This window comes from Synechococcus sp. CC9902 (assembly GCF_000012505.1).
Taxonomy (GTDB): domain Bacteria; phylum Cyanobacteriota; class Cyanobacteriia; order PCC-6307; family Cyanobiaceae; genus Parasynechococcus.
Window position 1 is genome coordinate 671,232 of the sequence record NC_007513.1, and the last position, 110,728, is coordinate 781,959.

A 110,728-nucleotide genomic window follows, 5' to 3' on the forward strand; every position below is an offset into this window, starting at 1 on the left:
CTCAGCCTTGCAAACGACCTCGGTGGAAAGCCAGGTGATCAGGCGCTGCTCCGACTGCTGATGCAGGAATGCAATCGACTGTTGAAGCAGCGTGTTGGCGCTCGCGGAGATGAACGGCTGGCGGGGGTGGTTTTGGTGGATCCCTTCACCATCGACAACGGCTTACTCACCCAAACCTTGAAGCAACGTCGCGACCGAATCACCGCCCGGGACAACACCCTGATCCGTGGGCTATACAGCCGTTAGGGGCGGTTCTCCGGTGATTGACCGAAGCATGAACGCCTGTGACGCTTAGACCAAATTTTCGAAGTCCATGTCCGACGGCACGTTCTTAAACATCAAGCGTCCGATCACGGTGCGCGCCGTCGTGACCCCGACCTGGAAAGAGGAAGCCGAGCGTGAGCTCAGCAATGGCATCGCGACAGCCGACCAGCAGCTGGCGCAGCTGGAACAGGAGGGTCAGGAGGTCGTGGATCAGGTTCGTCGTCAGAGTGCGAATCCCCTGGACCCAAGGGTTCAGGATCAAGTGGGACAAATTCAGCAACAGGTGGCGGCCAAGCGCGCAGAGCTCGAAGAGCAAAAGCGCAACCTGTTGCAACAGCAGGCTCAGGTCCGCGAACTGGAGATGGATCAGATTGTCGAACAGGGTCAGTTGGAGAGCACCTGTGAGCTCAAGGTGGGCGACAACCTCGTGCAAAAAATGCAAGTTGCCATCGTTGTTCGCGATGGAGTGGTGCAGACAATTGAAGAAGGTTGATCCCAGTCTTCAGCTGACTCGTAAACTGCCCTGATCAGCCCTCGGAGACGGTCTTGGCAACCCACGACATCTTTATGCCTGCCCTTAGCTCCACCATGACGGAGGGCAAGATCGTCGAGTGGCTGAAACAGCCTGGTGACAAGGTCGCCCGCGGCGAATCAGTTCTGGTGGTGGAGTCGGATAAGGCCGACATGGACGTTGAGTCGTTTCAGGATGGCTTTCTGGCCGCGGTTCTGATGCCGGCTGGCAGCACGGCACCGGTGGGAGAAACCATCGGTTTGATCGTTGAAACCGAGGCCGAGATTGCAGACGCCAAAGCCAATGCTCCAGCAGCTCCAGCGGCTGCGGCAGCCCCTGCACCCACACCCACGCCAGCTCCTACACCAGCAGCGGTCCAAGCATCAACGACGTCTCCCGCTCCAGCCCCCGCTGCCCCCCCTGTGGTGACAGCGCCCCCTGTGGTGACAGCCCCCGTTGTGAATGACGGTCGCATCGTCGCCAGCCCCCGGGCCAAAAAGCTTGCCTCCCAAATGGGTGTCGACCTCTCCACGGTTCGTGGCAGTGGCCCCCACGGGCGAATCCAGGCCGAAGATGTGGAACAGGCCACCGGGCAGCCCATTTCAGTGCCGCGGGTGGCGGAAGGGACGGCTCCCGCGGCTGGAGGATCTGTCACCTCAGCCGCAGCACCGGCAGCAGCTGCCCCGGCTGGTAATAGCTTTGGCCGTCCCGGTGAGACGGTTGCGTTCAACACCCTGCAGGGGGCTGTGAACCGCAACATGGAAGCCAGCCTTGCTGTGCCTTGCTTCCGCGTTGGTTACACGATCACCACCGACAAATTGGATGCGTTTTACAAAAAGGTGAAGCCAAAGGGCGTCACGATGACGGCCCTTTTGGCCAAGGCAGTGGCCGTGACGCTGGCCCATCATCCCCAGGTGAATGCGGCAACTACCGCAGCTGGGATGAGTTATCCCGCTGATGTGAATGTGGCTGTCGCTGTCGCGATGGAAGACGGGGGCTTAATTACGCCTGTTTTGCGTCAAGCCGACCGCACTGATCTCTATGAGATGTCTCGCCAATGGGCCGACCTTGTGAAGCGATCCCGTAGTAAGCAGCTTTTGCCTGAGGAATACAGCACGGGAACGTTCACCCTCTCCAATTTGGGCATGTTTGGCGTCGACCGCTTCGATGCGATCCTTCCCCCAGGCACTGGAGCGATTTTGGCCGTGGCCGCATCCCGTCCGATGGTGGTGGCTGGCAAGGATGGCTCCATTTCGGTGAAACGTCAGATGCAGGTGAACCTCACCGCTGATCATCGGGTTGTCTACGGCGCCGATGGTGCTTCCTTCCTCAAGGCCCTGGCTGATTTGATTGAGAACCGTCCGGAGAGCTTGGCGCTCTGATCCGAGTGCCGGATTCCCTCGATCAGCAGCTCAGCAGTTACGCGTATCACCTGCCGCCTGAGCGCATTGCTCAGGCTCCAGTGGAGCCGCGCCATGACGCGCGGCTGCTGATCGCCCCCGGCCAAACCGATGGAGTGCAGGCAGCGCGCCATCAGAAAGTGTGGGATCTGCTGGAGGAGCTGCGGTCGGGTGACTTGCTGGTGGTGAACGACACCAGGGTGCTCAAGGCAAGGATCAAGGTCCGCCGCTCTGGTGGTGGGGTGTCTGAATTGCTGGTGCTAGAGCCCCGTGGTGATGGCCAATGGCTTTGTTTGGCGCGCCCGGCCAAGCGGATGCGTCCAGGCGATCTGCTCACGCTTGATGGCACAGCGATCACTCTGCGGGTGCTGCATGAGGATCCCGCCAGTGGGGGGCGGATTGTTCAGTTTCCTTTGGATTGCAGGGATGCGGAATCGATCGAAGCCCTGCTCAATCAGTGCGGTGAAGTGCCATTGCCGCCCTACATCGACCGTCATGATCCTGGCGATGCCGAGCGTTATCAAACGCGTTATGCGGATCGGCCGGGTGCTGTGGCGGCACCAACGGCAGGACTTCATTTCAGTGATGAACTGTTGGCTGCCTTGCAGGGCAAGGGTGTCGGATTGGCAAGGATCACCCTGCATGTGGGGCTGGGTACATTTCGCCCTGTGGAGACAGAAGATCTCACCCAGCTGGAATTGCACAGCGAATGGATTGAAGTGAATGCGTCAGTGGTGGAGGCCATTCAGCAGTGTCGTGGCCGTGTGATCGCTGTTGGCACCACCAGCGTGCGTGCTTTGGAGGGAGCTGCGCAGCTGCAAGGGGGTGTGTTGAAACCGTTCACCGGTCCGGTGAACCTTGTGATTCAGCCTGGCTATCGCTTTGCGGTGGTGCAGGGCTTATTGACCAATTTCCATCTGCCGAAAAGTTCCTTGTTGCTGCTGGTGAGTGCCCTGATTGGTCGGGAGAAGCTGCTGGCGCTGTATGCCGAGGCGATTGATCACGAGTACCGATTTTTTTCCTATGGCGATGCCATGTGGATTTCTCCGGACGCTGTATTGCCAGGGGTGACCCCGAATTGACGGTGCCCAAAAAAAAGCCCCGCACATTGTGCAGGGCGAACCGAGCCTTTGGCTTGAGGGGCCAGCGCTGAATTAAACCGCGACGGGTTGTTCGATGATTCCAGTGGGCACTTCGGCAAACATCACTGAGGAGAGGTAACGCTCAGCGAGGTCGGGGAGAACCACAACAATGGTTTTGCCCGCATAGGCATCTTGTTCTGCAAGGCGAATGGCGGCTGCGGCAGCAGCGCCACAAGAGATCCCAACTAAAAGACCCTCTTCCTCGGCCAGACGAAGTGCCATGGCGATCGATTCTTCGTTGGTGACCTGCTCGACCTTGTCGACAACTGAGAGGTCGAGGTTCTTGGGGATGAAGCCAGCACCGATGCCCTGAATTTTGTGGGGACCAGGCTTCACAGCTTCACCATTCATGGTTTGGGTGATCACTGGGCTGTGGCTCGGTTCAACCGCGACAGATTCAATCGCTTTACCAGCCTCATTTTTGATGTAACGCGACACGCCGGTGATCGTTCCGCCGGTGCCAACGCCAGCCACGAACACGTCGATGGCACCATCGCAATCGTTCCAGATCTCAGGACCGGTGGTCTTGAAATGGATCTCTGGATTGGCTGGGTTATCGAATTGCCCAGGCATAAAAAATTTGGAGGGATTGCTGTCGGCAATCTCCTTGGCTTTCGCAATCGCACCGGGCATGCCTTTGGCAGCTTCGGTTAAGACGATTTCGGCTCCCATCACAGCCATGACACGTCGCCGTTCGATCGACATCGACTCCGGCATGGTGAGGATCAGCTTGTAGCCACGCGCCGCGGCGGTGAAGGCCAACGCGATCCCTGTGTTGCCCGATGTGGGCTCAACAATGACCTTGTCTTTTGTGAGTTTGCCGCTCTTTTCTGCGTCCCAGATCATGTTGGCGCCGATCCGGCACTTCACGCTGTAAGCGGGATTGCGGCCTTCGATCTTCGCCAGGACGGTGGCTTTGCAGTTTTTGGTGACGTGATTCAGTTTCACCAGCGGGGTGTTGCCGATGGCGAGGCTGTTGTCGTCGTAAATGCGAGACATAGCGCGTCTGTATTTGGATTGGCCCTAAGTCGTCAACTTAGTGATCAAACGCGTAAAAACTTCAGTTGTTAACGGCATTTTCAGACTTTGCCTGGGTTAGTTGCATGGGATAGGGCTTCTCGGAAGCGGCTCCAGAGCTCATCTGGTTGTTCGAGTCCAACCGAAACCCTGAGCAGATGAGCTGGAACACCACAGGCTTCAGCCCAGTCCAGTTCCTCGTAGTGGGCCAGTTGGGTGTAGGGGCACACCAGGCTGAAGGAGGTGCCCAGGCTTGGTCCTTTGCAAATCCTTAGCGCATCGAAAACCCGTTGAGCATTGCGTTCGCCTGCATGCAGTTCGAAGCTCAGCAGACAACCATCTCCGGCGCCGCGCTTCTTTAGGGCCTGGAAGTTCTTGCAATCTTTGGGGTGCAGCACACGCTTCACGGCTGGATGCTTCTCCAGCTTTTGGGCCAGTGCCAAGCAATTGGCATCCAGACGTGGCACCCGATCGTTCACGTCGCGGCTGTTTTGTTCTAGGGCAATGGCATCGGCGTCACTCAGAGTCGCCCTTGGTGCGATGGCCTCCAGCAGGGTGGACCTCCACTGCGAGTCGGGGCTGATCAGCAGACATCCCGCCATCACATTGCCGCGTCCAGCAAAGCTTTTTGTGAGCGAGGTGAAAACCAGGTCTGCGTAGGGGAGTGCCTCGAGGTTGATCCCAGTTCCGATCGTGTCGTCGGCGATGAGGGGGATTCCTCGGGCATGGGCGAGTTCCGCGACGGCCGGTAAATCCACACAGCGCAACAGCGGATTGCTGGGGAGTTCCACAATCACCGCCGCGGGATCCAGCCGGTCCAATGTGGCGACGATGTCGCCCAGATTCGTGGTTCTGAGTAACTCACTGCCATGGAACACCACCTGAGGTTGTTTCAAGACATCCACATAGGGAAAGCCCAGCTGCAAGGTGGGTCGGCCAGGTCGCAGGGTTTGAACGGCCTCTAATCCAGCGTGGAGTGCAGCCATACCGGCTGGAACAAGGCTGATGTGCTCTTCAGAGCAATGGTGTATTTCGGCTAGCCGTTGCCGAACGCGTTGTCGAGCCTGCTCCCCTTGATGGGGTGCTGGTGCCAACTCGTGGCCAAGGGCTATGGCCGCCTGCCGCGATGAAGCTCCGAGTCCTGTGTGTTGCCAAAAGGCTTTGGCATGGGCGCTGGCCGCGGCATCCGTGCATAAACAGCTGATCTTGTGTTGATCCAGCAAACGAAGGCTCGACTGGGGCGATTTCCTTTGGCAATGCTTCTGGGCTGCTTCGGCAGCGGCCCTGCTAGCGAAGGGCCACACCCCCATACCGTCACTGGGCACTTGGTTGGCTAGCTCTTGGAGGAACGGGTGCAGTCCAAAGCGGGGATAAATCGTTTGCAGTGCTGCACGGCAGGTGGCTTCGTGCTCTTCGTAGGCGATCACATCACGCCATCGAGGGAGAGCCATCGACACGGCATGGGGGTGATCGGGCAGAGGATGGCCGAGGTCTGATCCCTGCCAGCAAGGTTCCTTCAGCAGGTTTCGCTCGCTCACGCCAGCAGCTCCAAGGCTCGCGATAGGTCGGCCTGTAGATCCACCAAGTCTTCGCAGCCCACCGAGAGGCGCACTAAACCGTCGCCGATGCCGAGTTTGGCCTTCACCTCAGCCGACACGGCGGCATGGGTCATGGTGGCTGGGTGGCAGATCAAGCTTTCAATGCCACCAAGACTTTCGGCCATGGTGAACCACTTCAACTGCTTGCAGAGTCGATAGGTTTCCTCTTGGCTGGCCTGGAAGCTCACGGTCACGATTGCTCCTCCACCCTTCATCTGTCGTTGGGCCAAAGCGTGCTGAGGATGGTCGTTGCGGTGGGGGTAGCGCACCCACGCCACCTTCGGATGCAACGCCAATTGATCAGCTAAGGCAGCGGCATTCGCCATTTGTTGCTTCAGTCGCAGTGGAAGCGTTTTGATCCCGCGAGTGATCAGCCAGGAGTCGAAGGGTGAGGGTTGTAATCCCAGAGCCTTTTGCGAAAACACCATTTTTTGATGCCAGCCAGCGTCGTTGGTCGAGACGGCCCCCCCAAGGGCATCGGAGTGGCCGTTGATGTATTTCGTGGTGCTTGTAAGGGACAGCGTCGCGCCGAGCTCCAACGGTCGTTGAACGAGAGCAGTCGCGAAGGTGTTGTCGACGACAACGGGGATGTCGAACTCACGGGCCACGCCGCACACGGCCTCGATATCGATCACCTTGAGGAGTGGATTGGTTGGGCTTTCAATCCAAACCATTGCTGGCTTGCTGCTGCGCAGGACATCAAGGGCATTGGCTTCAGTGAAGTCCAACCATTGCGTTCGTAGCCCGAACTTGGAAAACACCTGTTCGAATAGCCGCACGGTGCAGCCGTAGAGATTCTCCTCGCACAACACCAGATCTCCCTGCTTGAGTTGCGACACCACCGCTGTGATTGCGCTGACGCCAGAACCAAACACAGTTGTGTGGTCGCAACCTTCGAGTGCACTCAGCACTCCGTCCAGAATTCGAAAGTTTGGGTTCCCTGAGCGGGTGTAATCAAAGCCGCCAGGGTTGCCGTGGGCGAAGGTGGATGTTGGAAAGATCGGGGGCATCACCGACCCGGTCTCTCCAGCAAAGCTTTCACCGTGATGAATCACCCGGGTGTTGACTCCCACTGCGGGGGTGTTGGATCCGGGCTCGGACACCGGGTTCGTCACAGCGGCGTCAATCACAGCGGCCTACTCAGGCTACGAATCGATGCTTCCCAGATCGCAGGGATTGCAACGATTCACGATATTGAATCGATATGTAGCCGAAATAGTAACGAGATATTCACGATATTGTTTTACTAGAGTTGCGCTTTGGCGAGATGGTCGTTTGGGTGATTTCACCTGGCCAATAAAAAACCCCCATCAATGTGATGAGGGTTGCTTGTTGGACGATCGTGGAAATCGGCTGATTGATCAGTCGAGATCCGGCATTCCGAGAACGGGTTCTGCTTTGCGATCGATGCCTTTTTCAAAACCAGCTGCGGCGGCGCGGGCGCGGCCTGCATGCCAGAGGTGACCCACCAGGAAGAAGAAAGCGAGCACGAATTGTGCTGCTCCCAGCCACTGACGAAGGTTCACGTAGTTCACCGAGTTTGGCTCGGTGATGATGCCGCCAACGGAGTTCAGAGAAGCGTTGGGGGCGTGCGTCATGTACTCAGCTGCACGGCGCACTTGCCATGGCTGAATGTCATTTTGCAATTTGTCGAGGCTCAAACCGTTGGGGCCACGGAGGGGCTCCAACCAAGGACCACGGAAGTCCCAGAAACGCATGGTTTCGCCACCGAAGATGATTTCACCGGTTGGTGAGCGCATCAGGTATTTGCCGAGGCCGGTGGGACCCATGGCAGAACCGATGTTGGCTCCAAGGCGTTGGTCACGCACCAGGAAGGTGAAACTTTGAGCTTGGGATGCCTCCGCGTTGGTAGGGCCCCAGAACTCAGAGGGATAGGCGGTGTTGTTGAACCAGATGTAGGCCGATGCGATGAAGCTCATGAAGCTCAAGGCACCCAGGCTGTAGCTCAGGTAGGCCTCACCATTCCAGATGAAGGCACGACGCACCCAGCCGAAAGGCTTGGTGATGGCGTGCCAAATGCCACCGAAGATCAGCGTTAGGCCCAACCAGATGTGACCACCAATGATGTCTTCCATCGAGTTCACTCCGATGATCCAACCTTCGCCACCAAAGGGGGCGCGGAAGAGATAACCGAAGATCACACCGGGGTCGAGGGTGGGGTTCGTGATCAGACGAACGTCGCCACCGCCGGGGGCCCAGGTGTCGTAGACGCCGCCGAAGAACATGGCCTTAAAGACCAGCAGCAAGCAGCCGACGCCAAGAAGAATCAGGTGATAACCAATGATGTTGGTCATCTGATTTTTGTCGCGCCAGTCCTGGGAGAAGAAGGAGGAATAGTTCTCCAAAATCTCAGGACCACGCAGGGCGTGGTACAGACCACCCAAGCCAAGAACGGCTGAGCTGATCAGGTGCAGAACACCAACCACAAAGAATGGGAAGAGATCAGTGACTTCTCCGCCGGGTCCTACGCCGTAACCGAGGGTTGCGACGTGGGGCATGCAGATGAAGCCCTGCTCATACATGGGCTTATCGAAGGTGAAGTGACTCACCTCGAACAGCATCATTGCGCCAGCCCAGAACACCATCAAACCGGCATGGGCCACGTGGGCGCCAAGCAAACGGCCTGAAAGGTTGATCAGGCGGGCATTTCCAGACCACCAGGCATAGCCAGTGGAGTCGAGGTCTTTGCCGCCAGTGGCGACAAGACCAGCATTAAAGGGCGTTTCCACGGGGCAGAACCTCTTCAGGGAAGACGAAGTTTTCATGCGGCTGGTCAGCCGGTGCCATCCAGGCACGCAGACCTTCATTCAGAAGAATGTTCTTGGTGTAGAAGGTCTCAAATTCGGGGTCCTCAGCAGCGCGGATTTCCTGTGACACGAAGTCATAGGCGCGCAGGTTGAGGGCCAGACCGATGATGCCGATGGAGCTAGTCCAGAGGCCCATCACTGGCACGAACAGCATGAAGAAGTGCAGCCAGCGCTTGTTGGAGAACGCAATTCCGAAGATTTGGCTCCAGAAGCGGTTGGCGGTGACCATGGAATAGGTCTCTTCTTCCTGGGTGGGTTCGAACGCCTTAAAGGTGTTCGCTTGCTCACCATCCTCGAACAGTGTGTTTTCCACGGTTGCACCGTGAATGGCACACAACAGAGCGCCGCCCAAGATGCCGGCCACTCCCATCATGTGGAAGGGGTTCAGCGTCCAGTTGTGGAAGCCCTGCAAGAAGAGGAGGAAGCGGAAGATCGCTGCCACACCGAAGGATGGCGCGAAGAACCAGCTGCTCTGGCCGAGGGGGTACATCAGGAAAACACTGACGAACACCGCAATCGGGCCGGAGAAGGCAATGGCGTTGTAGGGACGAATGCCGACGAGACGAGCAATTTCGAACTGACGCAGCATGAAGCCGATCAGTGCGAAAGCACCGTGCAGGGCAACAAAAGCCCAGAGGCCGCCGAGTTGACACCAGCGGACAAAATCGCCCTGGGCTTCTGGGCCCCAGAGCAGCAGCAAGCTGTGACCCATCGCGTCAGCGGGGGTCGAAACAGCAGCGGTGAGGAAGTTGCAACCTTCGAGGTACGACGACGCGATGCCGTGGGTGTACCAGGAGGTGACAAATGTGGTGCCGGTCAGCCAGCCACCGATAGCCATGTAGGCCGTCGGGAGCAGAAGTAGGCCAGACCAGCCGATGAATACGAAGCGGTCGCGCTTGAGCCAGTCATCGAGGACGTCAAACCATCCCCGCTGAGGCGCGCGTCCTACAGCGATCGTCATGAGGGTGAACGGGTGCGGAAAACCGCAGGCTGTTGGATACGCCAGCGACCTTAACAATCTCAACCCGTGCTGTGGGGCGTGTTTGCATCACCTGAAATCCCTTGTATCGCTTCGTTTCTTTGGGATTTCTTTTGCTTTCGCTATTGCGCGCCGTCTCCCTCCACAATGAGCAGTAAATACCGCCCTCTTCATGTCCGCAGCAGTGCTGGAGCAATCGGTGCTCGGCTCAAGGCGACTTTCTAATTTTTTGGTGGCCGCAGCCGTCAGTGTTGGAGGTGTTGGCTTCTTGTTGGCGTCACTTTCCAGCTATCTCGGACAAGACCTGTTGCCCTTTGGGCATCCTGCAGCTCTGATTTTTGTTCCGCAGGGCCTGGTGATGGGCCTGTACAGCATCGCCGCTGCACTGTTGGCCTCCTACCTCTGGTATGTGATCGCTGTCGACGTGGGCTCTGGAAGCAATCGTTTCGATAAAGAATCTGGTGTTGTGGTGATCAGCCGTCGGGGTTTCCGTCGCCCGGTTTGCGTGGAATTTCCCTTGAAAGATGTCAAGGCGGTGAAAGTGGAAGTGCGTGATGGGTTCAATGCCCGCCGCCGCGTGTCTCTGCGTCTCCAGGGGCGTCGCGATCTTCCCCTAACCCGGGTGGGTGAGCCGCTGCCATTGGCTCAGCTCGAGCAGGAAGGAGCTGAACTCGCCCGTTTTCTTGGCGTCAATCTCGAAGGGCTTTGATTCCCATGCGTTCTCCTTTTCGTCGTGTTGTGTGGTCGTTGCTGCTTCTCTTCCCCTTGATGGTGAGTTGCAGTCCTTCACCGCAGGCATCGCCAACACCATCCTGTGCCGACGCAAATGTTCCTTGTCTTCAGGGCACAACCCAGGTTCAGATGAGCACCAATCGCGGCGAGATCACGATCGAGGTTGATGGTGATGCTGCGCCGATCACAGCTGGCAATTTTGTGGATTTGGTGCGTCGTGGCACCTACGACGGAACGATGTTTCATCGCGTGGTGCGCGAACCCGTTCCCTTCGTTGTTCAAGGGGGAGATCCCAAGTCAACGGATCGTTCCGTTCCCTTAAATCAATTGGGCACCGGAAGTTTTGTTGATCCACAAACCGGTCAATCCCGAATGATTCCTCTGGAGATTGGTTTCCGTGGAGAAGAGAATCCCCGCTACAGCCGGGAAATTACCAATCCCAGTCAGCTGGATTCCCTCAGGCTGAACCATGAACGTGGCTCGGTGGCGATGGCACGGTCTCAGGCCCCAGACTCCGCCAGCGCTCAGTTTTATATCGCCTTAAAGCCTTTACCAGAACTGGATGGCCGCTATGCCGTTTTCGGGAGGGTGATTGAGGGCATGGACGTTGTTGATGAGATTCGCCAGGGGGATCGGATCACCAAAGCCAGCCTTGGCGATTGAACTCAAGCGGGGATCCGCGTTTCGCTGGGTGAAACCTTGAGCAGTTCGGTGTTCACCCCGGAAGCCCGCTCGAGGGCCACTTTTCCGGTTCGTGCGATTTCAAGGATGCCGAAGGGCTTCATCAGGCGTTCAAGAGCTACCAACTTTCCGGGGTCGCCCACCACTTCAAGGGTTAGAGCTTCATCGGCCACGTCGACAACCTTGGCGCGGAACACCTGAACCAGATCAAACACTGCGCTTCGCGTTTCGGCTGGGGCTTTCACTTTCAGGAGCATCAGTTCGCGTTCCACTGCAGGACGCTGGGTTAGATCCAGAACCTGGAGAACGTTGACCAGCTTGTCCAGCTGTTTGGTCATCTGCTCCAGGGTTTGCGCATCTCCTTCCACCACCATCGTTAAGCGCGATTGGCCATCGGCTTCCGCTGGCCCCACAGCCAAGCTGTGGATATTGAAACCACGGCGGGCGAACAATCCGGCGATGCGGCTGAGTGCTCCAGATTCGTCCTCCACAAGCACCGAAAGGGTGTGCTTCATATCTGCTGAACGTCCCCTGCTGGTCTGCTGTTACCCAAGTTACGGTCCAGCCAGGGCAGCAGAGCATTTAGGAACTGATTCGGGTCCTCATCGTGGGAGCAATGCCCGCAGTGATTGAGCACTTTGAGCTCCACCCAGGGGTGTTGATCCACAACCTTTTGGCCGACGCTGAGGGGGACAAAACGATCGTTTCGGCCCCAGAGCATCAACATCGGCAGTTGTGTTGTCGCTAGCTGTTCCAGTAGGGCCGGAGCTGTTGCTCCGCTGGGTCGAAGACCCATGCCAAGAGTCATGGCCCGTAGGGCTCGGGCTGCGGTCGGTCGGCGGGCTGGACGACAAATCAGCTGCTGCAGATCAAGGTCGTTGGTGATGGAACAGGTGTAGGCACCTTGCAGTCCAAGCCGAATCAGCTTGCTGCGGGCAATCACTGGCACGATCCACTGCAAGGGAATCAGTTGAACGATCAAGCTGAGCCATCCCCGTTGCCAGCGTCGTCGCCACGGTGAACGTCGTCGTGGCACCGGCTGGAGCAGGGCCGGATCAGGCAGCGGTGCTGCCACGAGTGCTCTCACCAAATCGGGCGTCAGAACGGCTGTGGTGAGGGCACTGAGACCACCCAGGGAGTTCCCCACGAGTACGGCGGGCCGCTGAACAATCTCCTGGAGAAAGGCAGCGGTTTGCTGTCCCCAAATCCGGTTATCCAGTGGACCTCCCTGGCGAATCCCCGATTGCTCCGACGCGCCAAATCCCAAGAGGTCGAGGCTGAACACTTGCCAGCCCTGGGCCGCCAGTTTCGGCGCGATGCGCCGCCAGTGCCCGCTCGAGGCCCCGAAACCATGCAAGAGCACGAGGGCTGGGCCATGGCTTGGCCCCAAAACTCGCCAATGGCATGTCCATTGTTGATTTTGGTTTCTACGACTTGGCTGTCGACGCCAAGTCCATTCGTGGTGGTGCCCCCAGGCGCTGGTTTCGGCCTCCGGGCACCATGGCTCGGCAGGCTGGAGTGCATTGGCTGACACAGCTCTGGGCATACCGGATCATCACTATCGCGAAGGGTCTGCCTCCCTAACGCTGGGATCGGGGTTTTTTCGTCCGGATTCTCGGCCTTCCCGGGACTGTTCGGTGCTGTTGGCCCGTCATCAACAGCAGAACGCGGAGGGCCAACTCCGCTGGCTCGATCTCATGGCAGGGTGCGGAATTCGTGGTTTGCGCTGGGGATTAGAAGCCGTTCCAGCCAGAGCAGAGCGGGTTGAGCTCTGGGTGAACGATGGCGACCCAGATCGTTTGCCCTGCCTGGAGAGCAACCTGAGTGGTCTCCCGATGCCGGTGCGCATCAGTTCCCAGGCTGCCGAGGTGGTGTTGGCACAGGCGTATCTGGAAGGCCGCTTTTTCGATTTGATCGATCTTGATGCGTTCGGCGCCCCTGGGGCATTAATTCAGCCGGTTTTACAAGCCTTGCGGTTCGAGGGGCTGCTGCTGCTGGCAAGTACGGATGGGCGCTCCCCAACGGGCCACGACCGCGCTGGAGCGGTTCGCAGCCTTGGTGCGGCTGCACGGGTGCATCCTGCGAGCTGGGAATTGGCTTTGCGCCACCAACTTGGATTGCTGGCCCGTCAAGCTTGGATGTTGGGTCGGGGTCTTCAACCCCTGCTTTGTTTCAGTGAAGGAAGAACCTTTCGGGTTGGTGTGCGCATGCGGCGGCATCTTCAACCGGGCGAGGAGCATCGCTTGGGCCTCTTGGCTCGTTGTGACGCCTGTGGATCGCAAGTGGTGCAGATTTTGAGAAATCTCAGTGGGTGGCCAGCCTGTCGCTGTGCAAGCGGAGCAGGTCGGTGGAGTGTGAGCGGTCCCCTCTGGATCGGACCTCTGCAGGATCCTCAAACCTTGGCTGCGTTGCGCCGCGATCCCTGGCTGCGGGAACCGGGGGCTATCTCCAATCAGACGCAGCGGTTGCTGGAGCGTTTAGAGGCCGACCCAGGCAGTCCGGCAACGGTTTGGCCCACCGATGAGTTGGCGCGACGTGTTGGTATTGGTGGGCCGCCGCCCTTGAACCAGCTCGTCACAGCGGTGCGGCGAGCCGGATTTCAGGCCTATCCCAGTGGCGTGATGGCTGGGCAATTGCGAACCGATGCAGATTTAACAGTCCTGTTAAGGCTTTGCGCTGATTTGTGTTCCGAAGGGACTTAAATGGAGCGTGAAAGTTGCGCCTCGATCATGGCTTCAGAAATTTTCGGAACGGCCGCCATTTTCTGGGTTTTGATCCCCATTGGTCTTGTCGGTGGTGCCTTGCTGTTGAAACTTGAGGGCGATTGATTCAGCAGCTTTTGCCTCAAGCCCACTAAGCTCGCCACCTTGAAGTCGAGGTGCCATGCAGGTTCTGGTGGTTGGAGGAACGGGCACCCTCGGACGGCAGATTGCTCGTCGAGCCTTGGATTCAGGGCATCAGGTTCGTTGCATGGTCCGAACCCCTCGCAAGGCGGCGTTTTTGCAGGAGTGGGGCTGTGAGCTCACACGTGGTGACCTGTTGGAGCCCGACAGCCTCGATTACGCCCTTGACGGTGTTGATGCGGTGATCGATGCCGCCACCAGTCGCCCTAGTGATCCGCAGAGCATTTACGAGTCTGATTGGGACGGAAAGCTCAATCTCCTGAAGGCCTGTGATCGCGCCAATGTGAAGCGATTCGTGTTCCTTTCGTTGCTAGGGGCCCACCGGTATCGCGATGTGCCGTTGATGGACATCAAGGCATGTACTGAGAATCTGCTGGAGGCTTCGGATTTTGATTACACCATCCTCCAAGGCGCAGCTTTTATGCAGGGTGTGATCAGCCAATTCGCAATCCCAGTGTTGGAAAGCCAAACCGTTTGGGTGAGTGGAAGTCCTACGGCGATTGCTTATATGAACACCCAGGACATGGCCCGTTTTGCGGTGGCGGCCCTCGAACGTCCAGAAACGGTGAGGGGAACCTTCCCTGTTGTGGGCCCTAAACCCTGGAATACAGGGCAACTGGTTCAGCTGTGCGAGCGTTGCAGCGACAAGACGGCGCGTGTGTTCCGCGTTCAGCCGATCTTGATCAAGCTGATGCAAGGCGTTGCTTCATTTTTCGAACCTGCCGTAAATGTGGCCGAACGTCTGGCCTTCGCAGAAGTCACCGGTGGTGGTCAGGCCCTCGATGCTCCGATGAAATCCAGTTATGCCGCGTTCGGCTTGGATGAAGCCGAGACAACGGATATGGAGAGTTATATCCGGGAGTACTACGACACGATTCTCAAGAAGCTTCGTGAGATGGAGGCGGATCTTGATAAAGACGCCAAGAAAAAACTTCCCTTCTAGGCCTTGTTTTCTCTTAGTTGATTTGTACTATTAATCTAGATTTCTTGGTCCTATGGCCGTCGCTCAGCTCAAAAATCTGCAGCGCCGACTGCTTTTGCTCTCTGACGAGGCTGAGCAAGGCCTGAACCGTGCGTGTGGCCATGAGCTTTGGAGAACCGTTGGCCCCGATGCCATTGATGGCTTAGAAGACCCGGCCAGGAGAGCAGAGGCAAATTATTGGTATGGCCAGTGGAATGTTGTGCGTGAGCTGCAGGAGGCCATCGGCTGATGCCTGATTCTTGTTGTCCGCCATCGGATGCTTTTGATCAAACCCGTGCCGTGGAGGAGCGTTATGGCGCTGCCGCTCATGCGCAAGAGGCTTGTTTGTGCACCCCTGTGGGGTTTGATCCTGAACTCCTGCGTGTGATCCCGAAGGCCGTTGTCGAGCGTGATTACGGCTGTGGAGATCCCACTCGCTGGGTTCGTGCGGGTGATCGGGTGTTGGATCTTGGCAGTGGCAGCGGCAAGAACGCCTTCATTTGTTCTCAACTTGTGGGTGCTGATGGTGCCGTCATTGGCATCGACCGCAACGTCGAGATGTTGGCCTTGTCCCGTGGTGCTGCGGCCCAAGTTGCTGAGGCGATTGGCTACAACAATGTTCAGTTTGTTGATGGATCCATTGAGGCGCTTGATGCCCCCATCGACGATGGAACACCCCTTGTCGCTGATGAAAGCGTTGATTTGGTCTTAAGTAATTGCGTTCTCAATTTGGTGAATCCTTCCGATCGAGAGCGACTTTTGGCCAACATTCGACGCGTTCTTGCTCCAGGTGGTCGAGTCGCCATCAGCGACATTGTTTGCGATCAAGTTGTGCCCCAGCACCTTCAGGACGATCCAGATCTCTGGAGCGGCTGTATCAGCGGAGCCTGGGAAGAGAGCGCATTTCTTGATGCCTTCCGCCGCCTTGGTTTCGAGCAGGTGCATTACGCCGATCGCAGCCAGGATCCCTGGAGGGAAGTTGAAGGAATCGAGTTTCGGGCTGTCACCCTCGTCGGCGATCTGCCTGGTTCTTCGGGTTGCTGCCCTTAAGCAACTGCACAAAACGAGCTTCTTCCTCCTTGCTCACTGCCCGCGATGCGCCGGGTTCGAGTCCTGTCAGAGTCAAGGGAGTGCCCCCATCCATGAGGTCGATGGTGTGGCGGACCAATCGAAGCGTGGGTAGGCCAACGGCTGCGGTCATGCGACGCACCTGACGATTCCTGCCTTCCGTGAGGGAGATTTCCAGCCAGTGAGTGGGGATGGTTGCGCGGTACCGAATCGGCGGGACGCGATCCCCGATGGTTGGTATGGCTTCAGCTTTAAGCCATGCGGCTTTGGCCGGACGCGTGCGATGGCCCTGCACCGTGATGCCGTCGCGAAGTTGTTGTAATTGATGGGGCTGGGGAGTTCCCTCCACTTGAACCCAATAGGTTCGCCAATGACCGAAGCGAGGATCGGTTAACTGTTGTTGGAGTCGTCCATTGCTTGTGAGTACAAGTAATCCTTCGCTGTCGGCATCCAGACGACCAGCTGCATACACATCGGGTGTATCAACAAAATCTTGCAGGCTGGCCCAGCGACTGTTCTCTTCGCGAGTGAACTGGCTAAGCACCCCGTATGGCTTATGGAGCAACAAAGTCGTCAAGAGGTTCAGCTGATGACTTCTTTAAAGAAAACTCTAAAGTAAAAATCTCCGGGATGAATTTCCAGAAATTACTTCAGATAAAAATATTTTTATGGTTAAAGATTTTGATTGGGGGTTGATCAGCTTTCTTTTGGCATGATTGGATTCAACGTCGATGGCGTTGAACAATCCTTGTCTTATTGGGCATTGCCTTGGCGTGCACGCCAAAGGTTGACCGCTCCGATGGAAATCAGAAGCAAGCCCAAATCGAGGGTAAGGGGGGGGAGCATCATCGATTTGGTTTCAGCGAGCGTCGACCTTAAAGGGAAAAATCTGTGAATGGGTTCTGCATGCACCCTCCTAAAGTGAATGGCATTACAGGTTGAAACCCTCACCAGCGCATGATCGAAACCTCGGGTGTGATCGAGAAGGAACAGGGCAATGGGTTCTATCTAGTCACGCTCGAGCAGCCTGCCGGTCACCAGTGTCTATGTCGCGCTGCAGGAAAGCTGACCAAATTTCGGATCAAATTGTTGGCTGGCGACAAGGTGCTTGTCGAAATCAGTCCCTACGACCTCACCCGCGGGCGGATCACCTACCGCGAGCGCAATGCCGGAGCACCCGGCGGACGCCCAGGCGGCAATCGCCCAGGTGGACCACGGCGCCGCTGATCAGATTTGGTGTTGGGGGCGCAGGGATTAACTGATCAGGGCTTCGATGGCCTGTTTGAACTCACTGCGTTGTTTCACCCCACGCCATTGCTTCACCATCGCTTTTTGGTGAAACAGCTGAATGGTGGGGGTACCGCTCACCCCTGCCTGCTCGGCAATCTCTTGGTCGGATTCGATATCAATCACGATCGCTTGGGCGGCCCCGTCGAGCTCATTGATCACCCGTTGAAGCTGAGGCTTCAACACGTGGCAAGGGCCACAGCTTGGTGAGGTGTAAACCACAAGAATTGGTTTGTTGCTGTCGTGATAAAGCTTGCGAAGGGCGTAACCCCCTTTTTGCCAGAGCCCTTCAGGGCTGTAGGTGGCTTCCGTGGTGACATCCACGTTGACCGGTCGTTCCGCCTTGGCTGGCTCAACGTTGTCCCGTTTCATTAGGGTGGCTAAATCGTGATGGCTCAGCCAACGCTCGGCCGCTAAGGCTGCCTTACAGCCGCTGCCAGCTGCTGTAATGCCTTGCCTCCATTCAGCGTCCGCCACATCACCAGCTGCAAACACGCCATCAATGGATGTTTCTGGGCGGCCTGATGTTGTGGCGAGATAAGCCTTGCTATCGAGGTCAATTTGACCTTTCAACAGCTCGGTGTTGGGGGTATGGCCAATGGCATAAAACAAGCCTTTGACCGCAAAGTCAGTGGTTGAATCATCGATGCGGTTTCGCAAGGTAAGCGTCTCCATCCAGTCTTCACCGCTTACATCGACAATCTCACTGGTCCAATGCACGGTGATGGCTGGGTTAGCAAGCACTCGGTCGGCCATGGCGGCGCTGGCCCGTAACCGTTCGGAGCGCACGATCAGATGCACGTGGCTGCCGTATTTCGTGAGATAAACGGCCTCTTCGCAGGCGGAATCACCGCCACCGACAACGGCGAGTTCGGCGTTGCGGAATTGGGGTGTCGCTCCATCACAAATTGCACAGGCACTAATGCCACGGCTCCAAAATTTCTCCTCTGAGGGCAATCCCAAGCGGTTAGCACTGGCGCCCGTTGCAATCACAACTGCATGGGCCCGAATAGTTTCCCCTTCAACTTGAATCTGAAATGGGCGCTGGCTTAGATCAATAGAATCTGCGTCGGCCTCAAGCAAATGGGTTCCCCAGCGAACCGCTTGAGCCTTCATCAAATCCATCAAATCTGGTCCGAGCACTCCATCGGGAAATCCAGGAAAGTTCTCGACGTGGGTCGTGGTCATGAGTTGCCCGCCCGGAATTCCTCCTCGCTGGAATCCCGTTACCAAGATGGGCTGGAGGTTGGCTCTGGCGGCATAGATGGCTGCTGTATATCCAGCCGGCCCTGACCCAACAATTACAAGGTTTTCAATCGACTCGGGAGCACCAGAAACCATGCTCTTATGCGGATTCACTATGAGTTAAATCTAAGGCCTGAAAGATGCTGAACGTGCCGGGTGGAGTTCGTATTACCTACACCTCCAAAAATAAATAAAACCTTTAGATTTCGACTTGATGATCGTTTGACGGGCGGTCGTTGATGCCTTCCGAATTTTTCGGATTATTTGGCGCGATCAGGATTGTGTCATCGAGCATCGCAACGTTTTCGCCGATGCATGTAATCCATTCTCGAAATTCTTGGGTGATGGCATAACTGTCTTCATAGCGCTCATCTTTGTCGAGATAAGCAATCCGAGTTGATGCCCAGTTGGTCGCAACATTGATTCGGCGCTCCATTGCTGCATCCATAACAATCTCTTCGTTGTGGGCCAGGTTGGTTGATCCAAGGGCTAAGTCGTGGCCCTCATGTTGAAAACTTCGCATTTTTCTCTCAAGAAAGCTGTAATCACTGCTGCAAAAACAGTGGAAGTTCTGGTGTCTTGAGACGGATCACATTCCCGGCTCCATCTTCGACAGCCTCCATGGGAAGGCTGGGACCACGCCAGTGCCCACCAGCCCCAAGTTCGTCCGCCTCGGCATCCTCGCGCGGACGTAAAACGTAGGGCTCCGCGATCGACCAAGAACGGGCGTACTCCATCAGGAGTGGGTCGGCTGGAGCAAAAACAAACGAGGGTGCGCGGGGGATGGTCTCCTTGGCCGCAAGGGTTGCCGTCATCCGAACCGCCCGGGTGATGCCTTGAACAAACCGACTTCGGGTAACCACGGTGGTGAGGTAAGCCACAACCCTTAGGCGTGGAGCATCAAAACCCTCAGCACACATATCAATGCTGACGAGCCAGTCGGCCGTGCCGCACTGAAATCCATGGAGCCGCTCTGCCGCCTGTGGGCTTTGGGAATGCACGAGCTCCACGCGATTGCCGTCTTCCTTCAGCAGCGTGGCGATGGCTTCGGCGTGATCAATATCCCTGGCAATGACAAGTCCTGCCGCATCAGGATGGCTTTGCCGTAAGTCCGTCAACTTGCGTTGCGCTCGCAGCAACACCTGTTGACCGATGCTGCTGCTGTCGGCCAAGCGGATGGCGCGGCGAAGGTTGCGGGCTCGCCAGCTTTCCCGATGTTCGGCGGAGAGGGGTGACACGTCGCGGTCGGGCATCCCTTCTCGACTGTGCTCCACCCACCCGTCTTGAAAGCGGAATTCGAGAGGTCGCACGTCTCCAGCGGCGATCAAGTCCCTCGGCTCAACGCATAGATCAGGGCGAATTTGCTCCATCACCATGCCGTCTTGAACAATGCGAATCCGGCGGGCTGCGCAGAACCCCAAGTTGTCGGCGCGGAATGGTGTGCCAGTGAGTCCGACGCGCAACTTGAAGCTTTCGGTCAGCGCTTGGAAGGTTTGTCCCCATGCCGGTGCTTTGGGGTCTTCAGGATCCAGCCCAAGGTGGTGAGCCTCATCGGCAATCGCCATGCAGCGATCAGCTTGAAGTTGCCCGAGTTGCTGCTGCAGAGGTTTGAGCTGACGCCCCGCTCCCTGATATGTCACCAGCAGTCCATCAGCCGCTTTGGCCGCCGCATCGGTGCAGGGCCATTCCTCAAGGCTTAAACCGAGTCCAGCCGCTGCTTGTTTCCACTGCTCCAGGATTGATGTTCGATGGCAGAACACCACAAATTGATCCAGATGGCCCTCGCGTCGCATGCTGGAAAAGCCCAGTAATGCCCCAAGGGTTTTGCCTGCTCCAGGTCCGGCAAATACAAGAATGTCGCCAAGGTCAGCAGCGGGCGAGCCGCTGGAGAGTTGATCCAGTCGGCGGCGTAACAACTGAATCAGATGTTGTTGCCATTCCCGCGGTTGGATCGGTGCCGAGTTGGCGTGAGCCGGAAGGTTGAAGCTGCAGGCGCTGATGGTGTTCCTGAAGAAGGTTGAGTCTTTTTAACGATTTCGAAAGGCTTTGGCACCTCTTGAGGGCCTGCCACCAACGTCAGACAAGACGTCGGTGGCAGGCCACTCCTTCAAATCAAGCCAACAAACGGTTCAAAGGGCGTCGGCGTGGTTCAACACCAAGCGTTCAACTTCTTCGAGGGCATCTTCCGTGGCGTGACGTGCGGCTTCGAAGTCACCCTTGGCCGTATCCATGAGTTGATGGGCCACACGGTCGAGCAGGTCTTGGCGCCGTTCTTCAATCATCGCGAGCAGTTCTTTCTCAACGAGGGTGCGAACGGCTTGAACACGAAGCTCGTCTTCACTCGCCTCAGCAAACGTGCCCTGCACCAGCTCTTGGATGAACAAGCGGTGCACTTCACTGCTGCGCAGGAAGCTTTCGGTGGCATTGATGATGCCGTCGACCAAGGTCTGATCGGGCTCGGAATCGTTTTCGGCAAGTTTGAACTCCCAGTCCAGATGGCGCCGTTGCCAGCCCGATGCATGCAGGCTGGGCATCACGCTTTGAGAGAACGTGTCGACCGACATCTCATAAATCCGCTCAGCCAAGCGTTCGCACCAGTCCCTGCCGTGCTCCTGCAGGGTCGATTTCATCGTTTCGCGTTCTACTGAGTGGCCACCGTGGTGGCTGTGGCAAACGCCATCTGGACATTCGATTGCGCTGAGACCCATACAAAACACGAGATGTTCCTTTGAACTAGCCACACCAGCGGCTTTCGGCCGCGTTCTTCAACAATCCTGCGGATCTCAAGATGATGACCTCGTAATCTTGATTGGGTCGGTGGATGTGTTCGCCTTGCCCAGACTTCTGATACCGGTGGAGTCGACACCGGGAGAAACCCGGATCGCGGCAACGCCCGACACGGTCAAAAAATTTATTTCGCTCGGCTGTTCGGTCTCAGTTGAGCGCGGCGCCGGTGTGGCGTCGGGTTATTTAGACGCCGCCTATTCCGATCAGGGTGCAGCGTTGGTTGCGGTTGGGGACGCCAGTACCTGGTCCCAAGCCGACATCCTTCTCTGTGTGCAGCCGCCTTCGTCAGAGAACTTGCGTCGTCTGCATCAGGGGGCGTTGGTGGTGGGTTTGATGGCGCCCTATGCCAACGCGGCTTTAGCGACGACCCTCCAACAGGCAGGCCTGTCGGCGATGGCCCTAGAGCTGCTGCCAAGAATCAGCCGTGCTCAGTCGGCTGATGCTCTTTCATCTCAAGCGAATATCGCTGGATATAAATCGGTGCTGTTGGCATCGTCCGCCTTGGATCGCTACTTCCCGATGCTGATGACGGCTGCCGGCACGGTGCAGCCAGCCAAGGTGGTGATTCTTGGCGCTGGAGTGGCTGGATTGCAGGCGGTGGCAACGGCCCGCCGTCTCGGAGCGGTGGTTTACGTGAGTGATATCCGGCCCGCCGTGAAGGAACAGGTGGAATCCCTCGGCGCTCGCTTTATCGAGCCGCCAGAAACGGACGACAAACCTGCTGAATCCGGTGGCTACGCCAAGCAGGCTTCCGATGCTTTTCTCGCTGCGCAGCGTCAGCAATTGTCTGACCAATTGGCCGAGGCGGATGTGGCGATCTGTACCGCCCAGGTGCCGGGCCGCCGTGCCCCCCGTTTGATCAGTGAAGACATGCTCGATCGCATGCGCCCTGGTGCCGTTGTTGTGGATTTAGCCGTGGCGCAGGGCGGCAATTGTGCGGATACGGTCCCCGGACAGACCGTGGACCGCAAAGGGGTGAAGTTGATTGGGGGGAACGACCTTCCCTGCACTGTTCCCAACCACGCCAGTGCGCTGTACGCCCGCAACCTTGTGGCTCTGCTGGAGCCCACGATGAAGGATGGCCAGTTCAGTTTGGATCTCGATGATGAACTGATTGCCGGTTGTTTGATTGCTCAGGACGGCTCGATCCGCCGCGGCGACGTTCTTACCCCAGGAGCCAACTGATGGAATCCTCGTTTGTTGAATTTTTATGGGTGCTGCTCTTGGGCAGCCTTCTCGGTCTTGAACTCATCGGGAAAGTTCCACCCACATTGCACACACCGCTGATGAGTGGTGCCAATGCCATCTCGGGCATCACGGTGCTGGCAGCTCTCACAGCCATCATCAAGGCCGACGGCAATCCAACCCTGTTAGTGCTCGGCTCGGTTTCCCTGGGTTTTGCCCTGTTCAACGTGATCGGTGGCTTTCTCGTCACGGATCGAATGCTGGCGATGTTCAGCCGTAAGCCCGCACGCAAGGAGAACCGCTGATGACTGACTACATCAAATACGTGATCGATCTTGTCGCCGTTCTGTTGTTGGCCCTTGGTATCAAGGGTTTGTCGAAAGTGAGGTCCGCCCGAGGGGCGAACCAATTGGCGGCTGTTGCGATGGGCTTGGCGGTCGTTGGCCTACTGGTGAATTACGTCGGGGTACCAACCTTCAACACCCAAGCTTGGTCTTGGATCGTTGGTGGAAGCATCGTCGGTGGTGTTCTCGGGGTGATCACGGCCCAGCGGGTTCCGATGACGTCGATGCCCGAGACCGTTGCTCTTTTCAACGGTTGTGGTGGCATGTCGTCATTACTTGTGGCTTTGGCTGCAGCTTTGGAACCGATTGCACTCGATGCAACGGGACCCGTCGCGCTGGTGTCGATTGTCGTGTCAGTCTTCGTGGGCTCGATCACCTTTACCGGTTCGATTGTGGCGATGGCGAAGTTGCAGGGCTGGCTGTCGACGCCCCCCTGGATGCAAAGCCGGCTGCGCCATGCCGTGAATATCGCCTTGGCCGTCGCGGCGTTGGTGGGTGCCATTGAAATGGTGAGAACCACCGGTGGTGCCACGGGCCTGTGGCTGTTGGTGGTGGCCTCCAGTTTGTTGGGCATTGGCGTAACGCTGCCGATTGGTGGTGCTGATATGCCCGTGGTGATCTCTCTGCTGAACAGCTACTCCGGTGTTGCAGCAGCAGCAGCAGGTTTTGTTGTCGGCAGTCAGTTGCTTGTTGTGGCGGGAGCGATGGTGGGAGCTGCCGGCTTGATCCTCACCCAGGTGATGTGTAACGGCATGAACCGTTCCCTGGTGTCCGTGTTGTTTGGTGGAGCGCTTGGAGCAAGCTCCAGCTCGAGTGCGGGTGGTGGTGAATACACCAACATCACGAGCTGCAGTGTTGAAGAGTGCGCCCTCACGCTTGAGGCGGCCGAGCGGGTGATCATTGTTCCTGGCTATGGACTCGCCGTGGCCCAAGCTCAGCACACGCTGCGTGAGGTCACCCGTTCCCTTGAGGCTGCGGGAATTGATGTCACCTACGCGATTCATCCCGTTGCTGGCCGTATGCCAGGCCATATGAATGTTCTGCTCGCAGAGGCCGATGTGCCCTACGAGCAGCTCAAGGAGATGGATGTGATTAATCCTGAGTTCCCTGCCACCGATGTGGTGTTGGTGTTGGGAGCCAATGACGTGGTGAATCCCCAGGCCAAGACCGATCCCAATTCACCGTTGTACGGCATGCCTGTGCTCGACGTGCAGCAAGCCCGCACGGTGTTTGTGGTGAAGCGGGGCATGAGTGCCGGCTATTCCGGGATCAAAAACGATCTGTTTGATCTGGCGAATACCTCGATGGTGTTTGGCGATGCCAAAAAGGTTCTGGGAGATCTGCTCGTGGAGCTCAAGGATCTCGGCGTTGGCAAGTAGTGACTGACCAATCCGCTCAGATGGCGAATGACCCTCAGCTGTTGAAGCAGCTGGGGGTTTCTTCGTTTCAGCAGCGTTTTCCTTGGTTTGGGGGTGATCTCCAAACACTGCGCGACACCCTTCGCACCGTGGATCTTCCCGATGAGACGGGTCGTCGGGTGTTGGTGGATGTGCCTGCGCTGCCAACGGGGGCGGCGCAATCCGGACAACTCTTGGCCCTTCTTGATCAACCGAATCGGGAGCCCCGTGGCCTGGTGTTGTTGCTGCATGGCTTGGGAGGGTCGAGTTCCCGGGAAGGCCTACGGCGGATGGGGCTTTGTTTGCAGTCGGCTGGATTTGCCGTGCTGCGTCTCAATCTGAGGGGAGCGGATCCTGGTCGTGAATTTGCCGGCGGCACCTATGCGGCACGCTGCAACAGTGACCTCCTGCCGGTGATTGCCCGTGCCCGTGAGCTGGCCGGTGATCGTCCGTTGTTGGGTGCTGGCATTTCCCTGGGGGGAACGATGTTGCTCAATGCCTGCCTCAGTTTTCCTGGGGTTTTGGATGGGCTTTTTTGTGCGAGCAGTCCGCTGGATCTCGCGGATTGCAGTGCCTCGATCGAGCGTCCCCGGAATCGGGTGTATCAACGTTGGCTGCTCAAGCGGTTGGTGCGTCAGACCCTTGCGGATCCCTTCGGCGTTAGCGCTACAGAGTTAGAAGAGCTCAGCGGTGATGCTGCCCCGCGCACAATTCGCGCCTTCGATGCTGCCGTGACGGCACCGCGGTGGGGCTTTAACGACGTGGAGGCCTATTACCGGGAGGCCTCACCGTTGCTTCATCTCATCGCTGGGCAAGACAAGCTGCCGCCCACCTTGTTGCTTCAGGCGTTGGATGATCCATGGGTGCCAGCCTCAGCTGCCATCCACTTGGCAAATGCCTTGGAGACCATGAGCCCGATCGGGTTGCAGTTCACCAGAAAGGGAGGACATAACGGGTTTCATGGTCGAGGGGGCTGCTGGGGTGATCAGCTCGCCGCTGCCTGGTTGGGGTCCATCGTCGACCGTTGAATCAGCCATTCTTCGATCGGTTCTCCGCCGATCACGTGTTCGGTGAGAATCCGTTCAATGCGGTCGGGAGTGACCTCTCCATACCAAGTGCCATCGGGCCAAATCAGCAGTACGGGTCCGCGATCGCAGATTCGTAAACAATCAACTTTGCTGCGCAACACCATGCCTTCAGGCCGGGATGCGGCTTCGAGTCCAAGGCGTTTGACACCCTGTTTCAGAGCATCCCAAGTAGCTGCTCCCTTGGCGGGATCACAGCATTTGGCCTTGCTCGGGGTGGCGCAAAGCAGAAGGTGATGACTGATCTTGGCTGGAGTCATGCCGCGACGGCAGGGCCTGGAATCCTCGTGGTGCCTCGACTCACCTGTTCACGCACCGCCGTCCGCGCCCATTGATCCACCTCCAGCACATCATCGAGTTGGGGATGGGCCATGAGATCGGGTTTGTGGCGCTCGCAAGCCGCTTCGATCACTTCAGGAATATCGAGGAAGTGGATGCGCTCTTCAAGGAACTGGGCCACGGCTTCTTCGTTGGCGGCATTCATCACGGCGGGCATCGTTCCCCCAGCGCGGCCCGCGGCATAGGCCAATTCCATGCATGGATATTTATTGGGATCGGGTGCACGGAAGCTGAGTTGTCCCACTTCCGTGAGATCAAGGCGCCGCCAAGGTGTTTCCAATCGGGACGGCCAGCTCAGGCAATACAGGATGGGTAGTTTCATGTCGGGCCAGCCCAGTTGCGCCAACACCGAGGAATCGGCCATCTCCACCATCGAGTGGATGATGCTTTGGGGATGAATCACGATTTCGATGTGGTCGTAATCCAGCCCGAATAAGTAATGAGCTTCGATCACCTCCAGGCCTTTGTTCATTAAGGAGGCGGAATCGACCGTGATTTTGCGGCCCATGCTCCAGTTGGGATGACTGGTGGCATCAGCAACCGTGGCCTTCTCAAGGTCTGCGGCGTTCCAATCGCGGAATGCACCACCCGATGCGGTGAGTTGGATGCGTCGCAGCCCAGGGGTGGGTACGCCGGTGGATAGGCGAGCGGTGTCAGCCCATGGGGTGCCTTGCAGGCATTGAAAAATGGCGGAGTGTTCTGAATCCGCTGGCAACAATCGACTGCCGCTTTTTTTCAGCTCGGGCAAGACCACCGGGCCTGCTGCAATCAGGGTTTCCTTGTTGGCCAGAGCCAGATCCTTGCCAGCCCGCACGGCAGCCAGGGTGGGTAGGAGGCCGGCGCAGCCCACGATGCCTGTCACCACAAGCTCGGCACTGCCCCAAGAGGCGGCTACCTCTAGACCATCTGGGCCTCCCACCATTTCAGGACATTGAGCGGGTCGGTCGGAGGGATCAAGGGCCTCCAAACGCTGTTTCAATTCTGGAAGTAAGGCTTCATCGGCCAAGGCCACCAGCTCCGGCTGATGCCGCTGGATCTGCTCCACCAAAAGGGCCAAATTGCGGCCCGCTGTGAGCGCTACGACGCGGAACTGGTCGGGGAAGTCGTCAACGATTTGCAGGGTCTGTGTACCGATCGACCCTGTGGAACCCAGCACGCTGATGGCTTTCATGCGGTCCCAGTCGTTTTTACCAGTCTCCCACCAGGTTGCTCAAACGCTGGCAAGCTGATTGACAGCTTTGGAACATCACCGCGCAATGGCGATCAAGGAGCACTGGCGGTCTGGCTTCGGATTTGTTCTGGCGGCGGCTGGCAGTGCCGTTGGTTTGGGAAATCTCTGGGGGTTTGCCTACCGCGCCTCCCAGGGTGGCGGTGGAGCGTTTTTGTTCTTGTACCTCTTAATTGTTTTGGTGGTCTGCCTGCCGGTGTTGGTGGCGGAAATGGTGTTGGGCCGCAGCACAGGCCACAGCCCGTTGCTGGCTCCGGTTACGGCTGCAGGCAAGCGTTGGCAACCGATGGGCTGGCTGTTTGTGCTGGCGTCCTGCGGGATTTTGGCGTTTTACGCCGTGTTGATGGGCTGGACAGGGGTGACCTTGATTCAGGTGGTAACCCAAGGCCTTCCTGCCGATATCGGCGAGGCCGAGGCCTTTTTTGCAGGATTGAGTGGTGGCCGTGCCGCTCTGCTTGGTCAATTGGTGAGCCTTGTGCTCACGGCAGTGGTGGTGGCGGCAGGCGTGCGCGGTGGCATCGAGCGGTTATCCCGTTGGGGTTTACCGCTGTTGTTTGCCCTCTTAATCGGCTTGGCCATCTGGGCGGCTGGCCTTGATGGTGCGGGGGAGGGATACCGGACCTTCTTGCTGCGTTGGGATGGATCGGAACTCACGAATCTCACCACGATTCGCAATGCCTTTACGCAGGCCTTTTTCTCGATTGGCACCGGTATTGGCTGCATTTTGGCTTACTCCGCCTATCTCGACCGTGATGCTCACCTGCCCAGGGAGGCCGTGGCCGTGGTGGGGATGGATACGGCTGTGGGGCTGTTGGCAGGCATGGTGACGTTCCCTGTGGTGATGAGTTTTGGACTTCAGGATGTGATCAGCGGATCGACGCTGGGCACGATCTTTATTGCCTTGCCCACAGGTTTGGCTTCCCTGGGATCAACGGGAAAACTCGTGGCGTTGTTGTTTTTCGGATTGGCTTTTCTGGCTGCGATTACCTCCGCCGTCTCGCTGCTGGAGGTGCCTGTGGCGTGTTTGATGGATCGCTTGAATTGGACCCGTTCCCGTGCGGTGTGGGTCTCCACCGCTGTGATCTTTGTGCTCGGGTTGCCCGCAGCAACATCCCTGGGCGTTTTGGGATGGATGGACTCGGTGTTTGGCGGTTTGCTGCTGATCCTTGGGGGGTTGCTACTGGCTCTTTTGCTCGGCTGGGTGGTGCCCCGACGCTTCTCAGACGATTTGGAACAGTCGTCCACCCCTCCGGCGCTGCGCCGTTTCCTCCTGGTGTTGTTGCGCTGGGTGTCCCCACCGATCGTTGCTACAGGCCTGGTGATCAGCGTGATCGACCTGGTGCAGGGCTGAGCTGAAGCCTGGTTTCAGGACTTGGGATCGTTGGGTTGATTCAGCATCGATTCCATTTTGCGGATGCGCACCAGCATTTTTTGCCACACCTCGAGTTTCCAGGCCTGTTCTGCGTCTTTGGTTTGTTCCACCAACAGCTGTTGATCGTTCACCTTGGTTTCGAGATCTTCACCGGCATCCAGAGCCTTCATCAGCTCCATCTCCAGCTTTGCTGTCTCCATGAAGTTCAGCTTCTTAAGCCAGAGCATGCCGTTGAGATGCGATCAGTTCAGGCAGTTTGACGGGCCTAGCGGCGAATCCACTCCGTGATGCCTCCTGGTTTATCGATGAGTTCGATGCCTTGCGCTTTGAGCTCATCCCGGATCCGATCCGCTTCGGCGTAATTCTTGGCGGATTTGGCTGCGATTCGGGCATCGATCGCGGCTTGAATTTCATCCTGGTTTGTGGAGTCATCACCAGGGCCCGAGCTCTCGGAGTCGGCTTCGCGGCGAAGGCCGAGAACGGCAGCGAGATCACGCAGCAATCGCCAGCGCAGGGCGAGGGCAGCCAGCTCGTCAGCGGGTCGATCGGCACGATCACCACGCTCGAGGCGGTTGGCTAATGCACGCAGGGGCTTCGCTAAATCAAACAGCACCGCCAGGGCTCCGGAGCTGTTGAGGTCGTCGTCCATCGCATCAATGAACCGTTGTTGGAGCGGTTCCAAGGGTTCGGATGGATGGTTACTTGGTGCCACCAAGGCCACTGGCGCTAGGGCCGGAGTTGCTGGCCATTCCAGCGATTGGCCATGGCGCTCACCCAGGCCCAAGGCTGCATTGAGGCCTTTCCAGCCGGTGGCTGCGGCCTCCAGGGCTTCCGCGGTGAAATCCAAGGGCTTGCGGTAGTGGGCCTGGAGCACAAACAACCGCAGGGTCATGGGTGAAACACCGCTCTCGAGCAGAGCTCGGATGGTGGTGAAGTTGCCGAGCGACTTGCTCATCTTTTGGCCCCCTACATTCACCATCCCGTTGTGCATCCACACCTGGGCGAGCTCTTGTCCGGTAGCGGCTTCGGATTGCGCTATTTCGTTTTCGTGGTGCGGGAAGACCAAATCGGCGCCGCCGAGATGAATATCAATCGTGTCGCCGAGTTCAGCTCGCACCATGGCTGAACATTCGATGTGCCAACCGGGTCGGCCGGCGCCCCATGGGGAGGGGAAGCTGGGCTCACCCTCTTTGGCGGCCTTCCAGAGGGCGAAGTCGAAGGGGTGTTGTTTACGCGCGCCCTCAGCATCGGCGACGCGACCGCCGGCGTTCTCCTGCTGTTCACTCAAATCTCGGCCACTCAGCTTTCCGTACCCGGCGTGCTTCATCACCGCGAAATACACATCTCCTTCGGCGCTGTAGGCAGCACCTTTCGCTTCGAGTTCGCCGATGAGGGCACGAATCCCATCCAGGCACTGGGTTGCCCTAGGCATGCTGTCGGGTCGCAGGATTCCGAGGGAATCCATGTCTGCATGAAATGCATCAATGTTCCGCTCGCTCACGGCCGTCATCGATGAGTTTTCGTCTGAGGCCCGTTTGAGGATTTTGTCGTCGATGTCGGTGAAGTTCTGAACGAATCTCACGTCCAGTCCGCTCCAGATCAGATAGCGACGCAGCACATCCCAGTTGATGTAGCTGCGGGCATGACCGAGATGGCAAAGGTCATAGACCGTGACGCCGCAGCAGTAAATGCTTGCCTTGCCAGGCCGGAGTGGAGTGAACGGTTCCGTGCGGCGGGTCAGGGTATTGGTGAGCCGCAGGGTCAAAACAGCCGATCAAGCGCTGGATCTGAGGTTACGGCCTGCTGGGGACGAATTATTTCGCTTCCATCCAGTCGCGACCAACGCCGGTTTCCACCACGAGAGGCACGCTGAGCTTGACGGCGTTTTCCATGGTGTTCACCACAAGGTTTCGCGTGGTGTCCAATGCGTCTGGCGCCACTTCGAGGACCAGTTCGTCATGCACCTGCAGGAGTAGGCGGGCGGGGATCCCTTGGCTAAGAAGCACCGCTTGTAATTGCACCATCGCCACCTTGATGATGTCGGCGCTGGAGCCCTGAATGGGGGCGTTGGCGGCGGCGCGCAGTTGTTGTGCTTCCATCCCACCTCGCCGTGCCACATCGAGATCAATTTCGAGGGGATCTTTTCCCAATAAGCGGCCGAGGCCGTTGCGATCGAAATGAAATGGGCGACGACGACCCAAGATTGTTTCCACGTAGCCGCGGCTTAGGGCGAGCCGCTCCTGAAGCTCAAGGAAGGCAAACACTTTGGGGTAGCGCTGTTTGTATTTGGTGAGGAACTCCTTCGCTTCGGCCGAGCTCACCCCTGTTTCCCGCGCAAAGCGTTGGGCGCCCATGCCGTAAATCACCCCGAAGTTGATCGTTTTTCCGAGGCGACGTTCATCGGCGCTCACGTCGTCTTTATCCAGCAGTAAGCGTGCGGTGAGTGCGTGCACGTCGTCGCCCGTGCTGTAGGCCTCCTGCAGCACCTCTTCCCCGGAGAGGTGGGTGAGGATTCGGAGTTCGATTTGGGAGTAGTCGGCGCTGAGCAGTGTCCAGCCCTCTTGGGGGAGGAACGCTTTGCGGATGCGACGGCTGTATTCCGTGCGAACGGGAATGTTTTGCAGATTTGGGTTGCTGCTGCTCAAGCGGCCCGTCGCTGTTACGGCTTGGTTGAAGTCGGTGTGGACGCGGCCGGTTTCCGCTTCGACGAGTTGGGGCAGAGCATCAACGTAGGTGCTCTTGAGCTTGCTCAAGACGCGGTGCTCCAGCACGAGAGGAACGACGGGATGGTCGTTTTCGAGTTTTTCGAGAACGGTGGCATCAGTGCTGAATCCGGTTTTCGTGCGCCTCGACTTCTTGCGATCCAGTCCGAGCGTGTCGAACAACAATTCCCCAAGTTGCTTTGGAGAGGCGAGGTTGAAGTCCACCTCAGCGACCTGTTTGGCGTCGGTTTCTAACCGGTTCAGGGTGCTGCCTAATTCGTCCGACAGTGTTTTGAGGTAAGGCACATCGATGCGGATGCCGGTGGCCTCCATTTGGGCCAGAACGGGTTCCAGCGGTTGTTCAACGCCCTCCAGGAGAGGCAGTAATTGGGGGCCCATCGCTTGCAAGGTTTGGCGGAGCTGCAGGGCCAATCGCCTGGTGACGTGCACGTCCATGCCGCAATAGAGGCTGGCAGGTTCGATTGCCACATCGGCAAAGGTTTGTTTCTTGCCAACAAGATCGCCGTAGGTGGTGGGGCGGAAGCCAAACTCCCGTTCGCTCATCAGGTCCAAACCGTGCTTGGCCGCGGCATCCCGCAGGTAATCCGCCAGCAGGGTGTCGATCACGACGCCGTTGAGCGTGAGCCCATGGCGTAGCAGGATGAGTCGGTCGTATTTGGCGTTCTGTAGGGCTTTGGGGTGCTGCGGACTCGCAAGCCAGGGCGAGAGCGCCATTAGCACCGTTTCCAGCGGAAGCTGCTGGGGTGGTGTTGCCTCGGAGAGTTCGCTGGGGGGCTTGTGGCCGATGGGGATGTAGGCGAGGGCATCGTTGGCCTCGCCCCAGCACACCCCTACCCCCACGAGTTCGGCCTTGAATGGGTTGAGATCTGTGGTTTCGGTGTCGACGGCAATTGGCGCTTTGGGATCGGTGCAGTCCATCAGCCGTTGCACAAGGGCTTGCAGGGCTTCGTTGCTCTCGATCAGCTGCGGTTGGAGGGGAGGGATTGCTCCAACCTCCGCTTCCCCTGAACCTTGCTGCGGAGCGGCTGCACTCCCGATTGAACTGGTGGAATCAGGGTTCGTTTTCGCTGGGGAGCGTTTAGGGGTCTTCTCAGCTTCGCTACTGGCATTGGCGCCATACCCACCGGTGGAAAAGGTCGCCACAAACCCACCGACTTGACGGACGAGGCTATTGAGCTCGAGGTCTTCGAGGCGATCGCTCAACCCTTCAGCATCAACCTGCTGTAGGCCGAGTTCTGGATCCTTCGGGAGGGGAATGTCCACGAGGATTTCCGCCAGCATTCTCGACAGATAGGCGTTGTCGCGATCGGAGCGCAGCTTGCCGACCAAGGCCCCTTTGATGGCCCCGCGACTGGCCTTCGGACCTTCAGCTTCCACCTCCGCCAAGGTCGCGTACACCGCGTCCAGGTCGATGTTGTCTTTCAGCAGGTTGATGGCGGTTTTGGGACCAACGCCCCGCACCCCTGGGATGTTGTCGGAGCTGTCTCCTGTGAGGGCCTTGAGGTCCACCACCTTGTCGGGCATGACTCCCAACTTGCTCACAACGCCGTCCTCTTGAATCAGCGTTGGCCCGCTTCCCTTGGCATAGGGCCCGCCACCCATGTACAGCACCGCGATGTCGCGGCTGTTGTCGACGAGCTGAAAAAGATCACGGTCTCCCGAGAGAATCCGAACCCCCCAGCCGGCGTCGGCGGCACGGTTGGCAAGGGTGCCGAGCACGTCATCGGCTTCGTATCCCGGTGCCATGCACAGGGGCAACTTCATTTGATCGCTAAGGATCTGCTGCAACTGTTCGAGGTCTTGGAAGAAAACCTCTGGTGCCACGTCCCGGTGGGCTTTGTAATTCGTGTCCGCTTTGTGGCGGAATGTGGGTTCCGCGGTGTCGAAGGCAATCGCGACGCCCTGGGGCTTGAACGTTTTGCCGGTGTCCAGGAGCGACTTCAAAAAGCCATAAGTGACACTCGTTGGCCGTCCATCTTTTGTGGCAAGGCCCCCTTCGCCGCCTTTGCTGAAGGCGTAAAAACTGCGAAAAGCCAGTGAGTGGCCATCCACAAGCAGGAGTAGGGGCTTGGTGACGGCCTCAGGCATGGCGGAAACGGATGGATAGAGGGAGGTTTAATCGCGGTTTCGATTGGCCCAGGGAGGCAGGTCGATGAAGAAGCGCGTTCCCGCATCAAGCCCCTCCAGAATTGCAGTCTGTGCATCACTGCTGCTGCCGAGTTCCACCTCCTGGAAGACCGGCTGTTGCTGTTGATCCACCACAAGCACCCCTGTTTTGCCGCCTTCCGTCACGATCGCCACGGTGGGGACGAGGGTCTTGACGGCGCTGCGGCCTGTTTGAAAGTCCACGTCGGTGGTCATCCCGATCAGCAATTTTTTGGGGGGATTCATGAGCGCAAGTTTCACCTCGAACGAGATCACGTTCTCCTGTTTCACAGCCCTCGGAGCGATCTCGCTGACCCGGGCTTGGAAGCGCTCATCGGGAAAGGCGTCCACTCGGATTTGTGCGGCCTGGCCGATCGCGATGCGTCCGATGTCGCTTTCGGGAACGCGAGCCGAAACCTCTAATCCCTGGGAGAGCTCCACGATCGAAGAACTGGTGGCACCAGCGGTGGCTGAAGCTGCAGTGGTGGGGGTGACAAACGCCCCTGGCTCTGCGTATCGGGCCGTGATCATTCCGGCGAAGGGAGCGCGAATATCCAGCTCTCGTTTTGTTTGCTCGAGCTGCTCGACCCGTTCTTGTGCTGCCGTCATCGCCGCCTGACGCGCCAGCATCTCGTTTTGAACGGTGCTGAAGTCGTCAGCGCTGATCACTGCCATCTCGAACAGCTTGTTGCGGCGCTCGTATTCCTGTTTTTTGATTGTGTATTGGGCTTTGGCTTGTTGAAGCAGGGCCTCACGTTCTTGAAGACGGTCATCAAGATCACCGCGATCCATCACCGCCAAAATCTGGTTCGCCTTCACAACATCGCCTTCATCCACGAGCAATTTCTGGAGAAGCCCCTGCTGGCGGGGGCTCACGTTCACCTTTTGGATGGCTTGCAGTTCGCCGCTGGCGGTAACGACTCCGGACAGGGCACCTCGTTCTGCGGTTGTGGTGTAGGGCGTGAGGTCTCGTTTTGGATTCCAGGGAGCAAACCTTGCCAGCAGCAACCCTCCGCCTAGAAGGGCGAGTAGGGCAATTGCGATGGTTTTTTGGCTCGGACGCCAGCGAGAGGCTGACGCTCTGGACATCCCGTCAGGAGAGCTGGTCGGCGCCGACGAGGAAGAGGGGGTGGACAAGGTTGTGCGGGTTCGTCGCTGGGACTGCGGCATGAGCGCACAAAAGTTAACAACAGTCTCGCCGTCGGCCGGTAGATTCCGCCCCATGCTCAAAGCCGGAATTGTTGGATTGCCCAATGTGGGCAAGTCCACGCTGTTCAACGCACTGGTGGCCAACGCTCAGGCGCAAGCTGCCAATTTCCCGTTCTGCACGATCGAGCCGAATGTGGGCACGGTGTCGGTTCCGGATGATCGTCTTCAGCTGCTCACGGACCTCAGCAAGAGTCAAAACACCGTTCCTACGCGAATGGAGTTTGTGGATATCGCTGGCTTGGTGAAGGGGGCCAGCCAGGGCGAAGGTCTGGGCAACAAATTTCTGTCCAACATCCGCGAAGTCGACGCCATCGTGCATGTGGTGCGATGTTTTGAAGACGACGATGTGATTCATGTGTCGGGCTCCGTGGGGCCAGCGCGGGATGCTGAGGTGATCAATCTGGAGTTGGGCCTCGCCGATCTCTCGCAAATCGAGAAGCGCCGTGAACGTCTAAAAAAGCAAATGCGCACCAGTACGGAGGCGCAAGTTGAAGATGCGGCCCTTGAGCGCATTCAGCAGGTGTTGGAACAGGGAGGCGCAGCGCGGAGTGTGGAGATCACCGCAGAGGAGGAGGGAATGATCAAACCTCTGGGTTTGCTCACGGCGAAGCCGATCATCTATGCCACCAACGTGAGTGAAGACGACCTCGCTGATGGCAATCGTTATTGCTCTGAAGTGATGGCTGTGGCGGAACAGGAAGGGGCTGAAACGGTGAGAATTTCAGCGCAAGTGGAAGCGGAACTTGTGGAACTTGGCGACGAAGAACGGGCCGACTATCTCGAAGGCTTAGGGGTGAGTGAAGGGGGGCTTCGCAGTTTGATTCGCGCCACCTATCGGCTTCTTGGGCTGCGGACCTATTTCACGACAGGCGAAAAAGAAACTCGGGCTTGGACGTTTAAGTCAGGGATGACAGCACCGCAAACGGCTGGTGTGATCCATACCGACTTTGAGCGTGGGTTCATCCGAGCTCAGACGATTGGCTGCGAGAAGTTGCTGGAAGCTGGATCTCTGGTGGAAGCCCGAAATAAGGGTTGGTTACGCAGTGAAGGTAAGGATTATGTGGTGGCAGAAGGGGACGTCATGGAGTTTTTATTCAACGTTTAAGAGGCGAGTCGCAAGAAAACTCGAATATCTCGAGGATGAGCCGCCACTGGACTCGGAATCGGTGATCACACCAGTTGGTCTTATAGGGCTCTGAATATCCCCCAAATGGGTGATGCAGATGCGCATGATTGCGGAGAGAGTGAAGGAAGTTCAGAAGATGACAAATGCCTATCGTCACGGTCGCAGCAATCGTTGCTATTTGTACCCCTTTTTACTTCAAGTTCTGTAAGTATGTTGTTGAACTCTGATGATCTGGAAGGGGGATTTTAGAGCGTTGATTATCTCCATCTATCTCCCGATCAAATCCTTAAGTGTTAATTCAAGATGAGTTGCTGATGAACGATCCGAAAAAAGATATTTCTAAGCTTCAAGATGAAATGGATAAGGCAAGGGAAGATGCTGCCAAGTCTCAAAGAGGTGAATCACTAAAGCCAGTTCTCTATCAATCCAAGAGCCTGGGCTTTGATGCGGTTTTGACTGGGGCTGGGATGCTTGTTGTACTTGGCCTATCGGTCAGCCTGGCAAGTCAGTTGACTAGAGATCAAGTAACTGCACTGACTGCTGGAAGCATTGGGGCGTCTGGTGGATTAGTGATCGGCTATGGAATTGGTCGTAGGAGGAATGAACGAAAAACTTGAATCGGCCACCATTGTTTAGTAGGGATATTTATGAAAAATTAGCTAACACCATAATTATTACTCTTATTCTTTCGGCCATGCTGGTTACTTTGTTCAGAGGTCCATTGATGGGTGTTCTCCTGATTGTGGGCTTCTATGCAGTTTCGGTATTGAACATAAGGTGTCCACGCCTTAGTGGGCAAAGATTTCTAAGGCGTAAGTAGTTAATTATTCTTCTCCTAGGCAGTCGAGTAGGTTCGTCAGGGCTATTGCAGTCGATAAATGACGGCTACGAAGCCAACTCAATTGTTGTGTCTATTCCGCCGATAGGCAGCCATTGATACAAGAAATCGGAAGAGAGGTATGGATTGACTGATAAGGGAGCTGCGCAGGAGCGATTCTTCTTAAGGTTGTGCAGTTGCAGGAAAAGGGTTGGCTCGCTACTTGCTGCGTAATGGCTCTTTGCTCAGCATTGAGGTTGAGCCTAAGCTTGTAGATGTACTTGTTTTTAGAAGCTTTAGTGGTGAATATATTTACGCTACTCTTTCCGAAAGTGCTGAGCACTTACTGCTGAAGGCTTGGGATGCTTCTTGATAACCTTCTCGTGGAACTAGTTCGGTAAAGCGAACAAGCAATGATGAAGCCTGGCTTTTAGGGTATCGATATTAGTTCAATGCTATGACTCGTTATCTCCTGCGAAGTGGTAAGTATGCAGACATCGAGGCTCATCCAAACCATTTGGATGTGGTGACCTTTAGAAATCAAAGTGGAGAAGTGATCTACGCTCTGCTTTCTGAAGATGCCGAGCGAGATTTGCTGAATTTGCAATGAAGAGTTCTGGCTTTGGCCTACTCAATTGTTGACGCTTGCTCAGATGTCAAGGTTTGCCAAGTTGTAGCAAGTGGATTTTTACGTACCGGATGGTCCGGAGCGAGATCGATGGTGATAAAAAGTTCGCTATTCGTTCCAGCGGATCTACAATTCGATAGTGAAGTTTGGGCTTAATTTTGTGGCGAATTCGCCGTAAAAGATGAATGGTAATAGCATGCATTGTTTCTTCTTCTTCAATGGATTGGGGTTGATAAATTTGTTTCTTTCGTTGTAGCAGTTTGATGTCGTCTGGGAATGCAGTCGTCCAACTTGTCCCCCAGGCGGCCTTTGCAAACTTGTCGTTGTCGTTTTTAAAGTGTTTGATCACTTGGTTTTTTAATCGTCTGGAATAACCCCAAAAGGCTGGATCCATCCAGCGTCGCTGTTGTTCTTCCCGAAGAATGATTTGTGAGGAGTTGTCGATGGATCGTGTGGAGATTTTGTTCTCCCTCAGCTTTTGGCTTAGAAGACGTGCCATCCACACGCCGCGCGTGCCGGGGCTTCGATTGAAGTGTCGGCTGGTGCATTGTTCCCAGGTTTGGTTGTGGGCTACTCCAATAGTCGTAATGAGATCTTGAAAGGGGTCGTTGCCATTCTGTTGGAACGGGATAAAACTCACCTTGAGTCCAGATTTCTTCGCTTCTATGAGTGGTTGGAAGTACGTCCAAAAATTAAAAACATCCTGACGACGGGTAATGCGGCCCCGTTGTTGCCATTCACTGTGCATCTCACCTTCGATGGCATCGCTGACAAACTGTTCAAAGGTTTGACTGTGATAAAACCGTCGTAGTGAGTAGATATAGCGGGAATTGATATAGTCGAGCTGGCTTCGAATGAAGACCACAATATGCAGTTTGAATCCAAAATTATTGGCAAGCTCTTCCAAATTTTGAATGCATTTTTGGTTGGTTAATGGAACAGAAAATTGTTCTGCGCTTAATAGAAGATGCTGATCTTGTTTGTGGTTGGAGAGCATTCTTCTCCAGCGCTTTTCGCGGTATTTACATAATTCTCCAGCAAGTTTTTTCGCTTTTGGTCGATCGAAGCAAGGATCCTGATAAGTGATCGATTGCTGTTTCAATAAGTCGCGGTTGAGATGCAACCGCTCTTGGATGTAGGTCGAGGCTGTCTTATGGGTTCCGGCATGCAAGATCAGCAGGGGTTTGGACCTGGCATTGGTCGTACTGTTTTGAAATCCTGCGTCTGACGTCATGGGTGATCTAGGTCGGACTTGGTGGCTGTGGGGTGTCTTGCTCGGTTTGGGTGCGCCGAACGCCCATGCCGTGACTTACACGCTGCATCGCTCCTCCATTCTGACTTCACGGCCCAGCTTTGAAATGCGATACCGGGTGGAACTCGACCCCTTAGACATCACCGTGAGGGGACCGGCGCTAGAGCAAAGCGGCCAGTTTTGTCGCTACGTACTAATGAATCGCCGGCTGCAGCCGATTGAGCCCAAAGTGGCGTGGACGCCCTGCTACAGCATTGATAAGGTTTTTTCTGCACCTTGAACCTCAACTTGGGAGTTCCGTTCTGAGGATGATCCATCCGCTGTGAAGCGGGGCCGCAAGTTGCGCAGTGCTGGAAGCATTGCCAGGCAAGCACCTCCCATCAAGAGCCAAAGCAGCAGCCCGTTGTTGAGGTGATCAAGCATGGCGCCACCAAGCAGGGGAGCAACGATCGCACTCACAGTGAAGCACTGCGAAAAGAGGGCCATCGCGAGCCCACGATGCTCTGGAGGTGTCTCTTCGATAACGGCTTCAGTGGCTGTGGGAAGGAAAGCTGCTTGGGCAAAAGCCATCGGCAGCAAGCTCACCAAAACAAGTGCTGTTCCGGCCGTAAACAGCGACGACAAAGCGATTAAGACGCACCCCAAACTGAAGCTGGCAAGGCTGATGCTTAAACCGAAGCCAACGCTGCGGTTTGAAAGCCATCGACCGACTGGCCACTGCAGGCTGACCAGAAGAATTAATTGCAGGGCAATCAACGCGCTGCTGTGGCTCTCGGTGAGGCTGGGTCGTTGAAGGCTTCCCTGGACAAGATCAAGTGGCAAAGCACTTTGCTGGAGGGCCAGGATGCCCGTGGCCACAACGCTGGTGGCAAGCACAGGCAACAACGGCAGCAGCCAGGTTGGCGTTGCGGGAACTCCGCGGGATGTGGTTTTCTCGACAACTTGGCTTGAGCCATGGGCAGGGCGGTCGTCCTGAAGCGGCCGAAGGCTGATCAAAATCAGCACAGCACCCATGCAAAGGGCTTCAACGCCGTAGACGATCCGCAAGGCTCCCTGGGTGGATGCCACTGTTCCGATCAAGGCTCCAAATCCGATGCCGAGGGCATCAGCACTGCGCACGAGGGCATATCCCCGCCCTGAGGGCACTTGGGCGCAGCTCAGCGGAACGGCGAGCTCAATCGCTGGCCAGTAAAGGCCAGCAGCGCAGCCCAGCAGCACTTGGCCAAACAGAAAATGCGAATAATCGTTCGCCTGCACCAAAATCACATCGCCGGCGATGGCCAGCAGGGTGGTCACCCGAATCGGCCATGAGCAGCGCAACCCTCGGTCGATCAGAACACCACTGATCAAACGCACCACAGTGCCGATCAGTGCTGCAAGGGCCAGACCACTTCCAACCTGGCTGGCTGAGAAATTGATCGCATGAAAAATCAGCGGAGTCATAAAGATCACCCCACCGGCCCCAATGGATGCCAGGAGTCGGATGCGGGTGACATTTCTCAGCGCTAGTGGAAACTGGTTCCACCACCGCAGAGGGTCTGGCATTGCTGCTCGGACGCTTAACAGGACGATGCCTCGCAATGGGCTTGACCGGCAGTCTGCTGCTCTTGTCGGTCGGATCGTGGCCTGCGCGTGCGACTAAACGACTGGAAGTGGAAATTGATGGCATCGTTTTGCCAGTGTCGCTGGAGGATCTCAGGTCGTTTGGCCGTCTTGGAGATCGCAGCCGAAGTGAGTTAGCTACTTGGTTGCGACTCTTGAATCCCGATAGCCGTGAGGGGTTGATGCGTTTGCTTAATGCGCCAGTGCTCACCCGTCGCAGCCTTGGGCAACAGCTCCTTAATAGTTGGGGGGCTGCACCTTTGATTGATGCCTTGGGGGCGTTGGTTCGTGTGGAAGGTGGTGGATCGATCAGTAGTTCTGAGGTGCTTCCAACCCTGGAGCGGTTGTTGGATCAACAGGAGCAAGTGTCCACGCTTGATGTTTTGCAAGCCTTGCCCACCGAACAATTGCGGTTGGATCTCAATGCTCTGCTGAAGGCCGCTAACCATTGGCAACAGCAACTCGAGCGCCACAACAGCTTGATGGCTGTTCTCGCTGCTGAACCGAGTACGCGGCGGGTCAGTCCCCAGCCTTTAAAGACGTCCCGATTGGCATCGTCGCGATCCAATGGCCCCGAGACGATGGAGTTATTGGTGCGCCATCGTGCTGCGCCAATCCAAGTTCAAGCTTGGTCGTCGTTGGTGTCGTCAACGTCATCTGAAGCGCCAGCTGATCGACCTTGGCTGCTGATCATGCCTGGTTTGGGCGGAGATCCTGAGCATTTCCATTGGTTGGCGGAAGACCTCAGTGAGGCGGGATGGGCTGTTGTGATCGTTGAACATCCAGGCAGTGATGCTGAAGCTGTTCAAGCGCTGTTGGATGGGCGGCAACCCTTTGACGGGGCCAAAGCTCTGCGTCAAAGACTGTTGGATCTTGATGCGGTGCTGGGGGCTCAGCGCCAGGGCCGTCTTCCTGTGAAGGGAACGAATGTGGTGCTGGTGGGCCACTCGCTTGGAGCCCTCACCGCTTTGTTGGCGGCGGGGGCTGATCCTGTCCCTGGCATCGACCGCCGTTGTCGCGCCTCATTGGCTGCAATTCCGCTCACCAATTTGTCTGAGCTTTTGCAGTGTGAACTAGCCGATAGTCGAGCCCTCAAAACAGCTCCCCTTGATCCTCAGCCCCTCGCGGTGGTGGGTTTAAACAGTTTTGGTGGGTTGATTTGGCCGCGCGGCAAGCAAACACAACCGTTGGAGATGCCGTTGCTGCTCTTTGGTGGAACCCTCGACTTGATTACGCCACCGTTGGATGAACAAATCCCGTTGCTTCAACGGCTTGGTCACCATCCCTTGAGTCGGGTGGTGGTGGTTGAGGGTGCGAGTCACTTTTCGCCGATTCGCGTGGAGAGCCAAGCGGGTTCAGTGCAGGGAGACGACCTTTTTCAACTGGGAGAAGAGTTGGTGGGCGTAAATCCACTCACGGTGCAAACGCTGATGACCCAGGAGATCATTCAATTTCTTGAGCAACTCGAATCGCAGTCTCCAGCGGCGAACGCGGGGCACTTCGATTGGGGAACAACCCGTTGGCATCGTTTGAATCGCAACGAGGCCGATCGCCTCATTGGGGATCTTTAGTAGCGAACGCGCGGGTCAAGGGCGGCTACCAAAAGATCCACAGCAACGCTCACCAGCACAACGAGTGCAGCGATCACGACGACGATGCCTTGCACCACGGGGTAGTCCCGTTGGTTGATCGCTTCTTGGAGTCGTAAAGCGATGCCAGGCCATGAGAACGTCACTTCGATAAGGAGTGCGCCGCCAATGAGTGAGGCCACTGTGATGCCGGCAATGGTGAGCACCGGAAGCAGGGCATTCGGCAAGGCGTGATGCACGATCACCTGTCGTTCGCTTAGCCCTCGACTGCGGGCGGCCTCGACGTAGTCCCCTCGCAAGGTGCGACGCAGGTTGAGCCGTAATGCGGTGGTGAATGTTCCACTCAGCAGGAGTGCCAGCGTTGCGGCTGGGAGTACGAGGTGGCGGATGCTCCCAACCAAGGCCGGCCAATTCCCCGAAACAACGCTGTCGAACAAAAAGAAGCCGCTGCCTTCTGGTGGCAGCAGGCTGGGGGGGAAGCGGCCTCCCACAGGAAACCAACCCAAGCTCACAGCGAAGATCAGCTGCACCATCATCGCGACCCAGAACGGGGGGAGCGCATAGGTGCCTAGGCCGTAAAGCCTCCCGCTGAAATCAATCGAACCCTCTGGCCGGGCAATGCCGCTGAACCCAATACTCAGGCCAATAATCGCCGCGGCGATCAGGGCGATCACGCTCAATTCAAGGCTTGCGGGCAGGGTGTTCCCGATGATCTTGCTCACCGGTTCCTGGTTGATCAGGGCTTGCCCAAGGTCTCCATGGATCAGGCCATTGAGATAACTCAAATATTGATCCAAGAGTGATTGATCCAGGCCGAGGCGTGCGCGCATGGCGGCCTTGGCTGCAGCGGGGGCTCGGCTACCAAGAACGGCATCCACTGGATCGCCGGGAGCCACCCGCAGGAGCAGAAACACCAAGGTGGCGATCAGCCACAGCATTAAGGGGGCAAGCCCAAGGCGGGTGGCGCTGTAGCGGATTAGATCGCGAGCGCGTCCCATCAGTTGCCCTCCTGCTTATGGGACACCCGTTCCAGTTCAGCCAGGCGTAGGAAGCCGCTGCGGTTGTAGAGCGGTGGCTTCAAGCTGCGTTGACTCCAAGACCTGGGGGATTCGAGCCAGACGGGGATGTAGGCCGCTCCGTTCACGGTGAGCTCTTCGATGGTGTTGAGAATCGCGGCGCGCGGCGCGCCCCGAACGGAGTCGCTTTCCTGCAAGGCGTTTTGAAGCCCTGGTGCGCTCCAGAAGCTTCCGCTGATCGCGGCTTCTCCATCGAGGCAAACATGCCCTTCAGCGTTGGAACAACTCAGCAAAGGATTGAGATAAGCCTCGGGGTCGGGATAGCTCCCGAGCCAATCAAGAATGACGGCCTTGAACGCCCCTTCCCCGAGCTGGCGGTACACGGTGGTTGATTCCACGCCATCCAGCTTGAGCACCATGCAGTCAGCCAGATCCCGCTGCACTTGGGCTTGCCACGTCAGCGCTAGAAGTTTGTCGGCGGGAACATTGGAACGGAAGGTAAGGGGCACTTCGAGTTGGGTTCCTTCGCAGTATCCCGACTGCCTCAGCAGTGTTTTCGCATCTTTGGGATTGTGCTTCGGCCATGGGGCCACGCCTCCCCCGGGGAGGCTGGGTGGAATCAAAGCGCGCAACGGTCGGCGCAATCCATAGCTCACACGCTCGCTCACTTCATCGCGATCCAGGCTTAAGGCAATGGCTTGCCTCAGGCGTTGGTCGCTCAGCGGTGCAGTGTTACTCAGCAGAGTGATGTAGCCGATTTCCATCGCTGGCCCAACCGATTCATGCAAGTCCCCTCGCTTCGCTTGCTGGTTCAGGGCATGGCGTTGGTCTTCATCAATCGAGGCTGAGAGCAGCACATCCACTTCGCCGCTGCGAAGTGCACCAAAGAGAGCGGTGGAATTGCTGAGGCTGATCAGATCAAGGCCAGGATTTTTTGGTGGATCTCCCCAGTACTGATCAAAGGGTTCAAGCCGTTGCTGTTTCTCGTTGAATTTGGTGAGGCGGTAAGGACCTGTGCCAACAAAATTGTCATGCAGAAAGCTGTCCTTGTGCTTGGCGTAGGCCCGAGGAGAAAGGGGCGTGAGGTTGATGGATGTGAGCAGTCCCTCAAGGGACGTGGAGCGTCGGTTGAGCTCCAGCCTCAGCACATGAGGGGCTTCAACCTCCACAGCTTTGATCCGATCTCCCACCACATAGCTCAGCGTTCCGATTCGCAGAAACCGGCGCAAGCTGAAGGCCATGGCCTTTGCATCAAAGCGGGTGCCGTCGTGGAAACGAACATCTGTTCTCAGCGGGATCGTGACGAGCCGGCCATCGGCGCTGATCGTTGGCTCTGATGCTGCTAAGCGGGGTTGCAGGCTCCCGTCATTGTTCAGGCTGTAGAGCGGATCCCCAATCGCGCTCAACAGCTGCAAGCTATGGACCGTGCTCACTTGGGCTGGATCCAACGAGCTGATGGACCCAGCAGACGCAACGGTGATGCGCTGGTTCGTTGAGGAGACCTGACAACCGGTTTGCGTCAAAGCTGCCATCACGAGGGCAGCGGTAAAAGATATGGACGTCCTGAGGGTTTGATTGGCTCGCTTCAACGCGATGCTCAGGCAAAGACGCACCTATTGAACATGGCGTCAGCCCAAATTACGGATTTGATTGAGGGAGATTTCAAAAACGGGAGATCCACCCTGCGGTTCAATCGGCCAACGGCGCACCCAGCAACGGTCGTGATCCCCATCCACACCAATCACTTGGTAGGTGTCCTCATCGCGGTTGAGATTGACGCAATCACCTTGATGAATACTCATCGTGTTGGGGGCATCTTGGATAAGACAGCCTTGATGAAGTGTCGTTTGGGTGAGGTTCGGCATGAACCGTTAGATGCATGGATCAGCGTTTGCCGATCACTGCAGCGAAACATATTTATATTTTGACGCATCGACGGGCCCGTCGTCGGGGGGAGTCCGGAGATGGTGGGGAGTTAAAGGCAACCCAGATGGGCGGCGAGACCCGAAACTTCGGGCAAGGCTTGGATGGATTGGAGTGCTTCGTCCATCTTTTTTTGGCTCACTTCGTGGGTGATCACAACAATTTCAGCACCGGCTTTGCTGGCGTTGAATTGAACGATCGATTGGATCGACACCCCACCATCGCCGAAGCAGCCACCAATCCGACCAATCACGCCGGGAGCATCCTGTGTGTGGAAGCGCACGTAATGGCGCTGACGGATTTCGCCTTGATCCACCAACACGCAACGACGCCAGCTGCTCGCCGCAAGGAGGGGGTCCAAGCGATCATCGCCCTGGGTGGCCTGGCGAATTCCAGCGATGTTGAGGATGTCCGCCACCACGGCTGAAGAGGTGGGCCCGGCCCCGGCCCCTGGTCCGTAAAACATCACCCGACCGATCGGATCGCCTTCCACAAGGATGGCGTTGTTGACGCCGTTCACACCCGCCAACGGGTGATCATTCGGCACAAGGGTGGGTTGCACACGGAGAGAGAGAGGGAGTGGTTCTCCCGACGGTTTCATCCGTTCCGCCACGGCGAGCAATTTCACGCCGTAGCCCAGCTGTTTGGCGTAATCCACATCGCGCCCTTGCAATTGGCTGATGCCAGCCGTGGGTACCGCACTGCGTTCGACACTGCCTCCAAAGGCCAAATTTGCCAAGATCGCGATTTTGTCGGCGGCATCTAATCCATCCACATCCGCTGCGGGGTCTGCCTCGGCGTATCCCAACTCCTGCGCGTCTTTTAAAACACTCTCGTAAGCAGCGCCTTCATCGGCCATCCGCGTGAGGATGTAGTTCGTGGTGCCATTGATGATTCCGCTAACCCGGTTGATCCGGTTCCCCCCCAGGGATTGCTTCAGGGGTTCAATGATCGGGATGCCACCACCAACGGCGGCTTCGATGAGCACGTACACCCCAGCTTTGGCGGCAGCGTCGGCAATTTCTTCGCCATGACGCGCGATCACCGCTTTGTTCGCGGTAACAACGGATTTTCCGGCTGCAATGGCCTGCAAGATCAAGCTTCTTGCTGGCTCGATTCCACCGATCACTTCCACCACCACATCGACGGCCGGGTCGTTGACCACGACGGCTGGATCGGTTGTCAGGATTTCGTTGGGGAGTTCGACAGACCGCGGTCGGTTCAGATCTCGAACCGCCACGCGCACAAGTTTCAGATCCGCGACAAGGGGATGGCGTTCACTCGGGCTTTGCAGGATCGAAGCCACACCGCCACCAACTGTTCCCAGCCCGAGCAGACCAATTCCGATCCCTGAACCCATTCCCCTTTAAACCCTTAATGACGCGACATTCAATAACTCTATGAATCCATGGGCGCGGTGTTGGGTTCAAGCCGGCGCGCTTGCTCTTGCATGGCACGCAAAATATTGAGGAAACCGTTGGCACGGGACGGGGTCAAGCTGGCTTGAAGGCCCGTGGCTGCGATGAATGCAGGGTCGACGGCTTGGACGTCTTTTGGACTGAGGCCATTCAGCCCCTGAATCAAGAGAGCCAACAACCCTTTGGTGATCAGTGCGTCGGAATCCCCTTGCCAGTGCATCACCCCATCGGCGAGGGTGCCTTGCACATACACCTGCGATACGCATCCCTTCACTTTGATGTCGTCGGTTTGTTGATCGGCCGGAAAAGGCTCCAGTTTTTTTGCCAGCCAGAGCACATATTCGTAGCGGCGTTTGGGATCTGTTGTGCCGCCCAAACGTTCCACCATCCGGTCGAGGGTTTCACTGCCGGTGCTGGTGGCCATCCCGTTTGTTAGTCACTACGACGTCGCACGCTAACCAGAAGCCCTACAAGCACAAGGCTCAACGGTAGGGACACCACCTCATCAAGCTTCACCTGTCCGGCCTGGACGGGCATTTCGAGGTAATCACGATGACCCGGGCCACCGTCGATTTGTAGATCGACGATTCCGTCTTGAACCGTGTCGAGATCGAGGGTGAGACGACCGGCTTGATCGGTGCGACCCAACTCTTGGCCTGCGCTGCCATCGGCGTTGAGCAGACGGACCACAGCACCTTGCGTTGGTTCTCCATTGGAAAAACTGCTGCTGAGCTCGAGTTCTCCGTTGAGATAGTTGAGTGCACTTTCAATTTGATGGGCCTGGACTGGGATCGCCCCAAGGCCACCAAACAGAAGGAGAGACGCCAAGACACGGAGCATGGTCTGCGCGATCAGATGAAGCTCATGATGCGCTGGGTCTCAACACCTGGCCAGACCCCTGTTCCGTAATCCAACCGTTGAAGGGCACATCCCAGGCGTCCTGCGGCAATGGGGAGGATCGAACGCAGTTCGACGGCAGCACAACCCACGCGGGAACGTTCGCCCAGAGAGGGTCTGCGCGCAATCGGTCGTAGTAGCCCCCGCCATAGCCGAGGCGGACCCCAGATGAATCCACGGCAAGAGCTGGAACGAGCAACAGGCTGATCTCTTGTGCTTGAAGCTTGCTGCCGTTACTTGGCGCGGGAATACCGCAGCCATCCTTTTCAAGGTTTTGGCCACTCCAGCGTTTGTACTGCAAACAGCCTTTGCCGTCGGCTTGGGGCAGGGCCATGGGATTGGGCAGTTGCGTCCGCAGGGGGCGAAGGTCAATTTCGTTGGCGAGGGGCCAATACAAACCCACCAAAGATTTTTTCGTTGTTGTTCGACGAACGAAGCTCAATGCCGCTCCATAGATCGCTTCATGGATGGCTGGGGTTGTTCGCCGAAGCTGCCGATAGTGGCGACGAAGACTGGCTTTATCGCGCATATTTTCAGCCTTGGGGGTCTCCGGCAACAGTGAATGAGACGGGTGCATTCAAGAAGTGGACGCCCACATCCGCTTCATTGTTATAGAAACAACTGGGTGAGAAGCTTGCACACTTTTCTCCACGTTTTGGCTTCAGAGGCGGAGCCGACCCGGTGAATTATTGATAAACCTTCATGGTGATGTCTTCGTTGTTGTGTTGGTGAGATGTCGTTGCACCTGTTCCGGATTTGTGGTCCAACAATCGTTCTTTCGTGGTTGGTGCTGAACCCATGTTGTGCTGAAGGCTTGTGTTGGATCCGAATGGACGCTGTTGCATGCAGAGATCGTCCTTGATCAGGGCGCAATAGTGTTGTTCTCAGACCATAAAAAAAGCCCTGTCGGAAAGACAGGGCAGCCATATTTGATGGTTCGGCTATGCCGACTCAATCACTCTTCAACGCCTTCAGCACCTTCGCTGTGGGTTGCAGCAGCACCAGTGGGGAGAAGACGAATCGCCTTTTTGCCGAGCTTGATTTCAAACTCATCACCGGGTTCCAGATTCAGCATGGCGGTATAAGCCTTGCCGATCAGCAAATTGCCGTTGCCTTGAACTTTTGCGATGTAGCTCAGCTTGCGACCGCCTTTGCCAATTGCAGCTCCACCACCGGTGAGATTCACACCTTTAGCGTCGAGCAGAGCCTCGTAGAACGCAGTGAAGTTCAGGCGTTCGCTGCCATCCTTCTTTGAAGATACGTAACCGCAAGCCCTTACCAAATCAGACTTTGAAACGTCGCCAAGATCTTTGACTTTTGCGAGAAGGTCTGAACCTGTAAGCATCGGATTGCTGTTGATTGATACGCAAAATATATTTGAATTACTCGACACCTGTCAATAAATAGGCGGGAAAAAGCATCGCTTGATCCGCATGTCCAAATGGCTTTCTAAGCCTTGTCTGCATTTGGCAAGCCTTTTTTGAAGTGGTGTATTGCTCTGCTCATCTTGCGCCGCAGCCATTCAATTTCTGAAAGTCGTCGATTTTGTTGTGGACCGTGCTCGATCGCGGTGGAAATGGGACGACTGATCCTTGATTGGGTACGGCCAATGTTTCGATTTTGACGGTGGCGATTTTGACGGTGGGGATCTTGATGAACGCCCCATCTTTTGGGGTTTTGAAGCCAATTGCGGAGATTGGATCCGTTTACCAATGACATCGAGCTCTTTAAAGCGCAAGAGGCATCGTGTTTTGGCCGATGGATGTCACGAATGTCGTTTCACTGAACTGTCTTACGGACGCTTCATCGTGGACATCCCTCTTCTCAAGATTCGCGCGGTGCGGAATTCCAGCCTGGTTAGGTTCTGGAGAAGACCAACCGATTGAGGGCAGCTGAGGGAGATGAGTTACAACCAAGATGTGGTTTTTTTGTGCACCATCAAGGGCACCCTTAACGGACTTCTGAAGCAAGCCACGCGAGAAGACCTGAACGAGTTGCTGTCTACCGATGCGGGTCGAGAGCATTTTCTTAACAGGCTCGAGATCAAAGAAATGAACGAAATCGACGTGGTGGAAGCGGTGCAAGAGGCAAGCCTCTCCGATTGAAGCGGCTTGATCGAGTGGCTTTGCCTGGCCGTTTCACCTGAATGTGGCGAATAGCCGAACACGAGGAAAAGTGCTAGTACAGATGTACTTAATCGTGTTGGATGAGCGAAGACCGTTCAGCGCCTGTCGCCGTTAAGGCGGGGGATCCCATCTTCTTGTCGGTGAAGGCGGGCATGACTGTGATTGTTCGGCATCTCCCTGAGGTGGGTTTTACGTCGGACGACGACCGCTGGTGGATGGCGGACGTGATCTATGTGGAGGGAGGTGCGAGGAATCCAAGCGTGCCGACCCTCTTTCAAGTCGCCGATGTCGACTCAGGGGAGGTCCTTTGGGTGAATGCAGATCTGGTGACGCACATCGTCCCCAGGCTTTAGTGCTGGCTGGGTCTTGTGGTGGAGGCTCTGGCTCTGCGTAACGCTCGGTTAAGGACGGTTGGTGGTTTGTCCGCCTGTTGTTCATATTGAACTTGTGGGACTGGCAGCGGGAGCGGCCGCCACAGGGGGGATTGAGACCAATGAGGACTCTCCCCCACACCATTGACAACAGACTGCTCAAGGCCAGATCTTGGTTGTAGACCAGCTTTGGACGCAAGGGTTCATCGGGATTAACAGAAGTCGGCTGGGTGTGTATCACTTTGATACCCAGAAAGCAAAGAAAGAATAAATACTTACTCACCTTGATACATGTCCTGTTGCGTCACGGGGGAACTCAAGCGATTCTCTGGCGGACGCAATCCCTATTTCTCATGCTGACCTGCACATACCGCGGCATTAGCTATCAAGTTCCCGCGCGCCAAAGCAAGACTCAAGAGCTTGGATATGATCGCAATCATTACATTGAGCGTATGAATGAAGCTCAGAAGTGGATGACGTATCGTGGCATTCGTCATTCACTGATCGCAAATTAATCTCAGTTGAGATCTTTCTTTGAATGAAAAAGCCCTATGCCAGCAATGGTGGAGGGCTTTGATCTGATCGGTCGGTTGTCGTATTTCTTGTCGATAACCGAAGAAATCAATAGGTCTTGATAGAACCTTATCGCTGAAACCAGCCGGTTAATGCAACCGCAAGGGCGTCGGCCGCGTCATCTGGCCTTGGAGGATCGGTGAGGTTGAGTTCTCGCATCACCGCTTCAAGAACTTCATCTTTTTCGGCGTGGCCGAATCCAGCAAGGGCGAGCTTGATTTGCATCGGTGGAAATTCCACCACAGGCACTTTGAAGCGCGCCAACGTCATCATCACTACCCCTCGGGCCTGAACAACGCTGATCGTGGTGCTTGATCGATAAAAAAAGAATTTTTCGACCGCGGCTAATTCCGGTCGCCAGGCACGAATCAACTGGCGGAGATCCGAGGCGATCACCACCATGCGATCCCCTTCCGAGTACCCCGGCTCGGTGCGAATAATTCCGCAATCAAGCATGCGTTGTTGGCCGCCACTGGTGTCGATGACGCCGTAGCCCACACGAGCTAGGCCAGGGTCGATGCCGAGGATCCTCAAGTTGCTTTAGGCCGCGAGGGCTAGTTCGAAATCGGCGCGATCGCTGCCCTCACTGCGTTCAAACACCTTGCAGAACACCTTCACAACGCGATCACCGGAGTCCACCTGTTCCAGGGGATCTTTGCGGAGGCGGTGGCGGAGGCAACAGGAGGCAACCCGGGCCACATCGTCTTCGCTCACTTCCGTTCGTCCCTCGAAGGCGGCCAGGGCACGCGCGGCGCGGTTGGTCACGATGTCTCCCCGCAAACCATCCACATCCAACTCTCCGCAAACGGCCGAAATCCGCAGGCGGAGATCGTCGTCGATGGTCACCTGGTCGAGCCGTTGTTGGGCATCGACGACCCGTTGCTGAAGTGCATCTTGATTGGCTTCGACGGCCGTACTGAAGCCGTCAGGGTCGCTGTCAAAGGCGGTGCGTTGATCCACCACCTGCACACGAAGTTCTGGGTTGCGCACGGTGCGCACCTCCACGCTCATACCAAAGCGGTCCAGCAGTTGAGGGCGCAGTTCTCCTTCTTCAGGGTTGCCGGAGCCAATCAGAACGAACCGGGCCGGGTGGCGCACTGAAATCCCCTCGCGCTCCACGGTGTTCCAGCCCGATGCGGCGGAATCCAGCAACACATCCACAAGGTGATCGTCGAGGAGGTTCACCTCATCCACGTAGAGCAAGCCGCGGTTGGCCTTGGCCAAGAGGCCTGGTTCAAAGGCCCGTACGCCCTCACTGAGGGCTTTTTCAATATCAATCGTTCCGCAGAGTCGATCTTCTGTGGCGCCGAGGGGAAGGTCCACCATCGGCACCTGCCGCGGTTCTGTGGCCACGGTTTCGTTGCGAATCAACCGTTCGCGCACCTCACTGCTTTGCAGGTCTGGATCGGTGGCGGAGCTGTTGTACGGGTCTCCAGCCACCACATCAATGTCGGGCAGAAGGTCCGCCAGCGCACGGATCGTGGTGGATTTCCCCGTCCCACGGTCGCCCATGATCATCACGCCGCCGATGCGTGGGTCGATCACGTTGAGGAGAAGCGCCAGCTTCATTTCCTCCTGACCGATCACCGCAGTAAAGGGGAAAACCCTGCGCTTCCGTGGTGCCGTCACAGTGATCTCTTGTATCGAGAGAATTGTTTCACAGGCTGAACAGTCAGCACCTGGGGTGGGGTGGCATCGGCGGGATAGACCAGTCGCAGCTGAACCTGTTGTTGTTCGCCGGGGTTGAGGGTTACCTGGCCGAGGGACGGCCCCTGTTGCCCTTGGCGCAAGACCAAATGCACCGTTTGGCGTCCGAGCGGCTCACCGTCGGTTCCGTCGAGGCCTCGGATCTGCAATGGGCCGCGGAACATCACGGGTCCGTTGTGATCGCTGCGAAACCGGAGTGATTCAGTGGTTTTGTTGCCCTTCAGGGGGGAATCGAGAGACACCTGCAGCGTCACCGGTTTGGTGCTGTTGTTCCGCAGGGGCAGGCGGAGGTCGTATTCAACCCCGTAGTTTCCATGGGCGGCCCAGGCGGTTCCGGGATAGAACGCTTTGAGTTCTGCGGTTTGAACTTGGCCGGTAGCCAGGGTGCCGCGTTCGAGGCTGCTAATCGGCCAGGACATCGGCCCTTGGGGGGCATCGAGCACCCGACTGCCGGGATCGGTGATCTCGGCAGTCCAGCGGCTGCCCCGTTGCACACCACTCACCCGGGAATAAATCAACTTGCCGCGGCTGCCGCGGGGGCTTGGCCGGTGTTCTTTTTTGCTGAGGATTCCCTGGCTGAGCATGGTGCGCCACGCCTGGTCGCTGGGGGGCTTCGCATCTTGGCCGTGGCCCGCCAGGGTGGCGATGGCTACGGGGGCGGAGCTGTGGAGGCGCAACTGCACATTCCGGCCGTTGAGCAGGGGATCGAGGCCTGCGACCGGCATCGGTAGACGAAGCAAGCGAGTGGGTTCTCCTGGCTTCAGGGTCCAGGTTTGATGGCTGAGTTCCGGGGCCGTTCGGCCAGCGAGAAGATCCCCGGCAACACGGCTACCAGGACCCGACGCCACCACGGCCGTGGTTTCCCGCATGTGGCTGGGAAGCGGCAGGAAGGGGGCTTCGGTTTGGCCTGGTTTGGTGGCTTGGGATAAAGACGTGCTCCCCTCGAGCAGGGTGAGGGTGACGGGTTGGTCGCCGAGGGGTGCGGCTAGAAGCGCGAACCAGAGGGTGGATTCCGGACTGGCCTCGGCATCGCCGGCATAGACGTGATGGCTGAACAGATCAAAACGGCCGTTCAGCGCGACGGGTAAGGACGCGTCGCGGCCCGTGGGGAAGGTGGACAGCAGGATTCCATCGCTCGCAATCAGCTCTGGGTTGTTGTCGTTCACCATCAGCACGGCATCGAGCCCGCCGGGGAGAGGACGCACGGTTTGCTGACGCACCACCACCTCTGCCATGGCTGGCATGGTGAGCCCAAGGAGAGCGATTGGCGCCAGGGTGGCTGGGAACAAGCGGTTCAGCGTCATGGTTTGGCTGGCGCTGGTTGTGGCTTGAGATGGGGAGCCATGGCCGCGGCAAGTTGGCGGATCATCTCGGTGGAGCGGGGGTCATTGAAGGGTCCTTTCACCAAAAAACCTGCCACCGCTCTGCGGCCATCCGGAAGTTCAATTAAGCCGGCGTCGGCATAGGCGGTGCCGATGTCTCCGGTTTTGTTGAACACCCGATAACCCTTACGAGCAAGGGCGGAGTCGGGTGCTCCTTGGGCGCCTCCGAGGCCTCGCATCAGGCCCGTGGGCAACAGGGTGTTGGTGACGGAGGTCGCCATCACCTCCCGGAAGAGATCGCGGCTGCGGGGGGCAAGACTTTCTCCGCTATCCACCAGGGCAATGGCGCGGCTGAGATCACGGGCGCTGGTGGTGTTGGTTCCATCAAGGTCTGGAAGCCAGTTGTTCACCACCGTGGCCGGCAGGTCGAGCGCTTGAAAGCGAGCGTTGATGGCGTCTTGGCCTCCGGCCCTTGCAATCATCAAATTGGTGGCGGAATTGTCGCTCACCCGAATCATTTCAGTGGCCACCTCGTAGGTGGGGAAGCGCGTTCCCAGGGGGCGTGAGGCCATCCATCCGGCGCCGCCACCCACCAGTTCTTTCGTGAGTGTTAGCGGTTCATTCCACTGCAGGGTGCCTTGGTCGATTCGCTCGAGAACCGCCAGCAGGATGGGCGTTTTGATGGAGCTTGCGGCCGGCATGGGCCGGTTCGCGTGCATCTGGGCAAAGCGACCGTCATCAAGGATGAGCATGTAGGCGCTCACCTGCAGGTCAGGTTGGGTTGCGGCCTGCTGAATCCAGCGTTGGGAGAGCGCCGTGATCTCTTGACGCGGTGCAAAGGGGTGTTGAGGGAGCCCTGTGTTGCGGAGAGGGGCGAGGGGAACCGTCGCAGCTGCGCTTTTGGATGAACTGTCGGATGCGCCGTTGGATTGCTTTGCACCCTCGGGAGTGATGCTGTCGATCCAGGGCTGCTTCGCGAGCCACTCCGGCAGCGCTAACTGCTGCTGGCGCACCTGAGGGGCCAGCATTTTCAGGGCAGAACCACTGATCACTCCAAGCCCGATCCCAATCAGGATCAAGCGGGTGATCAGGCGGGCGGGCTGTCCCCAGCCTGGGATGCGTCGAGATGGTCGGCTGCTAGTCAACCTGGCTGATGCCTATCGCTCGGCTGAGATTAGGGGCGGTGTGAGCGGATGGCCCAGCGCAGCTGACGAACCATGCCGCGGATCAAAGCCACCTCTTCCGTTCGAATGGTGGCGCGTTGCAACAGATCTCGCACTTTGCCCATGCGTGCATGGGCCGTGTGTTGCAGCAAAAAACCGGCTTCCAGTAATAAATCGGTGGCATCGTCGAGGAGGGCGGTCAGGGCTGGAGCTGCCGCAGGATCCGGCGATGGCAGTTGGGCTGGCTTAGCGCTTGGATCTGCGGTTGAGGGGATGTGGAGCTTGGTGCTGAGGCGCGCCATGTCGTGCAGCACGATGCCCACGGAGTGGGAGAGGTTGAGCGAGGGGTAGTCGGACCCGCTGTGAAGGGTCAAAACCCTTTGGCAAAGACGAAGTTCATCATTGGAGAGGCCGCGATCTTCGCGGCCAAACACCACCGCAATCGGCCCGGGTTGGTGCGGCTCTGGGGTTGGCCTCGCGAGCAACCAGGTGAGGGCGTCGGTAGGGGAATGCAAAGGGATGGCGCCGTGGTCGATGCGACCGCAACTGGCCACGCTGCGGCGACAGTCCCCAATGGCTGAAAGCAGCGTGGGGTAGAGCTTGGCGCTGTGAAGCATCTCGCGGCCATGGACGGCCATCTGGAGGGATGGTTCGCTGAGGTGATCACAGCGGGGAGCCACAAGCCGCAGCTCCTCAACGTTGAAGTTGGCGCAAAGGCGGGCAACGCTGCCGATGTTGAGGGGGCCTGCCGGCTCCACCAGCACCACCACCACATTGTTCACAGCGTTGATGTCAACGGAGGACGCTCAAAAGGGAATGCTCGTTGAAACTGGCAACGGTGAAGGCTCAAGAGAGGTCGTGCAGGTAGGCGAGTAGATCGGCCATCGACTGCGGTTCCATTTGAAAGCTCGGCATGGGTGGCGTTTCACCGCTGATGATTTGGTGAACGAGCACCGGATCGTTGCGTTGCTCGCTGATCCCAACAAGTTTTGGACCAACAAGCCCTTGTCCGGCGAGGCCATGGCAGCCGGCGCAGTTGATGCGGAACAACTGCCCGCCATGGTCGGCGGAGCCTGGAAGATCGAGGCTGGCGCGTACGTAGGGATCTTGGCGGGCGTTGCCCAGCACCCAAAGCACGAGAACAACGCAAGCTGCGGCTGCCAACACAACGAGGGCTGTGATGAGACCACGACCTCTTTCCGGCTGTTCAGCTGCAGTTGATGACGGCTCGATCACAATCCAGGGGTGTCGATGACAGAATTCTGCTCAATCTTGATAGGTGATGCGACGTCATGATCGAACCTCTGCTGTGCGGCATCGTTTTGGGTCTGATTCCCGTAACGCTTTTGGGTCTGTTTGTGGCGGCGTGGAACCAGTATCGACGGGGCGGTAGCGCTCTGGGGGGCTGAGCATCAGCAGGCTGCTGATGCCGTATTTGCGTTGATCTTTCACCGTCCAGCATGGGTCTGTGACGGGGGTTCGGCGCGAGCGGTGTTCACAGATCACAAGACTTTCGCTGTGTAGCCACCCGCCATCACTGAGTTGTTGGATCACCTGGGTGTAGAGATCAGCGTCGTAGGGGGGATCGAAGTAAACCAGATCGAAAGCTGGTTCGGTCCAATCCCGTTGCAGCCAATGCACCACGTCTTGGCGAATCACTTTGATTTGAGCTTCGTCGGCGAGGCTGTCGCTCACGGTTTGCAAGTTTTGGCTGCAGATGCGAGCGGTGGAGGCGTGGTTTTCCACTGCAACAACCAACTGGGCGCCATGTTGCAGGGCTTCACAAGCCATCACACCGCTGCCGCTACAGAGATCCAACCAGCGACAACCGTCGAGGCGGGGAGCAAGGATATTCATCACCGCTTCGCGAACACGGGCCGTGGTGGGTCGTGTGTCATGGCCTGGGGGGCTCAATAGGCGCCGGCCACCGGTGAGGCGTAATTGGGCTGATCCCTTCAATGGACCGGCTCTGCGCCTTGGTGCAACCAGTGGAGCCAGCGCTTGAGCATCGCTTCCCCGGCGGCGGATGATTTTTCAGGATGAAATTGGCAAGCGCCGATCCGTCCGCTCCACACCATCGCTGTTACGGCGGCGTTGCCGTAGGCGGCTGTGGCCGCCAACACCGAGCTGTTCAGGGGAACGGCGGCATAACTGTGCACGAAATACACCCAAGGGGTGGGGTCGTCGCTGTGCAGCAGCGGGCAATTGCGTTCGACTGTGAGGGGCGCCCATCCCATGTGAGGAATTCGCTCGTTGGGATGGCTCTGGAGCCGTTCAACGGCACCTTGGAACAATCCCAGGCCATCTTTGCTTCCCTCATCACTGCGTTCGAACAGAAGCTGCAGCCCGAGGCATATGCCCAGCAGGGGACGGTTGTTGTTGCCCCAATCTTTGAGATGGGGAATCAATCCTGTGGCTCGAAGGTTTTCGATCGCTGGATCGAAGGACCCAACCCCCGGAAGAATTAAGGCGTCGACCGACTTGAGGTCCTCTGGACCTTGCACAAGAACTGCTTGTTCGCCAAGCCGTTCGAGGGCTTTCCCCACCGAGTGGAGATTGCCCATGCCGTAATCGATCACACCGAGATTCAGGCCCAATCGATCAACCCGTTCGACGAGGCAGATGCCTCAGAGATACTTCGAAATTGTGCCTGAGAGGGTGGCTTTGGGAACGGCACCAACAACGGTGTCGACCTTTTGGCCGCCCTTAAACACCATCAGTGTGGGGATACTGCGAATCCCGTATTGGCTGGCCACGTTGGGGTTTTCATCGGTGTTGAGCTTGAACACCTTGATTTGGCCTTCGAATTCTTTTGCGATTTCTTCGACGATGGGAGCCACCATCCGGCAAGGACCGCACCAAGGGGCCCAGAAGTCGACCAAAACCGGCACGTCGCTCTGGAGAACGTCCTGTTCGAAAGAAGCGTCGGTGACAGCGGCAGCGCTCGACATATAGCTCGATAAATGTGTTTCGAATTTAGCAACGTTTTCACTCTCGGCAGCCAAAAATGTTCGGAGCGAGGAGATCTGTGATGGTTGCCTGAAGAAAAGAATGAAAGCTCGAACGCGTCGAGCCGGGGGTGTGAGGAGTGTGTGGGCGCTAGCCCGCACACAAATGCAGATTAGCTCTCCTCTACTTACCCATCCCTAGATTTTGAGCCTTTTGGTACACCTTTCCTTCTGTGAGCAGGGAGGGTGCCACCACTACTTCGACGGTTTGCATCTCGGCAATCGTGCGGGCACCCAGGGTTCCCATTGAGGTTTTGAGGCAACCCAGCAGGTTGTGGGTGCCGTCATCGAGCTTTGCGGGGCCGCGAAGAATGCGCTCAATGCTTCCCGTACTGCCCACATTGATGCGGGTGCCGCGGGGCAAGACAGGGCTTGGCGTGGCCATCCCCCAATGGAACCCGCGTCCGGGTGCTTCCTCGGCCCGAGCAATCGGGGATCCAATCATCACGGCATCAGCGCCGCAGGCGATGCACTTGCAGATGTCGCCACCGGTGACGATGCCGCCGTCAGCAACGATCGGCACATAGCGTCCGCTCTCTTTTTGGAAATCGGCGCGAGCTGCGGCACAGTCTGCAACTGCTGTGGCTTGTGGAATGCCAACGCCCAGTACGCCCCTGGATGTGCAGGCGGCTCCAGGGCCAATGCCCACCATCACCCCGGCAGCACCGGCTCGCATCAGTTGCAACGCCACCTCATAGGTGACGCAATTACCGATCACCACGGGCAAGCCCATGCCTTGGCACAGCTCTTCGAGGTCCAAGGTGGCCTGACCTTCAGGACCGATGTGGTTGGTCGACACCACCGTGGCTTGCACAAAGAAGAGATCCGCGCCTGCTTCAGCGATGGCCTTGCGGAAACGCATCGCTGCTACTGGGGTGCCACTCACAGCGGCGATGCCCCCTTGGGCCTTGATGTCTTGAATCCGTTTGCGGATGAGCTGCTCTTGGACGGGTTGGCTGTAGATCTCTTGCATCAACGGAACAAATTCCGTTTTGCCGACGGCGGCAATGCGATCCAAAACCGCATTGGGATCCTCGTAACGGGTTTGAACACCCTCAAGGTTCAAAACGCCAAGGGCACCCAACTCTGAGAGCCGCACGGCCATGTCCACATCCACCACGCCGTCCATGGCACTGGCGATGATCGGAATCTCTCGCGTAATACCACCAAGGCTCCAACTGGTGTTGGTGACCTCGGGATCCACCGTGCGCCCTCCTGGCACAAGGGCGATCTCATCAATTCCGTAGGCGCGGCGAACAGTTTTGGAGCGTCCAAGCTGAATGTCCACCGAGCGACTTTTCGTGAAGTCGACTCAAACTACCAATTGGGATGGATCGGTTTGTGGTTAACGCCCCACAACCTTGTTCCAAGTGGACCCCACAGCATCAATCACCCGCTTGCGATCGCTACTGCGAACGAGGTTGCAGCGGGCGTAATTCAACAGCCAAATCACACCAGTGAGTTCCAGCAGCCCTGGGGCGAGAGGAACCTTGTTGATTGTGCCGAGAATGCCGCTGTAGACGGTGCTTACGATCACAAAGAGGATCAAGCCGCCAATCAGACGGAGTGGCAGTTGAGCTTGGTCCCAAAGCGATCCAAGTTGGTTGGAATCAATCCAGGCTTTGATTTTTTCAACGAGCAAATCCCACTCGCCACCCTCATCGGTGGAATTCTCTTGGGCAGGAATGGTCACCGTCGAGGTGACGACGGGTTCCGGTGCTGGTTCCGGCTCGGCAACGACCGCGATCTCGGGCGCGGGTTGGCTCTCTGCGGGCGAAGCCGAGATTGGTTCAGCCTCAGATACAGGCTCCTCTACTAAATCCGACGCTGGGGGTGTTGGTGGAACGGGGACAGCCGACTGGCTTCCAGTGGTGTCAGCTGATTCGGCGGCCTGAAGCGGCTCGTCGGTCGGTTCCATCACACCGGCAACAAACTAACCTGCACCTTATCGGTGTTTTTTAAGCAAAAAACCAGGCGCGCGATAAAATTTAGGTAAGGCAAACGGGTGATCTATGGCGGATTCTGTGGGACCAGGAGGCGGCGGTCCCGGCGATTCCGACGAACGAATTATCCAAACAGATCTCCGCAACGAGATGTCGCGCTCCTACATGGAGTATGCGATGAGTGTGATCGTGGGTCGGGCCTTGCCTGATGCCCGCGATGGATTGAAACCGGTGCATCGGCGCATCCTGTACGCGATGTATGAGTTGGGGCTCACCAGTGATCGCCCTTATCGGAAGTGCGCCCGTGTGGTGGGTGAAGTGTTGGGCAAATATCACCCCCACGGCGATACGGCTGTCTATGACGCCCTGGTTCGGATGGCCCAGGACTTTTCAATGTCGATGCCCCTAATCGACGGGCACGGAAACTTTGGCTCGGTGGATAACGACCCACCGGCGGCGATGCGATACACCGAATCGCGGTTGCGGGCTCTCACCACCGACAGCCTGCTGGAAGACATCGAAGCCGAGACGGTTGACTATGCCGACAACTTCGATGGCTCCCAGCAGGAGCCAACCGTTCTTCCGGCTCGGATCCCGCAGCTATTGCTGAATGGATCGGCGGGCATCGCCGTGGGGATGGCGACCAACATTCCTCCCCACAACCTCTCTGAACTGATTGATGGCCTGATGGCCTTGATCAACAACCCTGAGATCTCGGAACAGGAGTTAATAACTCTGATCCCTGGCCCCGACTTCCCAACCGGTGGCCAGATTCTGGGTCGCGCCGGGATCCGCGAAACCTATTTAAGTGGCCGCGGCTCGGTGACGATGCGCGGCGTGGCTGAGGTCGAAACGATCGAAGCCCCCGGTCGGCCTGATCGGGATGCCGTGATCATTACGGCTCTGCCTTATCAAACCAACAAAGCGGCGTTGATTGAACGCATCGCTGAGATGGTGAACGACAAGAAACTGGAGGGAATTTCCGACATCCGCGACGAAAGCGACCGCGATGGCATGCGGATCGTTGTCGAGTTGCGTCGGGATGCCTACCCGCAGGTGGTATTGAACAACTTGTTCAAGCTCACACCGCTGCAGAGCAACTTCAGTGCCCACATGTTGGCGCTGGTGAATGGTGAGCCGATCCTGCTCACCCTGCGCAAGATGCTCGAGGTGTTCCTCGACTTCCGCATCGAGACGATCGAGCGGCGCACCCGTTATTTGCTCCGCAAGGCCGAAGAGCGCGACCACATTTTGCTGGGCTTGCTGCTGGCCCTGGATCAGCTCGATCCGATCATTGCCTTGATCCGTGCCGCACCCGACACCGCAACGGCGCGAACGCAATTGCAAGACCGTCATGGGCTGTCTGCGGTGCAGGCGGATGCGATTTTGCAGATGCAACTGAGGCGGCTCACCGCGCTTGAAGCGGACAAGATCCGCCTGGAGCACGAAGATCTCGTCACCAAGATTGCCGACTACAAAGACATCCTCGGCCGTCGGGAACGGGTGCTGGGCCTCATCCAAGAGGAGCTTGTCCAACTGCGCGAGCGCCATAGCGTGCCGCGGCGCACCGAAATTTTGGATCTGGCTGGTGGCCTGGAAGACATCGACCTGATCGCGAATGAGCGCTCGGTGGTGTTGCTCACCGAAACCGGCTATCTGAAGCGGATGCCGGTGAGTGAATTCGAAGCCACAAGCCGTGGCACCCGCGGCAAAGCAGGCACTCGCAGCCAGGGTGAAGAAGCGGTGAAGCTGTTCATCGGCTGCAACGACCACGACACGTTGCTGTTGTTCAGCGATCGGGGCGTGGCCTATGCGCTTCCGGCCTATCGGGTGCCGCAGTGCAGCCGTACCGCCAAAGGCACACCGGTGGTGCAGCTGTTGCCGATTCCTCGGGAAGAGGCGATCACTTCGTTGCTAGCCGTTTCGGAATTCAACGACGACACCGATTTGTTGATGCTCACCCAGGGTGGCTTTATCAAGCGCACGCGGCTTTCGGCATTTAGCAATATTCGTTCCAACGGCTTGATTGCCATTGGTTTGGAAGATGGCGACGCGCTCACCTGGGTGCGGTTGTCGATCCCAGGCGACAGTGTGCTGATTGGCTCGAAGGCGGGGATGACGATCCACTTCCGCTTGGCGGATGGTGAGTTGCGCCCCTTGGGTCGCACCGCCCGCGGTGTGCGTTCGATGAACCTGCGCAAGGGCGACAGTTTGGTGAGCATGGATGTGCTGCCAGCGGAGTTGGCCGATCAAATTGCCGCCAGTGCCGATGATGCCGGGGATGGCGACGATGCAGGAGACGTTGCTGAAACGGCTGTGGCAGCCGAAGGCCCATGGGTGTTGGTGGCGTCGGCATCTGGGCTTGGCAAGCGGGTTCCCGTTACCCAATTCCGTTTGCAGAAACGGGCTGGCATGGGATTGCGGGCGATGAAGTTCCGCACCGATGCCGATGAACTCGTGGGATTACGGGTGTTGGGAGCTGGGGAAGAGCTGTTGTTGGTGAGTGAAAAGGGTGTGATTGTGCGCACCGGCGCTGATGCCATTCCTCAGCAATCCCGAGCCGCCACCGGCGTTCGTTTGCAGCGTCTCGATAAGGGCGATCGCTTGGCGGATGTGGTGCTGGTGCCGCCCGAGGCGGAAACGGATGACGACGGTGACCAGGCCAACGGCGATGTGGCCGACCAGCCGCAGGCTTCAGGGGAGTCGTCTGAACCATCAGCTGAGGGCTGACCTTGGCTGATTGCGCTGATGTGTTGGTGATCGGGGGCGGTCCGGCCGCCCTTTGCATTGCTTCTGAATTGCATCAGCGCGGAGTGGTGGTTGAGGGCATTGCACCGAATCCGGTGGATGCCCCTTGGCCGAACACCTATGGGATTTGGGCAAAGGAGCTCGAGCTATTGGGCCTCGAGGATTTGCTGGAGCACCGCTGGAGCAACACGGTGAGTTTTTACGGCGCAGGGGGCTCGGATTTAGACGATCAACCCACGCCGCACGGGCTGGATTACGGGTTGTTTGATCGGCAAAAGCTTCAGCAGTACTGGTTGGGCCGTGGCGAGGGAATCACCTGGCATCAAGACAGCGTCGATCGCATCGAGGTGAAGGCTGACCGCACTTGGGTGCATTGCGCTTCTGGCGAACAACGCCTGGCCCGGGTTGTGATTGATGCCTCAGGCCATCGAACACCGCATATCCGTCGTCCGGATCAGGGGCCGGTGGCTGGGCAAGCCGCCTATGGCGTAGTGGGTCGCTTTGAAAAAGCTCCAGTGGAGCCAGGCCAATTCGTGCTGATGGATTTTCGCTGCGATCACCTCAGCCCAGAGCAACGCCAGCAGCCCCCCACCTTTTTGTATGCGATGGACTTTGGTGATGGGGTTTATTTCCTGGAGGAAACATCGTTGGCTTTAGCTCCGGCGGTGCCGGAAGCTGAGTTGAAGCAACGGCTGGAGCAACGTTTGGCCAATGCGGGGAATGCAATCACCGAAGTGATGGATGTTGAACATTGTTTGTTTCCCATGAATTTGCCGTTGCCGGATTTCCATCAGCCGGTGTTGGCCTTTGGCGGTGCGGCGAGCATGGTGCACCCAGCCTCGGGCTACATGGTGGGTGCGCTGTTAAGACGCGGGCCAGGTTTGGCAAAAGCCTTGGCATCGGCTTTGAACGAGCAACCAGCGATGGGATCTGCAGCTCTGGCGCGTGTGGGCTGGCAAGCGCTGTGGCCAACGGAGTTGGTGTGGCGCCATCGCCTGTTTCAGTTTGGTTTAGGCCGTTTGATGGGCTTCGATGAACGGCTGTTACGCCGGCATTTCACCAGCTTCTTTCAGTTGTCTCAAGCGGATTGGAGTGGCTTCCTCACCAACACGTTGCCGTTGCCGCAGCTGATGGCTGTGATGCTGCGCCTGTTTGCGATCTCACCGTGGGATGTGCGGAGAGGGTTGGTATTGGGGGCACCGCGCTAAGAAAAAGGGTGGGCTCTTGCTCAAGCTGAGGCGACAACGTGGCTGTGAATTGTTGGTGTGATTGTTTGGCGGTGAAAGGAAGACAGCGGGCAAGGCAAGTCTTGGATTGATACTCGCAATTCTTACTCGATTTGTACCTTCTCTCTCGTGAGAAGAGCCTACTTTTCGAGGAGATGGAAATAGATGTGTGACGAGACATTCCGCTGGAAACCTTATCTTCCTATTGGTATTTGCACTGCTGTGTGGTGATTGGGCTGAGCCAGCTAAAGCAAGGGCCGCTGTTGGTGGACATAAGGCACTTAGCAAGTTATTGCCGGCTAGTTCGAATGCTTCTACAACAGATGTATTGCTGGCCCAGGCTCCTAAACCCAAAAACTTTCCTGACGATCAAAAAATACCTCTGCCAGGGCCAGATACAAAAGACAAGGTTACTCTTTGGCAATTGCCAGAAGACTTTAAATCAGTAATTGCAACCGATAGTGGTGATTTTTATGGAATTTACTACTCGGCCTGGAATAGAGAAAGGGAAGATGTTCAATTGCCAGGAGTTTATGGGTCTGGATGGATAGACGGTAGCAAAAATAATAACTATCAACCGTGGAAGGATGATGAGGATTTAGCAGAGGAGCTATCAGTAAAATATCTGGCTCAGAAGCAATCATTTATGGTTGAATGTGATTCATCTAAGGATTATCAAACAGGTTGTGTTGATGAAGTTAACGGCGAGAAAGTTAAAAATCTCAATCTCTATGGCTTCTGGAACGGGGGAGGATTTGCCTATGGAGCGATCAAACCAGATCAATCTGTTTCACGCCCATCCGGGGGTAATTCTCCTAAAATAGGCTATTACTGGAATGGTGAGCTTTATCAAACTAATGGCGGTGATAATTATAAAATACAATTTTTTGCGGGTTGCAATCTAAATACTATTAATTCATCTGTTTCTGACTCTGGACTATCCTCTCCTGAAGATTGTAAGAATGGTACTGCTCCTGTTCTTGATGGAGGTAGTCTTAACTTTGATACAAAGCAGGAGTATTCAAGCTCGCTTTACGTCACTAGTAAAGGTGGAACGATTGATAACAATGGCAGAAATCTTATTTTAGATGGGACGATCCAATCGATTGGAGATACATCTGATTCGCCTAGCTCACTATTTTTTGATGGTGAAGGATCGACGTCTCTTCAGGGCAATAATTCATACCTCAACCCAACGACAGTCAAAGAGGGTGTTCTTGAAATCACCAATGTCGATGGTTTGGGCTCTGCTGATGCAGGAACCAGAGTTGAAGAGAGTGCCGTTCTGAGAATTTCTGTAAGTGGAGTGCAAACTCCTGAGGGTCAAGGTGCAATAAACGACGCAAAGATCAACGAAGAAATCACCTTGGCTGGTGGTGAGATTGATCTGAATGGAAATTATATCGATCTAAAAGGTGGTGTTGTCTTAGAGGGTGATGGTGTTAATTCAACTATTAGGGTTAAAGGCGGCAGTACTGAAGTCTTCGCGAGAAGTATCATTTCTGGCGATGGTGGTTTAATTAAGGATGGAGAAGGCTTTTTTCGTCTTGGAGGTGGCGGACCACAAACCTATAACGGCGAAACGATCATTAAGGCGGGTGAACTGCGTTTTGCAGATTCAACATCAACACCCAAGACAACCCATGTCACAGTGAAAGAGGGCGCCACATTGCGTCTTGTGGGTGAGAATGAAGTCTCTTCTATTGAGGGATCCGGCAGGATCTTTCTTCAGAATGATGGTTCAGCGTTAACAGTTAATGTTGAAGATGAATCCAATCCTGATTTCGAAGGTTCAATTCGTGATCCAAGAGATGATTTGGAAGGAACGTTCATCAAGGATGGCGGGGGAAGTTTAACGCTGACAGGTAAGAATGCGTATGGGTCTTTGATTGTTGAGAAGGGTCAGTTGGATATTAATGGTGAGAATATTGATACTGAGGATATGGATCCATCTGAGGCTTCAGTATCTCTCAGTCTGGGAAAAGATCTTTCCGTAAAGGGTGGTACTGCTTTACGGGTTACTGGGCGTGATGTAGACGAAACTTATGGCCCAAGAACTCCTCCTAGAAAGGATGGAATTGGTAACACGAGTACTTCTAATAAGCTTGCACCTCATGCCTCACCTATTCTTGAATTTGATGATTCAATCAATGAATTAACAGTTGAGAATGGCAGTCTATTGGTGGCTAGTTTTATTGGTGCATTGCCAACAGACTACGAAGCCTATAAAGATAACTGCAAGATAGGGGCGGATCCAAAAACTTGCTACAGCATTCGTCCGCAAATTTTATTTAAGGGTGGCGAGGATACGCTAACCAATAATGGGTTAATTGTTGGTCCTGGAGAAGCAGGTACTGGGAATCATTTGCAGCTCCGTTTTGAAGGTGGTAATGACACTCTTAATAACGGCTTAAGTGAGGGCAATGACCGTAGATCTGGAAGTTGGCTTGGATGTGTGACGGCCGGTGCTGATGATCAGGGATTTAATGGATATAAGTATGGCAACACCTGCGACGTAGCGAATGAAGAAACAGGTGGCAATTTACCTGATGCAAATAGTAAGGATGCCAAGAGGAATTATACGGTTAATGTCTATATGGGGGCTGGAAATGATGCATTTACTAATCACCAAGGAAGTTATCTAAGAGGTAACTTTTATGGTGAAGGTGGTGATGATGTTTTTGGGAGCCAGGGTGTGATTCGCGGTAATATTGTCATGGGTAAGGGAAGTGATACGGTTACTTTTCAAGGAGGTGGCGCAGAGAATAAAGGGCAATTGCGAGGCATTGGTGTTCTCGATGATCGGCTTGCCCTAGGCACTGCAATCAAGATCGAAAATGATAATTCTCTAGACACTGATGTCAATAAGCTCAATTTGTTTGGAAACGCGGTGGTTTCTTACCGCAATTCTTTGGGTTGGGGGGTCAAAGAAGACTTAGAGAATTGTGGTGGTAGAAAGTCAACAACAGGCCGCAGTGATTATGGCTGTCGTTGGGATGACGGTGGATATGGTTATGCCGCCATTGTCGGTAGTAAAGGCAAAGATAGTATTTGGGTGAAAAAGAAGAGCGATGGTACGCAGCCCGTCGCGATTTGGGGTTCCGTTGAATTAGGCGCTTCTAATGATGCGCTGCGACTTGGGAACACACAGGATAAATTTGGTGGAGATCTCCATCTCATAGGCGATTTGGATCTGGGATCGGGTAATTCTCAAATTATTTCGATCGATAAGAATTCTGATTTTTCTGTCAGAGCCATTCGTGGCGACAATATTGATTTTCAGATCTATGGCCTAGCCACCCTGGGTGGTGACTCTGAGCTGGGTGTGTTTGCAGCTGATCGTGATGTTGATTTAAAACAAGGAAATACCCTTAGCTCTTATACGGGCACAACCACGATTAATGAAGGCGGCACGTTGCGTGCTGGACAGGCTTGGAGTTTGAGTTCTGAATCCATCCATCAAGTGGATGGCAAATTGATCTTAGGCGACAATGATAATAGGCGAGAAGATCAAGAGATTGGCGAACTCACAGGCAAAGGCCTAGTAAGTTTGCAAAACCAATCTTATCTTTTTTATGGTGGATTGAACGGAGATGTTGAATTCTCAGGTACATCTAAGGGTGACGGCGCTCTTGTTAAAAAAGGATCTGGAACAACGACCTTCTCTGGCACATTTGGTCACACTGGATTTACCAAGGTGCATGATGGGACATTATTGCTGCAAGAAGATGAAAGCCTTAGTGAAAAATCAACAGTTTTAATCTCATCCTCTACAAAACAACCAACCCTTGATCTTGGTGATACCACGCAACGTGCGCCTAAATATAATCTTCATGGAGGCACCCTGAGAAATGGAACATTAGGTGCCGCAGAGATTAATGTTGAAAGGCGTACGAATAATGCGATCGATAGTATCGAAGGTGAACTTGTCAGCGTCAATGTCTCATCTCGCAATGATTTTGAAGAGGAGGTTGGCCTTACATTCTCCGGATCGAATCAATTCAAGAGCCTACAGATTGATCGTGCCACTGTTTTGATTGATGAGTCAGCCAATGTTGAGTTGTCAGGCGATATTCTTGGTGGCGATTTTGTTTCAAGAGGGGCTGCTTTTGAACTATCCGATAAGTTAGATATTCAGGGATCGTTAACGGTTGGCGGCTCGATTGATCTGGATGCAGGCAATGATCTGATTCGGATTGGTAACCTGGCTTCAGTTTCCAGTGGCGTTATTGATGGTGGGTCTGGTGATTTTGATGTTTTCTGGAATCAAAATGCATCTCTAGATTTTGATACGTCTAATGTAAAAGGCTTTGAAATTATTTCTTATAAGGGTGAGGGTCTTGCCTATCTTGGTGATAAAGCGAGTCTGATTGTTACTGCCGCTGATCGTGATATCGATGATTCTTTGTATACAGAATATGGATTGATTGTATCGACACCTTCGAATAACACTCTTGATTTTAGTTCGAACTCTAATGCCAAAAATATCGAGTCTGGTATCACCGTTGGTCTTCTCCAGCTTGATGGTGATTCAACGATTCATCTGAGGCAAGGATCACTTGATATTGCTGCCCTCCAGTCGAATGCCAAGGGTAAAAGGAACAAATTTATTCTCGGTGCACCACTCGAACTTTCTTCCGAGGCCCCACTCCAATCGTTGCGTGAATCACTCGTCAGCCCTGGTAGTGGTGTTGATTTAGATCAAGTGGCATCGGGCCGTTTATCCGTTGGTGCCTCTGATCAATCGATTGCGTCGATTGATCAACAGGGCGGGCTGTGGAGTTATGAAGGCGATTTTTCATCCACTTCACTCTCAGGCCAAGGTGTTGTTGTTGTGGGTGATGGCAACGATGATTCAGAATCATCTGCAACGTTCAAGTCGCTCACAGCAGATGGCTCGCGTCGGCTTCTGATTGGTGCGAGAAAGGATGGGGTTCTGTCCGTCACCAATGGCATTCATGATTCCTGGTCACCTGATTTGGGATTCCTGAATGTATCAAAGGCTTCTCTGATTTCTAATGGTGATGTGGTGTTAGGAATCTCTGGTGGCGATAACCCAAGCACCTATAAGGGCCTCACTGTTGTAATGCAGGATGGGTCGATCAAGACCCTTGAAAATGATGCGATTGGTCCACAATCACCCACACTGGTTCGTGGCCTGCTCCAGATTGGTGAATCGGAAGGCAGTGGAGTTAGCCAGAATTTTGCACGGCGTTTGATTGTTGGAGAAACTGGTTCGATTCAAAATGGTGATCTCTCGGTTACCAGCCTCGCCAATGCTGGTGATGTGCAGATTGATTCGCTGACTGTCAACAATGGGATGAAGCGCTTGTTGGATGTTCTTGATGAGAAGGGTCGTCGACCAATTCCTGTTGATTCACCCCTACGCAAAATCAAGGCCCAGGGTTCACTGAAAAACTTGGGTGGCAATATTGAGATTAGTGGTGATCTCAAGTATCAGGATAATCAGGACGCATCGGCTGGCCATGCACTGTTCAACATTGGGCGCCCACGATTACGGAAACAGCCAGGCCTGCTTCAGGCCAACCGAATCTTCATGGGCCCGAAGAATGATCTGATTTTCAACTCCGGTATCATCGCCACAACAACAGATGAAAAGACCTCAATTGATCTTGGTGGTGGTAATGATTTAATCCTGAATCGTGGGACCTTTGAGATTGGCTCCTCGATTATTGATGGTGGTGAACCATTAGAAATCACTGGATCGATTCTTACTCGCGAAGCTCGTTCAGCTACCGGTCTCAATATTTTCCGAGGCAGTGGCACTGAAGATCCAGGTGTCGATGAGAATCAATTGGTCAACTTTGCAGCGATTAAATTAACAGCTGATGGTGATTGGATCTTCCCACAAGGGAATGATTGCCGTGTTACCGGAGTTGGCCGTACTTTTAGTAAGAGTAAATTGGATTGCGTTGGTATCGTTGGTCAACGAAATGCTGATCAATTTCTACAGATCACCGACGGTGCGATTGTTAAAACAGGTGTGATGGAATTAGGCCGATCTAGTGATAACAGGATCGAAGTTCTTGATGGAACACTTGAGGCTGGTTTGATTGATGGCGTTGTTGGTAGCGCTCGAATCAACAGGTATTCTGGAGAGATTGTTTTTGATCGTAGTGTCAATGCTTCTTTTAATTCTTTGATTGTCGGCGATGAGTCCTCTACGGCATCTCTTAAGGCAAAAGCGATTCACAATATTTCGTCGATACATGTTGTGAATGGATCCTTAGATACCGATCTTCTACATGCCAAGGATCTAGAGGATTTAGGCCAGGTTCCGGAGCTTAAGATTGGGGCTACGATCGATAGCTCTCTTCTCTCGACAGGTAGCCCAAAATCATTGATTGAGCAGATCTCTGATAATGCAGTGAAAGGAACGTTGAGGGTTGATGAGACTGAAGGCTATTCCAAGGCTCAACAGTTGGGTGGCATGTGGGGCTATGAAGGTGATTTTAGTGATATCGATCTTTCTGCTCAGGGAATTGTAACCACGACGAAGTCGTCTGATGATTTTTCAATTAAAGATGATGCCAACGAAGATTTGCAAGAAGATATTGATGAGGTAACGTTTAAATCAATCACTGCTCTGGGTAATCGTCGGTTGCTTGTTGGTGCTCGTGAGGGCGGCAAGCTTACTATCACTGACGGATTGCATGAAACAGAAACCTCCAATAAAGCAGCGATATTGAACAATGGTGAGTTAGTTCTTGGAACTTCTGATCGAAAGGTGCCTCAATCGAGCACCTATTCTGGTGCAACCGTGGTGATGAAGGATGGACATATTCAAACGCTTAATGCTGATGCTATTGGACCCGAATCTCCCACATTGGTTCGTGGTCGTTTGAGTATTGGTGACGAAACGACGGGTGTGATTGAGCAAAATTTTGCGAAGCTATTAATTGTAGGCAAAGGAGGCATAGCTGAGAATGGAGCTTTGTCTGTGACAAGCCTCACCAATGCTGGTGATGTGCAGATTGATTCGCTGACTGTCAATAACGGCATGAAGCGCTTGTTGGATGTTCTTGATGAGAAGGGTCGTCGACCAATTCCTGTTGATTCACCCCTACGCAAAATCAAGGCCCAAGGATCTCTGAAAAATTTGGGTGGAACGATTGAGATCACTGGTGATCTGAAATATCAAGATAATGAGGATGCCACGGCTGGACATGCACTGATCAATATTCGCAATTTGAGAGACGTTACTCAATACAACCAGAAGGGTGGTTTGAAGCCTCAGCCAGGAACATTGGTGGCTAATTCAATTTTCATGGGCTCTAACAATGATGTAATCCTCAATAGTGGAATCATCGCCACAACAACGCGTCAATCCACCTCAATTAACCTGGGTGGTGGTAATGATCTAATTCTCAATCGCGGAACCTTTGAAATCGGCTCTTCGATTATTGATGGTGGCGAGCCGTTGAATACCACAGGTTCGATTCTTAACCCCGATGCTCGTTCAGTAACTGGCCTTAACATTTTTAGACAAGGCCTTGATCCTTACCGTGGCCTTTCTGATCAGGCTTCCGGCTTAGAGGAATTCCAGCTGGTTAATTTTGCTGCGATTAAGCTTGAACATGATGGTGATTGGATTTTCCCACAAGGTCAGGATTGTCAGGTTCGCGGTGAATCAAAAACTTTTGACGCAGACAAGCGCTGTGTCGGAATTACCGGTTTGAAAAAAGAAAATCAGACTATTGTTATTGAAAATGGTGCACGCGTTGAAGCCGGTGTAGTCGCCTTGGGGCGCGACAGTACCAACACAATTCAAATTGAAAAAGGATCGCTGCGCGCTGTCCTGATTGAGGGTGGTAATGAGTTGCTTGATCGTATCCGTGACAAACGCGGTCTGGCTTCTAATAATTTGCCGACGAAGAAGGAAGCAATTCTTTTGGGGAAAGAAGGTTCCGATGCAAGTGGTGAGTTAATTGTTGGCGGCATTGTTGATGTGGAGAAGATCACGCAATTGGGTGGAACTTGGGCCTATGCCGTTAACGCATCAGAAGATGGTTTTGGTGTTTTCCCAGAAACCACAGCTGCTGGCACGCTTGCTGTTAAAGAGATAACGCTCAATCGCAGATCAAACGACTCATCTGTTGTGAGTCGTGCAACGTTCCAGAAGATTGATGGAAATGCGAATGATCTCAGTGTTGAAGTTGACTCGGATGCATCTCTTGCGGTGATTGATGGAATTCATGGTGCAAAAACTACATTGAGTACCGAAGGTGAAGTGAGACTCTCTGGGGAGAGTGACTACCGCGGTGTAACGACAATTCAGAATGGAGGAATTCTCTACAGCGAAAATAATTCCGCTCTCTCTGAAAAATCTTCGATTTTGATCGAGGTCGGTGGTGTTTTGGATCTTCAGGGATTCGATAACACAATTTCGTCGCTTTCTGGCAGCGGCGACCTTGTTTTAAATCCTCGTACATCCACGATGCAAATCTCAGCTGATGAGGTGAAGGGTGCTGATTTAGAGATTCAGGCGGGAGAATTTGCGGGCATAATTGCTGATGGTGGTCTGTCTGGTCTCGGCTCTATCACAAAAACGACTGATGGAGAGCTGATTCTCTCAGGCGTGAATACGTACTCCTCTCCCACCTTTGTTGACGGCGGAACATTAGTTGCGGCCAGCTCATCTGCTCTCAGCCCGGAATCAGACTTTACGCTGTCTAACAATGGTGTTTTAGATCTCAGTACTTATCCAAGACAAGCTCGATTTAAAGCCGATGATAAAAACTACAGTGCTTATCTCAAGAGCCTAACGATTGGCGATCAATCAAGCAATCAGTTCAAACCAAGGCTGACAGTTTCTTCTTTGGCGCCATTACGAGTGAAAGAACAACTCGCTTTTGACCAAGGAGAAATTGCTACTTTTCTCGATTCAGGTGTGGAATCAACTGCGCCGATCCAGATCGATCAGGCCGGAAAATTCGTGTTCCGAGAAGAATCCCGTAATCTCGGTCCGGCCAGTCTCTATATGGTCGTTTCCAATGAAGAAGCGCGTCAACAAGAAGGCACTTGGAATGTGATCGATGGTGTAGTGGAGAATGCTGATGAGTTGGCAAAAAATACTTACTTACTTGTCCCGGCCCTTCCGGGCGAAAAGAAACGCGAAAATAAAGCTGATTTTGTTGAGATTAATGGTGTCGACTATCGCATCGCTCAGTTTGACGGTGTTGACCAACCGTTGGCTGATGCGGCCTTATCTGACGTTCGACTGGAAAAAGGTTCGTTGAAACTGGTTGTTGAACAGAAATCTTTCGACGGCATCCAAGAGGATCTCAATGGTGATGAAGGCGATGTTGATGAGCTTCCAGGTTGTGAGAACGATGATGAGTTATGTGATGTGATCAGTGATATCGATGGTGAAGAGGATCAGGCCTCGAATGCGGAAGAAGATTCTGCTGCTGAAATCATTGATGGTGTAGTCGATGGATTGCAAGATCAAGAGATTGAGATTCCTCTCGGATTCAATTACGGCCAACTTGCAAAACTTGTAACGAGCGGCCTTGCCCCACGAAATGTTGATGCGGCTGGCCGTGGTATTGCACTGTTTAATAATCAGCTCGTTGATTCAGTGTTCGATCGGCACCCATTGCGCCAGTTCGAAGAATTGATTGCTGAATCCTCCGCTACTCAGCTCAATAGCGATCTTCTATCTGAGACTGCAGTCGTTAAATCTGATTCGGATGATGTTCTTTCGTCCGATATCGGGATTGTTGAGGCCGATGGCGTGTCGTACGTGGATCTTGAGAACGATTCGTTAGATCTATCCAGTCGTGATGGTGTGAGTGCCTGGATGAAGGGCTTCGGCGGAAATAGCCGAGCCGATAATTCGAGCATTCTTTATAACGATTACGACCTGAGCAGCTACGGAACCAGTTTTGGTGTTGATATCGCCTTGAGTGATTCGTTCCAAATTGGTGCCTATGCCAACTATGGCGATGTACGGATTCAACACAGCAGCGACGATACCGGTGGTGGTAGTTGGGACTCAGATGGCTGGGGTGGTGGCCTAACGGCGCAGTATTCAACGCGCAACTTCTATGTGCAGGGTCTTCTTGGCGCCAGTGAATTCAGTGGGGAGCAGACCCGCAATATTCTTCAAATCAATCAAGATTTTGGTGCGAATACAGCGAAAGGCGATAAGAAAGTCACCAGTTATCTGGGGGCCTTGAGAATGGGTGCGCCATTCAAAGTGGGTGGTGTTGTTCTCGAACCCCAAGCCCAGGCTGTTTGGACCCAAAACCGTGAAGATGGCTTCTCTGAGACCAGCGGAACCGAGAAAAATTTGCGGTTGAAGTACAAGGATCGCGCCACCAATTTCCTTGAAACGGAACTGGGGATGAAGGTGTCGATGCCAATTCGTACGGGTGATCGTTCGTTGCTGGTGCCTAGTCTGCGAGCGGCTTGGCTTGCCGATTGGAATCAAAATAATGAAGCGCAGCAGATCGGCTATAAGTTCACCAATCAAACTGTCGATTTTGATTCGCAGTTGGAAACGCAGAACGGAGCGTTGATTGAAGCTGGCCTGGATTACACGATTCAGAACTTCAATCGAACGTCGTTGAAGGTGTATGCCCGAGGTGGAGCCGAGGTGTGGGGTGGAGATCGTGGAACCACCTGGCGTGGAAGTGGTGGTGTCACCTTCCAGTTCTAAATCGCCCCGTTCTCTGCATTCCAATGTTGATTGTTATGGATAAGGCATAACAATCGCATTGCTTTATATCGACTCGTGCTCCTACGACTGAGCCAGTTTTGCCCAGTCCAATGGTTGCACCAACGGGAAGATGTTGTCGTCATTGCTGATGTTGTTCAACCACTCTTCTGGTAGTTGTTCATTTCCATCAAGGGCAGCCATTAATTGCCAAAAACGGCCGAGGTGGCGCTCGATCCGTTCTTTGGCCAATCCTGTGGTGGTTCCTGCCCGCAAGATGAAGCTCCAATCCGATGATTGGGCCAGCATTAACTCCCGTGCCGCTTGTTTGAGCAAGGCCAGATCGGCTTCATGGGCAACGCCACGGCTGCAACGGGTCACCATTGCTGCGGCAGCTTTCTCCCATTCAGGAATCACCCAGGCGTTGGTGTCGTTCAGCCAGTAATCGTGATATCCACCTTGTCCCCAGCTCGACGGACTGGGATCACACAGTTGCAACTGGCTGCTCTGATTCAACACATCCCTGAGGCGGGTAAACGTCACCCCTTGTTTGTTGGCTTGTTCGAACAGTTGGGCCAGAAACGCGGGCCCTTCGAACCACCAATGGCCAAAGAGCTCCGCATCGAAGGGCGCGACGAGCAGTGGAGCCACGCCCATCGCCGTTTCCAGTTGATCGAGTTGCTGGCGGCGTCCCTGTAGGTAGTCGCGGGCGTGCTCTTTCACTCGCTCCGCCGCTACGGCTGGCCGGTAGGGCTCTTTTTGATTCAGGGGTGAATTGTGGTTGGTCACCCGGTGCAGTTTCAAGCTGAGCGGTCTGGGCTCGCTGAGCCCCAAGGGGGCAAGTTGTTCGACTGGTAAGTCCCAGCCCAGATCTCGGTGAAATTCCCGATAGTCCGGATTGCCTGGGTAGCCGTCTTTCGCCGACCACACCGGCAGGGTGGCTTCGCTGTCGCGACCAAAAAATGCCACTCCATTGCGGCTGCAAATGGGGGCATACACCCCGTATCGAGGCCGGGGCCGACCATGAAGAAGTCCGTGGGCATCCAGCACCGCGTAGCGCAACCCGGCATCTCGCATCCAATGGTCGAGTCCCTCGTAGTAGGCGCACTCCGGCAGCCAGATGCCGAGGGGACGTTCACCAATTAAGCGTTGATGTTCCCTGACGGCGGTCCGCAGTTGCCCGCGCACGGCCTCGGGGTGATGTCGCAGAAGCGGGAGATATCCATGGGTGGCACCGCAGGTGAGCAGATCCACCACCCCTTGGCGTTGGAGGGCCGCAAAGCGCCCGATCAAGTCGCCGGCGCAGGCCTTCCATGCCGCTAAGTGCCGCTCAAACGTTGAACTGAGGTGATCCGCCCCATCGCGAAGTGCTGGATCGGCCTGGGGTAAAAGCTGCTGTCGTTGCTCCAGCCATGTGGGAAAACGCTGCTTGAGGTCGGGCGCGTCGAGCAGGGTGAGCAGGGTGGGCGACAGGCCCATCGTCAGCTTCGGCTGGCAACCCGGTTGGTTCGCTGCCCATTCCAGGGTTTCAAGCAGGGGGAGATAACACTCAACCAGTGCCTGGAAAAACCAGTCTTCCTCCAGAGACCCTGGTTCTGCCGAACGGACGTAAGGCAGATGGGCGTGCAGAACAAGGGCGACAGCGCCTTTGGTCAAAGATCGGCCCAAATGGTGCCTGAATTTAGTCTGCTTCTGTTGATGGAATGGATATTTGAGAACAGTTGAAGTGACTCAACTACAATCGTTAACTCATACCCACTTCGACTAAGACCGTCGACGGAGCGTCGTCATGGCCAAAGACCCAGGTCGCGTCCTGATTTTTGACACCACCCTTCGGGACGGTGAACAGTCCCCAGGCGCCAGTCTCAATCTTGAGGAGAAGCTGGCGATCGCGCAGCAGTTGGCTCGCCTGGGCGTCGATGTGATCGAGGCCGGTTTCCCGTTTGCGAGTGCCGGCGACTTCGCGGCTGTCCAGCGGATTGCCCAGCAGGTTGGTGGTGACAACGGTCCGATCATTTGTGGATTGGCCCGTGCCTCGAAGGCCGATATCAAGGCCTGTGCCGATGCTGTGGCACCAGCACCCCGCGGCAGGATCCATACCTTTATTGCCACCAGCGACATTCATCTCGAGCACAAATTGCGCAAGAGCCGCAAGGACGTGCTCGCAATCGTGCCCGAGATGGTGAGCTATGCCCGCTCCCTGATCGAAGACGTTGAATTCTCCTGTGAAGACGCCGGGCGGAGTGATCCCGAGTTTCTTTACGAGGTGATCGAAGCGGCCATTGCCGCCGGTGCCACCACCATCAATATTCCCGACACCGTCGGTTACACCACACCATCGGAGTTCGGTGGCCTGATTGCCGGGATTAACCAGCACGTTCCCAACATTGATGAGGCTGTGATTTCAGTCCATGGTCACAACGATCTCGGACTGGCCGTCGCCAACTTCCTCGAGGCCGTTAAAAACGGCGCTCGACAGTTGGAATGCACCATCAACGGCATCGGAGAACGGGCCGGGAATGCGTCCTTAGAAGAGTTGGTAATGGCGATGCATGTGCGCCGCCGCTACTTCAATCCCTTCCTGGGGCGTAAGGAAGACAGCCCCACGCCGCTGACGGCTGTGCGCACCGAGGAGCTCACCAAAACCTCGCGCTTGGTGTCGAATCTCACCGGCATGGTGGTGCAGCCCAATAAAGCGATTGTTGGGGCCAATGCTTTTGCCCATGAGTCGGGCATTCATCAGGACGGTGTTTTAAAAAATCGGCTCACCTACGAGATCATCGACGCGCGCACCGTTGGTCTGAGCGATAACCGCATCTCCTTGGGCAAACTCAGCGGCCGCAGTGCCGTGCGGGCTCGCTTGGAAGAGCTGGGTTACAACCTCACCCGAGAGGATCTTGATGAGGCATTTGCTCGTTTCAAAGACCTCGCAGACCGCAAGCGCGAGATCACCGACCGCGATCTTGAAGCGATCGTGAGTGAGCAGGTGCAACAACCGGAAGCTCGTTTTCAACTCAAGTTTGTTCAGGTGAGTTGTGGCAGTACCTCGCGCCCCACTGCGACGGTCGCCTTGATGGATGAGGAGGGTGGCGAACGCACCGTGTCAGCGGTGGGTACCGGTCCGGTGGATGCGGTGTGCCGAGCCCTTAATTGCCTCGCTGATGTGCCCAACGATTTGATCGAGTTTTCCGTGAAGTCGGTTACTGAAGGGATTGATGCGATTGGAGAGGTCACCATTCGCCTGCGACGTGATGGATCGTTGTATTCCGGCCATGCCGCCGACACCGATGTCGTGGTAGCGGCGGCGATGGCCTTTGTGAACGCCCTCAATCGGTTGGTTGCAGGCCAGGAACGTCAGTCGTTGCACCCGCAAAAGGATCCAGTCGTGCTGGACGCCAGGCCGACTCTCTGACCCACCAACCCATGCGCCGTCTGCTCCCCAGGGCTGTGCAGTTGATGCTGCTCATCCTTTTGGCTTTGTTGGTGCTGACCCCCCTGCTTTGGTTGGTCAGCACCTCGTTGAAAGGCCCCGCTGAAGACATCTTTGTGAGTCCGCCGGCGCTCTTGCCAGCGGAACCGAGCTTGGATGCCTACGTGCGGCTGTTTCAAGACAACCCGCTCACGACCTATTTGATTAACAGCGCAGTGGTGAGTGCCCTGGCGGTGGTCGCCAATTTGCTCTTCTGTTCGTTGGCGGCCTACCCCTTGGCGAGGCTGCGGTTTGCTGGTCGGGGCTTGGTGCTGGCCCTCGTAGTGGCCACCATTTTGATCCCGTTTCAGGTGGTGATGATTCCGCTGTACCTCTTGATGGTTCAGCTGGGGTTACGCAACACGTTGTTGGCGTTGGTGATCCCTCAGGCCGCTACTGCCTTCGGCCTATACCTTTTGCGACAAAGCTTCCTCGGCGTTCCAAAGGAGTTGGAGGAGGCAGCACGGATTGATGGCTGTTCGCGGCTTGGCGAATGGTGGAACGTGATGATTCCAGCGGCACGGGCTGATCTGATCACCCTGGCAATGTTTGTATTCATCGGCACTTGGAGTGATTTTCTCTGGCCGTTGGTGATTTTGGACGATCCCAATCTCTACACCTTGCCGCTCGGATTACAACAATTGTCGAGCAGTTTTTCGCTTGATTGGCGGATTGTGGCGGCGGGATCTGTGGTGTCGATTCTTCCTGTGATGGCGTTGTTTCTTCTGCTTCAGCGCTTCATTCTTCCCAATGCCAGCGGTGATGCCGTGAAGGGTTGAGTCTGTAAATAAAAACGATCAGATCGGAGGGCCTGATCTAGAACGATGACAACTGCCCTGATCCATGGCCCTCGCCGATCTCGACCGTTTTCTGCTGATGCGAGAGACCGACTTGGCCCTGCATGAGCGCTTGGCCCGCCCCATGGATCTTGAGGGTTTTCTGGCCTTGGCTGCCGACTACGGATTCAACCTGGATGAGTCGGATGTGTTCGCCGCTCAGCAGCGCGAAGCCCAGGCTAAAACGGCCCATGCCCTGCAACAGCGGCAGGCTCAAGAGTCACGGCCGCTTCGTGCGTTCATTCATGGATAAGCCTGGCCTTGGCCTGGCTTTTCTAGCGAGTGAGCTTCACCACATCGGGAGTTTCCCCGTGCACTTCCCCGATCCAGCGGGCATGGGTGACGGCGCCGTCGTGGGTGTGGAAAATCCAGGCATCGTCGGGTGATGCTTTGCGTTCGATCTGCTGATCCACCGAGTTCACCGACAAATAGCCACCGATGGAGGAGGAGCGCAGTACGTATCGCTCGGCGTAGTTGGTCAACATCACAGCGGCGAGGGGGATCTCTTCTTCAGCGGTAGCGGCGTATACAAGGCGCTTGGCTCCAACTGCGGAATTATTTTTGTTTTCATTCCTTGAGCGTTAATAGGCTCTGTTGTTGGAAGATCAGATTGGCCGGGGGGCTGAACCGGGTTTGGTGTCCTCCCTCGCGAAACCAAGAGGTGGAACCGGCCACTAAATCAAGGTCTTTAGCGTCGAGTTTCCATTCCTCTGCGAGGTAGCTCTCGAGCATTGACGGCGTGGGTGGAGAGGTTTGTTGCCAGTGCACGATGGCGAGCTGCCCGGGGCGGCTGGTCAGCGTTACCAGCCGATGTCCGGGTTGGCCGTCGGGGGCTGGAGCCTCGCTTTCGTCGGTTTGTTCGTCGCAAACGAACAAGCGCAGTGGGTGATCGGTGTTGCCTTGGGGCACGCAGTATTTATTGAGATAGAGCTCCCGAGCCCGTCGGAAGGCAGCTCCCGGCGCTTTGTTCATGAGGGTGGTGTAAGCCAGCAGCAATGTCTCGCCCATGCCAGGGGTTCGTCGACGTGTACCCAGTGTCTCGAATAACAAAGCTGCCCCCCCTAAGGCACCAGCTGGCATGGGAAGCTAGTGACGATTTCGGGATTGGACCAGCATGGGTCTTCGTCGCTCCCGCTACCGATTGGTTGGCCTGGATGGGCGCCCCCATCCCGTTTTAGATACTCCCTACGACACCCTTGAGCTCGCTGTGGCGGAAGCCAGCAACTGGTGCAACGGCCAAGGGTCTCGCTGCTCACCAGGTCAGCGGGGGATTGCCGTGGAAGTTTGGACGGCCAATGGCGAATGGCGAACGATCGATTACCCAATTAGTTGCCTAACGCCATCCGCGATGGCACGGGCTTGATGTGGGTCAGTGTTGACCTGTGTGTGGTGCCGATTGGGGTGGGGGTGAGCTTGTCTCCCTACGTTGCTACCTGTGAAAAAGTGATTCGCGCGACCGGTCTCACCCATCAGCTGGGCCCCAATGGCACGGCGATTGAAGGCCCTTGGGATGCGGTGATGGAATGTGTTCGTGCCTGCCACGACGCCCTGCACGCCATGGGTGCCCCGAGGATCTACACCACCTTGAAGTTGAACACCCGGATCGACCGTGAGCAGTCGTTTCTCGACAAAGTGGCATCCGTTGAGCAACAACTTCAGGGTTGAAATCTGAAGAAGTTCCGAGGTTTTAAGGCTCTAGAGATCGACGGTTGAGACCAATGAAGGAGGTGCTCTGCTTCGGCCTGATGCGTTGGTCTTTGGGATGGTCGGGCCTGCTCTTGGCTGCTCTCTTGAGCTCTGCCGGTTGTGCGCAGGCCACCACCTGGGATCGCATCAGTCGTTATCTGAGCTTGCTTAAAGAGGCTGGTATCGAAGCGCTGGTGGCCCAGGACTGTCCGGCGGGCTTGATGGGGGCTTTCCATCAAGGCAAACAAGCTCTGTTGATGTGTGGGAACAATCTTCAGGACGATCCAGCTCAGGTTTGGGTGGTGTTGGCCCATGAATCAGCCCATGTGATGCAGGATTGCAAGGGTGAGTACCTGATGCCCCCAGGGCTCCTCGCCCAAGAGATGGATCAAGCGCGGCGCAGTCATCCTGCGGCTTTTCTGGAGCTTCAGCTCTACGACTCCAGCCAGCACCATGCTGAGGCTGAGGCCCGTTTGGTGCAGGTTCTTCCCCCCAATCAAGTGGAAGCGTTGTTTGTGAAGCACTGCAGCAACCGTCTATCGCCTTGACGGTCCAGGGAGTACGAATTCTGCATCAGGATCGTTGGCTCCTGGCGGTCGACAAGCCTTCTGGGCTGTTGTCGCAGCCGGGCTTGGGGCCGGAGCAGGCCGATTCCTTGATCTCCAGAGTGCAGGCTCACGACGAGGGGCCTGATTGGCGCCTAGTGCATCGCTTGGATCGAGATACGTCCGGGGTGCTGTTGTTGGCGGCTGGGTTGGAGGCCCTTCGACGCACCAGTGCTTTGTTTTCAAGCCGATCCGTCAACAAGCTTTATTTGGCCCATGTTTGCGGCGTTATGGCTGGCCGTGGATCCATCAACAACCGTTTGGCACGGCTCCAGCGCCAGCCGCCCCGCTATGGCTCCCATCCAGAGGGACGTGAGGCGTGCACTCTCTGGCGTGTGCGCAGCAGCGCCGCTGGGGTCACCCAGCTTTGGTTACGGCCCATCACCGGCCGCTCCCATCAATTAAGAAGCCATCTGGCGGAGATCGCTCACCCGATCCTTGGCGATCCGATTTATGGCGATCAATCCGTTGACCGACTTCGACTGCAGCGCCTTCATTTGCATGCCATCGCGTTGAGTTTCAGCCATCCGTTTACAGGGCAGCGGTTGCGCTTGGTGTCCGCCGACCCTTGGCTGCAGCGTTAGGCTGGAAATCCGCGACGGGCTGGAATCGGGTAGGGGATGCGACGGTGGCGCATCCGCCTCCACACCTGCACAAACGCACGGATCACAAGCTCCACTTCGCTGCGGCTCAAGCTGCTTTTGCGGAGCTGTCCATCCCGTTGACGGGCACCCACCAGGCGACGCACTGTGTCGCGGGCCTGTTCATCGGATGTGTCGGGAGGGAGTGAACGCAGGGCTGCTTCGCAGCCATCGGCCAGCATCAACACTGCCGTTTCCCGGGATCGAGGAGCCGGTCCTCGGTAGCGGAACAAACCCTCATCCACATTGGGATCCCGCTCCCGCGCTTCATGGAGGAAGTAGCCCATCTTCAGGGTGCCTTGATGTTCTGGGATGAAATCGGCGATGGGGCGTGGAAGGCGGTGACGGCGGGCCAATTTCAGGCCTTCATCCACATGCGCTTGCAGCACCGCTGCACTGCCAAATGGATCATTGAGGGAGTCGTGGGGATTGGGTTCGTCCTTTTGATTCTCAATGAACCACCCCGGGGCATGCAGTTTGCCGACGTCGTGATACAGCGAGCCCGTGCGAATCAGATCCACATCGGCTCCGATGGCTCGCGCCCCCTCTTCGGCCAAGCTGCAGATCATCAAGGTGTGCTCAAACGTGCCAGGGGCTTCACAGGAGAGCCGTCGAAGCAACGGACGTTCTTGATCGGCAAGCTCCAGTAAGCGGGCGCGGGTGAGCAAACCAAAGGAGCTCTCCAGCACCGGAATGGCGAGCAAGGTGAGCATCAATAAGAGGCCCAACAGCAGCGATTCGGTGGCCAACTCATCCAGGGTTGGATTCAGGCTGCCCCAGGCTTTCCAGCCCGTAAGGGGCTGCAGCTGGAGGAGGAGCCACTGCCCTATCAAGGCGCCAACGGGAAGGAACACTGTGAGCTGCAGAAGTTGTCCGCGGCTGCGTTGACGCCCTGCGATCAAAGCTCCCGATGCAGCCACAACGGCCGCAATCAACAATCGGCCGTCGCTTAGGCCATGAACCGGTTCAGGCCATAACAGAGCCGCGACACTCATCCACACCAAACCGCAGCCGGTGCCGAGACCTTCAGCCAAGACGAGGGTGGGTGGAACCAACAAGGCGAGAGGACTCACGCTTCCCTGAAACCACAGCTTCGCCACTTGCACGAGGAACAAAATTCCCACCGCAAGAAGGGCATGGCGAACCTCGAGACAGGGGCGTTCTCGGCGCATCACCAGCACCATCACCCCGCAGGCGGCCAGGGCCTCAACGAAATGCTGAAACCAAATCCCTGGTTGCGGTTCACGTCGCACCCTGCCGAAGTAATCGAGCACGTCGTAGGCCTGGGGACTAATCGGTTCCCCCTTGCGGGTGATCACATCGCCCTTTCGAACTTCGATGGTGGGGATCACCTGTTTGGTGAGCTGCTCCTCAATCAGCTGTTTGCTCAGATTGGGATCGGTGCGCAGGTTGCTGCTGCCCCGCAGGGTGCTCGCTAATACCTTGGTGGCCAGCGAGCGTGCAGCAGGATCGGTGATCGCCGACTCACCAAGCTGCACTTTGGCGGCTTGGCGCAATTGATTCACGGCCAAGTTGCTCACCAAGCCTTGGCTGAGCATTCGAGTCGCCGCTTGGCGAACAGCGGAATCCCACGCCAGATGCTCCTGCGCCGTTCGTTGGGTGAGCCACTGCTGTTCTGCGCGACTCATGTTCACAGGACCCACCCGCGCCGCAGATCCGCTCATGGCGACCTGTTGGAGTTGGATCAACTGCTGTTCCAAGCGTTGTCGCAGCAGCTTCGTTTGTTCTGGGTCGATGACCTGCACCACCGACTGCGCCACCAACGATGAGCGTTGTTGCTCGAGTGCTGTGCTGTCTTGCACCAAGACATCCTTTGGAGCAATCGCATCAAAGGGGGCGATGGCTCCAGGCTGCAGGTCGGGTTTGATCAACCAGGGCAGGCTTGATGCCACGGCCACCGCAAGGCAAACGAGCAAAACAACAGCCGTCTGCAATCGCGTCCAGCGCAGCAACCGTCGGGTTGGTGATTGAAGACGTCGCCAACGTCTCCAGAGGCTGCTACCGCGCGGAAAGCGAACCAAACACGACACATCAGTGCAACAACGCTAGCTCTCCTCGAGAGGCATGCTGGATGAAGCAATGATCCAAGGCATGGCCCTGCGTCTGGACGGCAAGGCACTGGCGAAGGCCGTCGAGAGTCGTCTTCAAGCTCAAATCGAATCGAATCTCCCCCAGGCAGGGCGTCCGCCGGGGTTAGCGGTGCTTCGCGTGGGAGACGACCCCGCCAGTGCTGTGTACGTCGCCAATAAAGAGAAGGCCTGCGCTCGTATCGGAGTCGCCAGCTACGGCGCCCATCTCCCGAGCTCCACCCCCTTTGCGGAGGTGTTGAGCACGATCCAACAGCTCAATGCTGATCCTCGGGTGGATGGCATCCTGCTGCAGCTCCCCTTGCCAGAGGGGTTGGATGAGGGGCCGTTGTTAATGGCCATTGATCCAGAAAAGGATGCCGATGGATTGCACACCCTCAACTTGGGGCGATTGCTCAAAGGAGAACAGGGACCGCGCAGTTGCACCCCGGCTGGCGTGATGGCCATGCTGCGGAGTCAGGGCATCGATCCGGCTGGTCAACGGGCTGTCGTGATTGGTCGGAGCATCCTTGTGGGGCAGCCGATGGCGTTAATGCTTCAAGCCGCCAATGCCACCGTCACGGTGGTTCATTCCCGCACGAAGGATCTGGTGGCTCACACCCGTGAGGCCGACATTGTGGTGGTGGCGGCAGGTCGTCCCGGGATGGTTGGGGCGGAGCACATCAAGCCTGGGGCTGCAGTGGTCGACGTCGGCATCCATCGCAAGCCCGAAGGGGGTCTCTGTGGCGACGTGCGTGCAGCAGAAGTGGAACCCATTGCAGCGGCGTTGTCCCCGGTGCCCGGTGGCGTTGGTCCGATGACCGTCACCATGCTCCTGGTGAACACCGTTGTGGCGTGGTGTCGCCGCCACGGCGTTGACCATGATCTCGCTGATCTCCTCAGCTAACGGGTCGATGCCACTCCATTGGTTGTTCCCTACCCCCGTGATGCAGGTGGATCTCACCCCTGATGACGGCACTGCTGCGGCGATGCATCAGCAGTTGGAGGTGTTTGATCGCGATTTGTTTGGTGATCCACAGTTTTCCAATCGCAACAACCTCACCGGAGATCTTCTGGGGATTGCTGGCCTGGATCAGTTGCATCGGATGGAGGCTTTCGTCTGGCTCAATCAACAGATCGCAGAGCAGGTATCGCTTTATTTGATCGATTTATTGGGCCCCGATCATGGCCTGGAGGTTCACATCCAAAAAGCATGGCCCGTGGTGTGTTCCCCCGATGGAGGAACGATTGAGTCGCATACCCATCGCAATGCCCAGTTAAGTGCTGTGTTTTATGTGTGCACCGAGGAGGAGCCCGGTTCTGGAGAACTGGAATTTCAAGCGCCCGACACCTACTTCAGCCATGTGATGGCCATTCCTTTTCGGGAAGCCACCGTGTCGGGTGGGGTGTTTGCTCCAAAACAGCACCGCTTGCTGCTCTTTCCTTCAGATCTGCGCCACCGCGTTTTGCCCTACGAGGGTGCGCAGCCCCGCTACTCGGTGTCGTACGACCTGGCGGTCACGACCGCCCCTGGACAGGGTCGAGAAATGCTCATGCCCCACCCCATGGATTGGGTTCCCCTGGGGGGCTTCTCCGCAACCTGAGAGAATCCGGCCAGCCAAGGTCCATCCATGACCGCCGAGTTCGATTTCAAGGCCTATCTCGGCAAGGCCAAGGACACCGTTGAAGCAGCGCTTGACGACTCCCTCGGACCTGAACGGCCCGAGTCGTTGCGGGATGCCATGCGTTATTCGCTTTTGGCAGGTGGCAAGCGTCTGCGCCCGATTCTTTGCCTTGCGGCCTGTGAATTGGCGGGTGGTGAAGCGAAGCATGCGGTGCCAACGGCGGTCGCCCTCGAGATGATTCACACCATGTCGCTGATCCACGACGATCTGCCGGCGATGGACGACGACGATGTGCGCCGGGGGCGTCCCACCAATCACAAGGTGTATGGGGAAGCCGTGGCGATCTTGGCCGGTGATGCGCTGCTGACCCGCGCCTTCGAAATGGTGGCTTTGCGCAGCCCGGGAGTTCCAGCGGAGCGGCTGCTCAAGGTGGTGGGTGAACTCTCACTGGTGGCCGGAGCACCGGGACTGGTGGGGGGCCAGGTGGTGGATTTAGAGAGTGAAGGGAAGCAGGTGGATCTCGAGACACTCGAGTACATCCATCTCCATAAAACCGGTGCGCTGCTTAGTGCCTGTGTGATCACCGGTGCGTTGATTGGCAATGCAGACGACACCTTGATCACGGCGCTGCGCACCTATGCCCGCGGCATTGGGTTGGCGTTTCAGATCATTGACGACATCCTCGACATCACGGCGAGCAGTGAGGTGCTCGGTAAAACCGCCGGCAAGGACCTGCTGGCCGATAAGACCACTTACCCCAAGCTCTTGGGTTTAGAGGAGTCGAGGAAGCGGGCGGATGATTTGGTGCGAGAGGCGAAGGAAGCTCTGCAACCCTGGTCAGAGCAAGCGATGCCTCTCCTGGCCTTGGCCGACTTCATCACCAGCCGCGATCGATGATCGATCCCTCCCCCTCCCACGCGGTGTTGCGTGAATTTTTCGATAACAGTGCTTTGGCCTGGGGGCTGGTCGCCTGTGGGGTGGCTCAGCTCTCGAAACTGCTGATCGAATTAATCGTCCATCGCCGCTGGCGCCCAGCGGTTTTGGTGGAAACAGGGGGGATGCCTTCCAGTCACTCCGCTCTTGTAACCGGGACGGCTGCTTGCATTGGCTGGACCCAGGGCTTTGACCACCCAACCTTTGCTTTGGCAACCGTGGTGGCGTTTGTGGTGATGTACGACGCCAGTGGTATTCGCCGCGCTGCCGGATACACCGCTGAACGCGTCAATGCTTTACCGGCAGACCTCTGGCAAGACCCCTATGAGAAGCCGTTGAAGGAAAGCCTCGGCCATAGCCGTCTTCAGGTGCTTGTGGGCAGCATGGTGGGACCTGCTATTGCCCTGCCAGGTCTTGTGCTGGTGGGGTCTCCGCTGCATCTTGCAGCCGCAATCAGCACCGCTATCGGGGCTGGGTTGGGGTGACCGCCACTGCGGAACTCACGGCGGATCAACAGCAGGCGGCGGATGCTTTTTCCACCTGGTTGGCCACCCCTGCCGATGGAACTCCCTTTGTTCTGAGTGGATTTGCTGGGAGTGGCAAGACGTTTTTGTCGATGCGCCTGTTGCGTCAGGTGGAGGCCACCGGCTTGTGTTGGACCGTCGTCGCCCCCACCCATAAGGCCGTGGGGGTGCTGCGTCAGGCCCTAGAACTCGAAGGGTTGCAACCCACCTGGTATCCCTCCACCATCCACCGCCTCCTGCGGCTGAAGCTCAAACGCTCGGGTGATGTCGAACTCTGTGAGCCCACCGAGCAAACGGGAATGGCTCTCGAGAATCTTGGCTTGGTGCTGATCGATGAAGCCTCGATGGTGGACAGCACCCTGTTGGGGATTGCCCTGCAATGCGCCCATCCCTTTAAAACCCGTTTGGTGTTTGTTGGGGATCCAGCGCAGCTCCCACCGATTGGGGAGGAGAACAGCCCGGTGTTCGCCATGCAACGGCGCAGTGGAGCGGTCTTGCAGCAAGTGGTCCGTCATCAGGGGCCTGTGCTGCAGCTCGCCAGCCGCATACGGGAGGGCGTGCTGCCGTGCTTGTCCCCACCCCTCCTGCAGCCGATCCGTAATGAGCAAGGGCAGGTGCGCTGTCTGCCCCAAAAGGAATGGTTGAACCAAGCCCGCCAATCGTTGAAGGCGGCCTCTCAACAGGACAATCCCGATGCCGCTCGCATTCTTTGCTACACCAATCGCACCCTCGAGCGGCTAGTGCCCCACGCGCGTCGGGCGATCCATGGCGACATGGCGGATCAGATGCCCGTATTGCCTGGCGAAGTGTTGATTAGCCGCACCGCGGTGATGGCCCCAGCCTCCCGGGATGGAGAAGAAGCCGGGGAAGAGCCCGACATGGTGCTGGGATCCAACCGAGAGGTGGTGGTGCTGGATGTGACGCCTGAATCCTGCGATTTGCTGGATTTCGGTTTAACGGAGATGAACGGAGGGGTGCCCGTGATTGAAACGCTGTCGGCCAAGGTGAGCTCCGGTGATCTCGAGCTCACGCTTCGGTTGCAGCCCCCTGTTGGCAGTGCGGCGCGCCTGGAATTGGATGGCGTCATGCAGCGGTTGCGGCAACAGGCCAAAGACGCCGGTAAAAAAAATGGGCGCAGCATTTGGAGGCAGTATTTCCTCGTTCGCGATGCCTTTGCATCCCTCGGGCCCGCCGCTGTTTTAACGGTGCATCGCAGCCAGGGCAGCAGCTTCGGTGAAGTCTTTGTGGCGCCTGATGTGTTCCGTGCTGATCCGCGCATCCGACAACAGCTTTGCTACGTCGCAGTGTCGCGGGCGCGGACCGGCGTGTGGATGATTGGTGGAACGTCATCGCCAGAGACCACTTCGGCGTGGACCAAAGCCTTTTCAACGTTTTCTGATTGAGGATCAGGCTTGGCTTAACGCAGGGCAAGCCCGGTGATGCCTTGCCAACTCAGGTAGCCACCTAGGCCCAAGCTCACGCTGCCCACCACCAATTCCCCACGGTTGAGCAGGGTGGTTTTTCCTTGCTGCAACATCGGCAAAACGCTTTCCCGCCCAAGCAAAACCGCCACCAAAGGCAGTAGCAACAACACGCTGGCCGACAGGCTGAACACCAGGCTCGACGCGATCTCCCCCTGCAGGCTGAGTCCTTGGGCAAGAATCACTCCGGCGGTTTTCGCGAAGAGCAGCAGGTCGTCTGGGCTGATGATTTCGGTGGCACTGCTGATCAACAGCAGTAGCGGCAGGGGCAGGGCGGCAAAGCGATCCACACTTCGGCTCCAACCTGGGGGGCCGTCTTGATTGAGCCAACTGCGGATCAGCTCCCGTCCCCCGAGGGCGACTAAGGCTCCGCCTGCGATCAGATCAAGCCCGGTGCGGTGTTTGGATCCATGGCTCATGTCCAGCAAAAGGCCGTGCCCCAGGGTGAGCAATCCGAGCACCACCAGGGCACTGGTGAGCCACCAACCCATCACAAACAAACCGCCGCGTCGACGTGGTGCATCCCCCAGCAACAGCAGCAGCAACAACACCAAATGGATCGGTGATAAGGCCACACCAATGCCGTAAGACACCAATTCCGTCCAGATTTTTGGATCATTCATGCGGGGTGCTTGGCGTCGGGGCATTCCAGCGCGCAAGGGTCCGGGTCTCCCGTTCCCAGCCCAAAATGCTGATCGTTCCAGTTCCTAGCTGGAGCAGTCGCCCCCCAGCAGCTCCAAGTCCCAGCCAGGTCCCGGCTAGGGCTCGCAAGCTATGGCCATGGGCAAATAGGGCGATATCCCCCGGCTCAGGAATCGTCAGCATCGTGTCGATGGTCTGTTCACTGCGCCGCTGCACTTGGTCCACCTGCTCCCCATTCGGACATCCATGGGTCCAGACGCTCCAAGTGGGCTGCTGATGCCGTATTTCGGCAGTCGTGATTCCCTCGTAATCGCCATAGTTCCATTCGGTCAACGACTTGCAGATCTGCATCTGTTCGCCCAGCCCACTGAGAACACAGGTGCGACGGGCCCGTTGCAGGGGTGAGCTGAACACTGCGGCGAAATGCTGATTGCTGAGGATGGGGGCCAGGGCTCTGGCCTCTGCTTCTCCTTCCGGCAGCAGTGGAAGATCGGTGACGCCGGTGTGTTGACCACGAAGAGCCCATTCCGTGGCGCCATGCCGGAAGAGCCACAGTTGGCGCTGCATCACTTGGCGCTTCATCACTTGGCTCGACATCTCAGCCATGGGTGGGGTCGAGACGCTGTCATAGATGAAGAATCAGGGCGGCCAAGCCAATGCTGACGCCCAAGCTCACTACCCCAATGACGCCTCTCCAAAAGGCTTTTTCTTTGGTGTTGAACGGGTTATTCACGGCGTTTTATTCACGGCGTTGGGGAGGTGGACTCTTGTGACACGTAAGGAAAGGTTTGACTGATCGGGCGATTTAGTTGATGCAAGGGCTTGTCGTAATGCGACTCCGCCACAACGCTGTATCGACGGCCAATGATCAAGGCCTGTTCGAGGTCGGCTTCACAACTTCGTAGGCCAGTTTGAATCCGGCGTGGCTGGGATGCAATGCGATGCATGGGCGGGGTGAGGGCGGTGAAGACTCCCTCTTGCTGACGCCAGGCCTGACAGGCCGTCAGCGCTTCAACGGCACCGTCGTAGCTGCTTTGCGGTGTTTGCTGACGGGTGCTCATCGCCTCGATTCCGATCAACGGCAATGTTGAGAGGACCAAAACCATTGCGAAGCGAACCACAACCTTCAAGCGCAGTGCTGTGTTCTTTCGCTAGCCAGGTCATCGGTAGAGCTCCACCCGCCTTCCAATTGTTTTTCTATCCCTGTTTCAATTCGCGTTTTAGTAACGCACTTCAAACCAGTCGTCCCCCCGCACTGGCATCTGGCATGGTTTCACCCGTTTCACTTGAGCCCCAAGCGGTCCCTTTTCGCACCAGGCCCTCAGTTCTGCAAGAGCAATGGGTGGGCCTTCCGCCTGCACTTCAACACTGCCGTCCTGCAGGTTCCGAACCCATCCCTTGAGGCCCATATCCAAAGCACGACGGCTGCAGCTAGCTCGAAATCCAACGCCCTGCACTTGGCCTTGAATAATCCAGCGCCAGCGCTCCACAAATGGTTGTGTTCGCGTTGGCTGCTGTCGGCTTACAAAACGCCTGGCAATGATCTCGCTTCGGTTGCGAGTGCGGCGCGCCATCGGAAGCAAATCGTCGAACAACTGGCCCAATGCAGGTGTACCCAGCTCGCGTGCAACGTCCGTTTGTTCCATCCTTCCGGACGTTGGCTCACTCGCCAGCCATCAATCTCCCACAGCACGGATCCGTCGTCTGCCCCTCTGGAGTCGACCAATTCCCAGCGGTGAAATTCATGGCCGGTGAACTGTTCGCCTTGCTTCACCAGCAACCCATCACCCCGGGGTTGCAGGCGGCGATATCCCACCTGCAGTCGGCCGCGGCGAGCTTCAAAGGGAAGCACATTGGCCATGGGATGGGTGTTGCCATCGAGATCGCTGAGGTGCCGCCCGAGCAACAACATGCCGCCACATTCGGCATAGACCGGGCGCTGATGGCAAAACTGGCGGAGCGAGTTGAGGCTTTTGATGGCCTGGCTGATCTGGGCGGCGTGTTGTTCCGGGAACCCCCCTGGGAGGATTAAACCCTTGGCCTCCTTTGGAATCGCCTCATCGGCCAGAGGGCTCCAGGGCACAGCGGGCATCCCCAGGTGCTCCAATAATTCGCCCGTTTCGGGATAGCGGAAATGGAAGGCGGCATCAGCCGCCACGGCCACAGGCAGAGATGGACCACGGCCTGGTGGGATGTCTGCGAACACCGAAGGGCCCGCAGCAGGGGCCCGCATCAAAGGCGCCAGGGTGCTCAGGTCGAGATGCTGTTCGGCCAAGTCGGCCCAGGCTTGCCGCCGTTGCGCCAAATCGTCTAGCTCGTGGGCTGGAGCCAGTCCCAAATGTCGGCTGGGTAGTTGCAAGGCATCTGTTCGAGGCATGCAGCCCAGCAGGGGTACGCCGAGTCGGTCCAGTACGTCCTGCAGCAGGGCGCGATGTCGATCGCTGTTCACACGGTTGATCACAACGCCCGCGAGGTTGAGCCTTGGGTCGTGATCTCTGAATCCACGCACGAGTGCCCCAAGCGAGGCTGCTTGGCCACCGGCATCCACCACCAAAACCACGGGGAGAGTGAGAAGCCGAGCGATCGCGGCTGTACTGCCTTCCTCCGTACTGCCAATGCCATCGAAGAGTCCCATGACGCCTTCGATGAGAGCCATGGAGCCGTTCCCGCCATAGCCATGGAAGGCTTTACGCACCCATGGCTCCCCGCAAAGATTGAGATCGAGGTTGCGGCAGGAACGCCCCGCCGCCTCACTCAGCAACTGCGGGTCGAGGTAATCGGGCCCCACTTTGAACGGTTGAACCGACTCACCGCGTGCCCGAGCCCAGCTCAAGAGGGCAAGGCTGATGAGGGTTTTGCCGCTGCCACTGGCCGGTGCGGCAATCACAACGGCCATGGTGTGCTCCCTAAATCAACCCAGCAACTTGGCCGCCAGCGGTGCCGCCGCCGCCAGGAGCGGGTTGGTGCTGTCGTGGCCACCGCCGAGCAGTCGGGCTACGTCCATTTCAGGAGTGGCGTGTTGCACGGGAACGATGTCTTCGTGCAAGTCGAGGTTGGCCATGCCGCCCCCTTCTAAACGCATGCATCCGCCTGAATCAGCGCAGAGGATTACACAGACCCCTTTGCCGTTATCGGGTTGGCAGATCAGTCGCATGCCCACGATTTGTCCGGCATGAACATTGGGTTGCCCCACGGGTACGCCCATCAAGTGGACGTTCACAGCAGTTCCATCGGGGCGATGGAACTGGGCGGTGGTTTCCTCATCGATCGTTTTGGCCGAATCGAGCGTCCACCCCAGTCGGTCTGCAATCCAGGCCGCCAGCAGAAGCCCCTGCGCTGGATGGTGCCCTTCCACATCGATATCCAATTGGGTGACGTGACTGAGGGCATCACGGCGATCCGGCGGATCAAACACCATGGCCAAGGTTTCACGCCAGCTGCGCAGCCGTAGCCAGTTCAGATCATTGACGGCCTGGCCAGATTCGACGCGTTGGCGCAGCACCTCGAGGCACTGGCGGGGTTGGCCCACGGCGCTGTCGATGATGAGTCGACGGGACGTGCAGGCGACGCGAGCCATCAGCTCAGGGGCTTCATCGAGGAAGCCGTTCCACCAAACCCATGTCGGCATCGATGCTGGGAGAAGGGGCTCAAGGATTGTCATCCCGTCTTGAAGGGCCGCATCGCCTCCCCTCAGTACCACCACGTCGCCGCATGCTGTGGTCCCGCCACCCTCTTCCGGCAGGGGGCAGTAGGCCGCAACGAGGGTTTCAAGACCCTTGCTGGGTGCAACCGTTGGCGCCAAGGTGATCAACCGGCGTGGCATCAGTGCGCTGAGCGCAGGATCGATGTACTGCCCCCGTAGGTCTTCTGCCGTGGCATCACCCTGCAATCGGGCGACGGCCTCGATGACAGCCCCGTCGAGAGGGGGAGTGCTGAGGGGGAGATCGGCCTCTGTGATCGCCTGCCGCCCCGCAGCAATCAAATCACTGGTTTGTTGGCCAGTAATGGGTCCTTTTAGACGTCCACTTCGCACCAAATGTTGTTCTGCCCAGGCGGGTTGCCAAATCAACAGGCAAAAGGTTGATGCCCCGGTGCCGGTGCTGCCCTGTTGTTCTGGTGACCAGAGCTGTTCGAGGTAGGTGGGTACCTCCGAGGGGACCAGTTCCAGAGGGGTCTGCAGGGTGAGCTGGGGAGACATGGTGCGGAGGGTGCGTGAACAGAGATGGGAAAGGAAGAAAGAGACTTAAGGCCGTCGCCAAAGCAACCCGTCACGGGCGAGCAGAGCATCGGCGGCGGCTGGCCCCCAGGTGCGCGATTCGTAGGGATGGATCGGCAGTTGCCAGGGGCTGTCTTCAATCAGCTCGAGCAGCGGTGTGTACAGGCGCCAAGCCGCTTCCACCTCGTCGGCACGGGTGAACAGGGTTGGGTCGCTGAGCATGGCATCGGCCAGCAAGCGCACATAGCCCTCATCAGAGGGCTCTCCAAACGACTCGTCGTAGGAGAACTCCATGTCGATCGGCCGACTGCGCATGCCAGAACCTGGAGACTTCACTTCGAAGCGGAATTCGGCACCCTCATCCGGTTGGATGCGCAAAATCAGCTGGTTCGCGGTGGGTCCTCCGGTTGCAGCATCAAAAAGGTGCACAGGGGCTTCCCGGAAGGTGAGCACCACTTCACTGAGACGTTTGGCGAGTCGTTTGCCCGTCCGGACGTAGAAGGGCACCCCCTGCCAGCGCCAATTGTCGATGAAGAGCTTCATCGCCACATAGGTCTCGGTGGTGCTGTTCGGTTCAACCCCTGGCTCCTGGCGATATCCCGCAAGAGGGTTGTCCTTCGTTCCGCCGGGGCCATATTGCCCGCGAACACAGCAGTTCCACGGCTCAAGTTCGTCTGCGAGATGGGCAGCTTGCAGCACCTTGGCTTTTTCATTGCGGATCGCTTCGGGGTCAAACCGCCCCGGGGGTTCCATCGCTGTGATGGCCAACATTTGGGTGAGATGGTTTTGCACCATGTCCCGCAGGGCCCCAGAGCTTTCGTAGTACCCCGCACGTTCTTCCACGCCAACGGTTTCGGAGGCGGTGATTTGGACGCTCGAGATGTAATTGCGATTCCAGATTGGCTCGAAAATGGTGTTGGCAAATCGCAGCACCATGATGTTTTGGACGGTTTCCTTGCCGAGGTAATGGTCGATGCGGAAGATCTGATTTTCTTGACCGCAGGTTTGAACCACCTTGTTCAAGGCTTGTGCACTGCCGTAATCACGTCCAAAGGGCTTTTCGATCACAACGCGGCTGCGTTTGGGATCCTTCAGAAGGCCTGCATCGGATAGGGCACGACAACCGCTTGCATAGAAATTGGGAGACACCGAGAGGTAGAAGGTGCGATTGCTCCGAGTGGCGCACTGTTGATCGATCAGTTCAAGGCGTCCGCCGAGCCGCACGACATCCTCTGGTTTTTGCAGGTCAACTGGTTCGTAAAACAGCTTGCCGACGAATTGATCCCACGCCGCTGGATTCTCTGCAATGCGGGGGGCGAGTGCTTCAGCCATTTTTCCCCGAAACACGTCATCGGTCCAAGGGCGACGGGCGCAACCCAAAAGAGCGAATTCACTGGGGAGTCGGCGTTGTTTGAACAGTTCGAACAACGCCGGCACAAGTTTGCGGTGGGTTAAATCGCCGCTGGCTCCAAAAATCACCAAACATTGCGGTGCAATGACCCGTTCCTGTCGAAGTCCAACGCGGAGCGGATTGGTGATCGTGGCGACCATGGAGCTCAGGCTTCTGTCGAAGGTTTAGACGCGGAAGAGCCGATGCACACTGCTCAGCAGAATCTCGTCTGGGTTTGATGTGGGTTTTGTGATCAACCCAAAAAAAAAGCTCATCCCGAAGGATGAGCAAAACGAGCTTTGAACCGACTTTGGGCTTAATAGGTTTCGACGTGCCAACGGTCGGCTTTCTTGAGTTGCGGACGCAATTCCTTCCAGTCCAAGCCCTTGGCGGCAGCGGCAGCAGACATCGCTTCATCGATGCCTGGCTCCATGCCCCGAAGACCGCACATATAAACGTGGGTTTTGGGGTCTTCGATCATGGCGAAGATTTCATCGGCATGTTCTGAAACGCGATCTTGGATGTACATCCGGCCGCCTTTGCTGTTCTGCTCTTCCCGACTGATGGCCTTGGTGTAGCGGAAGTTGTCGGGATATTCCTTCAGGTAGTTATTGAAATCGTCGTCGTAGAGAAGGTTGGCTGTTTTGGGAGCACCCATGAACAGCCATGCTTTGCCCTTGAACGACCAACCATTGGCTTTGCGCTCCTTCGACTCGAACATGCGTCGTAGGTAGGTGCGCATCGGAGCAATACCAGTGCCTGTGGCCAACATGATGATGTTGGCGTCTTCGTCTTCAGGAAGGAGCATTTCCTTGCCGACCGGTCCTGTGATTTTGACCTTGGTGCCCGGCTCGATGTCACACAGATAGCTGGAGCAAACGCCGTAGATCTGTTCACCGGCTTCGTTTTTGTATTCGAGCTGGCGAACACAAAGGGAAACGGTGCTGTCGTTGTAGCTGTCGCCGTGGCGTGTGCTGGCGATGGAATACAGCCGCAGCTTGTGAGGTTTGCCGTTGGCGTCGTTTCCTTCGGGAATGATGCCAATGCTCTGCCCTTCGACGTATTCCAGCTGAGGTTCGCCACCAGCTAAATCGAAGGTGATGTGCTGAACCCGGCCGATGGCACCGTCCGTCAGCAGGGAATAGTTTTCGGTCACCGTGCCCATGAACGGAGTCTTGGGTTTGTAGGTGTTAACCGGAACGTTGGCGTGGGGCTTCTTCTTCGGGGCGCTAGACGTCACGGCTTTTTTAGAAGGTTTGGAGGTGGCTTTTTTGGGAGGGGCGCTCGGGGCGGCCACAGGGGCGGCAGGAGCAGGAAGGTCCTGACTTGCCGCAGTCACTGAAAGAATTCTGGCTCCAGACGCCGTGATTTGCTTAAAAGTTGTGGAAAGCTGGCGAAGTGGCACGGTGTAGCTCTGCACCACGGTCGGGCGGGAGCCTGCCTGACGACCGCTGGCAACAACAGTGAACAGGCCTGACGTGGTGTGACCTGACGCTGCTTGAGACACCCGCATTGTTTAACCCACTTTTTTGGTGGCGCGACTATAGGCGTGGCGGATGTTTTTGCACACTTTCATTGTCATTTTCCATAGAAAACGATGAACTTAAGAAGTCCTCCTTAAGATCACCGGATCTGACCCCTCCATCGGCATCGGTATTGGTTCTTCCTCAGGCGATGTTTCGACGCGATCCCAGCGCCAGCTCCTCGCTCGAGAGCGAAGCGATCGAACAGACCATGGAACGCCTTCCCCAGGGGGTTCGGCGCCTCGCTGCTCAACTCAGAACTCCCCTAGAAATTGATGAGCTTTGGGAGGTTTTGACCGATTACGAAAATCTCTCGAAATTTATTCCGAACCTAAGTTCAAGCCAGTTGGTGCATCGCGAAGGTCACACTGTCCGATTGCAGCAAGTGGGAAGCCAACAATTGTTGGGTCTTCGATTTTCAGCGCAGGTGCAACTCGAACTCACTGAATTCCGCTCCGAAGGTCTGCTCAGTTTCAAGATGGTGAAGGGTGATTTTCGTCGTTTTGAAGGCGCTTGGCGCGTGAATGAGCTTGCCGACGGTTGCTCTCTCGTTTATGAACTCACGGTTCAAGGCTGTATTGGTATGCCAATTGCTTTGATCGAAGAACGGCTGCGCGACGACCTCTCGAGCAATCTGCAAGCCGTGATGATGGAAGCGAAACGACGTCGCGGTTGAAGCGTCAACATTCATTCGTTCAGCAAGGGCCATAAAAAAACTCCCCTGAAGGGGAGTTTTTTTATGGAATTGGATGAGCGTTTCATCCAGTTCTTCAGTAGCCCCAAGGGGATTCGAACCCCTGTCGCCTCCGTGAAAGGGAGGTGTCCTAGGCCTCTAGACGATGGGGCCATGAACGTGATCGGAAGGTCGTTTGAACTCCCACACCTTGTGAAATTACGGGTCAGCCTGACCCTCCGTCAAGACGGCCTGACCCCATTCCTGTCCTTGGCCCTGCCAGATCGGCACGGTGAAGGTGAAACAAGCCCCCTCCTCTGGTTCAGAGACCACCCAAATTCGTCCCCCGTGGACTTCGACAATCCGACGGCATACGGACAAACCCACTCCAAAGCCAGTGGTTCGGTCTGAGGTTTGCGGTAATCGCACACGATCGAGAAAAATTCGTTGCTGCTCTTCATTCGGAATACCAGGTCCGCTGTCACAGACGCTCACTTCGACCCACTGATTGGTTCTGTGAAGCATGGAGAGCGCGATATGGCCTCCATTGCCGGTGTATTTCAGGGCGTTTTCCAGCAAATTGAGCAACACCTGGCGCATGCGCCGTTGATCGGCAAAAACCTTGGGCAAGTCGCTGGGAATATCGGTTCGAATCTCTACATTCCGACCGAGCCAAAGTTTTTCTAATTCCAAGATCACCTCCGCCGAAACGCTTGCAAGGTCGAGCCGTTGAGGATTGAACAGCGTTTCCCATCGCGTGGTGCCAACTTCGAGGAGATCTTTCGAGAGCGCTTCCATCTCTTCCAGGCGTCGGGTGACGACGTCTTGGAATCGATCCATGTCGATTTGCCCGAGGCGTTGGCTCTGCAGCGCTAACGCAGCGGCGGTTAAGGGTGTGCGCAGCTCATGGGCCACCATGCGCAGAAGGCGTTCCTGGGCATGAATCCTGTCGATCAGGGTTTCGTTTTCCTGACGGAGAACCAGCAGCTGATCCTCCAGTTGAAGTTCCTTTTGGGTGCGGCTGCCGTCCAGTTCCGTTGGCCGCAAGCTGAGGCCAAGGCCGCTCACTACGCCGTCCTGCTTCCAGCGCGGCACCCAGCCTTTGAGCTGTTGAAGGATGTTGCTCCCAGCAAACACCTGTTTCGGTGAGGGCTGAAGCTTGATTAGCGCTGGTGTGACCACCAGTCGGTGCAGCTCCAAAAGCTCCGGTTGTTGGGTGGGGTCTGCAACTTGAAGCGTGACTTCAAAGCCGAGATCCTCCCGTTCCAAGTAATGCACCAAGCCGCGCAAATCTTGCCCGGAAAGTTGATGACGGGCGGCCACCAGCAGCAGCTTCAGCTGCTGGCGACCTTTAGGACCGTCATCGACCACGGGGTATCCCGCCTCAAAACCGATACTTACCTTATGGGTTTTTGACTAGACCGCCATCCCGGCTAAGACGTTGTTGTACACCCAGTTGCGTCAACGTCGCGGTCCATGTCGCTTTTTTCCGCGCAAAACCGCGTTCCTCTGGTCGTCCCGACAGCTCATCAAGCGTCAACGCCGATTCAGATGGACACCAGCTTGCGTCGCTGGTTTGGGCGCAATCTTGGCTTGTGGCGCTCGCGTCGTCAGTACACCTTTAGTGACGACCAGGTTCTTCATTTAGATATGAACCTGAAAATGGAAGCCTTCGCTGAGCCCGAGGTGGGCGAAAGCCGCTACCGCTTTAGTTGGTGGCCTGAGGGGCAAGTGTCGGAAGCGTTCTTTGAAAGGAAGCCCTGGTACGAGCGTGAAGGGGTGATGGAGGCAACACTTTGGGGGCATCAGCTTCAACGCAGCCGCGGTTACCTCAACGGCGATCCTGTGCGTACAACGCTTCGCCAGGTTGACGAGCACGAAACAATTCTCGAATCGCATTACCAGCAGTGGGACATCCTTGAGCACATTCGTTTGCTCGATCAAGATCGTTATCGCTACCGGGCGATCTACACGTGGGATAGCGGTGTGCTCGCGATTGTTGAACATCACCATGAAATCCGCCAATCAGACGCTTTTCCTCCAATCGAAGAGGGTTGAGCTTCTGAGTGTTTAAAGCTCTTGATTCATTGGTTTAAAAAATATTTTGGTGTTTATGGCATTGATTTGGTGCCAAATTTTTCTTTAAATCGAAGATTTCGATACTCAAAATTTCTCTTTTCTCTTGGAAATTGTTAAGAGGAAGCAACTCATTTCTGGACGAACGCGTCATCGGGATCGTTTCTGTTCAACCAAGTTCGCCTTGGATCAAAAAACCGTTTCCTGAATGCTGTTCGATGTCCGGTTCATCAACCTGGACCATGGACCAGCGCTCTCTGAGTTGGATGGGCGATGATTGCTCTAGATCAATGAGTCAATTGAACTCAAAAGCATATTTTTGGCTCACAGCAGCCTCCCTTCAAGCATCTGTTCTTCTTGGTGGAGCTGCATTGGCTCCATCGGCGGTTGCACAATCCAAGGCAGGATTGCCTGTCACCAAAAGTGAGTTGTTGACATATTCTTCGATGTCCGTCGTCACCTTCTGCGAAGCGAGGTCGCTGGAAGTGGAATTTGTGAAAGCGGTGCGGGTGAGTATCGCTGCCGAGGTGTTCACGGTTTTCCAGAAGCACGGCGGTAAAGCAGCTGAGCTAAAGACTCCCCTAGATGAAAAGCAATTTATTGCATCATCGCAATTCAGATTGGTCGGCAATGCGTTGAGGGCTTGCCCCAAGTTTGTTCCTGCCGAGCAGAAGAAGAAGTTCGACACAATGCTTGAGCAACTCAAGAAAAATAATCAGTAAATTGGTTTTAAGAGCCTGACCGGCTTTCCTATAACTTTGATGATGTCTAAATAAATTTTTTATACATCCATAGTATTCATTTTCTATGCGCAAATTGATAATCATTTTTATTATCAATCGGTAGTCGTCGATTCTTGATCGGACTGGTCATGATGGTCTCGGTTTATTCCAATTGCATCAATGGCAGCTGTTGCACCCATCCGCTTAGCGGATTACACGCCTTGGGCTTTCCAACTGCCTGTCATTGAACTCAACGTTGATGTCCAGTCGAATCATGTTGTTGTTAGCAGCCGGTTGGAGCTGACGCCGCAGTCTGCAGGCGCTCCACTTCTTCTGCGGGGTGTCGATCTCACGATTGAGAGTTTGGCCATCGACGATGTTCCTTTGGAACCGTCTGAATGGTCCTATCGGGAGGGTCTCCTCACCATCAACAAGACCCCGGCGCAGCCTTTTGTGCTGGCGACGCGCTGTCGGATTGATCCGTACAACAACAGTTCCCTTGAGGGTCTTTACGCCAGCTGTGGCTTGCTCAGTACCCAATGCGAGGCGGAGGGCTTCCGCCGAATCAGCTTGCATCCCGACCGGCCTGATGTGTTGAGCCAATGGCGGGTGCGGATTGAAGCGCCGCGAGGCAGTTGCCCGGTCTTGCTTAGTAATGGCAACCCCATTGGCACAGAAGCTGTCGGAACTGATCGCCATGCCGTCACTTGGGACGACCCATTTCCAAAACCTTCCTATCTCTTTGCTCTTGTGGCTGGTGATCTAAGGGAGATTCGCGATCGTTACACCACCTCGTCGGGGCGCGACGTGGCATTGCGGCTTCACGTTGAGGCCGGTGATGAAGCGTTCACGGCCCATGCCATGGCATCGCTGAAACGATCGATGGCTTGGGACGAATCGGTTTACAACCTGGAATATGACCTTGATGAGTACAACATTGTCGCTGTGCGTCACTTCAACATGGGCGCAATGGAAAATAAAAGTCTGAATATTTTTAATTCGAAGCTGGTCTTGGCAGATGCAGAAACGGCGACAGATGCTGAATTGGAGCGGATCGAAAGTGTTATTGCCCATGAGTATTTTCACAACTGGAGTGGTAATCGGATCACTTGTCGAGATTGGTTTCAACTATCCCTTAAAGAAGGCCTTACCGTCTTCCGTGATCAAAGTTTTACGGCAGATCTACACTCAGAGTCGGTGAAACGAATTGAGGATGTTTCGATGTTGAGAAACACTCAGTTTCGTGAGGATGCCGGCCCAACGGCTCATCCTGTTAAGCCCGCTGAGTATCAAGCAATCGATAATTTCTACACAACAACGATCTACGAAAAGGGTGCGGAGTTAATTCGCATGCTGCACACACTTCTGGGTGAAACCCGGTTCATGCGCGGTATGGCCACTTATGTCAGTCGCTTTGATGGAACGGCAGCAACCACGGAAGATTTTGTCCAAGCCATTGCCGATGGGGCCTGCGCCGATGGACAGCCCCTTGGCTTTGATCTGGCGAAGTTTCGTCAGTGGTATCACCAAGCGGGTACGCCGCATTTGGAGGTGAAGCGCTCCTGGGACGACGCCCTTGGGCAGATGACAGTGCAGATGAAGCAGTCCACCTCTGCGACCCCCGGTCAGCCGGAGAAGCAACCATTGGTTCTGCCACTGGCGATGGCGTTGGTGGGACCCGAGGGTCGTGTTGGCGACGAGGCCTTGGTGGTGATGGATGGCGACACGATGACTACCACCCTTCAAGGGCAGCCCAATTCTCCGGCTCCGGCGCTGTCATTTTTGCGTCGTTTTTCGGCTCCGCTGATCGTTCAAATGGATCAGTCGTTGCAGGAAAATCTCCAGTTGTTTTCGGCCGACGACGATCCTTTTTCGCGCTGGGATGCGGGCCAGCGCCTTGCTCGGCAAGTGCTCCTGGCGCGGGCTCAGGGTGGATGTGATCAGGCGGTGGAAGCGGCTCTGATCGAGGCGATGCAGCAGCGCATCACGGCCGGCCAGGCCACGGATCGAGCCGATTTAGCAGCGCTGTTGTCGTTGCCGGGTATGGCTGAACTGGAAGCCCTCCAGAGCCCTGTCGACCCACTAGCCCTATACGACGCCATGCGTTCTTGGACCGCCGAGCTTGGGCGCCAGCTTCAGGTGCCGTTGCGCCAGGTGTTGTCAGTTGTGCGTCACGATTGGCCGCTGGCATGGCCCGCCGGTCAAGGCGGTCGAGCCTTGACCGGCTTGGCTTGGCGCTGGCTGGCAGCGGCGGGTGATGAGGAGGTTCGTCGTGAGGCACTTCAGGCGGTGTCTGGCTCGTCGATGACTCTGGCGCGGTCTGCTTTGAGGGCCCTGCAACCCCTAGAAGTGGAGGAGCGAGATCAGGCATTGGCCTGTTTCTACGACCGCTGGCAAAACAAGCCGGTCATCCTTGATGCGTGGTTTGCCCTTGAAGCATCCGCCCCAAGGCTCAACGGATTGGAGCGCGTTCAGCAACTGTTGGAGCATCCCCGTTTTGATCCCCTTGCGCCGAATTCACTGCGTGCTGTTTTGGGTGGTTTCACCGCCAATGTCACCACCTTCCATGCCGTTGATGGCAGTGGCTATCGGTTTATGGCGGAACAAGTGGCTGCTGTCGACGCGCGCAATCCGATTACGGCGTCTCGCATGGCCAAGGTCTTTAGCCGCTGTGGAAGTTACGGGCCTGAGCGTCAGCGGGTGATGCGGGAGGCGATCAACCTATTGGCCTCCTATCCCCTCTCCGCCAATACGGCTGAAGTGGTGCAGTTGCTCAACCCATGAGTACAACAATCAGGATGACAACGATCACTAAACCCACAAGCCAGCGCCAGCGTTGTTGGCGAGATCGTCCAGATGGGCGAGCTGTAGAGCGGCTCGGCCGAGTCCCCGCTGCTAACCCGCAGGACTGGCAGACCAGTCGACCTGCCATCGAGCGATCGGCGCGAAAGCGACGACTTCCACAGTTCTGGCAAACGCTTGTAGCCACGACCCCTGTTTCCGTTAGCCATCCAGCATGACCGGCAGCGTCACCCTTCATGGCTGAGTTGTTGTCTATTAATCACACCATTGGTTCAAGGTGCAGGTCAACCGAACCACACCACACACAAGTCGCCCCGTCCTTAGGAGGGTTTTCAGTGGTTGCCCTGCGTGAGATTGATTGTTTTTTACAGGATATATTGTTGACTTGGAATAGTATTTTAGAAGCGAAAAATTTTCATGCATTTTTCATTTTTTTGGTGCGTATTTTCTCTCATTTGCTTGCAAAACGTTTTTAACGCATAAGTGCCATCAACTCGGTTGATTTTGATTGTTGTTTGATGCGAATCGTTGTATTCCCCCTGGTGTGGATTTTCAGTTGTAACTCATTCCCCCTTTAGATTGAGGTTGGAATTTGCTGCTTTCGTCAGCCCAGGTTATGTTTTCTTCAAGGGGATTAATCAAGAAAGCATGTTTTCCTTTTTCAATGTAGTTATGGATATTCTTGAAGTTGTACTTCCAACTGATGTGTACTGAATGTGCATTTGATTGTTCCGTTGTTGACAACTTTGCAAGGACAGCGAGAAGTTTTTCGTTGATTGAACCAACCGGTGCTCGCTATTTTGATGCTGGCTTTCTTGGCTGAATCCGAAGACTACTGCTTTCATCCAGGTTGCCACCCATCAACAGATTCGCTCCTGCATATCGATTGCCCACTCGTTTCGCGTGTTCGGCTAAGGGGCGGGTTTCACTGTCGCCATGAGTCAGAGGGACTGGCGAAAGTTATGTCATCTTCAAAACTTTTCAAATGTCAACTGAAATCCGTAACTGGGATGTTGTTGCTAAAGCAATGGAAGCAGCCGGAGCCACTTCAAGCCAGATGTACATCCGTGCGAAAGCATTGGCTGAGGGAAAACTCGATCCAATGCCAACAAGCTTCCCTGAGGCTCCTTACAGCATTTCTGCTGTGGCTGGCTGAACATTCAAAAAAGAGCCTCACATCTGTGAGGCTTGACTTATTAAATCAATGAATACCAAGCAAGCCGTCCATCAGTATTTGATCCGCTACAAAGATGTTGAAGGTAAGAGCTATGAACAAAGTTTGTGTGCCTCCAATGCAATGGAAGCTCGTCACTTAGTCATGGAGAGTATTTCCGGCCTAGATCAAAGACCAAATCTAATTCGTGCCATTCTTAAGGCTGATTAAATTAGTTTCTCAGGTGTTACTCAATTGATAGTGATTAAGACAATCCCGATCGGGATTGCTACTCGCTAAGGGCTCCGCCTCTCCATCTTTGTGGTGTATGACGCTCTGGTTTTTTGGTGATTGCTTCAGCGCCTTTGGCGAGCTGCTCAGGTGCAGTTTTGACGAGGGATTTGTGCTCTGGGGATGGGTTTGCCATGAGTGGATTTGCCTATGGGCGTAGCTAAGAGCCCCATTGGGAGTTCTTCAAGTAAAACGTTACCCAGCTTTATGTGCAGGCGTTGCTGCATAGCTCATGCAAGCGACATGTATGCATCAACGGATCGACTTTGATCGTGATGCCTTGATTGTTTAAAAGCTTTGAACATCTGATCAATCTCGCCGGCAATCAGTTCACCCCTGCGCCGCAACTATTGGGTGGGATTGTTCCGGAACGGCATGGTTGATGCCCGCTCAGAAAAGGTTTCCAGGCTATGGATGAGCCCCAGCCTCTAAGACCCCACAGCCTGCGCTTGCGAAAGATACCCTTGCTGAAGTAGTACAGATGTACTAAACATGAGGTGCGGCGATGGAGGAATGGAGTTTTGTCGATGAAAGGGAATTGCAGGGCTGGAAGGGCGCCTGCCTTTGCATCACCTGCCAACACTTCGCCTATGGGGTGGACCAGCACTGCCGGACGATTCTCGGATGCAACGTGAGGCAGAAGCAGTTGCCCCAGGGCGACCATCTGACAAAGAAATGCAAGCTATGGGCACCGACTTGGCAGAAGGAAATGGGATGGGCACCCGAGGCAGGTTGATCGGTCGGCCGTGATCCCTGGCTGGAGTGCGCCCGTTATCGCTCCGCTCCGGAGCCCCTCAACCCGGTGGCACGGCTCAACGGTTGAAGCATAAAAAGTCCATGCTGGCGTTAACAACATCATTTGTTGTCAACGCTGTTGCCCACAAGGTCATGAAAGCACCAGAAGCACTGTTACGCCGTCTCGCTCAAACGCCAGATACGGCACACGGTTCAAGGCGGTTGGCGGTGGTGATGGGGCAATTAGGCGATTTTGATTCCTTGGAATACGCCCAGGTGCTCGTCCCCCGGATGGATTCTTTGCGAAACCAAGGCGTCACCGTTCAGGTGTTCGCCATTGGTGACGCCGCCGGGGCGGATCGCTTTTGTGGATTTACAGGTTTTCCCCGCGAGCAACTCCAGGTTGACCCTGCTCCAACCTTGCATGAGCAATTGGGCCTTGAGGCAGGATTGACGACGCCGGGTGGGCCTTGGCCCGGTTTTTTATTGATGTGCGCTGGTATTGGTTCTCCAGGGACCCTGCAGGAGGTGTTTCGCGGTTACACGGGCGATCGTCAGGCCCCGCAACTGTTCGCTGACGAGGACCTGGTGCAGGCCTCGCCTCTGCCGTCTTTTCGCGGAAGGATGTTCCGCCGGGCCGGTGGTGATGGTTTCCAGAGACCATTTGAATTGGCGACTTGGCGACTGAGAAATATGAATGAAGTGCTTGGAAACTGGCGCACCTATGTGCCTTGTGATGACTTCATTGCCCAGCGTGGGGCTACTTATTTATTAGATAGTGATGACACATTGTTATATCAACACCGCGATAAAAGCTTGCTGGGTTATTCCGAAACGATGGCAACACCATTGGCTTTTTTGGATCAATACCTCTAACGGTTCAGTAAAGATGCTCCGTTGGTGTTGAAGACTTAAGTCGCCTTGGGGTTGTCGTTGCCTTGGGTCCAAGCGGCGATAAGGCCAGCCATGAATCCTCCAGCGTGGCCAACCCAGCTCACCCCCGCTGGGGAGATCCCTGGAATCAAGGCCATGATTGCTGATCCGTACAACCAAAATGCCACCAGGCTCAACACGATCGGCAGAATTTTTTTCTCAATCCAACCAATCAATAAGAGATAACCGAGCAGCCCATAAATCACGCCAGAGAGTCCATGGCTTCGGGTGGGCCACAACAGCGCGATTGGTACATTCATCACCAGAACTGCCACCCAGACAGACAGGTAATCCCTAACCCCTCGGGTGAGCACCAACCAGCTCAGAACGAGAAAAATCACACTGTTGGACAGTAAATGCCCAAAGCCAGAGTGGCTAAACGGAGCGCTGAGAACTCCCCACCACGGCAGACCTGGACCCATTGGCAGATTCCAGTTGCCAGAGAAGAGCACTTGGTCGAAAACTTCCTGAGCCCAGGCCAGTCCCAGCAACAGCACTGGCAGGAGAAATCGCCCGCGCATCAATCAGAAGAAGCGACCACAATGATGATTCCACCGCACAGGGATTGGTGAAGGACAGCGTCGATGTCCTCGTGATTGGAAGTGGCATTGGAGGGCTCTGCTGTGCGGGGCTCTGTGCCAAATCGGGTCGGGATGTGTTGGTGCTTGAAGCTCATCAACAGCTAGGCGGAGCCGCCCATGGTTTTCAAAGACAGGGCTATCACCTTGAGTCGGGTCCATCCCTGTGGAGTGGCCTAGGGCGCTGGCCAAGCAACAACCCCCTAGCTCAAGTGCTGCGGGCCCTGGGCCAGACCTTGGAGGTTGTTCCCTACAGCGCTTGGGATGTGCTGCTCCCCGAAGGTGATCTGAGCGTTGCCGTCGGCAATGACGGTTTTGAAGCCGTTGTGGGGCAGCTGCGGGGTTCCGCCGCTGTGGAGGAGTGGCGGCGATTCATGGAGGTGTTGCGTCCGATTGCTGCGGCGGCTGATGCGTTGCCGCTCTTGTCGATGCGGCCTGGTGTGGACGGGATGGCCCAACTGTTGCAGCGTGGAGGGCGGTTACTGCCACATCTCCGGGCGATGCGACACCTCGCCGGTGCCTTTGGGCCGTTGGTGGATCGACATCTCCAGGATCCGTTCCTTCGCCACTGGGTGGACTTGCTCTGCTTCCTGATCAGTGGGATGCCGATGGGCGACACCAATGCCGCTGCGATGGCCACCTTGTTTGGGGAGTGGTTTCAGCCCGAGGCCCATCTCGACTATCCCCTCGGTGGTAGTGCCGCGGTGGTGGATGCCCTAGTGAAGGGCCTTAAGGAGCACGGCGGCAGCCTTCGGACCGGCGTCACCGTGCGATCTCTTCTGTTGGACGGTGATCGTGTTGTGGGGGTGGAGTTGCAGAACGGGGAGCAGATTTCTGCACAGCGCGTTGTGAGCAACGCCGACATCTGGAGCACGCTGGCGATGCTCCCAGATGGCGCCGCTGAGGCATGGCAGCGTCAACGCGTAGAGACGCCTCGTTGCAACAGCTTTTTGCATCTTCATTTGGGTTTTGATGCCAGCGGTTTGGCTCCCCTGCCCATCCACACGGTGTGGGTGGACGACTGGAACCGGGGAATTGCCGCTGAGCGCAATGTCGTGGTGTTGTCGGTCCCTTCTGTCCTCGATGCCTCGATGGCTCCTGCCGGACGCCACGTCTTGCATGGCTACACCCCAGCCAGCGAGCCTTGGTCGTTGTGGCGTGAGCACACCCGTGGCACGCCGGCCTATGACGCGTTGAAACAGGAGCGGTGCGAGGTGTTTTGGCATGTTCTAGAGCGAACGATCCCCGATATTCGTGACCGCTGCGATCTGGTGATGGAGGGCACACCCTTGACCCACAGCCATTTCTTAAATGTGAGCGAAGGGAGCTACGGGCCAGCACTTTCCGCAGCGAAGGGCTTGTTCCCTGGGGTGACGACTCCACTCGAGAATCTGTGGCTTTGTGGTGCCAGCACCTTCCCCGGGATTGGCATCCCCCCCGTCGCGGCGAGCGGGGCCATGGCAGCCCACGCCATCTTGGGTGGCCAGGCTCAGACGCGTTTGCTGAAGGAGTTGGGGATCTGAGCGGACAGGTTGCGTCATAACCTCTGTGCGCGAGCTAGCGCCCAGCATGAACTCCAACGCCAGAATTGACTCTCTGCAGTTGATGTTGACGGATCTCCGCATGCGGAATGAACCGATCCGCCATAAAGCGGCATTCCGCGGATGCCAGCCGGAATTTCAGGATCTGGTCAGCCGTTTGATTGAGCAACTGGAAGGGGAGCTTTTTGAGGAGAAGCAGCGGTACCGCCAAGCATCACGGTCTGCGGCCCAATAAGTCCTGCTGCAGGCTTTCTTTGTAGGCGCTTGGCACAACGACGAGAAACAGGCCCCACCACAGGGCGACGGCGATCGCCATTGGCAGGGTGATCCAAAGCCGGTGCAGGATCAGCCAGGAGCCCAGCACGCCAATTATTCCGGTCGAAACAATCGACCAGGGCTGACACCACCAAGGCTTGAGCGCCCAGAATGGTGGGAGTTCGGCAGGGTCGCTAACGGAGGGCTTCGAGGTCACCAGCAGCGTGGAGCGTGGTGAGATCGTCGTAGCCACCGATCAAGGCGCCGTCGACGAATACCTGGGGGAATGTCCCCATCCCACTACGGCTTTGAACGCTCTTGAACGTGCTGTCGTCATTCACCGTGATCACGGTGTGGGGAAGATCCAAGGTCCGAAGTAGGCGCAGCGCCCTGCTGCACCAGGGACATCCGGGCAGCACAGCAATCTCGAGGCGCGGTGCCGTTGCGGTTGTCGTAGCCGCTGGTTTGTTTTGTTCAAGAACGCCAATTAGTACATCGGCCCCTTTTTGCACGATGGTGCCTGGCTCAAGGTGCCCTCCCCAAACCTGACAAGCGCCATCGGAAAGGCTCAGATGGAGATGAACGGAATCAGGGCTCAGCGTGCCGTTCAAGGTGATCACTTCAAGATCACCTTCCAGGACGGTGGGCTCTGATTGGCCTGGGCATTGGAAAGCTGCGCGCGTGAGGTTGCCCACCACGCCAAGGACAAATCCATCGATGCCCTCGCGACGAGCCAAATCCTCCAGGCTGAGGCGCAGGTCACTGCCGGGTGCAAGCTTGAGCGGCAGGGGACGCATGGCACCTCAAAAATCCGCTCAAGATTACGCCGAAGTGGCGGCCGAACAACAGAAGTTCGATTTGTCACGATAATGTGTCAATATTGAGTAACTATTGAAACGAAATCGTGCCACTTCTCCAGGATCTTGTTCTTGAGTTGCAGCAGCGCCTTGGGGAGGCTCCCCCAGCTCCTCCAACGGCAGCGGTGGCGGATGCTGCCAGTTCTGAGCGCATCAATGTGACGCTGCCCCGTGGAGTGATGGATGACTTGAAGCGCCACGCCCTTGAGGAAGGCCGGAGCTGTGGAAACCTCGCGGCTTACCTGTTGGAGGAGGCGTTGCGTCGTCACCGTCCCCTGGGCTGATTAGTTCAAGAGTTTGTTCGCGATGGATTTGATTTCGCCCAAGCGCTGCAGTCGCAGGATCGACACGTTCATGGGATTCCTTAGGGGATTCCCTGTCTTAAACACAAACCCATAGGTTTCCTCCGCAAGCGTGAAGGGTGCCAGCTGAACAGCCAAGTGAGGATTTTGTTTGATGTGATGCCGCATGGCCGGCCGATCAAAAATCACTGCTTCTGCTTGTTCCGACAACACCAATTCAATGCCGCTGGTGAGGTTCTCAGTTTTGAGAACGCGCATGCTGCCTCGTTCCGCCAACTCCACCCCACTGGTCCCTTCAATGGTGGCCACGCGACGTTGTTGCAGTTGAGCGGGTGAACGGATGATTGTTTCTCTCGCTCCGGAGAAAAACAAGGTGAATGCTGAGGCCAGGCTTGCGGTTAACGACGACACGGCAATCAAAGAGATCACCATCCATGTGGCCGTAATGCCTCGGCCTGTTCGACTGATGGGGGCTTTGTCTCCATAACCCACGGTGGTGAGGGTGACGACGGCAAACCACATTCCGCTGGCAATCCCTGGCAGCCAGCGTTTCGGAAACTGCTCACTATTTTCGCGACGTTCGGCTAACCAAATCAAACTGCCCACCACCAGCAATACGCTGATGAGCACCAAGATCGAAGAGATCACGGCCCAGCCAAAGAACACCTTCACCCGGCTAAAGATCGTGGGTGAATCGAGGGGGAGCAAGACCCCGGACTTGGCGAGGTAGTAGGGCTGAGTGAAATCGACTCCTGGCATGGCCAAACGGCGAGGGGTGATGCTGATCGGCCCGACCAACACATCGATCTGTCCCTGGTCGACCGCCGCGATGCCGGCCTCCGGCGAGCTCTGCGGCACGAGGTCGTAAACCAGCTCGTTGTCTTCCGCGACCTGTCGCCAAACATCAAGGCTGATGCCTTGGAAGGAGTTGTTCTCCTCAATTACAAACGGTGGGGAACCGGTGATGCCTACTTTTAATTTGCGTGCCTGCGCTGGGAGTCCCGCTAGCAGGAGGACAACCAGCACAACGGCTGATTTTTGTCGGAACCTCCGCATGGATGCGGCCCATCGTCTCGATTCAGGGTGCCACGACAACAGCGATGCGACCGAATGCTTTGGCGTGGTTTAACGCTGCTCAAGACGACGCACAATCACTGCCATGGCAGCCAAGGAGCCAGCCAGGGCAATCAGCAGAGCGATGGTCATGGGGGGGGCTCATGTGGTGCGGGTTATGTCAGGTTGGCACCGATGCATCGTTCCAACCACTGGTCGTTCCAACGGGCCGACAAGGCGCTGCTGGATTGGAATGATGGAAGGCAGCACAATGCGAGAGCTGCGGCGGAGAAACGCGCATTTTTTTACTGTTTGAGTAATGGCTTGTCAGATCTGGCGTTGGGGGAATGAATCTCTGCACTTTTTGCCAGAAAAGGCACTCTGGCGGGAAATAGATCGTGTGCTGATGGTGGCTGATTTGCATCTTGGTAAGGCCGAGGTGTTTCAAGCCAACGGCGTGCCGATGCCGAGTGATGGTGATGCTGGAACCCTCAACCCGCTCCTTGATCTGTGCCATGCGTGGCAACCCAAGCGGCTGATTCTTTTGGGGGATCTGATCCACGCTCGTCTTGGACTAACCGAGCATTTGCGTGCTGTTCTGAGGGCGTTGCCGGCTCTTTGTGGATGCGAGGTGGTGTTGATCGGTGGCAATCACGACCGTGACAGTTGGCTTGAAGGTTTGCCTCAACAACCCTCCCAGAGCCTTGGTGACCTCTGGTTAAGTCACATTCCTGAAACGCCCCCTGATCCCGATCAGCTCAATGTTTGTGGCCATCTTCATCCCGTGGCATCGGTACAAAGTCGTTCAGATCGGTTGCGCTTGCCGTGTTTTGCCTTTGATCCGAAGGGGCCACGGTTGGTGATCCCAGCTTTTGGACAGTTGACGGGAGGCCATGAATGCGGCGAGCGTTACCAGCAATGGCTTGTGGCCGACGACGCCATCGTTCCTTGGCTCGCTTCATTCCCCAACAAACGAGGACGACAGACCGCGTGAAAAAACACGCTCCAAAAATCGCATCTGCATCTAAGAAGAGTTGGATGCGAAAACGCTGGCTGCTGATTGCTCTGCCGTTGCTGGTTTTTGCGGGTCTGATTGCTCTTGCCCCAACGGCTCCAGACCGGCCAGAGGATGAACGAACGGATCAGCCCAGCTCTGGGAGCCGATCCAAAGCTGGGCAACCCTTCAACTACATCCCGGATGAGGAGGTTTATGCCCTCGACCTGGATCCCCGTCGGGTGCGTTTTGGCCTCCTCGAGGGATGGGATCGGGAAGACGATGCATTTGACGACATTTCTGCACTGGCCTACGTGTCAGGTCCGATGTACGAGCGTCATGTGGATGCTGCCGGTCAGGAATTAACTGTGCCGCTTGGGGATCTGAAGTTTGGCTCCAAGGTCTGGAAGGGACGTAACCGCGCGGCATCGCGTCAACGCGCGTTTATTGGAATCCAAAAAGACGGCAGCGTTGACTTTGGCTACGGGGAGCTCACCGACGCCCGCAGTACGACGTACGACACTTTTATTGGCGGACTG

General features: G+C 56.2%; 112 protein-coding genes, 1 tRNA gene and 1 pseudogene (2 of these 114 only partly in view). 56 read left to right on the plus strand and 58 right to left on the minus strand.

Features of this window, described 5'->3' with window-relative positions:
• From SYNCC9902_RS03335 to queA, 4 genes are all read left to right on the plus strand, one after another.
• Positions 1–246 carry the final stretch of an AMP-binding protein gene (locus SYNCC9902_RS03335; protein WP_011359472.1) on the plus strand. It extends 1,692 nt beyond the left edge of the window, so only the last 246 of its 1,938 coding nucleotides appear in the window; the start codon falls outside the window, past its left edge; its stop codon occupies positions 244–246.
• A gap of 67 nt (positions 247–313) precedes the next feature.
• Positions 314–757 carry a YlqD family protein gene (locus SYNCC9902_RS03340; RefSeq protein ID WP_011359473.1) on the plus strand — a complete coding sequence of 148 codons (444 nt, stop codon included), beginning with the start codon at positions 314–316 and terminating at the stop codon, positions 755–757.
• Positions 758–810: 53 nt separating this feature from the next.
• Positions 811–2,157: a dihydrolipoamide acetyltransferase family protein gene (locus tag SYNCC9902_RS03345; protein ID WP_011359474.1), complete on the plus strand. Its 1,347-nt coding sequence runs from the start codon at positions 811–813 to the stop codon at positions 2,155–2,157.
• Between the two features lie 5 nt (positions 2,158–2,162).
• The gene (gene queA, locus SYNCC9902_RS03350; protein ID WP_011359475.1) at positions 2,163–3,257 is read left to right on the plus strand and encodes a tRNA preQ1(34) S-adenosylmethionine ribosyltransferase-isomerase QueA; all 1,095 of its coding nucleotides are present in this window, start codon (positions 2,163–2,165) and stop codon (positions 3,255–3,257) included.
• Between the two features lie 72 nt (positions 3,258–3,329).
• Here the strand turns inward: queA and cysK are convergent, their stop codons facing one another.
• The 5 genes from cysK to psbD form a co-directional block, all read right to left on the minus strand.
• Positions 3,330–4,316 (minus strand): cysteine synthase A, encoded by a 987-nt coding sequence (gene cysK / locus SYNCC9902_RS03355; protein WP_011359476.1) that lies wholly within the window; start codon positions 4,314–4,316, stop codon positions 3,330–3,332.
• A gap of 80 nt (positions 4,317–4,396) precedes the next feature.
• Positions 4,397–5,872, minus strand: coding sequence for a PLP-dependent transferase (locus SYNCC9902_RS03360; protein ID WP_011359477.1), 1,476 nt, complete (start codon positions 5,870–5,872; stop codon positions 4,397–4,399).
• A complete protein-coding gene (locus tag SYNCC9902_RS03365; RefSeq protein WP_011359478.1) occupies positions 5,869–7,047 on the minus strand; it encodes a trans-sulfuration enzyme family protein in 1,179 nt (392 codons plus the stop codon). Before SYNCC9902_RS03365 ends, SYNCC9902_RS03360 begins: the two co-directional genes overlap by 4 nt.
• 246 nt (positions 7,048–7,293) lie before the next feature.
• Positions 7,294–8,682, minus strand: a complete 1,389-nt coding sequence (gene psbC, locus SYNCC9902_RS03370) for a photosystem II reaction center protein CP43 (RefSeq protein ID WP_011359479.1) — start codon at positions 8,680–8,682, stop codon at positions 7,294–7,296.
• A complete protein-coding gene (gene psbD / locus SYNCC9902_RS03375) occupies positions 8,666–9,721 on the minus strand; it encodes a photosystem II D2 protein (photosystem q(a) protein) (RefSeq protein WP_009788239.1) in 1,056 nt (351 codons plus the stop codon). The genes psbC and psbD overlap by 17 nt, the downstream gene beginning before the upstream one ends.
• A 190-nt stretch (positions 9,722–9,911) precedes the next feature.
• Here psbD and SYNCC9902_RS03380 point away from each other — a divergent pair, with 190 nt between their 5' ends.
• Together SYNCC9902_RS03380 and SYNCC9902_RS03385 are read left to right on the plus strand one after the other, a co-directional pair.
• On the plus strand, positions 9,912–10,448 hold the full coding sequence (locus SYNCC9902_RS03380) for a photosystem I assembly protein Ycf4 (protein ID WP_011359481.1): 537 nt from the start codon (positions 9,912–9,914) through the stop codon (positions 10,446–10,448).
• 5 nt (positions 10,449–10,453) lie between these two features.
• Entirely contained in the window at positions 10,454–11,134 is a 681-nt protein-coding gene (locus tag SYNCC9902_RS03385; protein WP_011359482.1) for a peptidylprolyl isomerase, read from the plus strand.
• A 2-nt stretch (positions 11,135–11,136) separates the two neighbouring features.
• Here the strand turns inward: SYNCC9902_RS03385 and ilvN are convergent, their stop codons facing one another.
• The gene (ilvN, locus tag SYNCC9902_RS03390; RefSeq protein ID WP_011359483.1) at positions 11,137–11,667 is read right to left on the minus strand and encodes an acetolactate synthase small subunit; all 531 of its coding nucleotides are present in this window, start codon (positions 11,665–11,667) and stop codon (positions 11,137–11,139) included.
• Positions 11,664–12,698 (minus strand): alpha/beta fold hydrolase, encoded by a 1,035-nt coding sequence (locus SYNCC9902_RS03395; protein ID WP_011359484.1) that lies wholly within the window; start codon positions 12,696–12,698, stop codon positions 11,664–11,666. The genes ilvN and SYNCC9902_RS03395 overlap by 4 nt, the downstream gene beginning before the upstream one ends.
• On the opposite strand from SYNCC9902_RS03395, the gene SYNCC9902_RS03400 reads away from it, so the two are divergent.
• Genes SYNCC9902_RS03400 through SYNCC9902_RS03420 form a run of 5 tightly spaced genes read left to right on the plus strand, consistent with a single transcriptional unit; the run spans position 12,676 to position 16,066 of the window.
• The gene (locus SYNCC9902_RS03400; protein ID WP_011359485.1) at positions 12,676–13,854 is read left to right on the plus strand and encodes a N2,N2-dimethylguanosine tRNA methyltransferase; all 1,179 of its coding nucleotides are present in this window, start codon (positions 12,676–12,678) and stop codon (positions 13,852–13,854) included. The two genes, SYNCC9902_RS03395 and SYNCC9902_RS03400, sit on opposite strands and share 23 nt — an antisense overlap.
• Before the next feature lie 27 nt (positions 13,855–13,881).
• Positions 13,882–13,980 (plus strand): cytochrome b6-f complex subunit PetM, encoded by a 99-nt coding sequence (gene petM, locus SYNCC9902_RS03405; RefSeq protein ID WP_011359486.1) that lies wholly within the window; start codon positions 13,882–13,884, stop codon positions 13,978–13,980.
• 55 nt (positions 13,981–14,035) lie between these two features.
• On the plus strand, positions 14,036–14,998 hold the full coding sequence (locus SYNCC9902_RS03410; protein ID WP_011359487.1) for an NAD(P)H-binding protein: 963 nt from the start codon (positions 14,036–14,038) through the stop codon (positions 14,996–14,998).
• A gap of 52 nt (positions 14,999–15,050) precedes the next feature.
• On the plus strand, positions 15,051–15,266 hold the full coding sequence (locus SYNCC9902_RS03415) for a hypothetical protein (RefSeq protein WP_011359488.1): 216 nt from the start codon (positions 15,051–15,053) through the stop codon (positions 15,264–15,266).
• The gene (locus SYNCC9902_RS03420; RefSeq protein ID WP_011359489.1) at positions 15,266–16,066 is read left to right on the plus strand and encodes a methyltransferase domain-containing protein; all 801 of its coding nucleotides are present in this window, start codon (positions 15,266–15,268) and stop codon (positions 16,064–16,066) included. The genes SYNCC9902_RS03415 and SYNCC9902_RS03420 overlap by 1 nt, the downstream gene beginning before the upstream one ends.
• Here the strand turns inward: SYNCC9902_RS03420 and SYNCC9902_RS03425 are convergent.
• Positions 16,020–16,661: a pseudouridine synthase gene (locus SYNCC9902_RS03425; protein WP_011359490.1), complete on the minus strand. Its 642-nt coding sequence runs from the start codon at positions 16,659–16,661 to the stop codon at positions 16,020–16,022. The two genes, SYNCC9902_RS03420 and SYNCC9902_RS03425, sit on opposite strands and share 47 nt — an antisense overlap.
• Before the next feature lie 380 nt (positions 16,662–17,041).
• Between SYNCC9902_RS03425 and infA the strand changes: the two genes are divergently transcribed.
• Positions 17,042–17,311 (plus strand): translation initiation factor IF-1, encoded by a 270-nt coding sequence (gene infA / locus SYNCC9902_RS03430; protein ID WP_006041809.1) that lies wholly within the window; start codon positions 17,042–17,044, stop codon positions 17,309–17,311.
• A gap of 27 nt (positions 17,312–17,338) precedes the next feature.
• Here the strand turns inward: infA and trxB are convergent, their stop codons facing one another.
• The 4 genes from trxB to SYNCC9902_RS03450 form a co-directional block, all read right to left on the minus strand.
• Positions 17,339–18,712, minus strand: coding sequence for a thioredoxin-disulfide reductase (gene trxB / locus SYNCC9902_RS03435; RefSeq protein WP_011359491.1), 1,374 nt, complete (start codon positions 18,710–18,712; stop codon positions 17,339–17,341).
• 103 nt (positions 18,713–18,815) lie between these two features.
• A complete protein-coding gene (locus tag SYNCC9902_RS03440) occupies positions 18,816–19,064 on the minus strand; it encodes a hypothetical protein (RefSeq protein ID WP_041425314.1) in 249 nt (82 codons plus the stop codon).
• A 97-nt stretch (positions 19,065–19,161) separates the two neighbouring features.
• On the minus strand, positions 19,162–20,568 hold the full coding sequence (locus tag SYNCC9902_RS03445) for a DEAD/DEAH box helicase (RefSeq protein WP_071818399.1): 1,407 nt from the start codon (positions 20,566–20,568) through the stop codon (positions 19,162–19,164).
• Between the two features lie 177 nt (positions 20,569–20,745).
• Positions 20,746–21,324: a hypothetical protein gene (locus SYNCC9902_RS03450; RefSeq protein WP_041424858.1), complete on the minus strand. Its 579-nt coding sequence runs from the start codon at positions 21,322–21,324 to the stop codon at positions 20,746–20,748.
• 124 nt (positions 21,325–21,448) lie between these two features.
• Here SYNCC9902_RS03450 and SYNCC9902_RS03455 point away from each other — a divergent pair, with 124 nt between their 5' ends.
• The 4 genes from SYNCC9902_RS03455 to SYNCC9902_RS03470 are packed head-to-tail and all read left to right on the plus strand — an operon-like array spanning position 21,449 to position 25,357.
• Positions 21,449–22,588 carry a Re/Si-specific NAD(P)(+) transhydrogenase subunit alpha gene (locus tag SYNCC9902_RS03455; protein WP_198001750.1) on the plus strand — a complete coding sequence of 380 codons (1,140 nt, stop codon included), beginning with the start codon at positions 21,449–21,451 and terminating at the stop codon, positions 22,586–22,588.
• Positions 22,588–22,893 (plus strand): NAD(P) transhydrogenase subunit alpha, encoded by a 306-nt coding sequence (locus tag SYNCC9902_RS03460; RefSeq protein ID WP_009790292.1) that lies wholly within the window; start codon positions 22,588–22,590, stop codon positions 22,891–22,893. The genes SYNCC9902_RS03455 and SYNCC9902_RS03460 overlap by 1 nt, the downstream gene beginning before the upstream one ends.
• The gene (locus SYNCC9902_RS03465) at positions 22,893–24,311 is read left to right on the plus strand and encodes an NAD(P)(+) transhydrogenase (Re/Si-specific) subunit beta (protein ID WP_011359496.1); all 1,419 of its coding nucleotides are present in this window, start codon (positions 22,893–22,895) and stop codon (positions 24,309–24,311) included. The genes SYNCC9902_RS03460 and SYNCC9902_RS03465 overlap by 1 nt, the downstream gene beginning before the upstream one ends.
• Before the next feature lie 20 nt (positions 24,312–24,331).
• On the plus strand, positions 24,332–25,357 hold the full coding sequence (locus tag SYNCC9902_RS03470; RefSeq protein WP_011359497.1) for an alpha/beta fold hydrolase: 1,026 nt from the start codon (positions 24,332–24,334) through the stop codon (positions 25,355–25,357).
• On the opposite strand, the gene SYNCC9902_RS03475 is transcribed toward SYNCC9902_RS03470, so the two are convergent.
• Positions 25,315–25,674 (minus strand): (2Fe-2S) ferredoxin domain-containing protein, encoded by a 360-nt coding sequence (locus tag SYNCC9902_RS03475; RefSeq protein WP_011359498.1) that lies wholly within the window; start codon positions 25,672–25,674, stop codon positions 25,315–25,317. The genes SYNCC9902_RS03470 and SYNCC9902_RS03475 overlap by 43 nt on opposite strands.
• Positions 25,671–26,924, minus strand: coding sequence for a 1-deoxy-D-xylulose-5-phosphate reductoisomerase (locus tag SYNCC9902_RS03480; RefSeq protein WP_011359499.1), 1,254 nt, complete (start codon positions 26,922–26,924; stop codon positions 25,671–25,673). Before SYNCC9902_RS03480 ends, SYNCC9902_RS03475 begins: the two co-directional genes overlap by 4 nt.
• A gap of 85 nt (positions 26,925–27,009) precedes the next feature.
• On the opposite strand from SYNCC9902_RS03480, the gene SYNCC9902_RS03485 reads away from it, so the two are divergent.
• On the plus strand, positions 27,010–28,332 hold the full coding sequence (locus tag SYNCC9902_RS03485) for a sodium-dependent transporter (RefSeq protein ID WP_011359500.1): 1,323 nt from the start codon (positions 27,010–27,012) through the stop codon (positions 28,330–28,332).
• 14 nt (positions 28,333–28,346) lie between these two features.
• Here SYNCC9902_RS03485 and SYNCC9902_RS03490 read toward each other — a convergent pair whose 3' ends face one another.
• The 4 genes from SYNCC9902_RS03490 to SYNCC9902_RS03505 are packed head-to-tail and all read right to left on the minus strand — an operon-like array spanning position 28,347 to position 34,310.
• Positions 28,347–28,580, minus strand: a complete 234-nt coding sequence (locus SYNCC9902_RS03490; protein ID WP_011359501.1) for a hypothetical protein — start codon at positions 28,578–28,580, stop codon at positions 28,347–28,349.
• Between the two features lie 38 nt (positions 28,581–28,618).
• On the minus strand, positions 28,619–30,118 hold the full coding sequence (gene cysS, locus SYNCC9902_RS03495) for a cysteine--tRNA ligase (RefSeq protein ID WP_011359502.1): 1,500 nt from the start codon (positions 30,116–30,118) through the stop codon (positions 28,619–28,621).
• Between the two features lie 49 nt (positions 30,119–30,167).
• Positions 30,168–33,164: a DNA polymerase I gene (polA, locus tag SYNCC9902_RS03500; RefSeq protein ID WP_011359503.1), complete on the minus strand. Its 2,997-nt coding sequence runs from the start codon at positions 33,162–33,164 to the stop codon at positions 30,168–30,170.
• Positions 33,165–33,191: 27 nt separating this feature from the next.
• Entirely contained in the window at positions 33,192–34,310 is a 1,119-nt protein-coding gene (locus SYNCC9902_RS03505; RefSeq protein ID WP_041425316.1) for an efflux RND transporter periplasmic adaptor subunit, read from the minus strand.
• A gap of 133 nt (positions 34,311–34,443) precedes the next feature.
• Between SYNCC9902_RS03505 and ychF the strand changes: the two genes are divergently transcribed.
• From ychF to SYNCC9902_RS12380, 4 genes are all read left to right on the plus strand, one after another.
• Positions 34,444–35,535 (plus strand): redox-regulated ATPase YchF, encoded by a 1,092-nt coding sequence (gene ychF / locus SYNCC9902_RS03510; protein ID WP_011359505.1) that lies wholly within the window; start codon positions 34,444–34,446, stop codon positions 35,533–35,535.
• A 335-nt stretch (positions 35,536–35,870) separates the two neighbouring features.
• Positions 35,871–36,173, plus strand: a complete 303-nt coding sequence (locus tag SYNCC9902_RS03515; RefSeq protein WP_156771052.1) for a hypothetical protein — start codon at positions 35,871–35,873, stop codon at positions 36,171–36,173.
• A gap of 411 nt (positions 36,174–36,584) precedes the next feature.
• Entirely contained in the window at positions 36,585–36,746 is a 162-nt protein-coding gene (locus SYNCC9902_RS12375; RefSeq protein WP_156771053.1) for a hypothetical protein, read from the plus strand.
• Between the two features lie 84 nt (positions 36,747–36,830).
• Entirely contained in the window at positions 36,831–36,983 is a 153-nt protein-coding gene (locus SYNCC9902_RS12380) for a hypothetical protein (RefSeq protein ID WP_156771054.1), read from the plus strand.
• Positions 36,984–37,029: 46 nt separating this feature from the next.
• Here the strand turns inward: SYNCC9902_RS12380 and SYNCC9902_RS03520 are convergent, their stop codons facing one another.
• Positions 37,030–38,235, minus strand: coding sequence for a hypothetical protein (locus SYNCC9902_RS03520; protein WP_232179258.1), 1,206 nt, complete (start codon positions 38,233–38,235; stop codon positions 37,030–37,032).
• Here SYNCC9902_RS03520 and SYNCC9902_RS12385 point away from each other — a divergent pair.
• A complete protein-coding gene (locus tag SYNCC9902_RS12385; protein WP_011359508.1) occupies positions 38,234–38,533 on the plus strand; it encodes a hypothetical protein in 300 nt (99 codons plus the stop codon). The two genes, SYNCC9902_RS03520 and SYNCC9902_RS12385, sit on opposite strands and share 2 nt — an antisense overlap.
• Here the strand turns inward: SYNCC9902_RS12385 and SYNCC9902_RS03525 are convergent.
• On the minus strand, positions 38,500–39,798 hold the full coding sequence (locus tag SYNCC9902_RS03525; RefSeq protein WP_011359509.1) for an MFS transporter: 1,299 nt from the start codon (positions 39,796–39,798) through the stop codon (positions 38,500–38,502). The two genes, SYNCC9902_RS12385 and SYNCC9902_RS03525, sit on opposite strands and share 34 nt — an antisense overlap.
• A gap of 35 nt (positions 39,799–39,833) precedes the next feature.
• On the opposite strand from SYNCC9902_RS03525, the gene SYNCC9902_RS03530 reads away from it, so the two are divergent.
• A complete protein-coding gene (locus SYNCC9902_RS03530; protein WP_011359510.1) occupies positions 39,834–41,426 on the plus strand; it encodes an alpha/beta fold hydrolase in 1,593 nt (530 codons plus the stop codon).
• On the opposite strand, the gene SYNCC9902_RS03535 is transcribed toward SYNCC9902_RS03530, so the two are convergent.
• The 8 genes from SYNCC9902_RS03535 to SYNCC9902_RS03570 form a co-directional block, all read right to left on the minus strand.
• Positions 41,423–42,442, minus strand: coding sequence for an ABC transporter permease (locus tag SYNCC9902_RS03535; protein WP_011359511.1), 1,020 nt, complete (start codon positions 42,440–42,442; stop codon positions 41,423–41,425). The genes SYNCC9902_RS03530 and SYNCC9902_RS03535 overlap by 4 nt on opposite strands.
• A complete protein-coding gene (locus tag SYNCC9902_RS03540; RefSeq protein ID WP_011359512.1) occupies positions 42,442–43,992 on the minus strand; it encodes an ABC transporter substrate-binding protein in 1,551 nt (516 codons plus the stop codon). Before SYNCC9902_RS03540 ends, SYNCC9902_RS03535 begins: the two co-directional genes overlap by 1 nt.
• Positions 43,993–44,088: 96 nt before the next feature.
• A complete protein-coding gene (locus tag SYNCC9902_RS03545; protein ID WP_011359513.1) occupies positions 44,089–44,325 on the minus strand; it encodes a hypothetical protein in 237 nt (78 codons plus the stop codon).
• 110 nt (positions 44,326–44,435) lie between these two features.
• A complete protein-coding gene (locus SYNCC9902_RS03550; protein WP_011359514.1) occupies positions 44,436–45,743 on the minus strand; it encodes a homoserine dehydrogenase in 1,308 nt (435 codons plus the stop codon).
• Positions 45,744–45,781: 38 nt separating this feature from the next.
• Positions 45,782–46,225, minus strand: a complete 444-nt coding sequence (locus SYNCC9902_RS03555) for a SufE family protein (RefSeq protein ID WP_011359515.1) — start codon at positions 46,223–46,225, stop codon at positions 45,782–45,784.
• 8 nt (positions 46,226–46,233) lie between these two features.
• Positions 46,234–46,641 carry a hypothetical protein gene (locus SYNCC9902_RS03560; protein ID WP_011359516.1) on the minus strand — a complete coding sequence of 136 codons (408 nt, stop codon included), beginning with the start codon at positions 46,639–46,641 and terminating at the stop codon, positions 46,234–46,236.
• Positions 46,642–46,663: 22 nt separating this feature from the next.
• Positions 46,664–47,275 (minus strand): 5-formyltetrahydrofolate cyclo-ligase, encoded by a 612-nt coding sequence (locus tag SYNCC9902_RS03565; protein ID WP_011359517.1) that lies wholly within the window; start codon positions 47,273–47,275, stop codon positions 46,664–46,666.
• Positions 47,276–47,653: 378 nt separating this feature from the next.
• A complete protein-coding gene (locus SYNCC9902_RS03570) occupies positions 47,654–48,043 on the minus strand; it encodes an AbrB family transcriptional regulator (protein WP_011359518.1) in 390 nt (129 codons plus the stop codon).
• Positions 48,044–48,599: 556 nt separating this feature from the next.
• Here SYNCC9902_RS03570 and SYNCC9902_RS03580 point away from each other — a divergent pair.
• Complete coding sequence (locus tag SYNCC9902_RS03580; protein WP_011359520.1) at positions 48,600–48,803, plus strand: hypothetical protein; 204 nt, start codon at positions 48,600–48,602, stop codon at positions 48,801–48,803.
• A 101-nt stretch (positions 48,804–48,904) separates the two neighbouring features.
• Positions 48,905–49,177 (plus strand): DUF3104 domain-containing protein, encoded by a 273-nt coding sequence (locus SYNCC9902_RS03585; protein WP_011359521.1) that lies wholly within the window; start codon positions 48,905–48,907, stop codon positions 49,175–49,177.
• A 660-nt stretch (positions 49,178–49,837) separates the two neighbouring features.
• On the opposite strand, the gene ruvC is transcribed toward SYNCC9902_RS03585, so the two are convergent.
• The 6 genes from ruvC to SYNCC9902_RS03620 form a co-directional block, all read right to left on the minus strand.
• Positions 49,838–50,302 carry a crossover junction endodeoxyribonuclease RuvC gene (gene ruvC, locus SYNCC9902_RS03595; RefSeq protein ID WP_009790266.1) on the minus strand — a complete coding sequence of 155 codons (465 nt, stop codon included), beginning with the start codon at positions 50,300–50,302 and terminating at the stop codon, positions 49,838–49,840.
• A 6-nt stretch (positions 50,303–50,308) separates the two neighbouring features.
• Entirely contained in the window at positions 50,309–51,397 is a 1,089-nt protein-coding gene (bchI, locus tag SYNCC9902_RS03600; RefSeq protein ID WP_011359522.1) for a magnesium chelatase ATPase subunit I, read from the minus strand.
• Complete coding sequence (locus tag SYNCC9902_RS03605; RefSeq protein WP_011359523.1) at positions 51,394–52,779, minus strand: DUF3370 domain-containing protein; 1,386 nt, start codon at positions 52,777–52,779, stop codon at positions 51,394–51,396. The genes bchI and SYNCC9902_RS03605 overlap by 4 nt, the downstream gene beginning before the upstream one ends.
• Positions 52,776–53,942 carry a serine hydrolase gene (locus SYNCC9902_RS03610; RefSeq protein WP_011359524.1) on the minus strand — a complete coding sequence of 389 codons (1,167 nt, stop codon included), beginning with the start codon at positions 53,940–53,942 and terminating at the stop codon, positions 52,776–52,778. The genes SYNCC9902_RS03605 and SYNCC9902_RS03610 overlap by 4 nt, the downstream gene beginning before the upstream one ends.
• Before the next feature lie 29 nt (positions 53,943–53,971).
• Complete coding sequence (locus tag SYNCC9902_RS03615; protein WP_049749419.1) at positions 53,972–54,742, minus strand: RNA methyltransferase; 771 nt, start codon at positions 54,740–54,742, stop codon at positions 53,972–53,974.
• A gap of 64 nt (positions 54,743–54,806) precedes the next feature.
• Positions 54,807–55,196, minus strand: coding sequence for a c-type cytochrome (locus SYNCC9902_RS03620; protein ID WP_011359526.1), 390 nt, complete (start codon positions 55,194–55,196; stop codon positions 54,807–54,809).
• Positions 55,197–55,252: 56 nt separating this feature from the next.
• On the opposite strand from SYNCC9902_RS03620, the gene petG reads away from it, so the two are divergent.
• Positions 55,253–55,369, plus strand: coding sequence for a cytochrome b6-f complex subunit V (petG, locus tag SYNCC9902_RS12865; RefSeq protein WP_009790260.1), 117 nt, complete (start codon positions 55,253–55,255; stop codon positions 55,367–55,369).
• A gap of 13 nt (positions 55,370–55,382) precedes the next feature.
• Here the strand turns inward: petG and rsmD are convergent.
• From rsmD to SYNCC9902_RS03645, 5 genes and pseudogenes are all read right to left on the minus strand, one after another.
• Positions 55,383–55,919 (minus strand): annotated as a pseudogene (gene rsmD, locus SYNCC9902_RS12665) (16S rRNA (guanine(966)-N(2))-methyltransferase RsmD); the annotation flags it as partial.
• A complete protein-coding gene (gene hisH / locus SYNCC9902_RS03630) occupies positions 55,916–56,557 on the minus strand; it encodes an imidazole glycerol phosphate synthase subunit HisH (protein WP_011359528.1) in 642 nt (213 codons plus the stop codon). The gene hisH and the pseudogene rsmD, both read right to left, overlap by 4 nt.
• Positions 56,558–56,587: 30 nt before the next feature.
• On the minus strand, positions 56,588–56,965 hold the full coding sequence (trxA, locus tag SYNCC9902_RS03635) for a thioredoxin (protein WP_255346182.1): 378 nt from the start codon (positions 56,963–56,965) through the stop codon (positions 56,588–56,590).
• Positions 56,966–57,092: 127 nt separating this feature from the next.
• Complete coding sequence (locus SYNCC9902_RS03640; RefSeq protein WP_011359529.1) at positions 57,093–58,256, minus strand: GuaB3 family IMP dehydrogenase-related protein; 1,164 nt, start codon at positions 58,254–58,256, stop codon at positions 57,093–57,095.
• Between the two features lie 57 nt (positions 58,257–58,313).
• Positions 58,314–58,886: a CAAD domain-containing protein gene (locus tag SYNCC9902_RS03645; RefSeq protein ID WP_011359530.1), complete on the minus strand. Its 573-nt coding sequence runs from the start codon at positions 58,884–58,886 to the stop codon at positions 58,314–58,316.
• Positions 58,887–58,980: 94 nt separating this feature from the next.
• Here SYNCC9902_RS03645 and gyrA point away from each other — a divergent pair, with 94 nt between their 5' ends.
• The 3 genes from gyrA (at position 58,981) to SYNCC9902_RS03660 (ending at position 73,569) form a co-directional block, all read left to right on the plus strand.
• Positions 58,981–61,641 (plus strand): DNA gyrase subunit A, encoded by a 2,661-nt coding sequence (gyrA, locus tag SYNCC9902_RS03650; RefSeq protein WP_011359531.1) that lies wholly within the window; start codon positions 58,981–58,983, stop codon positions 61,639–61,641.
• 2 nt (positions 61,642–61,643) lie between these two features.
• Entirely contained in the window at positions 61,644–62,867 is a 1,224-nt protein-coding gene (crtL, locus tag SYNCC9902_RS03655) for a lycopene beta cyclase (protein ID WP_011359532.1), read from the plus strand.
• A gap of 223 nt (positions 62,868–63,090) precedes the next feature.
• Positions 63,091–73,569 carry an autotransporter outer membrane beta-barrel domain-containing protein gene (locus SYNCC9902_RS03660; protein WP_156771057.1) on the plus strand — a complete coding sequence of 3,493 codons (10,479 nt, stop codon included), beginning with the start codon at positions 63,091–63,093 and terminating at the stop codon, positions 73,567–73,569.
• 81 nt (positions 73,570–73,650) lie between these two features.
• Here the strand turns inward: SYNCC9902_RS03660 and SYNCC9902_RS03665 are convergent, their stop codons facing one another.
• Positions 73,651–75,222 carry a glycoside hydrolase family 57 protein gene (locus tag SYNCC9902_RS03665; protein ID WP_041424868.1) on the minus strand — a complete coding sequence of 524 codons (1,572 nt, stop codon included), beginning with the start codon at positions 75,220–75,222 and terminating at the stop codon, positions 73,651–73,653.
• Positions 75,223–75,355: 133 nt separating this feature from the next.
• Here SYNCC9902_RS03665 and SYNCC9902_RS03670 point away from each other — a divergent pair, with 133 nt between their 5' ends.
• The 3 genes from SYNCC9902_RS03670 (at position 75,356) to SYNCC9902_RS03680 (ending at position 78,124) form a co-directional block, all read left to right on the plus strand.
• Positions 75,356–76,978, plus strand: coding sequence for a 2-isopropylmalate synthase (locus tag SYNCC9902_RS03670; RefSeq protein WP_011359535.1), 1,623 nt, complete (start codon positions 75,356–75,358; stop codon positions 76,976–76,978).
• An 11-nt stretch (positions 76,979–76,989) separates the two neighbouring features.
• Positions 76,990–77,814: a carbohydrate ABC transporter permease gene (locus SYNCC9902_RS03675; protein ID WP_041424870.1), complete on the plus strand. Its 825-nt coding sequence runs from the start codon at positions 76,990–76,992 to the stop codon at positions 77,812–77,814.
• Between the two features lie 64 nt (positions 77,815–77,878).
• A complete protein-coding gene (locus tag SYNCC9902_RS03680; RefSeq protein ID WP_011359537.1) occupies positions 77,879–78,124 on the plus strand; it encodes a Nif11-like leader peptide family natural product precursor in 246 nt (81 codons plus the stop codon).
• Positions 78,125–78,146: 22 nt separating this feature from the next.
• Here SYNCC9902_RS03680 and SYNCC9902_RS03685 read toward each other — a convergent pair whose 3' ends face one another.
• Complete coding sequence (locus SYNCC9902_RS03685; RefSeq protein ID WP_011359538.1) at positions 78,147–78,356, minus strand: hypothetical protein; 210 nt, start codon at positions 78,354–78,356, stop codon at positions 78,147–78,149.
• A gap of 82 nt (positions 78,357–78,438) precedes the next feature.
• Positions 78,439–78,951: a hypothetical protein gene (locus SYNCC9902_RS03690; protein WP_011359539.1), complete on the minus strand. Its 513-nt coding sequence runs from the start codon at positions 78,949–78,951 to the stop codon at positions 78,439–78,441.
• Positions 78,952–78,985: 34 nt separating this feature from the next.
• Between SYNCC9902_RS03690 and SYNCC9902_RS03695 the strand changes: the two genes are divergently transcribed.
• From SYNCC9902_RS03695 to SYNCC9902_RS03710, 4 genes are read left to right on the plus strand one after another with little or no spacing between them, the layout of a single operon-like run.
• Positions 78,986–79,234: a hypothetical protein gene (locus SYNCC9902_RS03695; protein WP_011359540.1), complete on the plus strand. Its 249-nt coding sequence runs from the start codon at positions 78,986–78,988 to the stop codon at positions 79,232–79,234.
• Positions 79,234–79,536 (plus strand): MTH1187 family thiamine-binding protein, encoded by a 303-nt coding sequence (locus SYNCC9902_RS03700; RefSeq protein WP_011359541.1) that lies wholly within the window; start codon positions 79,234–79,236, stop codon positions 79,534–79,536. The genes SYNCC9902_RS03695 and SYNCC9902_RS03700 overlap by 1 nt, the downstream gene beginning before the upstream one ends.
• Positions 79,537–79,589: 53 nt before the next feature.
• Positions 79,590–80,105, plus strand: a complete 516-nt coding sequence (locus tag SYNCC9902_RS03705; protein ID WP_011359542.1) for a hypothetical protein — start codon at positions 79,590–79,592, stop codon at positions 80,103–80,105.
• Positions 80,102–80,746 carry an RluA family pseudouridine synthase gene (locus SYNCC9902_RS03710; protein ID WP_011359543.1) on the plus strand — a complete coding sequence of 215 codons (645 nt, stop codon included), beginning with the start codon at positions 80,102–80,104 and terminating at the stop codon, positions 80,744–80,746. The genes SYNCC9902_RS03705 and SYNCC9902_RS03710 overlap by 4 nt, the downstream gene beginning before the upstream one ends.
• Here the strand turns inward: SYNCC9902_RS03710 and SYNCC9902_RS03715 are convergent.
• On the minus strand, positions 80,743–82,845 hold the full coding sequence (locus SYNCC9902_RS03715) for an HDIG domain-containing metalloprotein (protein WP_041424872.1): 2,103 nt from the start codon (positions 82,843–82,845) through the stop codon (positions 80,743–80,745). The genes SYNCC9902_RS03710 and SYNCC9902_RS03715 overlap by 4 nt on opposite strands.
• A gap of 70 nt (positions 82,846–82,915) precedes the next feature.
• Here SYNCC9902_RS03715 and folD point away from each other — a divergent pair, with 70 nt between their 5' ends.
• From folD to SYNCC9902_RS03740, 5 genes are read left to right on the plus strand one after another with little or no spacing between them, the layout of a single operon-like run.
• Positions 82,916–83,797, plus strand: coding sequence for a bifunctional methylenetetrahydrofolate dehydrogenase/methenyltetrahydrofolate cyclohydrolase FolD (gene folD, locus SYNCC9902_RS03720; protein ID WP_041425320.1), 882 nt, complete (start codon positions 82,916–82,918; stop codon positions 83,795–83,797).
• Positions 83,772–84,494, plus strand: a complete 723-nt coding sequence (locus SYNCC9902_RS03725; protein WP_232179260.1) for a TIGR02466 family protein — start codon at positions 83,772–83,774, stop codon at positions 84,492–84,494. The genes folD and SYNCC9902_RS03725 overlap by 26 nt, the downstream gene beginning before the upstream one ends.
• A gap of 27 nt (positions 84,495–84,521) precedes the next feature.
• Positions 84,522–85,412 carry a geranylgeranyl diphosphate synthase CrtE gene (crtE, locus tag SYNCC9902_RS03730; protein WP_011359547.1) on the plus strand — a complete coding sequence of 297 codons (891 nt, stop codon included), beginning with the start codon at positions 84,522–84,524 and terminating at the stop codon, positions 85,410–85,412.
• Positions 85,409–85,933, plus strand: a complete 525-nt coding sequence (locus SYNCC9902_RS03735; protein ID WP_011359548.1) for a divergent PAP2 family protein — start codon at positions 85,409–85,411, stop codon at positions 85,931–85,933. The genes crtE and SYNCC9902_RS03735 overlap by 4 nt, the downstream gene beginning before the upstream one ends.
• Entirely contained in the window at positions 85,930–87,375 is a 1,446-nt protein-coding gene (locus tag SYNCC9902_RS03740; RefSeq protein ID WP_011359549.1) for an ATP-dependent DNA helicase, read from the plus strand. Before SYNCC9902_RS03735 ends, SYNCC9902_RS03740 begins: the two co-directional genes overlap by 4 nt.
• Positions 87,376–87,389: 14 nt before the next feature.
• On the opposite strand, the gene SYNCC9902_RS03745 is transcribed toward SYNCC9902_RS03740, so the two are convergent.
• From SYNCC9902_RS03745 to SYNCC9902_RS03780, 8 genes are all read right to left on the minus strand, one after another.
• Positions 87,390–88,076, minus strand: a complete 687-nt coding sequence (locus SYNCC9902_RS03745; protein WP_011359550.1) for a GAP family protein — start codon at positions 88,074–88,076, stop codon at positions 87,390–87,392.
• The gene (locus SYNCC9902_RS03750; protein ID WP_011359551.1) at positions 88,069–88,701 is read right to left on the minus strand and encodes a histidine phosphatase family protein; all 633 of its coding nucleotides are present in this window, start codon (positions 88,699–88,701) and stop codon (positions 88,069–88,071) included. Before SYNCC9902_RS03750 ends, SYNCC9902_RS03745 begins: the two co-directional genes overlap by 8 nt.
• 137 nt (positions 88,702–88,838) lie before the next feature.
• Complete coding sequence (locus SYNCC9902_RS03755; protein ID WP_232179261.1) at positions 88,839–89,216, minus strand: hypothetical protein; 378 nt, start codon at positions 89,214–89,216, stop codon at positions 88,839–88,841.
• A 99-nt stretch (positions 89,217–89,315) separates the two neighbouring features.
• On the minus strand, positions 89,316–89,669 hold the full coding sequence (locus tag SYNCC9902_RS03760; RefSeq protein WP_011359553.1) for an acylphosphatase: 354 nt from the start codon (positions 89,667–89,669) through the stop codon (positions 89,316–89,318).
• Entirely contained in the window at positions 89,618–90,991 is a 1,374-nt protein-coding gene (locus tag SYNCC9902_RS03765; protein WP_011359554.1) for a cobyrinate a,c-diamide synthase, read from the minus strand. The genes SYNCC9902_RS03760 and SYNCC9902_RS03765 overlap by 52 nt, the downstream gene beginning before the upstream one ends.
• Positions 90,992–91,006: 15 nt before the next feature.
• On the minus strand, positions 91,007–92,293 hold the full coding sequence (locus tag SYNCC9902_RS03770; protein ID WP_011359555.1) for a glucose-6-phosphate dehydrogenase assembly protein OpcA: 1,287 nt from the start codon (positions 92,291–92,293) through the stop codon (positions 91,007–91,009).
• Between the two features lie 45 nt (positions 92,294–92,338).
• On the minus strand, positions 92,339–93,862 hold the full coding sequence (zwf, locus tag SYNCC9902_RS03775) for a glucose-6-phosphate dehydrogenase (protein WP_011359556.1): 1,524 nt from the start codon (positions 93,860–93,862) through the stop codon (positions 92,339–92,341).
• A 155-nt stretch (positions 93,863–94,017) separates the two neighbouring features.
• On the minus strand, positions 94,018–95,214 hold the full coding sequence (locus tag SYNCC9902_RS03780; protein ID WP_011359557.1) for an FAD-binding oxidoreductase: 1,197 nt from the start codon (positions 95,212–95,214) through the stop codon (positions 94,018–94,020).
• A 161-nt stretch (positions 95,215–95,375) separates the two neighbouring features.
• On the opposite strand from SYNCC9902_RS03780, the gene SYNCC9902_RS03785 reads away from it, so the two are divergent.
• On the plus strand, positions 95,376–95,900 hold the full coding sequence (locus SYNCC9902_RS03785; RefSeq protein ID WP_011359558.1) for an SRPBCC family protein: 525 nt from the start codon (positions 95,376–95,378) through the stop codon (positions 95,898–95,900).
• A 98-nt stretch (positions 95,901–95,998) separates the two neighbouring features.
• Here the strand turns inward: SYNCC9902_RS03785 and SYNCC9902_RS03790 are convergent.
• Positions 95,999–96,071 (minus strand) — tRNA-Glu (locus SYNCC9902_RS03790).
• Between the two features lie 45 nt (positions 96,072–96,116).
• A complete protein-coding gene (locus tag SYNCC9902_RS03795; protein ID WP_011359559.1) occupies positions 96,117–97,268 on the minus strand; it encodes a histidine kinase in 1,152 nt (383 codons plus the stop codon).
• 105 nt (positions 97,269–97,373) lie between these two features.
• On the opposite strand from SYNCC9902_RS03795, the gene SYNCC9902_RS03800 reads away from it, so the two are divergent.
• The 3 genes from SYNCC9902_RS03800 (at position 97,374) to pepN (ending at position 101,479) form a co-directional block, all read left to right on the plus strand.
• Positions 97,374–97,955 (plus strand): hypothetical protein, encoded by a 582-nt coding sequence (locus SYNCC9902_RS03800; protein ID WP_011359560.1) that lies wholly within the window; start codon positions 97,374–97,376, stop codon positions 97,953–97,955.
• Positions 97,956–98,239: 284 nt separating this feature from the next.
• A complete protein-coding gene (locus tag SYNCC9902_RS03805) occupies positions 98,240–98,695 on the plus strand; it encodes a hypothetical protein (RefSeq protein WP_156771059.1) in 456 nt (151 codons plus the stop codon).
• A 180-nt stretch (positions 98,696–98,875) separates the two neighbouring features.
• The gene (gene pepN, locus SYNCC9902_RS03810; protein ID WP_011359562.1) at positions 98,876–101,479 is read left to right on the plus strand and encodes an aminopeptidase N; all 2,604 of its coding nucleotides are present in this window, start codon (positions 98,876–98,878) and stop codon (positions 101,477–101,479) included.
• On the opposite strand, the gene SYNCC9902_RS03815 is transcribed toward pepN, so the two are convergent.
• The gene (locus SYNCC9902_RS03815; RefSeq protein ID WP_011359563.1) at positions 101,469–101,735 is read right to left on the minus strand and encodes a hypothetical protein; all 267 of its coding nucleotides are present in this window, start codon (positions 101,733–101,735) and stop codon (positions 101,469–101,471) included. The two genes, pepN and SYNCC9902_RS03815, sit on opposite strands and share 11 nt — an antisense overlap.
• Between SYNCC9902_RS03815 and SYNCC9902_RS12405 the strand changes: the two genes are divergently transcribed.
• From SYNCC9902_RS12405 to SYNCC9902_RS03830, 5 genes are all read left to right on the plus strand, one after another.
• Positions 101,734–101,973: a hypothetical protein gene (locus SYNCC9902_RS12405; protein ID WP_011359564.1), complete on the plus strand. Its 240-nt coding sequence runs from the start codon at positions 101,734–101,736 to the stop codon at positions 101,971–101,973. The genes SYNCC9902_RS03815 and SYNCC9902_RS12405 overlap by 2 nt on opposite strands.
• Positions 101,974–102,524: 551 nt before the next feature.
• Positions 102,525–102,653: a hypothetical protein gene (locus SYNCC9902_RS12925; protein ID WP_255346191.1), complete on the plus strand. Its 129-nt coding sequence runs from the start codon at positions 102,525–102,527 to the stop codon at positions 102,651–102,653.
• Positions 102,654–102,701: 48 nt separating this feature from the next.
• Positions 102,702–102,881 (plus strand): hypothetical protein, encoded by a 180-nt coding sequence (locus SYNCC9902_RS03820; protein WP_041424874.1) that lies wholly within the window; start codon positions 102,702–102,704, stop codon positions 102,879–102,881.
• Between the two features lie 565 nt (positions 102,882–103,446).
• Positions 103,447–103,677, plus strand: a complete 231-nt coding sequence (locus tag SYNCC9902_RS03825) for a hypothetical protein (protein ID WP_011359566.1) — start codon at positions 103,447–103,449, stop codon at positions 103,675–103,677.
• A gap of 152 nt (positions 103,678–103,829) precedes the next feature.
• Positions 103,830–104,552 (plus strand): AhpC/TSA family protein, encoded by a 723-nt coding sequence (locus SYNCC9902_RS03830; protein ID WP_041425328.1) that lies wholly within the window; start codon positions 103,830–103,832, stop codon positions 104,550–104,552.
• 35 nt (positions 104,553–104,587) lie between these two features.
• On the opposite strand, the gene SYNCC9902_RS03835 is transcribed toward SYNCC9902_RS03830, so the two are convergent.
• Positions 104,588–105,130: a rhomboid family intramembrane serine protease gene (locus SYNCC9902_RS03835; protein WP_011359568.1), complete on the minus strand. Its 543-nt coding sequence runs from the start codon at positions 105,128–105,130 to the stop codon at positions 104,588–104,590.
• 47 nt (positions 105,131–105,177) lie between these two features.
• Here SYNCC9902_RS03835 and SYNCC9902_RS03840 point away from each other — a divergent pair, with 47 nt between their 5' ends.
• Both SYNCC9902_RS03840 and SYNCC9902_RS03845 read left to right on the plus strand, forming a co-directional pair.
• Positions 105,178–106,710, plus strand: a complete 1,533-nt coding sequence (locus SYNCC9902_RS03840; RefSeq protein ID WP_011359569.1) for a phytoene desaturase family protein — start codon at positions 105,178–105,180, stop codon at positions 106,708–106,710.
• Between the two features lie 46 nt (positions 106,711–106,756).
• Entirely contained in the window at positions 106,757–106,963 is a 207-nt protein-coding gene (locus SYNCC9902_RS03845; protein WP_011359570.1) for a hypothetical protein, read from the plus strand.
• On the opposite strand, the gene SYNCC9902_RS03850 is transcribed toward SYNCC9902_RS03845, so the two are convergent.
• The gene (locus SYNCC9902_RS03850) at positions 106,943–107,200 is read right to left on the minus strand and encodes a DUF6737 family protein (RefSeq protein WP_011359571.1); all 258 of its coding nucleotides are present in this window, start codon (positions 107,198–107,200) and stop codon (positions 106,943–106,945) included. The genes SYNCC9902_RS03845 and SYNCC9902_RS03850 overlap by 21 nt on opposite strands.
• Positions 107,178–107,780 (minus strand): PCC domain-containing protein, encoded by a 603-nt coding sequence (locus SYNCC9902_RS03855; protein ID WP_011359572.1) that lies wholly within the window; start codon positions 107,778–107,780, stop codon positions 107,178–107,180. Before SYNCC9902_RS03855 ends, SYNCC9902_RS03850 begins: the two co-directional genes overlap by 23 nt.
• Before the next feature lie 107 nt (positions 107,781–107,887).
• On the opposite strand from SYNCC9902_RS03855, the gene SYNCC9902_RS03860 reads away from it, so the two are divergent.
• Entirely contained in the window at positions 107,888–108,124 is a 237-nt protein-coding gene (locus SYNCC9902_RS03860) for a ribbon-helix-helix domain-containing protein (RefSeq protein WP_011359573.1), read from the plus strand.
• On the opposite strand, the gene SYNCC9902_RS03865 is transcribed toward SYNCC9902_RS03860, so the two are convergent.
• Positions 108,125–109,198 carry a transporter substrate-binding domain-containing protein gene (locus SYNCC9902_RS03865; RefSeq protein WP_011359574.1) on the minus strand — a complete coding sequence of 358 codons (1,074 nt, stop codon included), beginning with the start codon at positions 109,196–109,198 and terminating at the stop codon, positions 108,125–108,127.
• A 2-nt stretch (positions 109,199–109,200) separates the two neighbouring features.
• Between SYNCC9902_RS03865 and SYNCC9902_RS12410 the strand changes: the two genes are divergently transcribed.
• The 3 genes from SYNCC9902_RS12410 to SYNCC9902_RS03875 form a co-directional block, all read left to right on the plus strand.
• Positions 109,201–109,452, plus strand: a complete 252-nt coding sequence (locus SYNCC9902_RS12410; RefSeq protein ID WP_156771061.1) for a hypothetical protein — start codon at positions 109,201–109,203, stop codon at positions 109,450–109,452.
• A 62-nt stretch (positions 109,453–109,514) separates the two neighbouring features.
• The gene (gene pdeM / locus SYNCC9902_RS03870) at positions 109,515–110,189 is read left to right on the plus strand and encodes a ligase-associated DNA damage response endonuclease PdeM (RefSeq protein WP_011359575.1); all 675 of its coding nucleotides are present in this window, start codon (positions 109,515–109,517) and stop codon (positions 110,187–110,189) included.
• 44 nt (positions 110,190–110,233) lie between these two features.
• Positions 110,234–110,728, plus strand: the beginning of a protein-coding gene (locus SYNCC9902_RS03875) for a hypothetical protein (RefSeq protein ID WP_369776178.1). The gene runs 942 nt beyond the window's last position; 495 of the gene's 1,437 nt are visible here — the first part of the coding sequence; it begins with the start codon at positions 110,234–110,236; its stop codon lies beyond the right edge, outside the window.

What these genes read in the sequence shown, in the direction of transcription:
- SYNCC9902_RS03675 (WP_041424870.1), top strand. Translation starts at nt 76,990, where the DNA reads ATGCGCCGTCTGCTCCCCAGGGCTGTGCAGTTGATGCTGCTCATCCTT.
- SYNCC9902_RS03705 (WP_011359542.1), top strand. Translation starts at nt 79,590, where the DNA reads ATGAAGGAGGTGCTCTGCTTCGGCCTGATGCGTTGGTCTTTGGGATGG.
- cysK (WP_011359476.1), bottom strand. Translation starts at nt 4,316, where the DNA reads ATGTCTCGCATTTACGACGACAACAGCCTCGCCATCGGCAACACCCCG.
- SYNCC9902_RS03830 (WP_041425328.1), top strand. Translation starts at nt 103,830, where the DNA reads ATGAAAGCACCAGAAGCACTGTTACGCCGTCTCGCTCAAACGCCAGAT.
- SYNCC9902_RS03555 (WP_011359515.1), bottom strand. Translation starts at nt 46,225, where the DNA reads ATGGCCACCAGCACCGGCAGTGAAACCCTCGACCGGATGGTGGAACGT.
- SYNCC9902_RS03735 (WP_011359548.1), top strand. Translation starts at nt 85,409, where the DNA reads ATGATCGATCCCTCCCCCTCCCACGCGGTGTTGCGTGAATTTTTCGAT.
- SYNCC9902_RS03845 (WP_011359570.1), top strand. Translation starts at nt 106,757, where the DNA reads ATGAACTCCAACGCCAGAATTGACTCTCTGCAGTTGATGTTGACGGAT.
- SYNCC9902_RS03785 (WP_011359558.1), top strand. Translation starts at nt 95,376, where the DNA reads ATGTTTCGACGCGATCCCAGCGCCAGCTCCTCGCTCGAGAGCGAAGCG.
- SYNCC9902_RS12380 (WP_156771054.1), top strand. Translation starts at nt 36,831, where the DNA reads ATGACTCGTTATCTCCTGCGAAGTGGTAAGTATGCAGACATCGAGGCT.
- SYNCC9902_RS03480 (WP_011359499.1), bottom strand. Translation starts at nt 26,924, where the DNA reads ATGAAAGCCATCAGCGTGCTGGGTTCCACAGGGTCGATCGGTACACAG.
- SYNCC9902_RS03695 (WP_011359540.1), top strand. Translation starts at nt 78,986, where the DNA reads ATGGGTCTTCGTCGCTCCCGCTACCGATTGGTTGGCCTGGATGGGCGC.
- SYNCC9902_RS03450 (WP_041424858.1), bottom strand. Translation starts at nt 21,324, where the DNA reads ATGGGTCTCAGCGCAATCGAATGTCCAGATGGCGTTTGCCACAGCCAC.
- SYNCC9902_RS03685 (WP_011359538.1), bottom strand. Translation starts at nt 78,356, where the DNA reads ATGTTGACCAACTACGCCGAGCGATACGTACTGCGCTCCTCCTCCATC.
- SYNCC9902_RS03605 (WP_011359523.1), bottom strand. Translation starts at nt 52,779, where the DNA reads ATGACGCTGAACCGCTTGTTCCCAGCCACCCTGGCGCCAATCGCTCTC.
- SYNCC9902_RS03645 (WP_011359530.1), bottom strand. Translation starts at nt 58,886, where the DNA reads ATGGAACCGACCGACGAGCCGCTTCAGGCCGCCGAATCAGCTGACACC.
- polA (WP_011359503.1), bottom strand. Translation starts at nt 33,164, where the DNA reads ATGCCTGAGGCCGTCACCAAGCCCCTACTCCTGCTTGTGGATGGCCAC.
- SYNCC9902_RS03505 (WP_041425316.1), bottom strand. Translation starts at nt 34,310, where the DNA reads ATGTCCAGAGCGTCAGCCTCTCGCTGGCGTCCGAGCCAAAAAACCATC.
- SYNCC9902_RS03460 (WP_009790292.1), top strand. Translation starts at nt 22,588, where the DNA reads ATGGAATCCTCGTTTGTTGAATTTTTATGGGTGCTGCTCTTGGGCAGC.
- SYNCC9902_RS12385 (WP_011359508.1), top strand. Translation starts at nt 38,234, where the DNA reads ATGGGTGATCTAGGTCGGACTTGGTGGCTGTGGGGTGTCTTGCTCGGT.
- SYNCC9902_RS03750 (WP_011359551.1), bottom strand. Translation starts at nt 88,701, where the DNA reads ATGGCTGAGATGTCGAGCCAAGTGATGAAGCGCCAAGTGATGCAGCGC.
- SYNCC9902_RS03475 (WP_011359498.1), bottom strand. Translation starts at nt 25,674, where the DNA reads ATGACTCCAGCCAAGATCAGTCATCACCTTCTGCTTTGCGCCACCCCG.
- SYNCC9902_RS12405 (WP_011359564.1), top strand. Translation starts at nt 101,734, where the DNA reads ATGGCTGAGTTGTTGTCTATTAATCACACCATTGGTTCAAGGTGCAGG.
- gyrA (WP_011359531.1), top strand. Translation starts at nt 58,981, where the DNA reads ATGGCGGATTCTGTGGGACCAGGAGGCGGCGGTCCCGGCGATTCCGAC.
- SYNCC9902_RS03525 (WP_011359509.1), bottom strand. Translation starts at nt 39,798, where the DNA reads ATGCCAGACCCTCTGCGGTGGTGGAACCAGTTTCCACTAGCGCTGAGA.
- SYNCC9902_RS03865 (WP_011359574.1), bottom strand. Translation starts at nt 109,198, where the DNA reads ATGCGGAGGTTCCGACAAAAATCAGCCGTTGTGCTGGTTGTCCTCCTG.
- SYNCC9902_RS03515 (WP_156771052.1), top strand. Translation starts at nt 35,871, where the DNA reads ATGAACGATCCGAAAAAAGATATTTCTAAGCTTCAAGATGAAATGGAT.
- SYNCC9902_RS03820 (WP_041424874.1), top strand. Translation starts at nt 102,702, where the DNA reads ATGAATACCAAGCAAGCCGTCCATCAGTATTTGATCCGCTACAAAGAT.
- pepN (WP_011359562.1), top strand. Translation starts at nt 98,876, where the DNA reads ATGGCAGCTGTTGCACCCATCCGCTTAGCGGATTACACGCCTTGGGCT.
- SYNCC9902_RS03745 (WP_011359550.1), bottom strand. Translation starts at nt 88,076, where the DNA reads ATGAATGATCCAAAAATCTGGACGGAATTGGTGTCTTACGGCATTGGT.
- petM (WP_011359486.1), top strand. Translation starts at nt 13,882, where the DNA reads ATGGCTTCAGAAATTTTCGGAACGGCCGCCATTTTCTGGGTTTTGATC.
- SYNCC9902_RS03855 (WP_011359572.1), bottom strand. Translation starts at nt 107,780, where the DNA reads ATGCGTCCCCTGCCGCTCAAGCTTGCACCCGGCAGTGACCTGCGCCTC.
- SYNCC9902_RS03395 (WP_011359484.1), bottom strand. Translation starts at nt 12,698, where the DNA reads ATGCCCAGAGCTGTGTCAGCCAATGCACTCCAGCCTGCCGAGCCATGG.
- pdeM (WP_011359575.1), top strand. Translation starts at nt 109,515, where the DNA reads ATGGCTTGTCAGATCTGGCGTTGGGGGAATGAATCTCTGCACTTTTTG.
- SYNCC9902_RS03700 (WP_011359541.1), top strand. Translation starts at nt 79,234, where the DNA reads ATGTGGGTCAGTGTTGACCTGTGTGTGGTGCCGATTGGGGTGGGGGTG.
- psbD (WP_009788239.1), bottom strand. Translation starts at nt 9,721, where the DNA reads ATGACGATCGCTGTAGGACGCGCGCCTCAGCGGGGATGGTTTGACGTC.
- SYNCC9902_RS03805 (WP_156771059.1), top strand. Translation starts at nt 98,240, where the DNA reads ATGGGCGATGATTGCTCTAGATCAATGAGTCAATTGAACTCAAAAGCA.
- SYNCC9902_RS03440 (WP_041425314.1), bottom strand. Translation starts at nt 19,064, where the DNA reads ATGGATGCAGCAATGGAGCGCCGAATCAATGTTGCGACCAACTGGGCA.
- SYNCC9902_RS03680 (WP_011359537.1), top strand. Translation starts at nt 77,879, where the DNA reads ATGGCCCTCGCCGATCTCGACCGTTTTCTGCTGATGCGAGAGACCGAC.
- SYNCC9902_RS03420 (WP_011359489.1), top strand. Translation starts at nt 15,266, where the DNA reads ATGCCTGATTCTTGTTGTCCGCCATCGGATGCTTTTGATCAAACCCGT.
- SYNCC9902_RS03485 (WP_011359500.1), top strand. Translation starts at nt 27,010, where the DNA reads ATGGCGATCAAGGAGCACTGGCGGTCTGGCTTCGGATTTGTTCTGGCG.
- SYNCC9902_RS03570 (WP_011359518.1), bottom strand. Translation starts at nt 48,043, where the DNA reads ATGCTTACAGGTTCAGACCTTCTCGCAAAAGTCAAAGATCTTGGCGAC.
- SYNCC9902_RS03340 (WP_011359473.1), top strand. Translation starts at nt 314, where the DNA reads ATGTCCGACGGCACGTTCTTAAACATCAAGCGTCCGATCACGGTGCGC.
- SYNCC9902_RS03540 (WP_011359512.1), bottom strand. Translation starts at nt 43,992, where the DNA reads ATGGCAGCTTTGACGCAAACCGGTTGTCAGGTCTCCTCAACGAACCAG.
- SYNCC9902_RS03580 (WP_011359520.1), top strand. Translation starts at nt 48,600, where the DNA reads ATGAGTTACAACCAAGATGTGGTTTTTTTGTGCACCATCAAGGGCACC.
- SYNCC9902_RS03585 (WP_011359521.1), top strand. Translation starts at nt 48,905, where the DNA reads ATGAGCGAAGACCGTTCAGCGCCTGTCGCCGTTAAGGCGGGGGATCCC.
- SYNCC9902_RS03535 (WP_011359511.1), bottom strand. Translation starts at nt 42,442, where the DNA reads ATGGGACGCGCTCGCGATCTAATCCGCTACAGCGCCACCCGCCTTGGG.
- SYNCC9902_RS03815 (WP_011359563.1), bottom strand. Translation starts at nt 101,735, where the DNA reads ATGAAGGGTGACGCTGCCGGTCATGCTGGATGGCTAACGGAAACAGGG.
- folD (WP_041425320.1), top strand. Translation starts at nt 82,916, where the DNA reads ATGGCCCTGCGTCTGGACGGCAAGGCACTGGCGAAGGCCGTCGAGAGT.
- infA (WP_006041809.1), top strand. Translation starts at nt 17,042, where the DNA reads ATGATCGAAACCTCGGGTGTGATCGAGAAGGAACAGGGCAATGGGTTC.
- SYNCC9902_RS03410 (WP_011359487.1), top strand. Translation starts at nt 14,036, where the DNA reads ATGCAGGTTCTGGTGGTTGGAGGAACGGGCACCCTCGGACGGCAGATT.
- SYNCC9902_RS03725 (WP_232179260.1), top strand. Translation starts at nt 83,772, where the DNA reads ATGATCTCGCTGATCTCCTCAGCTAACGGGTCGATGCCACTCCATTGG.
- trxB (WP_011359491.1), bottom strand. Translation starts at nt 18,712, where the DNA reads ATGGTTTCTGGTGCTCCCGAGTCGATTGAAAACCTTGTAATTGTTGGG.
- SYNCC9902_RS03560 (WP_011359516.1), bottom strand. Translation starts at nt 46,641, where the DNA reads ATGCTCCGTGTCTTGGCGTCTCTCCTTCTGTTTGGTGGCCTTGGGGCG.
- SYNCC9902_RS03415 (WP_011359488.1), top strand. Translation starts at nt 15,051, where the DNA reads ATGGCCGTCGCTCAGCTCAAAAATCTGCAGCGCCGACTGCTTTTGCTC.
- SYNCC9902_RS03565 (WP_011359517.1), bottom strand. Translation starts at nt 47,275, where the DNA reads ATGCACCCGTCTCATTCACTGTTGCCGGAGACCCCCAAGGCTGAAAAT.
- SYNCC9902_RS03490 (WP_011359501.1), bottom strand. Translation starts at nt 28,580, where the DNA reads ATGCTCTGGCTTAAGAAGCTGAACTTCATGGAGACAGCAAAGCTGGAG.
- SYNCC9902_RS12410 (WP_156771061.1), top strand. Translation starts at nt 109,201, where the DNA reads ATGCGGCCCATCGTCTCGATTCAGGGTGCCACGACAACAGCGATGCGA.
- SYNCC9902_RS03465 (WP_011359496.1), top strand. Translation starts at nt 22,893, where the DNA reads ATGACTGACTACATCAAATACGTGATCGATCTTGTCGCCGTTCTGTTG.
- SYNCC9902_RS03835 (WP_011359568.1), bottom strand. Translation starts at nt 105,130, where the DNA reads ATGCGCGGGCGATTTCTCCTGCCAGTGCTGTTGCTGGGACTGGCCTGG.
- SYNCC9902_RS03765 (WP_011359554.1), bottom strand. Translation starts at nt 90,991, where the DNA reads ATGGCCGTTGTGATTGCCGCACCGGCCAGTGGCAGCGGCAAAACCCTC.
- crtE (WP_011359547.1), top strand. Translation starts at nt 84,522, where the DNA reads ATGACCGCCGAGTTCGATTTCAAGGCCTATCTCGGCAAGGCCAAGGAC.
- ilvN (WP_011359483.1), bottom strand. Translation starts at nt 11,667, where the DNA reads ATGAAGCACACCCTTTCGGTGCTTGTGGAGGACGAATCTGGAGCACTC.
- SYNCC9902_RS03470 (WP_011359497.1), top strand. Translation starts at nt 24,332, where the DNA reads ATGGCGAATGACCCTCAGCTGTTGAAGCAGCTGGGGGTTTCTTCGTTT.
- SYNCC9902_RS03530 (WP_011359510.1), top strand. Translation starts at nt 39,834, where the DNA reads ATGGGCTTGACCGGCAGTCTGCTGCTCTTGTCGGTCGGATCGTGGCCT.
- SYNCC9902_RS03545 (WP_011359513.1), bottom strand. Translation starts at nt 44,325, where the DNA reads ATGCCGAACCTCACCCAAACGACACTTCATCAAGGCTGTCTTATCCAA.
- SYNCC9902_RS03385 (WP_011359482.1), top strand. Translation starts at nt 10,454, where the DNA reads ATGCGTTCTCCTTTTCGTCGTGTTGTGTGGTCGTTGCTGCTTCTCTTC.
- SYNCC9902_RS03770 (WP_011359555.1), bottom strand. Translation starts at nt 92,293, where the DNA reads ATGTCTCCCCAGCTCACCCTGCAGACCCCTCTGGAACTGGTCCCCTCG.
- SYNCC9902_RS03780 (WP_011359557.1), bottom strand. Translation starts at nt 95,214, where the DNA reads ATGCGGGTGTCTCAAGCAGCGTCAGGTCACACCACGTCAGGCCTGTTC.
- ychF (WP_011359505.1), top strand. Translation starts at nt 34,444, where the DNA reads ATGCTCAAAGCCGGAATTGTTGGATTGCCCAATGTGGGCAAGTCCACG.
- SYNCC9902_RS03825 (WP_011359566.1), top strand. Translation starts at nt 103,447, where the DNA reads ATGGAGGAATGGAGTTTTGTCGATGAAAGGGAATTGCAGGGCTGGAAG.
- SYNCC9902_RS03690 (WP_011359539.1), bottom strand. Translation starts at nt 78,951, where the DNA reads ATGCCAGCTGGTGCCTTAGGGGGGGCAGCTTTGTTATTCGAGACACTG.
- SYNCC9902_RS03760 (WP_011359553.1), bottom strand. Translation starts at nt 89,669, where the DNA reads ATGGCGCGCCGCACTCGCAACCGAAGCGAGATCATTGCCAGGCGTTTT.
- SYNCC9902_RS12925 (WP_255346191.1), top strand. Translation starts at nt 102,525, where the DNA reads ATGGAAGCAGCCGGAGCCACTTCAAGCCAGATGTACATCCGTGCGAAA.
- zwf (WP_011359556.1), bottom strand. Translation starts at nt 93,862, where the DNA reads ATGGTCGCCACGATCACCAATCCGCTCCGCGTTGGACTTCGACAGGAA.
- SYNCC9902_RS03520 (WP_232179258.1), bottom strand. Translation starts at nt 38,235, where the DNA reads ATGACGTCAGACGCAGGATTTCAAAACAGTACGACCAATGCCAGGTCC.
- SYNCC9902_RS03800 (WP_011359560.1), top strand. Translation starts at nt 97,374, where the DNA reads ATGTCGCTTTTTTCCGCGCAAAACCGCGTTCCTCTGGTCGTCCCGACA.
- SYNCC9902_RS03670 (WP_011359535.1), top strand. Translation starts at nt 75,356, where the DNA reads ATGGCCAAAGACCCAGGTCGCGTCCTGATTTTTGACACCACCCTTCGG.
- SYNCC9902_RS03550 (WP_011359514.1), bottom strand. Translation starts at nt 45,743, where the DNA reads ATGGGTTCAGGGATCGGAATTGGTCTGCTCGGGCTGGGAACAGTTGGT.
- petG (WP_009790260.1), top strand. Translation starts at nt 55,253, where the DNA reads ATGATCGAACCTCTGCTGTGCGGCATCGTTTTGGGTCTGATTCCCGTA.
- SYNCC9902_RS03380 (WP_011359481.1), top strand. Translation starts at nt 9,912, where the DNA reads ATGTCCGCAGCAGTGCTGGAGCAATCGGTGCTCGGCTCAAGGCGACTT.